98 protein-coding genes and 1 riboswitch (2 of these 99 running past the window's edge) are annotated in these 115,343 nt (G+C 53.5%); of the genes, 22 read left to right on the top strand and 76 right to left on the bottom strand.

All coding sequences use genetic code 11. The features are described from left to right. A protein-coding gene (locus NST44_RS09525; protein WP_007131665.1) for a DUF1128 domain-containing protein crosses the window boundary here: on the top strand, positions 1–25 show its 3' end. The gene continues 200 nt to the left of window position 1, outside the view; only the last 25 of its 225 coding nucleotides appear in the window; its start codon lies beyond the left edge, outside the window; it ends in the stop codon at positions 23–25. Between the two features lie 172 nt (positions 26–197). On the opposite strand, the gene NST44_RS09520 is transcribed toward NST44_RS09525, so the two are convergent. Continuing rightward, complete coding sequence (locus NST44_RS09520; RefSeq protein WP_007131666.1) at positions 198–908, bottom strand: pirin family protein; 711 nt, start codon at positions 906–908, stop codon at positions 198–200. A gap of 55 nt (positions 909–963) precedes the next feature. Then, positions 964–1,980 (bottom strand): asparaginase, encoded by a 1,017-nt coding sequence (locus tag NST44_RS09515; protein ID WP_213617143.1) that lies wholly within the window; start codon positions 1,978–1,980, stop codon positions 964–966. Positions 1,981–2,259: 279 nt separating this feature from the next. Here NST44_RS09515 and NST44_RS09510 point away from each other — a divergent pair, with 279 nt between their 5' ends. The 3 genes from NST44_RS09510 to NST44_RS09500 all read left to right on the top strand — a co-directional run bounded on the left by NST44_RS09510 (position 2,260) and on the right by NST44_RS09500 (position 3,535). Next, entirely contained in the window at positions 2,260–2,520 is a 261-nt protein-coding gene (locus tag NST44_RS09510) for a GlsB/YeaQ/YmgE family stress response membrane protein (protein ID WP_007131668.1), read from the top strand. A 49-nt stretch (positions 2,521–2,569) separates the two neighbouring features. Next, a complete protein-coding gene (locus NST44_RS09505; RefSeq protein WP_213617145.1) occupies positions 2,570–2,980 on the top strand; it encodes a YtxH domain-containing protein in 411 nt (136 codons plus the stop codon). Positions 2,981–3,115: 135 nt separating this feature from the next. Next, positions 3,116–3,535, top strand: a complete 420-nt coding sequence (locus NST44_RS09500) for a DUF5665 domain-containing protein (protein ID WP_213617147.1) — start codon at positions 3,116–3,118, stop codon at positions 3,533–3,535. Positions 3,536–3,661: 126 nt separating this feature from the next. Here the strand turns inward: NST44_RS09500 and NST44_RS09495 are convergent, their stop codons facing one another. The 11 genes from NST44_RS09495 to NST44_RS09445 form a co-directional block, all read right to left on the bottom strand. After that, on the bottom strand, positions 3,662–4,642 hold the full coding sequence (locus NST44_RS09495; protein WP_040739907.1) for a magnesium transporter CorA family protein: 981 nt from the start codon (positions 4,640–4,642) through the stop codon (positions 3,662–3,664). 129 nt (positions 4,643–4,771) lie between these two features. Then, the gene (locus NST44_RS09490) at positions 4,772–5,542 is read right to left on the bottom strand and encodes a sigma-70 family RNA polymerase sigma factor (RefSeq protein ID WP_007131672.1); all 771 of its coding nucleotides are present in this window, start codon (positions 5,540–5,542) and stop codon (positions 4,772–4,774) included. Beyond that, on the bottom strand, positions 5,539–5,988 hold the full coding sequence (rsbW, locus tag NST44_RS09485) for an anti-sigma B factor RsbW (RefSeq protein WP_007131673.1): 450 nt from the start codon (positions 5,986–5,988) through the stop codon (positions 5,539–5,541). The genes NST44_RS09490 and rsbW overlap by 4 nt, the downstream gene beginning before the upstream one ends. Positions 5,989–6,018: 30 nt before the next feature. After that, entirely contained in the window at positions 6,019–6,342 is a 324-nt protein-coding gene (locus NST44_RS09480; RefSeq protein ID WP_007131674.1) for an STAS domain-containing protein, read from the bottom strand. Between the two features lie 129 nt (positions 6,343–6,471). Continuing rightward, a complete protein-coding gene (locus NST44_RS09475; protein WP_213617149.1) occupies positions 6,472–8,154 on the bottom strand; it encodes a response regulator in 1,683 nt (560 codons plus the stop codon). 22 nt (positions 8,155–8,176) lie between these two features. Next, positions 8,177–9,043: a CheR family methyltransferase gene (locus NST44_RS09470; protein ID WP_028405770.1), complete on the bottom strand. Its 867-nt coding sequence runs from the start codon at positions 9,041–9,043 to the stop codon at positions 8,177–8,179. Positions 9,044–9,154: 111 nt separating this feature from the next. Then, positions 9,155–12,814 (bottom strand): response regulator, encoded by a 3,660-nt coding sequence (locus NST44_RS09465; RefSeq protein WP_213617151.1) that lies wholly within the window; start codon positions 12,812–12,814, stop codon positions 9,155–9,157. After that, positions 12,811–13,986, bottom strand: coding sequence for a SpoIIE family protein phosphatase (locus tag NST44_RS09460; protein ID WP_007131678.1), 1,176 nt, complete (start codon positions 13,984–13,986; stop codon positions 12,811–12,813). The genes NST44_RS09465 and NST44_RS09460 overlap by 4 nt, the downstream gene beginning before the upstream one ends. A gap of 259 nt (positions 13,987–14,245) precedes the next feature. Continuing rightward, positions 14,246–14,590, bottom strand: a complete 345-nt coding sequence (locus tag NST44_RS09455; RefSeq protein WP_007131679.1) for a general stress protein — start codon at positions 14,588–14,590, stop codon at positions 14,246–14,248. 91 nt (positions 14,591–14,681) lie between these two features. Then, complete coding sequence (locus NST44_RS09450) at positions 14,682–15,203, bottom strand: hypothetical protein (protein ID WP_144870059.1); 522 nt, start codon at positions 15,201–15,203, stop codon at positions 14,682–14,684. Between the two features lie 65 nt (positions 15,204–15,268). Beyond that, positions 15,269–15,796 (bottom strand): DUF948 domain-containing protein, encoded by a 528-nt coding sequence (locus tag NST44_RS09445; RefSeq protein WP_007131681.1) that lies wholly within the window; start codon positions 15,794–15,796, stop codon positions 15,269–15,271. Positions 15,797–16,095: 299 nt separating this feature from the next. On the opposite strand from NST44_RS09445, the gene NST44_RS09440 reads away from it, so the two are divergent. Next, positions 16,096–16,260, top strand: a complete 165-nt coding sequence (locus NST44_RS09440) for a DUF1328 domain-containing protein (RefSeq protein ID WP_007131682.1) — start codon at positions 16,096–16,098, stop codon at positions 16,258–16,260. A 144-nt stretch (positions 16,261–16,404) separates the two neighbouring features. Here NST44_RS09440 and NST44_RS09435 read toward each other — a convergent pair whose 3' ends face one another. From NST44_RS09435 to NST44_RS09425, 3 genes are all read right to left on the bottom strand, one after another. Beyond that, positions 16,405–17,907, bottom strand: coding sequence for a DHA2 family efflux MFS transporter permease subunit (locus tag NST44_RS09435; protein WP_144870100.1), 1,503 nt, complete (start codon positions 17,905–17,907; stop codon positions 16,405–16,407). A 49-nt stretch (positions 17,908–17,956) separates the two neighbouring features. Next, positions 17,957–18,406 (bottom strand): MarR family winged helix-turn-helix transcriptional regulator, encoded by a 450-nt coding sequence (locus NST44_RS09430; RefSeq protein ID WP_007131684.1) that lies wholly within the window; start codon positions 18,404–18,406, stop codon positions 17,957–17,959. Between the two features lie 249 nt (positions 18,407–18,655). After that, positions 18,656–19,234, bottom strand: a complete 579-nt coding sequence (locus NST44_RS09425) for a hypothetical protein (RefSeq protein ID WP_144870055.1) — start codon at positions 19,232–19,234, stop codon at positions 18,656–18,658. Positions 19,235–19,424: 190 nt separating this feature from the next. Here NST44_RS09425 and NST44_RS09420 point away from each other — a divergent pair, with 190 nt between their 5' ends. Next, positions 19,425–19,760 (top strand): hypothetical protein, encoded by a 336-nt coding sequence (locus NST44_RS09420; RefSeq protein WP_028405767.1) that lies wholly within the window; start codon positions 19,425–19,427, stop codon positions 19,758–19,760. A gap of 186 nt (positions 19,761–19,946) precedes the next feature. Here NST44_RS09420 and NST44_RS09415 read toward each other — a convergent pair whose 3' ends face one another. Beyond that, positions 19,947–20,822, bottom strand: a complete 876-nt coding sequence (locus NST44_RS09415) for a cation diffusion facilitator family transporter (RefSeq protein WP_040739873.1) — start codon at positions 20,820–20,822, stop codon at positions 19,947–19,949. Positions 20,823–21,063: 241 nt separating this feature from the next. Between NST44_RS09415 and NST44_RS09410 the strand changes: the two genes are divergently transcribed. Further along, positions 21,064–21,252, top strand: a complete 189-nt coding sequence (locus NST44_RS09410) for a hypothetical protein (RefSeq protein WP_007131688.1) — start codon at positions 21,064–21,066, stop codon at positions 21,250–21,252. A 124-nt stretch (positions 21,253–21,376) separates the two neighbouring features. On the opposite strand, the gene NST44_RS09405 is transcribed toward NST44_RS09410, so the two are convergent. From NST44_RS09405 to NST44_RS09390, 5 genes are all read right to left on the bottom strand, one after another. Next, on the bottom strand, positions 21,377–23,008 hold the full coding sequence (locus NST44_RS09405) for an ABC-F family ATP-binding cassette domain-containing protein (RefSeq protein ID WP_007131689.1): 1,632 nt from the start codon (positions 23,006–23,008) through the stop codon (positions 21,377–21,379). 185 nt (positions 23,009–23,193) lie between these two features. Beyond that, positions 23,194–24,222: an MBL fold metallo-hydrolase gene (locus NST44_RS09400; protein ID WP_007131690.1), complete on the bottom strand. Its 1,029-nt coding sequence runs from the start codon at positions 24,220–24,222 to the stop codon at positions 23,194–23,196. Positions 24,223–24,359: 137 nt separating this feature from the next. Next, positions 24,360–24,461, bottom strand: a complete 102-nt coding sequence (gene cydS, locus NST44_RS31030; protein WP_007131691.1) for a cytochrome bd oxidase small subunit CydS — start codon at positions 24,459–24,461, stop codon at positions 24,360–24,362. A gap of 4 nt (positions 24,462–24,465) precedes the next feature. Next, positions 24,466–25,503 (bottom strand): cytochrome d ubiquinol oxidase subunit II, encoded by a 1,038-nt coding sequence (locus NST44_RS09395; protein WP_007131692.1) that lies wholly within the window; start codon positions 25,501–25,503, stop codon positions 24,466–24,468. Next, a complete protein-coding gene (locus NST44_RS09390; RefSeq protein WP_007131693.1) occupies positions 25,500–26,852 on the bottom strand; it encodes a cytochrome ubiquinol oxidase subunit I in 1,353 nt (450 codons plus the stop codon). The genes NST44_RS09395 and NST44_RS09390 overlap by 4 nt, the downstream gene beginning before the upstream one ends. A gap of 486 nt (positions 26,853–27,338) precedes the next feature. Between NST44_RS09390 and NST44_RS09385 the strand changes: the two genes are divergently transcribed. After that, positions 27,339–28,469: a virulence factor gene (locus tag NST44_RS09385; protein ID WP_144870051.1), complete on the top strand. Its 1,131-nt coding sequence runs from the start codon at positions 27,339–27,341 to the stop codon at positions 28,467–28,469. A gap of 159 nt (positions 28,470–28,628) precedes the next feature. Beyond that, positions 28,629–28,821, top strand: a riboswitch (Lysine riboswitch). Positions 28,822–28,996: 175 nt separating this feature from the next. Further along, on the top strand, positions 28,997–30,388 hold the full coding sequence (locus tag NST44_RS09380; RefSeq protein WP_244869307.1) for an amino acid permease: 1,392 nt from the start codon (positions 28,997–28,999) through the stop codon (positions 30,386–30,388). Between the two features lie 199 nt (positions 30,389–30,587). Here NST44_RS09380 and NST44_RS09375 read toward each other — a convergent pair whose 3' ends face one another. The 5 genes from NST44_RS09375 to xylA all read right to left on the bottom strand — a co-directional run bounded on the left by NST44_RS09375 (position 30,588) and on the right by xylA (position 38,299). Beyond that, positions 30,588–31,730 carry a transglutaminase domain-containing protein gene (locus NST44_RS09375; RefSeq protein ID WP_007131697.1) on the bottom strand — a complete coding sequence of 381 codons (1,143 nt, stop codon included), beginning with the start codon at positions 31,728–31,730 and terminating at the stop codon, positions 30,588–30,590. A gap of 106 nt (positions 31,731–31,836) precedes the next feature. Then, a complete protein-coding gene (locus tag NST44_RS09370) occupies positions 31,837–34,179 on the bottom strand; it encodes a YcdB/YcdC domain-containing protein (RefSeq protein ID WP_213617155.1) in 2,343 nt (780 codons plus the stop codon). A gap of 339 nt (positions 34,180–34,518) precedes the next feature. Continuing rightward, a complete protein-coding gene (locus tag NST44_RS09365; protein WP_007131699.1) occupies positions 34,519–35,148 on the bottom strand; it encodes a bifunctional 4-hydroxy-2-oxoglutarate aldolase/2-dehydro-3-deoxy-phosphogluconate aldolase in 630 nt (209 codons plus the stop codon). Positions 35,149–35,317: 169 nt separating this feature from the next. After that, positions 35,318–36,814, bottom strand: a complete 1,497-nt coding sequence (xylB, locus tag NST44_RS09360; protein WP_213617157.1) for a xylulokinase — start codon at positions 36,812–36,814, stop codon at positions 35,318–35,320. 168 nt (positions 36,815–36,982) lie between these two features. Next, positions 36,983–38,299, bottom strand: coding sequence for a xylose isomerase (gene xylA / locus NST44_RS09355; RefSeq protein ID WP_028405759.1), 1,317 nt, complete (start codon positions 38,297–38,299; stop codon positions 36,983–36,985). Between the two features lie 287 nt (positions 38,300–38,586). Between xylA and NST44_RS09350 the strand changes: the two genes are divergently transcribed. Beyond that, positions 38,587–39,759, top strand: coding sequence for an ROK family protein (locus NST44_RS09350; RefSeq protein ID WP_213617159.1), 1,173 nt, complete (start codon positions 38,587–38,589; stop codon positions 39,757–39,759). Between the two features lie 148 nt (positions 39,760–39,907). Next, complete coding sequence (locus tag NST44_RS09345; RefSeq protein WP_007131703.1) at positions 39,908–40,111, top strand: hypothetical protein; 204 nt, start codon at positions 39,908–39,910, stop codon at positions 40,109–40,111. A 117-nt stretch (positions 40,112–40,228) separates the two neighbouring features. Here the strand turns inward: NST44_RS09345 and NST44_RS09340 are convergent, their stop codons facing one another. The 5 genes from NST44_RS09340 to NST44_RS09320 form a co-directional block, all read right to left on the bottom strand. Beyond that, a complete protein-coding gene (locus tag NST44_RS09340; protein ID WP_007131704.1) occupies positions 40,229–40,465 on the bottom strand; it encodes a glutaredoxin family protein in 237 nt (78 codons plus the stop codon). A gap of 54 nt (positions 40,466–40,519) precedes the next feature. Beyond that, the gene (gene trxB / locus NST44_RS09335; protein ID WP_028405756.1) at positions 40,520–41,461 is read right to left on the bottom strand and encodes a thioredoxin-disulfide reductase; all 942 of its coding nucleotides are present in this window, start codon (positions 41,459–41,461) and stop codon (positions 40,520–40,522) included. A 133-nt stretch (positions 41,462–41,594) separates the two neighbouring features. Then, positions 41,595–42,701, bottom strand: coding sequence for a leucine-rich repeat domain-containing protein (locus tag NST44_RS09330; protein ID WP_213617223.1), 1,107 nt, complete (start codon positions 42,699–42,701; stop codon positions 41,595–41,597). A gap of 145 nt (positions 42,702–42,846) precedes the next feature. Beyond that, entirely contained in the window at positions 42,847–44,886 is a 2,040-nt protein-coding gene (locus NST44_RS09325; RefSeq protein ID WP_213617225.1) for a heavy metal translocating P-type ATPase, read from the bottom strand. A 362-nt stretch (positions 44,887–45,248) separates the two neighbouring features. After that, positions 45,249–46,412: a PEP-utilizing enzyme, TIM barrel domain protein gene (locus tag NST44_RS09320; RefSeq protein WP_213617227.1), complete on the bottom strand. Its 1,164-nt coding sequence runs from the start codon at positions 46,410–46,412 to the stop codon at positions 45,249–45,251. A 273-nt stretch (positions 46,413–46,685) separates the two neighbouring features. Between NST44_RS09320 and NST44_RS09315 the strand changes: the two genes are divergently transcribed. Continuing rightward, positions 46,686–47,300, top strand: coding sequence for a nucleotidyltransferase domain-containing protein (locus NST44_RS09315; RefSeq protein ID WP_213617228.1), 615 nt, complete (start codon positions 46,686–46,688; stop codon positions 47,298–47,300). Between the two features lie 85 nt (positions 47,301–47,385). Here NST44_RS09315 and NST44_RS09310 read toward each other — a convergent pair whose 3' ends face one another. Both NST44_RS09310 and NST44_RS09305 read right to left on the bottom strand, forming a co-directional pair. Continuing rightward, a complete protein-coding gene (locus NST44_RS09310; RefSeq protein ID WP_260842871.1) occupies positions 47,386–48,702 on the bottom strand; it encodes a homocysteine synthase in 1,317 nt (438 codons plus the stop codon). Positions 48,703–48,815: 113 nt separating this feature from the next. Beyond that, entirely contained in the window at positions 48,816–49,652 is an 837-nt protein-coding gene (locus tag NST44_RS09305; protein ID WP_007131711.1) for an SDR family NAD(P)-dependent oxidoreductase, read from the bottom strand. A 181-nt stretch (positions 49,653–49,833) separates the two neighbouring features. Between NST44_RS09305 and NST44_RS09300 the strand changes: the two genes are divergently transcribed. Next, positions 49,834–50,088: a DUF3949 domain-containing protein gene (locus tag NST44_RS09300; RefSeq protein WP_144878267.1), complete on the top strand. Its 255-nt coding sequence runs from the start codon at positions 49,834–49,836 to the stop codon at positions 50,086–50,088. Positions 50,089–50,219: 131 nt separating this feature from the next. On the opposite strand, the gene NST44_RS09295 is transcribed toward NST44_RS09300, so the two are convergent. The 7 genes from NST44_RS09295 to NST44_RS09265 all read right to left on the bottom strand — a co-directional run bounded on the left by NST44_RS09295 (position 50,220) and on the right by NST44_RS09265 (position 57,920). Beyond that, positions 50,220–51,077: an ATP-binding cassette domain-containing protein gene (locus NST44_RS09295; protein WP_007131713.1), complete on the bottom strand. Its 858-nt coding sequence runs from the start codon at positions 51,075–51,077 to the stop codon at positions 50,220–50,222. Continuing rightward, positions 51,074–51,916 (bottom strand): hypothetical protein, encoded by an 843-nt coding sequence (locus NST44_RS09290; protein ID WP_007131714.1) that lies wholly within the window; start codon positions 51,914–51,916, stop codon positions 51,074–51,076. The genes NST44_RS09295 and NST44_RS09290 overlap by 4 nt, the downstream gene beginning before the upstream one ends. After that, positions 51,894–52,592 carry an RNA polymerase sigma factor gene (locus NST44_RS09285; RefSeq protein WP_144872281.1) on the bottom strand — a complete coding sequence of 233 codons (699 nt, stop codon included), beginning with the start codon at positions 52,590–52,592 and terminating at the stop codon, positions 51,894–51,896. Before NST44_RS09285 ends, NST44_RS09290 begins: the two co-directional genes overlap by 23 nt. A 113-nt stretch (positions 52,593–52,705) precedes the next feature. Further along, positions 52,706–54,889 (bottom strand): ABC transporter permease, encoded by a 2,184-nt coding sequence (locus tag NST44_RS09280; RefSeq protein WP_144881268.1) that lies wholly within the window; start codon positions 54,887–54,889, stop codon positions 52,706–52,708. Then, complete coding sequence (locus NST44_RS09275; RefSeq protein WP_144878269.1) at positions 54,882–55,748, bottom strand: ABC transporter ATP-binding protein; 867 nt, start codon at positions 55,746–55,748, stop codon at positions 54,882–54,884. The genes NST44_RS09280 and NST44_RS09275 overlap by 8 nt, the downstream gene beginning before the upstream one ends. Before the next feature lie 420 nt (positions 55,749–56,168). After that, the gene (locus tag NST44_RS09270) at positions 56,169–57,074 is read right to left on the bottom strand and encodes an aldo/keto reductase (protein ID WP_144878270.1); all 906 of its coding nucleotides are present in this window, start codon (positions 57,072–57,074) and stop codon (positions 56,169–56,171) included. 51 nt (positions 57,075–57,125) lie between these two features. After that, positions 57,126–57,920 (bottom strand): sulfite exporter TauE/SafE family protein, encoded by a 795-nt coding sequence (locus NST44_RS09265; RefSeq protein WP_144872289.1) that lies wholly within the window; start codon positions 57,918–57,920, stop codon positions 57,126–57,128. 191 nt (positions 57,921–58,111) lie between these two features. Between NST44_RS09265 and NST44_RS09260 the strand changes: the two genes are divergently transcribed. Next, on the top strand, positions 58,112–58,303 hold the full coding sequence (locus NST44_RS09260; protein ID WP_007131720.1) for a hypothetical protein: 192 nt from the start codon (positions 58,112–58,114) through the stop codon (positions 58,301–58,303). Positions 58,304–58,314: 11 nt separating this feature from the next. Here NST44_RS09260 and NST44_RS09255 read toward each other — a convergent pair whose 3' ends face one another. Then, positions 58,315–58,887, bottom strand: coding sequence for a hypothetical protein (locus NST44_RS09255; RefSeq protein WP_007131721.1), 573 nt, complete (start codon positions 58,885–58,887; stop codon positions 58,315–58,317). Next, positions 58,884–59,789, bottom strand: coding sequence for a hypothetical protein (locus NST44_RS09250; protein WP_007131722.1), 906 nt, complete (start codon positions 59,787–59,789; stop codon positions 58,884–58,886). Before NST44_RS09250 ends, NST44_RS09255 begins: the two co-directional genes overlap by 4 nt. A 140-nt stretch (positions 59,790–59,929) precedes the next feature. Here NST44_RS09250 and NST44_RS09245 point away from each other — a divergent pair, with 140 nt between their 5' ends. Then, positions 59,930–60,340, top strand: coding sequence for a hypothetical protein (locus NST44_RS09245; protein ID WP_244152765.1), 411 nt, complete (start codon positions 59,930–59,932; stop codon positions 60,338–60,340). Between the two features lie 190 nt (positions 60,341–60,530). Here NST44_RS09245 and NST44_RS09240 read toward each other — a convergent pair whose 3' ends face one another. The 6 genes from NST44_RS09240 to NST44_RS09215 all read right to left on the bottom strand — a co-directional run bounded on the left by NST44_RS09240 (position 60,531) and on the right by NST44_RS09215 (position 69,458). Then, positions 60,531–62,720, bottom strand: a complete 2,190-nt coding sequence (locus tag NST44_RS09240) for an alpha-galactosidase (protein WP_007131724.1) — start codon at positions 62,718–62,720, stop codon at positions 60,531–60,533. A 43-nt stretch (positions 62,721–62,763) separates the two neighbouring features. Then, a complete protein-coding gene (locus NST44_RS09235; protein ID WP_007131725.1) occupies positions 62,764–64,812 on the bottom strand; it encodes a beta-galactosidase in 2,049 nt (682 codons plus the stop codon). Between the two features lie 73 nt (positions 64,813–64,885). Beyond that, positions 64,886–66,238: a GH1 family beta-glucosidase gene (locus NST44_RS09230; RefSeq protein WP_007131726.1), complete on the bottom strand. Its 1,353-nt coding sequence runs from the start codon at positions 66,236–66,238 to the stop codon at positions 64,886–64,888. A 122-nt stretch (positions 66,239–66,360) separates the two neighbouring features. Next, a complete protein-coding gene (locus tag NST44_RS09225; protein WP_007131727.1) occupies positions 66,361–67,647 on the bottom strand; it encodes an ABC transporter substrate-binding protein in 1,287 nt (428 codons plus the stop codon). Between the two features lie 93 nt (positions 67,648–67,740). Further along, positions 67,741–68,577, bottom strand: a complete 837-nt coding sequence (locus NST44_RS09220; protein ID WP_007131728.1) for a carbohydrate ABC transporter permease — start codon at positions 68,575–68,577, stop codon at positions 67,741–67,743. Beyond that, entirely contained in the window at positions 68,577–69,458 is an 882-nt protein-coding gene (locus NST44_RS09215; RefSeq protein WP_007131729.1) for a carbohydrate ABC transporter permease, read from the bottom strand. Before NST44_RS09215 ends, NST44_RS09220 begins: the two co-directional genes overlap by 1 nt. A 118-nt stretch (positions 69,459–69,576) precedes the next feature. Between NST44_RS09215 and NST44_RS09210 the strand changes: the two genes are divergently transcribed. Together NST44_RS09210 and NST44_RS09205 are read left to right on the top strand one after the other, a co-directional pair. Then, complete coding sequence (locus tag NST44_RS09210) at positions 69,577–71,412, top strand: cache domain-containing sensor histidine kinase (RefSeq protein ID WP_232239351.1); 1,836 nt, start codon at positions 69,577–69,579, stop codon at positions 71,410–71,412. After that, the gene (locus NST44_RS09205; protein WP_340899028.1) at positions 71,390–73,027 is read left to right on the top strand and encodes a response regulator transcription factor; all 1,638 of its coding nucleotides are present in this window, start codon (positions 71,390–71,392) and stop codon (positions 73,025–73,027) included. The genes NST44_RS09210 and NST44_RS09205 overlap by 23 nt, the downstream gene beginning before the upstream one ends. A gap of 274 nt (positions 73,028–73,301) precedes the next feature. Here the strand turns inward: NST44_RS09205 and NST44_RS09200 are convergent, their stop codons facing one another. The 8 genes from NST44_RS09200 to yicI all read right to left on the bottom strand — a co-directional run bounded on the left by NST44_RS09200 (position 73,302) and on the right by yicI (position 88,375). Beyond that, a complete protein-coding gene (locus tag NST44_RS09200; RefSeq protein WP_251537535.1) occupies positions 73,302–75,329 on the bottom strand; it encodes a beta-galactosidase in 2,028 nt (675 codons plus the stop codon). 565 nt (positions 75,330–75,894) lie between these two features. Then, the gene (locus NST44_RS09195) at positions 75,895–78,279 is read right to left on the bottom strand and encodes a glycoside hydrolase family 95 protein (RefSeq protein ID WP_340901426.1); all 2,385 of its coding nucleotides are present in this window, start codon (positions 78,277–78,279) and stop codon (positions 75,895–75,897) included. 231 nt (positions 78,280–78,510) lie between these two features. Next, positions 78,511–80,220 (bottom strand): ABC transporter substrate-binding protein, encoded by a 1,710-nt coding sequence (locus tag NST44_RS09190; RefSeq protein WP_340899022.1) that lies wholly within the window; start codon positions 80,218–80,220, stop codon positions 78,511–78,513. Positions 80,221–80,297: 77 nt separating this feature from the next. After that, positions 80,298–81,206 carry a carbohydrate ABC transporter permease gene (locus NST44_RS09185; protein ID WP_340899021.1) on the bottom strand — a complete coding sequence of 303 codons (909 nt, stop codon included), beginning with the start codon at positions 81,204–81,206 and terminating at the stop codon, positions 80,298–80,300. A gap of 15 nt (positions 81,207–81,221) precedes the next feature. Then, positions 81,222–82,190: an ABC transporter permease gene (locus NST44_RS09180; protein ID WP_340899019.1), complete on the bottom strand. Its 969-nt coding sequence runs from the start codon at positions 82,188–82,190 to the stop codon at positions 81,222–81,224. A 295-nt stretch (positions 82,191–82,485) separates the two neighbouring features. After that, positions 82,486–84,045 carry a response regulator transcription factor gene (locus NST44_RS09175; protein ID WP_340899016.1) on the bottom strand — a complete coding sequence of 520 codons (1,560 nt, stop codon included), beginning with the start codon at positions 84,043–84,045 and terminating at the stop codon, positions 82,486–82,488. After that, positions 84,038–85,828, bottom strand: coding sequence for a cache domain-containing sensor histidine kinase (locus NST44_RS09170; RefSeq protein ID WP_340899012.1), 1,791 nt, complete (start codon positions 85,826–85,828; stop codon positions 84,038–84,040). Before NST44_RS09170 ends, NST44_RS09175 begins: the two co-directional genes overlap by 8 nt. 222 nt (positions 85,829–86,050) lie before the next feature. After that, complete coding sequence (yicI, locus tag NST44_RS09165; protein WP_340899009.1) at positions 86,051–88,375, bottom strand: alpha-xylosidase; 2,325 nt, start codon at positions 88,373–88,375, stop codon at positions 86,051–86,053. 175 nt (positions 88,376–88,550) lie between these two features. On the opposite strand from yicI, the gene NST44_RS09160 reads away from it, so the two are divergent. Beyond that, positions 88,551–89,432: an AraC family transcriptional regulator gene (locus NST44_RS09160; RefSeq protein WP_340899007.1), complete on the top strand. Its 882-nt coding sequence runs from the start codon at positions 88,551–88,553 to the stop codon at positions 89,430–89,432. 353 nt (positions 89,433–89,785) lie between these two features. Here the strand turns inward: NST44_RS09160 and NST44_RS09155 are convergent, their stop codons facing one another. Beyond that, positions 89,786–90,544, bottom strand: coding sequence for a YqcI/YcgG family protein (locus tag NST44_RS09155; protein WP_007131742.1), 759 nt, complete (start codon positions 90,542–90,544; stop codon positions 89,786–89,788). Positions 90,545–90,729: 185 nt separating this feature from the next. Between NST44_RS09155 and rnjA the strand changes: the two genes are divergently transcribed. Next, positions 90,730–92,448: a ribonuclease J1 gene (gene rnjA, locus NST44_RS09150; RefSeq protein WP_007131743.1), complete on the top strand. Its 1,719-nt coding sequence runs from the start codon at positions 90,730–90,732 to the stop codon at positions 92,446–92,448. Between the two features lie 165 nt (positions 92,449–92,613). On the opposite strand, the gene NST44_RS09145 is transcribed toward rnjA, so the two are convergent. Continuing rightward, a complete protein-coding gene (locus tag NST44_RS09145) occupies positions 92,614–93,840 on the bottom strand; it encodes an MFS transporter (RefSeq protein WP_144869808.1) in 1,227 nt (408 codons plus the stop codon). A gap of 441 nt (positions 93,841–94,281) precedes the next feature. Between NST44_RS09145 and NST44_RS09140 the strand changes: the two genes are divergently transcribed. Then, positions 94,282–94,893: a hypothetical protein gene (locus NST44_RS09140; protein ID WP_028405053.1), complete on the top strand. Its 612-nt coding sequence runs from the start codon at positions 94,282–94,284 to the stop codon at positions 94,891–94,893. Positions 94,894–95,017: 124 nt separating this feature from the next. Here the strand turns inward: NST44_RS09140 and NST44_RS09135 are convergent, their stop codons facing one another. The 13 genes from NST44_RS09135 to NST44_RS09075 all read right to left on the bottom strand — a co-directional run bounded on the left by NST44_RS09135 (position 95,018) and on the right by NST44_RS09075 (position 108,621). Continuing rightward, positions 95,018–95,671: a VTT domain-containing protein gene (locus NST44_RS09135; protein ID WP_144869804.1), complete on the bottom strand. Its 654-nt coding sequence runs from the start codon at positions 95,669–95,671 to the stop codon at positions 95,018–95,020. A gap of 274 nt (positions 95,672–95,945) precedes the next feature. Then, positions 95,946–96,758, bottom strand: coding sequence for a pyridoxine/pyridoxal/pyridoxamine kinase (pdxK, locus tag NST44_RS09130; RefSeq protein WP_007131747.1), 813 nt, complete (start codon positions 96,756–96,758; stop codon positions 95,946–95,948). Positions 96,759–97,138: 380 nt separating this feature from the next. Beyond that, positions 97,139–97,885 carry a type I methionyl aminopeptidase gene (gene map / locus NST44_RS09125; RefSeq protein ID WP_007131748.1) on the bottom strand — a complete coding sequence of 249 codons (747 nt, stop codon included), beginning with the start codon at positions 97,883–97,885 and terminating at the stop codon, positions 97,139–97,141. A gap of 848 nt (positions 97,886–98,733) precedes the next feature. Then, entirely contained in the window at positions 98,734–99,120 is a 387-nt protein-coding gene (locus NST44_RS09120; protein WP_340898995.1) for a hypothetical protein, read from the bottom strand. 91 nt (positions 99,121–99,211) lie between these two features. Then, the gene (locus NST44_RS09115) at positions 99,212–99,778 is read right to left on the bottom strand and encodes a class I SAM-dependent methyltransferase (protein ID WP_340898993.1); all 567 of its coding nucleotides are present in this window, start codon (positions 99,776–99,778) and stop codon (positions 99,212–99,214) included. Between the two features lie 394 nt (positions 99,779–100,172). Further along, positions 100,173–101,363: an anhydro-N-acetylmuramic acid kinase gene (locus NST44_RS09110; RefSeq protein ID WP_340898992.1), complete on the bottom strand. Its 1,191-nt coding sequence runs from the start codon at positions 101,361–101,363 to the stop codon at positions 100,173–100,175. Between the two features lie 3 nt (positions 101,364–101,366). Then, a complete protein-coding gene (locus NST44_RS09105; protein WP_340898990.1) occupies positions 101,367–102,536 on the bottom strand; it encodes an exo-beta-N-acetylmuramidase NamZ family protein in 1,170 nt (389 codons plus the stop codon). Next, on the bottom strand, positions 102,533–103,228 hold the full coding sequence (locus NST44_RS09100; RefSeq protein WP_007131753.1) for a hypothetical protein: 696 nt from the start codon (positions 103,226–103,228) through the stop codon (positions 102,533–102,535). Before NST44_RS09100 ends, NST44_RS09105 begins: the two co-directional genes overlap by 4 nt. Before the next feature lie 27 nt (positions 103,229–103,255). After that, positions 103,256–104,362, bottom strand: coding sequence for an ABC transporter ATP-binding protein (locus NST44_RS09095; RefSeq protein ID WP_340898989.1), 1,107 nt, complete (start codon positions 104,360–104,362; stop codon positions 103,256–103,258). 14 nt (positions 104,363–104,376) lie between these two features. After that, positions 104,377–105,210, bottom strand: coding sequence for a carbohydrate ABC transporter permease (locus tag NST44_RS09090; RefSeq protein ID WP_007131755.1), 834 nt, complete (start codon positions 105,208–105,210; stop codon positions 104,377–104,379). Positions 105,211–105,243: 33 nt separating this feature from the next. Continuing rightward, the gene (locus tag NST44_RS09085) at positions 105,244–106,161 is read right to left on the bottom strand and encodes a carbohydrate ABC transporter permease (protein WP_007131756.1); all 918 of its coding nucleotides are present in this window, start codon (positions 106,159–106,161) and stop codon (positions 105,244–105,246) included. A 177-nt stretch (positions 106,162–106,338) separates the two neighbouring features. Continuing rightward, positions 106,339–107,736, bottom strand: coding sequence for an ABC transporter substrate-binding protein (locus NST44_RS09080; protein WP_340898985.1), 1,398 nt, complete (start codon positions 107,734–107,736; stop codon positions 106,339–106,341). A gap of 48 nt (positions 107,737–107,784) precedes the next feature. Continuing rightward, a complete protein-coding gene (locus tag NST44_RS09075; RefSeq protein ID WP_007131758.1) occupies positions 107,785–108,621 on the bottom strand; it encodes a MurR/RpiR family transcriptional regulator in 837 nt (278 codons plus the stop codon). 225 nt (positions 108,622–108,846) lie between these two features. Between NST44_RS09075 and NST44_RS09070 the strand changes: the two genes are divergently transcribed. Further along, positions 108,847–109,791, top strand: coding sequence for a BadF/BadG/BcrA/BcrD ATPase family protein (locus NST44_RS09070; RefSeq protein WP_340898982.1), 945 nt, complete (start codon positions 108,847–108,849; stop codon positions 109,789–109,791). A gap of 235 nt (positions 109,792–110,026) precedes the next feature. Continuing rightward, the gene (gene murQ / locus NST44_RS09065) at positions 110,027–110,944 is read left to right on the top strand and encodes an N-acetylmuramic acid 6-phosphate etherase (RefSeq protein WP_007131761.1); all 918 of its coding nucleotides are present in this window, start codon (positions 110,027–110,029) and stop codon (positions 110,942–110,944) included. Between the two features lie 102 nt (positions 110,945–111,046). Here the strand turns inward: murQ and NST44_RS09060 are convergent, their stop codons facing one another. The 4 genes from NST44_RS09060 to deoD all read right to left on the bottom strand — a co-directional run. Next, positions 111,047–111,913: an SDR family oxidoreductase gene (locus NST44_RS09060; RefSeq protein WP_340898981.1), complete on the bottom strand. Its 867-nt coding sequence runs from the start codon at positions 111,911–111,913 to the stop codon at positions 111,047–111,049. A gap of 320 nt (positions 111,914–112,233) precedes the next feature. Next, positions 112,234–113,199 carry an MraY family glycosyltransferase gene (locus tag NST44_RS09055; RefSeq protein ID WP_028405059.1) on the bottom strand — a complete coding sequence of 322 codons (966 nt, stop codon included), beginning with the start codon at positions 113,197–113,199 and terminating at the stop codon, positions 112,234–112,236. Positions 113,200–113,804: 605 nt separating this feature from the next. Next, entirely contained in the window at positions 113,805–115,106 is a 1,302-nt protein-coding gene (locus NST44_RS09050; protein ID WP_340898977.1) for a pyrimidine-nucleoside phosphorylase, read from the bottom strand. Between the two features lie 202 nt (positions 115,107–115,308). After that, positions 115,309–115,343, bottom strand: partial view of a purine-nucleoside phosphorylase gene (deoD, locus tag NST44_RS09045; protein ID WP_007131765.1) — the 3' portion only. The gene runs 673 nt beyond the window's last position; 35 of the gene's 708 nt are visible here — the last part of the coding sequence; its start codon lies beyond the right edge, outside the window — the gene reads right to left on this strand; the stop codon is at positions 115,309–115,311.

Raw genomic sequence — 115,343 nt, 5'->3', positions numbered from 1 at the left:
GCTCGGCCGCCTTCGGGGCAAGTAATTAGAACCTCTCTAGCCCCTCGCCTGAATATTCTTGCCAGTACCGCGGCACCCTGTCCGTGCCTGATCAAATCTTGGATTTGACGCTCTTGCAGAATAAACGCATTTACCATACCAAAGCCCCCGATGCTCACCTGTCCTAAACGAGCACCGGGGGCTTATTGGGTTCATCCCTATGGCATGTCAATGATCATCATCTCCGAGAAGCCTTCACTCGCATTCCCGCGAAATTTGACCTTATCGCATTTCTGAATTCGAGCGGTATCTCCGGAGGTAAGGTCGAACACCCCTTCCTCCGTCGTGATTTCGACATGGCCGCTAATGGCATATACATGGATCCTTCGATCCTCGGACGGCAACGTCAGTTCATGTCCGGTCTCCAGCCTGCCGCTGTACATCTTCACATCCAATGTCATCGGCAGGCTCCCCGCCCCGCTTCCTGTTATGTGGATCGGAGACAGTGGATTCTGCGGCTGCCCTGCAAAAGCACCTTCATGATAACTGGATGGAAGACCCGGTTCGGCCGGCAGGAACCACATCTCCAAATACGATACATCCGCCGCGGGAGAGCTGTTTCTCTCGGCATGATATACGCCGGATCCCGTGTTTACGACATGTACGGTCCCCGGTTTCAATTCTTGATTGCCGGTGTCGTCCTCATACGTCAGCATTCCCTCAAGCACGACATAAACGATGACCAGGTCATGGTGAAATCTTCGATCGAAGCCCTCCAGCGGACCCAGCTTATATTCATTATGAGCCAGCAAGCTCCCGAAATGCTCATTATGCGGATCCACATAATCTCCAAAGGAAAAGCTGAATTCACCGTGTATTCCGTTATGATGGGTTGTATGTCTTTCCGCAGCCGTCATGATTTTGATCATGCTCGGTTCACCTCCGCCGTTTTACTAATCAATACCCCGGCGGAAATTGATCTAATCAGTTCGGACTAGGACCGTGGCCCAGCTTGAAGACCGTCTCCGCCCTGCCGACCTTGCGGCCGCTGTCGTTCAGAATGTCGGTCGGGAATGCCTGCGCCAAGCGCGAAATGGTTTCTTTATTGGCATAACCGATCTGCTCCAAGATGGATTTTGCAATCCAGCCCCATTCCTCCTCCGATCCATCCACGATTTTAAAGGCAACACCTAGTTTTTCCTTCTTAAGACCGAAGCAGTACACTCCTTTAAAACCGCCCTTCGCCACAATGTTGCTATCCTCCAGAAGAACCGTATCGACCTTGCCGCTGCCGGCTACCATGAACGGGGATGCGTTCATCGCAGACGTTATGGTCAGCACAGCCTCTCTTGTTTCCTCGTCCTTGATCCGGTCAGGACATGCCAGCTTCATGTAGGCCGTCGCCAGCGCCTGCAGCGGCATGGCGAACACCGGCAGCCCGCACCCATCGGTTCCCGTTCGAATGTCGCCTTGAGCAAGCCCGGCGAGATCGGCGATCGTTCTTAGGATTTCCTGCTGCAGCGGGTGATCCGGCTGGTCATAGCCGCTTAAAGGCAGACCGGCCATTTGGCAATATGCGAGCATGCCGTAGTGCTTGCCTGAGCAATTGTGATACCAGCGGCTCCGGTCTCCGTCTGTGCGCAGGAGGCTTTCCTTGCTTGCATCATCAAGCGGCCAGCTGGGTGCGCAAACCATAAGATCTTCACGAATGTTCACCTTGCGCGCGAATTGCTGAAGCACTTCAATATGACGGGGCTCCCCGCGGTGCGAAGCGACCATGATGGCAATTTCTTCGTCCGTTAATCCGTAGAACTCCGCCATTCCTCCTCGAATGGCAGGAATCGCTTGAAGCGGCTTCGCGGAAGAACGGGTAAACGCGACAAAACCCGGATCGCCTGTATATGCCTGTATCGCTCCTTCCTCATTCACGATACATATATGTCCATTGTGGGCGCACTCCACCATGTCCGCCCGATATTCTTGAACCAATACATTTTCCATGAGCATGAACTCCTTCTATATTCCGTATACAGCGCATTCCTATGTGAATAGGTTTTGAGTCATATTGACAGCGCATCCGACAATGAACCTGAATTTTTGCCAATCTGTATTCAGTATAAGACAAATATCAGCAAATGGCATGAGCCAAAATTCCACAACGGGCGGACATTAATTTCATTGTCGATTGTTGTTGATCTTGTTTCACGGTCAGGGCTCCCGTTTAAATACGAGATAAGCAAGCCCACTCGAAAGTCATTGCTCTGAAAAGGAGGCGATTTTATGTGGGGCATAGTTATTAGCATCGTCATGGCAATTATCATCGGGATTATCGGAGATGCGCTGGTTGGTCATGAAATGCCGGGCGGTATCGTCGGGTCCATGATCGCCGGTTTCATCGGCGCCTGGATCGGACCGTGGCTCTTTGGAGCCTGGGGCCCTGTCATTGGCGGATTTGCGATCGTCCCAGCCGTTATCGGAACCGCCATCTTCGTGTTCCTGCTCGGCCTCGTTGCCAAATTGTTTAAACGACGCACAGCCTAAAGTCTCGTATTCATATTCCACATTATATTAACTTAAAGGAGTGAAAGTTATGAATCACACAGAACAAGAATATCCAGTTCAAAGCGGCTCTCCATTTTTCAAAGGTGTATTTATCGGAGCGTTGGTGGGCGCTGCCGCAGCGCTGCTGTTCGCACCAAAGCCAGGACGTGAGCTTCGCGGGGATCTGTCCGAGAAGCTGAGTGTCGTGACCGATAAAACCAAAGAGGTCTGCAGTTCGGTAAGCGATAAAGCAACCGAGCTGGCCAAGACCGTGGGCAGCAAGGCCTCGGAAGTCATGGCCTCAGTGAACGAAGGCCGGAGCAGCGTGATGTCCAGTATCAAGGAGGCGTCTGCGGATGTATCCGATGAGGTATCCAAGGCCTCTCAAGATGTGAAGGACAAGGCGATGGAAACCTCCTCCGACGTCAACCGCGATTTGAAACAAACGACGAATTACTAAGCCTTCGACATACGGCCGAATTAGGTCGCTTCATGGCCAGCTGACTAAAGCTGGCCATTGTTGTTCCGGCCGGGAAGCTTTTTTTCAGCCGAAAGATGTCTTCATGAATATCCCATCATGAAAGGGGGAAAATCCATGAGTAAAGCAAATCCGTATAATAGCGGGTCGCGTTTCGCCGGCCTTTCTCGAAGCGAGCGTAGGCCGCGCTACGAATCGCGGACGAAAGACGAAGAACGGAAGGCTGCCGTCCCTGAGGATGTGCAGGAGCATCCCTTTGAGCTCCGGCACGAGGTGAAGAAGCTGAACTCGCGGCTCGACAAAATCGCGGGGACTCTGGAAAAGTCCGAGATGAAGGATTTGATCGACAATTATATGAACCCCAAGAAACGCATTATCGCTAATCTGACGGCAGGGCTTGCCCGGGGTCTTGGCTTGACCTTAGGCACTGCGCTTGTCCTCGGTCTCCTCGGCTACATTCTCAGCTTCTTCGTCAACGTGCCGATGATCGGCGATTTTATAGCGGATCTGCAAGGCTATGTCGATCAGGCAAGGTAACCGCGTTGACGGATTTCTTATCCCTTGTTCCCTGCAACCCATAAAGCGAAAGGTCTCTTCCTAAGGTTGGCTGCAAGCCCTAGGAAGGGACCTTTGTTCGTTATCTTGTAGATGTTATTTTGAATCTTATATATTTTTATCTCTGGACTTCACCCGAAGCAGATCCCCTGTCCATCCCTTACTCCGCATCCATAGATAGATGCCTGACATCCATATAAGGGTAATCAGGATGATCACGGTAAATCCCCATGATGTTTTAATGGTCGGAAGATTTTCGAAGTTCATTCCCCAAATCCCGCCGATCACGGTAGGTGGTGTAAACACGACCGTAAAAATCGTCAGCGTCTTCATGATCTCATTGCCCCGGAAGCTGGACACCGCATCATCAATCGATACCAGCGTATCGATTTCCCGCTCATAATGGCGGAACAGCTGCTCAAGCCTCTCCACCCGGTGACGAAGCTGCTGAAAAGAACGGCTGCCTTCGAGGCTGTCATGATATCCTTCCTTCATCGCCGCAATCAGCTCTTGAAACGGAATGAACAAGTTGTTCCAATCCAGCAGCTCAAACCGCGCTGTCAAAATCCGGTCCAATAGCGATCGCCGGTTGTGCTTCTGCATGTCTTGCTCCACAAGGCGAAGATTCCCTTCGAAACGATCCATACCCTCATGGAAATAATGCAGGATGGTACGGGCAAGAACACAGAGACCATCGATCGGCCGCTCGCACTGATGGAGCATCGATCTCCTGTCCTCCTCAGCCATGGCACTGCGTGTGTAATCATCCAGATTAACCGTGATCAGAATCCCGTCTTCCACATAAAAATAAAACTGCTCCGAACGGCTGACCTGCGGAGCCCCCTCCGTAACATGGTAAAGCATCGTGCCCATAAGAACGGGCTCCACTCCCCCTTTAAAGCGGACGGACAAGTAATTCCGCCCCTTTAAAGACGAGGCAAGGTCAAACCATTCCCCCGAATAGGGGTACTGCATCCGGAGCTCGCCGATCCACGGAGACAGCCAGTCATTCGTCCGGACATCAAACCACGTCCATCCTCCTGCAAATGAATATACATCACGGCCATCGCTTTGATCCGGTCTTAGCATCATCTCCCACCTCCACTTATGAGCGTATATCTTTATTAATTCCAAAAAAGGCACGCTTATCCTCATTAAGGGGAAAGCATGCCTTATATGCCGTTACTTCTGCTTCTGTAATCCCGAGGCTTGTCCATATCAGTAGAGATTGCTCGACATGATCTGCTTCAGTTTTTCCGTTGCGCGTTTCTGGATACGGGAAACGCTCATTTGCGATACCCCCAGCCGCTGGGCAATTGCCCGCTGGGACTGTCCCTCCTGAAATGCCAACAGCAGCACCTTCTGTTCCTGTTCCTTCAATTGGCTCATCGCCTGTTGAAGATCCATGCGCTTCTCCACGGAATCGAAATCATTCACATCCGAGCTGATTAATTCACCAAGCGTGGCCCCCGTCTCTTCCTGGGATAACGGAGAATCCAATGATACATAATGATAGCATTCGCGTCCGGCCAGCACTTCGACGGTTTCTTCAACCGATAAATCCAAGTATTCCGCAATCTCCTTCACATCAGGGGATCTCTCCAGCTTCACCATTAACTCATCGATGGCTTGCTGCACCAAAGCTCCCTTCTCCTTGATCCGGCGCGGCACTTGGATATACCATGACTTATCCCGGAGGAAGTTCTTCATATGACCGATCATGCTCTTCATGGCATAGGGCTCAAAAGGAATCCCTAAGCTGATATCATACTGTTGAAGCAAGCGAATTAAAGCCATCTGGCCCACCTGGTACAGATCCTCGTACAGGTCGGGGCGATTGCGGGCAATCTTGCCTGCCGCCATTTTTACCATCGGCTCATATTTTTGTATCAGCACGGTTGCAACGTCGTTATCCTTCGTCTGCTGATATTCCCGTATTAAGTCTACGGCTTCATCTCTGGACTCTGGGGGAGTCGCCTTATCACTCATACCCGCTCCTCACTTCTTGCAAGGCGCTTGGTCAGCGTAACCTCGGTTCCCTTCCCTGTCTGGTTCGTTACGCTCACCTCATCCATCAGCGCCTCCATCAGATAGAAACCGAGTCCTCCGATCTGGACCTCGCTGAGATCCTTATCATGGAGGGTCGGGCTGCCAACCGTTCCCACACTGTCAAAACTCTCCCCTTCGTCTCTGACCGTAATGGATAACGACTCATCGGCCACTTGAAAAAGAACCTCAACCATGCCGCCTTCCTGCCCGTACGCATACAGTACCGAATTGTTGCATGCCTCGGACACGGCGACCTTCATATCTTCAATTTCCTCATACGAGAACCCCATCTTCGAGGCGATCCCGTACAAATTCAACCTGACAATATCCACATACTCAGCATTGGCCGGCAAACGCAGTGTTACGGTTTGTACATCTGAATTCATCTCTTTCGATCCTTTCCTATGGGAATTCTTCTATGTCTGAAAGAACTTCGCAATACCCGTCATATCAAACAACTTCTGAATTTGAGGCGGAACTTCCTCAACCGCAAAACGGGCCTGCATGCCGTGTCTCGCTTTCAGGATCGATAGAAGAATACCTATGCCTGTACTGTCAATGTATGTCATTTCCTTCATGTTGACGATCAAGTCTATTTCAGAGTTGCCGACAAGGGGTTCCATGACCAACCGAAAATCAGGAGCGACGGATAAATCAAGTTCACCGCTCAAAAACACGGTGCATACACCATCATTCATATGAGTCTTGGCATTGAACTTATCATTCGTTTTTGTATTCATAGACACTCTCTCCCGAAATTTGTTTTCTCTTTTCATAACCCGATATGTTGCTTGTTGAATCAGAATGCAGCAAATGCGGCGAAGCTAATTTATGGGAATTCGCAGATCCTGCTGCACCCGCTGCAAGCCCTATGCGTTACCAATCCGTATCGGGGAAGCATGCATCCTCTGATCTTCCGATTCCCAAGGAATATAACGGGACAAGAGCTGCTCCACGCAGCTGAATTTGACCGGCTTGCTCAGGTACTCGTCCATCCCGGCCTCCTGGCAGCGCTTCTGGATTCCGTCCATCACATTAGCGGTCATGGCCACAAGCACCGGACGGTCCTCTTCTGAACATAACCCCCGGATCTGACGTGCCGCTTCAAGGCCGTCCATGACGGGCATTTGCAAATCCATAAAGATCAAATCATAGGAGGTCTTGGAACTGGCCGCGAGGTCGACAGCCTGCTTGCCGTTCTCTGCCATATCTGCACGAAGGCCCATCTTGCCAAGCATGCTGTCCATCAGCTTGCGATTTATCGGATGGTCGTCCACGATCATAATTCTGGGTTGATTTACTCCGCGCACTCTGTACTTTGAGTTCTGCTGCTCTTCCCGCAAACGGTGGTTATCCTCCTCATGCGCACGGACACAAATGGTAAACACAAAGGTCGCCCCTTGTTCCTCCTTGGATTCCACGACGATTTGGCCGCCCATCATTTGAACCAGCGATTTGCAGATGGCCAGACCCAATCCGGTGCCGCCGTATCTGCGGGTCATCGAGGAATCCAGCTGGGAGAACGGTTGGAATAAGCGGTCCATCTTCTCGGCGGAAATTCCGATTCCCGTATCCTTCAAAGTAAACTGAAGCGTCAACTGGTCCCCCTCAGCCTGGGTGAGCGACACGACCAGATAGACGCCGCCTTCATTCGTAAATTTCACGGCATTGGAGACGAGATTGATCAGGACCTGACGCAGACGTCCCATATCGCCGAAAACCATCGATGGAATGGAATCTTCAATGTAATAGGAAAGCTCCAGACTTTTCTTGGCCGCTTCACCGGAGAACAGGCCGAACACTTCCTGTACGCAGGAATGAAGATCAAACGGATATTCCTCCAGCTCCATCTTGCCGGATTCCATTTTGGAGAAGTCGAGAATATCGTTAATGATGGCAACCAGCGAGTCCGCGCTTTTCCGGATAATCGTTGCATACTCCCGCTGCTCCTCCTCCAGATCGGTATCCATCAGCAAATCGATCATGCCAATGACGCCGTTCATCGGCGTGCGGATCTCATGGCTCATCATGGCCAGAAATTCCGTCTTGGCTTTGGCGGCGATTTCGGCCTCTTCCTTGGCCTTGATCAGCTCTTGATTGATTTTTTCAAGCTCCTGCGTCTTCTGATGCAGCTGCATCGACTGAATCTTCAGCCGCTTATTCGTCTGATACATATCGACAAAGCCCTCGATCTTCGATTTCAAGATTTGAGGGATAAACGGCTTCACCATATAATCGATGGCGCCGGCGGAATAACCGGCAAACAAATGCTCCGCTTCCTTGCTGTTAGCGGAAATGAATATGATCGGGATATCCTTCGTCTTGTCTCTCGCCTTAATCAGTCTTGCGGTTTCGATCCCGTCCATGCCCGGCATTTGGACATCGAGTACAATAACGGCAAAATCATACTTCAACAAGTACCTCAAAGCCTCTTCCCCCGAGGTTGCTTTAACCAGCGTATACTGTTCGCTGTCCAGAACAGCCTCAAGGGCAAGCAGGTTTTCAGGACGATCATCAACCAGCAATATATGAATCGGTTCGTGAAACCCCATGGAATCCTCCTAGAAAAGCTTTCTAATTAATCTTCCGGTAAATTTTTTCGACTCGATCCAGCGCCTCGTACGAATCGCTATAATCCGTGAAATGAATGGACTCCTTCGCTCCGAGAACCAGAATCCCGAAGTGGCTCAGGCTTTCATGGAAGAGTCCGTGTACATGATTCCGAAGCTCGTCGTTGAAGTAGATCATGACATTGCGGCAAAAGATCACATTGAATTCATTAAAGGAGCGATCCGTTGCCAGGTTATGTTCTGCAAAAATCATGTTCTTCTTCAGGAAAGGTTGAAAAATAACCGAATTGTATTTCGCTGTATAGTATTCGGAGAACGAACGGGTACCGCCCGCCTCCATATAATTCTTCGTATACTGCTTCATCCGTCTAATGTCGAACACGCCTTCTTTGGCCTGCTGAAGGGAACGGGAATTCATGTCCGTCGCATAGATCCGGGACTTCTCGAACAGCCCTTCTTCGTGAAGAAGAATCGCCATCGAATAAACTTCCTCGCCCGTCGAGCAGCCCGCATGCCATATCCGAATGTACGGATACGTGCGAAGCAGCGGGACGACCTTTTGCCTGAACGTCAGGAACAAATTCGGGTCCCGGAACATCTCCGTTACCGGGATCGACAGATTATATACCAACCGCTGGAAGCATTCGCGGTCATGAAGCACTTTATTCTGGAGCGCCGATATGGTCTGTACGCCCTCCGCATGGACATGATGCCAAATTCTCCGGCGGAGGGAGGGGATGGCATAGTTGCGGAAGTCATAGCCGTAAAAGCGATGGATGCCTTCCAGCAGCAGCTCGATCTCGATCTGCTCCAGCTCCTTGCCGTTATCTTCTCTCCATATTTCTGATTCAGTATGGTCCTTAGATGACATTACCCTCTGCACCGCTTTCCAAATGTTTATAGAGGTTGTTCAAAGTGCTGAAAAAACCGGCTCTTTGAACGCAGACTTCTATGCTATTTGTTCATTACCCATAAAAGCCGTTTACGAATACAGCCAAACCCGCATCAACGACAGAAGCTGCTCGGTTTGAATCGGCTTCTTCATATAATCGGACGCTCCCGCCTCAATGCATTTCGCCCGATCCTCCTTCATCGCCTTAGCTGTCAGGGCAATAATCGGGAGCTTCTCGAACTCAGGCATTTCCCGCAGACGGCGCATCGCTTCGTAGCCATCCATCTCCGGCATCATCATATCCATCAAGACCAGATCGTAATCCGGATTCTCCTGAAGCAGCTCGATCGCTTCGCGGCCGTTCTCGGCAAACGTCACATCCATGTTGTATCCTTCAAGCACGCTGGAGAGGGCAAAAACATTCCGGATATCATCATCTACGAGCAAAATCTTCTTGCCTTCAAACAGCTCTTCCTTATTATGAAGCTTCTGCAATATTTTCCGTTTGTCCTCCGGCAGATCAGCCTCTACCCGGTGCAGGAACAGCGTTGTTTCGTCCAGAAGCCGTTCAGGCGACTTCACATCCTTGATAATAATCGATTCTGCGTATTTCCGGAGCTGCAATTCTTCCTTCGAATCCAGATCCTTACCGGTGTATATAATGATCGGGAGATCCGTCAGATCCTCGTCGTCACGAATTTGATCCAGCAGTTCAAAGCCCGTCATATCCGTCAGCATCAAATCCAGCACCATGCAATCATATCGCTTCTTCCGCAGCTCGCTGAGCGCCTCGGCCCCTGTGGATACAGCCGTTATGGACACGTCATCGTGGCCGATCAGCTCGATGATCGAATTGCGCTGAACGTCGTTATCCTCGACGATGAGCAGATGCTTCATCGATTTCTCCGTATACGATTCGATATGCGTAAATGCGTTCTCGAGCGCTTCACGGGACGATGGCTTCTTCAGATAAGCGATGGCGCCCATCATAAGCCCCTGCTTGACTTCATCCACGACCGAAATGACATGCACCGGGATATGGCGGGTCTCAGCCGAGCTCTTCAGTTCGCCAAGGACAGACCACCCGTCGATGACCGGAAGCTGGATATCTAGGATGATGGCATCCGGCTTATACGACTTGGCCATCTGCAGGCCGATGTCGCCCTGTAAGGCAACCAAGCCTTTGAAGCCGCGGCCTCTGGCCATATCCAGCAAAATATTCGCAAACTTGATATCATCCTCAATAATAAGGAGCACCTTGTCGGTCGGTCCTAAATTCGTTCGGTCGTCGTCAACCTGGACTGCTGGCCTAACCTCTTTGGCTACAAGCTTCGCTTTCGGCATTACCAATTCGGTCGTTGGCGCCTCGATCGATGCCGCTGCCTCCCCCTTACTCCGAGAGATTGCTTCAGGCAGGCGGGTCGGCAGGAACAGCGTAAAGCAGCTTCCTTGTCCCTCAGCCGATTCCAACACAATGCCGCCTCCAAGAAGCCGTGAGAGCTCCCGGCTAATCGACAGCCCCAGGCCGGTACCGCCATATTTGCGGCTTGTCGTGCCATCGACCTGCTGGAACGCTTCGAAGATCAAGTCCTGCTTGTCGGCCGGGATGCCGATTCCGGTGTCCTGCACGGAGAAAGCAATATAGTCGGCATCCGCAATCAGATTTGGCGGCAGCTGGTCTTTCTCCGCCAGCTCCACCTTCAACTCCACGGAACCGCTCGTCGTAAACTTAAATGCATTCGACAACAGATTGCGTAGAATCTGCTTCAGCCGGTGTCCGTCGGTTACGATGGATTCCGGGATTCGTTCCCCGAAGCGTACATGAAGGTCGATTTGCTTACGGGCCGCAACCGCTGCAAAGTTCTGCTCCACGAAGGTTTCGATCTCCGGCAGCTGAACCTCCTCGTAATTGATCTCCATCTTGCCGGCGTCGACTTTGGACAGGTCCAAAATTTCATCGATCATCTTAAGCAGATCGGAGCCGGACATATAGATCGTCTGGGCATATTCGATCTGTTTCTCGCTTAAATTTCCTTCCTTATTCTCGGTCAGAAGCTGAGAGAGAATAAGCAAGCTGTTCAGCGGCGTTCGAAGCTCATGGGACATATTCGCCATGAACTCGGATTTGTATTTCGTTGTCGTTGCGAGCTGCTGCGCCTGTTTCTCCAGCTGCTCGCGCGCCTTCTCGATTTCGTAGTTCTTCTCTTCGACCTGCTGCACTTGCTCTTCAAGCGCACGCGTCTTCGCTACAAGCTCGGTATTGTAGTGCTCCAGCTCTTCCTGCTGACGCTGCAGCAAATCCTCCGAGCGCTTAAGGGCCTGCGTCTGCTCCTCCAGATTTTCGTTGGTGCGGCGAAGCTCTTCCTGCTGGGTCTGAAGCTCCTCGGATTGCACCTGCAGCTCCTCCGTCATCGCCTGGGATTCCCGAAGCAGCTGTTCAACCCGCAGACGCCCCATAATATTATTCAGAATGATGCCGAGGGACTCGCTAAGCTGGGACATCAGCTGCTCCTGCAGCACCGTTCTCTCTTCAAAGGATGCCAGCTCCACAACCCCCAGCACCTCACCCTCGAACAGCAGCGGGTAAATCATAATGGAGCTTGGTTTAGCGGCGCCCCAGGCCGATTGAATATTTATATAGCTTTCAGGCGGGCTATTCAGCAAAATCGGCTTCTTATCCAGCGCCGCCTGCCCGACAAGCCCTTCTCCAACCATGAAGGCATCCTTGGGCTCCCCATCTCCTTCGTACGCGTAGGATCCTTTCATTTCCAACCGGTTGGGGTGCTTGTCCTCCTGGCGGATATAAATCGCGCCGTAATGCGCGCCAAGCACCGGCGTAAATTCACTAATGAAACGCTGCCCGACTTCTTCGAGCGAATGGATGCCCTGCAGCAGCTCCGTCATTTTGGCCATGTTCGAGTTAATCCAGGATTGATCCTGCTGGGCCTGCAAATAGGATTGCTCAATTTGCTGTTTCTCCAAAATGTCATCGGACAGTTCCTTGAATACGCGCGCCACATCGCCAAACTCATCCTTCGACGTTACCTTGATGCGGCGGATCGCCTTCAGGCGGCCTTCCCCAAAGCTCTTCAGCATCATGGATACCACATTAATGCCTCGGGTAATGCTTGGGAGGATCCAGGCTATAACCAGAAGCCCGATCAGCAGCCCGCCTGCCATAATATAGATGAAGATTTGGACCGAACGGTTATAGGCAGCCCGGGCGGCGGCAATATCGTCGGAGATTTTCATATTTTGATAGGCACTCAGCTCATTCAGGCTCGAAAGAGCCTCCTCCTGGACGGTCTGCCCCGTGGTGTTGCGGAGTGTGTTCGCCTCCGCCGAGCTGCCTTTCGAGAGCAGATCCAGCGTTTTATTCTGATACACGATATAGTCATTGAGCGCCTTATCAATCCGGGTAAGGAGCTGCTGCTCCTCGGCGGTATTGACGGTTCCACTAATTGACTTGAAATATTCGAATGCTTCCTCCGTCATCGTCTCGATCTGCTGCCTTGATACGGAGAAGGTGCCTTGATCATTGCTTATGACCGCATTTGTAAGTAAACGCGCCATGTCATTGACTTCACCTCGAAGAGCGCTTGAAGTCCGAACCTTGTCATAGCGCTCATCATATATCGTATCCATCTGGCTCTTCATATAACTGACCCGGTCATATCCGATCAATGTAAGAACGAGCATAAGGGCAAGCAAGGTCGAAAAACCGATAATTAACTTGCTTCTAAGTTTCATGAATCTGTTCTCTCCCTCTCTCTAAGCGTGATCCAGACCAAACATTTATCATCCTCACGTTCCTGGGACGGATCGTCGACGAAATAGCGCTCCATGACTTCGTTCTCTCTCCAGTGATGAGGGCCGCTCAAATGCTGCTTCAGATCTTCCAGCTTCTCGTCATGCCCCCCCGGAACCTGTTCCAATATCCCGTCCGTGTACAACACCAAATGGCCGTCGCCCTCGTAATGAAGGCTTCTTGGCTCCATCTCGTCAATCCGGTCGAACAGACCGACCGGGCAGCAGCCTTGATCCAGAGTCTGGACGCTTCCATCTTCCCCAAAGAAAAGTGCGGGCGGATGACCGGCGTTTACATAGTCCACCCGCTTCAGGCGGGTATCCACCACCAGATAGATGGCCGTGAAGTAGTACTGGATCAATTGATCCTCGATATGCAGCTGGTTGAACCTGCGGTTTAATTCCTGAATGACCTTCTCCGGCTCAACATAGGTGGTCACCGTGTCCTTGAGGACCGAAGCGATGAACATGCAAAAGAGGGACGAAGTGATCCCATGCCCCATCATATCCAGCAGGATGACGCCATAGCGTCCATCTCCCAGCGGATACCACGCGTATAAATCACCGGCGAGCTCTGCCGAAGGCTGGTATAGCGCGTGAATTTCAAGCAATTCATCTTCAATCGGAGAGCTTAACACCGCGTTCTGCACCTTTGCCGCCAGCCTCAGTTCCTCCTGGACCCGCTGCTCTCTCTCAATATGCCAATCCTTCTCATGCTTCAGCCGAAGCGCGAGGCGAATACGCGCCATGAGCTCTACCTTATTGATCGGCTTGGTCACGTAATCCACGGCCCCGGCATCCAATGCCTCTGCAAGCTTCTTCGAATCGCCGACGGCGGTGACCATAATAATGGGTATATCTTTCAAATGATCGTATTGCTGGACAATACGGCAAGCTTCGATTCCGTCCATCTCCGGCATCATCATGTCTAACAGAATCAGGTCAATCCCGGCTCTTCGGGGACACTTCGCCCTTCCGTGATCTTCCAGGCCAAGATGCTCGAACATTTCAAGCGCTGAAGATGCAGATAGCGTGTCCCGATACTTCTCTTTCTTCAAGATCTCTCGAATAATAATGACGTTAGTCGGATTGTCGTCCACGATTAATATTCTCATTGTCCTCTCCTTCAACGCTCTCTGATACGAAAGAAATCTATTTTTCCTACTAGTATACTATACGAATAATCCTAATCTCTCATCTAAGAAAAAGGCTCTTCTCCATGATATTTCCATCGTCTAGCGGATGGCCATAACGTATTCTTGCAAAACACAGATAAGGAATGAGACCTCTCAAAGTCCCATTCCTTATCTATGCTTTGACCCGCTATACTTGTGCCTTCCCTCAATATCAACACAGACACCGCTTCTGCTTAGGTCAATCGTCTCTTTTGGCAACAACAAGCACTTTGCCAAGATCCAGTTGCTTCTCATAGAAAGCCGCCTCCGCCTCCGTAAATCCTAGGGATACGATTTTGGCACGCAGTTCATCGCCGCGCGAGCGGAAGAAATTCGCCACCGCATCGATTACCCCTTCCTCCTTCAAACCTACCGTGCTGGCATCCGATACGTCAGCAATCCGGTCCGTATGATTCGCATCATGAGCCAGTACATATATGCGGTCGTTATCATAACCGGACTGCCTCAGATTTTGAACCTCCTGAACGGCCAGCGTCCCGTTCTCCACCACTTTCGCATAAGACTTCGTATTTGTTGATGCCATAACGAAAACCTCCCCTATTTGATGATTTACTCGATATAATAGGTTATAGTCCAATGGTTATTAACCATAACGCTCTGCTTTGAAACACCTTTTACTCCAGATAATCGAAAAATAAATCAACGCCGGTTATTTGTCCGGTTTCACGATTCTTAAATACCTTCAGCGCACGGCCGTTGTTCAAATATACATCGCCGTCCTCCGCTTTAAAGTACGGCTTGCCCAGCGCCGTCCGGATCTGTGCCGAAGTCATTCCAACCGACCGGTCCTCAACCCGGAAGCTTTTGGCCGATGGCTTCACATGAACATACTCGGTCAAGCCACGTCGAATCCCGACTTCCATATCTTTATAATGAAACTCTGTCACTCCGCTTATAGCATCACGCTTGACCTGGTCTGGCATTCCCAGCTTGCGTATAACGTCCTGCTTGCGATCCGTCAAGGTTATGCCGTTTAACGATCCGTAGCTCTGCGGAGAGTTGTCGCTGCTGTGTGCTTGCCCGGCTTCTGCGGCATGAACGATCCCCGGGGACATGCCTGCCGTGTTCGCAGGATTCCCCGCTTCACCCCCCAAGTACATCAAAAGTCCCGCTGCTAAGACGATGACCTTCCACATGCGACCTCCTCCTTTCTTCCGCTTAACTGCTTACGTAAAAATGGCATCCTGACATCAGCGTCAGCTTATCTTGCTTTTTGGCGGCGGAAGCTGTTCCACAGCCCGATCGCAGTATCTACGTAAGCGAGCCAATTCCGGCTCTTTGACGGCTTGCTTTGCTCCTGCTGATGGTATACCGCGTCATAGGATTGCAACGTACGTTCTTCGGCCGTCAGAGGCAGATGTTTCGGCTGCTCGGCTTCCACCGGCTGCTTCTTCTCAAGCCGGGCCTGCTTGAAACGGCTGACCATGCCGGCGGATATCTGTTTAACCGCATAGGTTACCTCGCTCAGCGCTTCTCCCAGATTACGAACGGTGTCCATGACCGGGTCGATCTGCTTCATTTTGTGCTGAACATCGACCGTTATATCATTGGTGTTGCGGATCGTCTGTTTAACTTCATAGCTCAATTCGTCAATCGTGGTTCGAACCTCCTGAAGGGTTTGGGTTACTTTTTCGAGCGATTGGGTCGCTGCCTTCAACGTCTTGATCAGATAAACGACCAGGACCGCGAAAGCAACAGCAATGATCGCAACACTGATTTGGGTTAGCATGATGTACGACCTCTCCTTCCCGTATGTTGGTTTTGGTTACGCAATAGTTACCCTATCCCTCAGCCCGCGAAACAAGCTCCGGCCAGCTGCACCTTTATTCACGGGATACGGCCAAGCAGCCTTGTTTCAGCTCGGATCGCCGCGGTTAAAGAACACTACGAAGGCGGGGTGCCGCATAGAGACGATCCACGTCAGATTCCAGCCGGTCCGGATATTCGGCTTGCCGGCACCCTAAAGGAACCATATCCGACTGCTTCAAACTGTTCCAAAAATCAATTCAGAAAGCAGGGTGAATCCTTATGTTGAAATGGTCCGTAATCTTTCTGATTATTGCGCTGATCGCAGGAATCTTCGGCTTCTTCGGCATCGTAGAAGCTGCCGCCAGCATCGCGAAGGTGCTGTTCTTCATCTTCGTCGTCCTGTTTATCATTACTCTATTTACCGGACGCAGACGAAGCATGTAGTGATATCAGAAGCTCTTTGCTTACAGCTTAGACATAAAGAGGAACGGCAACCTCCTCCTCTGCACAAAAAGAAACGGGTGTCCCCCCTGCGGCCATGCTGCAGGGGGGACACCCGTTTTTAGTTCGTTATCTGGTAATGTTCCATTACACCGTCGTTGCCGCTTCCTTGGTTCCCGAAGGGGCAGGCTCTTTCGCCGGCTTCGTCTTCTTAATGAAGAAGGCCAGAATAAGCGAGGCGACAGCGATCCAAGTCGCAATGACGAAGGCGTAGTTAATGCCATATATCGTAGACTCATGGCTCAGGCGAAGAAGATCCGCCTGGTTATTCGGATCGAACGTACCGGTCTTCATCAAAGCCTCGCCATGGCTTTGAGCTTGCGTAGACATGACCGTTACGAGAATGGCTGTACCGATCGAGCCGGAAATCATACGGAGCGTGTTGGACATGGCCGTTCCGTGCGCGTTCAGGCTGCGTGGCAGCTGGTTCAGTCCGGCGGTCTGGATTGGCATCATCAGCATCGACATGCCGAACATACGGGCCGTATAGATGATCATGATCATACCGTAGGACATCGTTTCGCTTAGATTGCTGAACTCCCAAGTCGTTATGACCGTGATGGCAAGGCCGATTACGGCAAGCCACTTCGCTCCGACCCGGTCGAAGATCGCGCCGGTAATCGGGGACATAATGCCCATCAGGATCGCTCCCGGAAGCATGAGCAATCCGGATTCAACCGGAGTGAAGCCGCGGATTTGCTGCAAATAAATCGGCAGCAGAATCATACCGGCGTACATGGCCATCGTAACAATGACGTTAATGAGAGTGGTCAGCGTGAACATATTGTATCTGAAGATTCGGAACTCGAGCATCGGATCCTTGACCTTAAGCTCGCGCCACACGAACAGGATTAGCGCAACCGTACCGACGGCAAGCGTCGAAATGACCGGCGTGCTTGACCATCCGTCATTGCCAGCATCACTGAAGCCGTACAACAGGCCGCCGAACCCGAGCGTCGACAGAATGACGGCAAGCATATCCAGCTTTGGCCGGCTGACTTCCGTGACATTTTTCAGGAAGAAAATACCGATCAGCGTAGCGATCACCGAGAACGGAAGGATCATATAGAACAGAACGCGCCAATCGTAATGCTCCACGATGTAGCCGGAGAGCGTCGGACCGATTGCAGGCGCAAAGATCATCGCGATACCCATCATGCCCATCGCTTTGCCCCGGTTCTCCACCGGGAAGATGTTCAGGAACACAACTGTCATCAGCGGCATAAGAATGCCTGCACCTGCAGCCTGGACAAGACGTCCGGTCAACAGGGATGCGAAATTCGGACTGATAGCACAGACCAATGTCCCAATCGTAAACAGAAGCATCGCGCTTATAAATAATTGCCTCGTCGAAAAACGCGCGATCAAATAAGCCGTTACAGGAATAAGAACGCCGTTTACGAGCATAAAGCCGGTTGTCAGCCACTGGGCAACCGTCGGCTTAATGGCCAGATTCTCCATGATGCTGGGCAGAGCAACGTTCATTAGGGTCTGATTCAGGATGGCGACGAAAGCGCCGATCATCAGGGCTGCTATAATTGGCCCTTTCTTAACAGGTTCGCCGGGGCGAACCGCAGTATGGGTACTCATCATCGCTTCACTCTCTTTCTTAAGTAAGTTTGCACAACTACGGATTTTTCTATGTGGACAGCTTACCTTGGATATGCTCAATGTTCGCTGTTATCTTTCGGTACAAGCAGCCGAGCTGCTTAATTTCTTCATCCGTCAAAAAACCGTACAACATCTCGCTCAATTCATTCCGCTTCTTGGATAGCTGGGTAATCAGCTCACTGCCCTGCTCGGTAATTTCAAGATGCACGACTCTGCGATCCACCTGATCCCGAACACGGCGGGCAAATCCGCCATCAATCAATTTGTCCGAGATACCGGTCACGGCCCCGCAAGTAACATGAATCGAATCGGCCAAATCCGACAACCGAAGGGGGCCCTGCTCATGAAGTTTTTCCAAAGCCGTATATTGCGTCCTGCCTAGTTTAGGGAAGCCTTCCTTCTGCCATTCATTCTGAATCGTCCGAAGCATCTTCTTGAATAACATCTCCAACTCCAGGATTTCATTCCGAATCGGCATCGTCCCGCCCGCTCCTTTACCATCCAGCACCGATTGATTTAGAGCCCGGGGTCTCTCGAAACACGGCTCTCTAAATACTTTAGTACTAAAAGATTTTTTGTTAAACAATTAATGATTATAGTAGGCGAAAATACTCGTGTCAATCTTTACATATTAAATTTTCTTGGTTTTTCTGAAAAATTCCTGACATCAAAAAAGACCCAGAAGAATCGAATATGGATTCGATTTCTGGGTCTTTCGCCTATCCGCTTACTTAAACAGCGACGGTATGGACATCCAATCGAGCGAAAAATTCAGCTCCAGTCCGTCAGATAAAAACTTAACATCCTTAACGGTTACCAAATCCGGCAGATAATCCTTGATCGAGATTTCAATCGGTTCCAGCATGAACACCTTTTGAGGCACCTCGACGCCCCGGATTGTCGTGGATTGGTGATTCAGGATGAGATGGCTTCCTCTTGCCGACATTTGAAATTTCAAAACAGCACCAAAGGGCAGCACGCCATACCGGCCGTTCATTTGTGCTGTCATCACGGTGCCGTTCATTTGAAAATCGGCCCCTGTAATTTCAACGCCCAAGTCATGGGTATTCATATATTTGACCAAATTCTTTTTGCTAAGCTGCGATACTTCCTCAATACTCAGCTTCATGCGGGTGTCCCGGTCCGAAACCATCGTCATCAGCTTTTCCTTGAAATCTACGGTGCGGTACTTTAAATCAAGAGTCTGGGTAGGATATACAAACCAGACGGCAGCACCGGCTACGACAAGCAAAAGGATCAGGATGACCAGGAAAAATCGACCGGCTCTTTTTTTTCGGCGCGCCATCGCAGTCCCCCCTTTACGAAGTAAAAATATCGCTGTATAATAGGCTTCTTTCGTCTCAAAGTATATATGAAGAAGACAGGCTTGTCACTTTTTGAGCGAAAAGATCCACAATTTAGTGATTCAAGTTATCCAGATTGTGGTATTACGTTTTTGTCAAATCATTCTACGGTCCCAAGGAGGAAGTTTATTGATGAAAAAAACTTTAGGCATTACCGCAGCACTTGCTCTGGCCCTGTCCCTTACAGCCGTTGCCAGCGCAGATCCGATCACCGGAACGGTTACAAACGCAACGTACAACAATACGGAAGAGCCGATCATTAAGCCTGACGAAGTGGTCCTGAACCCAACGCCAATGCATGAGCTGACCAAGGTTACCTACTTCTATAACGCGCCTAACGGCAAAAAAGTCGGCGCTTTGGCACCGCAAAAAGTCGATACAACCGGCAATCGCTTTGAAGACGCTCGCGGTGGAGAATGGGTTGAAATTTATACCTGGCTCGGTACCGCTTGGATTTACGTCGATTAATCTAAAGCCGCTGAGCTGCTCTATTAAACACATAATTTTTAGTAAGTCTGTTTTTGCTTGCTAAGCAATAAAGTATTAAGCGCATAAAAGAAACCGTTCATTCGTCAATGGCTGGGTCCTTTACCCGCATTACATAACAGAACGGTTTCTTTGCGTTTTATGCTTATGATTCGCTTCAGGACACGGTCATCCAGTTCCCTTGGGCTCCACATGGATGTGCACGCTCATGATGTCATGGACTTTCTCCATTCTTTCCTCGATCCGGTCGCTGATCCGATGCCCCTCGAGAACGCTGATATGAGGATCTACCTCAATAACGATATCCACCAGGACCCGGTTGCCATGGATTCTCGCCTTCATATCCTTGATCCCTTCCACGCCGGGGGTGCTAGCAATCGTAGCCCGCAGATCGGACAGGCGGCTTTCGTCGAAGCCATCGGTCAAATTGTGGGTCGACTCTTTAAATATCCCCCAGGCTGTCCGGCATATGAGCAAACCTACCGCAATTGCAGCGGCCGTGTCAAGCCAAGGGAGACCGAACTGTGAGCCGATGATGCCTACCGCCGCCCCCACGCTGACCAATGCATCCGATAAATTATCCTTGGCCGCAGCCATTAAGGCCTGATTGTTTATGCGCCGGGCGAGATTCCGGTTATACCGGTACACACCCAGCATCACGATCGCGGAAATGCAAGCCACGCCCGCAGACCATACATTCGGGATTTGCTTGACCCCTTCAAAAAAAGACCGCCCCGCCTCAACCAGCACCTGAATTCCGACAAACGCCATGATAAATGATGCGATCAGTGCAGCGACCGTTTCGGCTCTTAAATGCCCGTAAGCATGGTCGGAATCGGGCGGCTTTCGGGAGATGCGCAGGCCGATTAATACGGCTGCCGAAGCTACAATGTCCGTCATATTGTTAAAGCCGTCGGCAAGCAAAGCGCTGGAGGCAAATACGCTGCCGCCTACAACTTTAAATGCCGAGAGCGCCAGGTATGCCCCGATGCTGACCCATGCCCCGCGCTCCCCCTTTTTTATATTCTCATAGACATCCACGATGCGCGTCTCTCCTTTAACTCAGCTTAACAAGGCAGCATGAAGCGAACCTCTTGATCCTATCCATATTCACACCGGCTATGGCTATTCTTGTCGCGTCGATGTTAATAAGCGCCTTCACCGGATGTACCGCATCGAGCCCGGGTCATTCGTAAAAAACAGTATTAATTATTGTTACCCTTGCGGGGGGTTTTAAAAACGAATAAAATGAGAACAGCTAAACCACGAAGGAGAGGGTGATCCCATGCCCGAGAATCAGGAATCGCGAAAAATCAATTTGGCGGATGCCATCCGTCAAAAGCTGGAGCAGAAGAAGCAGCAGAACTCGGCTGCCGGCAAACCGGGGCAGTTCCAGCCTGGCCAAACCCCTAAACTGAAAAGCCAAAATAACAAAAAACCAAACAATCAGCGTCGCCGCACCGGCGGCTCCTAAAAGAGCCTGCCACCGCTGCTATCCGAAAACGCGAAAAAAAATGCTGCGTCTCTTTCATGAAGAGATGCAGCATTTTTTAATCGTACCTCACGTTCCCTTGCCGGGAGGACCCGGCGCGGCGTTATTACGAGGTAGCTTCTACAGCATACATGCGTTCACGAAGAGCTTTGATCTCTTCGCTCTCCAGATACTCGTCATAGCTCATGACGCGGTCGATGATGCCGCTTGGCGTAATCTCGATAATCCGGTTCGCAATCGTCTGAATGAACTGATGGTCATGCGAAGTGAACAGAATCGTTCCGTCGAAATCAATCAGCCCGTTGTTGAGGGCCGTGATCGATTCCAAATCCAAGTGGTTCGTCGGCTCATCGAACACAAGCACGTTCGCGCCGTTCAGCATCATCTTGGCAAGCATGCAGCGGACCTTCTCGCCCCCGGACAATACGCTGGCCTTCTTCAAAGCCTCTTCGCCGGAGAAGAGCATGCGTCCGAGGAATCCGCGCAGGAATGTCTCGTCCTGGTCTTTGGAATACTGGCGCAGCCACTCGACCAAGTTCAGATCCACGCCGTCGAAATACGCCGAGTTGTCCTTCGGGAAATAGGCTTGGGTTGTCGTAACCCCCCAGCTGTATTCGCCGGATTCGGCTTCAGTCTCGCCCATGATGACCTGGAACAGCGTCGTCTTAGGCAAGCTGTTCGGCCCGACAAATGCGATTTTATCCCCTTTGTTCACCACGAAGCTGACATTATCCAGCACCTTCTCGCCTTCGACGCTCTTGGTGATTCCGTCAACGGTCAGCAGCTGCTTGCCTGCTTCGCGCTCCGGCTTGAAGTTAAGGAACGGATATTTCCGGTTGGAAGGACGGATATCCTCCAGCGTGATTTTTTCCAGCTGCTTCTTCCGCGACGTCGCCTGCTTCGATTTCGAAGCGTTGGCGGAGAACCGCTGGATAAAGGCTTGAAGCTCCTTGATCTTCTCTTCCTTCTTCTTGTTGGATTCACGCTGCAGCTGGAGCGCCAGCTGGCTGGACTCGTACCAGAAGTCGTAGTTGCCGACATAGAGCTGGATTTTGCCGAAATCGATATCCGCAATATGCGTACATACCTTATTCAGGAAGTGACGGTCATGGGATACGACGATAACGGTGCCTTCGTAATCCATCAGGAAGTTCTCCAGCCATTGAATCGACTCGAGGTCCAAGTGGTTGGTAGGCTCGTCAAGCAGCAGGTTGTGCGGACGTCCGAACAACGCCTGGGCGAGGAGAACCCGCACCTTCTCGTTACCGGAAAGCTCTGCCATCTTCTTGTCATGCAGCTCGCGCGGAATGCCGAGACCGATCAGGAGTGCAGCCGCATCCGGCTCGGCGTCCCAGCCGTTCAATTCGGCGAATTCGCCTTCCAGCTCACCTGCGCGCATACCGTCTTCTTCCGAAAAATCGGCCTTCGCATACAGCGCATCCTTCTCCTTCATGATCTGGTACAGACGCGCATGTCCCATAATGACGGTCTCCAGAACCGGATATTGGTCATATTCATAATGGTTCTGCTTCAGAACGGCCAAGCGTTCGTTCGGGGTCATATGAACCTCGCCTTGGTTCGGTTCGATCTCGCCGGACAAAATTTTCAGAAATGTCGATTTGCCCGCCCCGTTGGCGCCGATCAGGCCATAACAGTTGCCTGCCGTGAATTTTATATTTACATCTTCAAATAGTGCTCGTTTGCCATAGCGGAGCGTTACGCCGCTTGTACTGATCATTATCGCATTACCATCCTTTTTCACTGTGGTTACAGCACATTATAGCATAAGTCCGGCAGTTATCGAAGCGTATCGGCGGATTAAAAACAGTTTAAACAAAAAACTCCCACCACCCGCTCTGACAATCAGCGAATAGTGAGAGGTCCAATTCAATTCACGCGTCCCCCCGCATCATCGACAGGGAACTATGACTCTGCATTCCGGCATTCCGGCTGGATCTTGAACGTCTCTCCGTATTTCAATACCCGGATGCGTTCCTTTGCGATCCCAAGGCGCTGGCGTTCCGCCTCCATGCGGTCGAGCGCCTCCTTGGCCGTATCATCGGCCAGCTTGAAGGTTCCGTAGTGCATCGGGATCATCGTCTCGGCCTTTACGTCCTGGAACGCCTGCAGCGCTTCCTCCGGATTGACATGCTGGGAGGTCATGAACCATTCCGGCTCATACGCTCCGATCGGCATTAAGGCGATATGGATGTTGAACCGTTCGCCAATGAGTTTAAAGCCCTGAAAATAGCCGCTGTCCCCGGCAAAATACAGATTCGGCGGGAGCAGGCGTGCTCCTTCCCCGCCCTGTGCCACGTCGCAGCTGTCCTGGTCCGCGCCGTCGTCTTGCGTCCGCCCTTCCTGCTGCGCCGGCTCCAGCACATAGCCTCCCCAATGCGACGTATTGGTGTCGAACGGCGTGCGCCGCGTCCAGTGCTGGGTCGGGACAAACGATATTTTCACGCTGCCGATCGTGGCCGATTCCCACCATTGCAGCTCGATCACGCGGCGAAAGCCCTTTCTGACCATCTTGCGCCGCAGTCCGACCGGGACGATAATCGTTGTCTCGGACCGGTACAATTTCCGAATGGACGCAAAATGCATATGATCGTAATGCGAATGCGAGATCAGAATGACGTCGACCGGCGGAATGTCTTGAATCGGAATTCCGGGCTCACCGAGCCTTTTTGTAAATCCCATTCTCCGCGCCCATACCGGATCGGTAACGATATTCATACCTTCATATTGAATGAAAAAGGTCGCATGCCCGACCCATGTAACGGAGGTTTCGTGCCGGTTGCTGTGCAAATACGGCAAATCCGGCGTCAGGTTCGGAATGACATACGAATAGTCCTTCTTCTTCTGACGGCGCTCGTCACGCCACTGCTTAAACTGCTTTAACGTTTTGTCCGTGCTGACATTATCGATATTGTTATAGCGGACTTTTGGCATGCAGCCTCCTCCTTCCATATCCAGTATTGTACCCTGTACCGGCCTATCCGCTCAACTTTTGCGCTTTGTTGTTTCTTATAACGCAAATGAAATGCAGCGAATCAGCAAATCGACGGCACGAATAATACTCCCCCTGATTAATCTGAAGGGTCCTTATATTTGACGACATAGACGGCCAGGAACACCACGGCTGCCGCTACGGTCAGAAACGGGGCAACAAAGATACCGAAATCCTCCATCGTCTCACCCTCTCTTCGCGGATTTGCCGCGAATGTAATTCGCATCGAACAGGAACAGGCGCATCAGCAGGATCAGCGATGGGATCAGCACGCACAGCCCCAGCACAAATGCGGTGATGAGCGCGACTGCCATCGTATCGTTGGTGATGCTCTCATGGACGTGAATATAATCGTATAGAATGTACGGCAAATGCGACCTGCCGTATCCATACCAGGCAAACGCAAATTGAAGCATCACCATGACAAAGGCCAGGCCCAGCTTGATTTTTTTCCAAACGAGATAAACGGCGATGCAGAAGCATAAGAAGGAAGCAATAAACATCCAGGCCATATGCAGCATGTTCTGAAAATGCACCGGATTCTGATGGTTGATCTGGAAGAAGGCGAATAAGGATGCGAGAATCGTCGGCCCGCTCCATGCCAGCGCATACCCCCGAACGATCCCGAAGGCAACCTCATCCCCTGCCCGCTGGGCATAGTAGGTCAGAAACATCGCCGAGATATACAGCACGCTCACCAGCGCCAAAATAATGACGGACCAGGTGTACGGATTCGTAAAGAAGCTGTACCAATGAAGCACAACCTTCCCGTTATCCTTATCAATGATTCCCCCCTCGGAGATCGCGAGGATCGTGGACAGCGCAGCCGGAATGAGGAGTCCTGTCGCCCCGTACAGGGCCATATAGACTTTATTGGTCCGGGTCTCGGTCTGGCTCCCGTACGTATGGTACGCGTAATACGCTCCGCGGATGGCAAGCAGGACAAGCGCCAAACTGCCGGGCACGAGCAGCGCCGTTCCGTAATAGAAGGCCGCGTCCGGGAAGAAGCCGACCAGCCCGACGACGAAGAAGATCAGAAAGACGTTGGTCACTTCCCATACGGGAGACAAGTACCGCTGAATAATGTTGTGGATCTTGTTCCGATGTCCGGTGAGCACGCTGTAAAAGCTGAAGAAGCCCGCGCCGAAATCAATCGAAGCAACGACCAAATAACCGAACAGAAATGTCCATAATATCGTAATGGCTACCATTGCATAGCTCATGCGCGGTCCTCTCCTTCGATTTCAAGTCCCAGCGCCCGGATTTCCTCTTCGGCGCTCTTGTTCCGGAACAGCTGGCTGAGCACGCGAATCGCAGACACCGACAGCACAAGATACAATACGATAAACAGGAGCAGCATCCAGCCGACGCTGGTGGAGGTTGTCGCCGCGTCCGCCACCTTCATGTAGCCGCGCACGATCCACGGCTGCCTTCCGATCTCCGCCAAAAACCACCCCAGCCAAATCGCCGACATCGCTAAAGGCCCTAATGCCACTATACTGAGCAGCAGCCATTTTGGATAAGGCTTTTTGCCCGGAAGCTTGCGGCGAAACAAATATAACAGCGGAATCAGCACGAGAAGCGCCCCGATCGTCACCTTGAGATCAAAGTAATAATGGACCGAGAGCGGCGGCCGTTCATCCTCGGGGAACTCGTTCAGCCCGATGACCTTCGTTGCGGGGTTGTTGCCTGCCAAAATGCTGAGCGCGTACGGTATTTTCAAAGCGTATTTGACCTCATGATTCTCATCGAGGATGCCGCCGTAAATGAGCGGCGCCCTCGTCATCGTCTCGAAATGCCACTCCGCCGCCGCCAGCTTCTCCGGCTGGTATTTGGCCAAAAATTTGCCCGAAAAGTCCCCGATGGCCACCGTGGCAACCGCAAATACGAAGGCGGAGACGACGGTCAGCTTCAGCGCCTTTTTAAAATATACATGCGTGCTTCCCTTAAGAAGGCTAAAAGCCGCAATGCTTGCCAGCACGCCTGCGCTCGTCGTAAACGCGGAGGCCAGCACATGGCTCACCTTCGTCGGCGTTGCCGGATTGAACATCGCGACAAACGGATTCACGTTCGTGAACACGCCGTCAACCAGCTCAAACCCTTGCGGCTGATTCATGAAGGCGTTCATGCTGGTAATGAAGAAAGCCGAAGCGGATGAGCCGATGGCTACGGGAATGAGCAGCAGCAAATGCGTCGATTTATTTTTGAACCGGTCCCAGGTGTACAAATAAATGCCCAGAAAGATCGCCTCCACGAAAAAAGCGAAGGTCTCCATAAACAGCGGTAGTGCAATGGCCTTCCCGGCTACGCGCATAAAGGTCGGCCACAGCAGGCTCAGCTGCAGTCCGATCGCCGTCCCTGTCACGACCCCTACCGCAACCGTAATGACATATCCCCGCGCCCACCGCCTCGCCAGCAGCGTATAATGGTCATCTCCCGTCCGGATCCCCCTCCATTCGGCCAGTGCCAGCATAATCGGGATGCCCACCCCGATCGTCGCCAACACGATATGAACAAACAGGGTCAAACCGGTCAATATCCGGCTCATTAATACCGGATCCAGTGAAGACATTAAGGCTCACTCCTTCATATTAATAGCTGCTCGGGTTGCTCAGGCGTCTCGGAGTTATCCGGGATCGCTCCGGTTTAGCAACCGCCTAACACGCATCCTCTCCTTCGCATCAGCCGAAAAAATGGATGAAACGCAGATACCCTTTCACGGCGCCGTACAGCATAATCGCGGCAACGATCCAGCACACCAGGGCCAGCGTTCTCTCCTGCTTACGGTACATGCCCGGTCTTCTCCCTCCACTTTGGAATCGCTCTTCTAAATCTTCTATATAAGCTTCTATGTAAGTCCTCCGTAAGAAGCACAGAATTAGGTATCCTGTCAGGCTAGTCGCCTTCAGGTCAATCAGTCCTGCTCAAGGATAGTTTGACAAACCTTTCCTCTTTTTATCCAAAAATTCGCTCTTGCCGGTGGCCAGGCCGGGATGCGATGTTTTTTCCCGCGGGGAACTGAGGTACAATAGGAGCATAAGGAGGCGATACTTGAACTATGAAGATTACATTCATCGAACCGACCCCGAGCCCGAACTCCATGAAGCTTCACTTGGACGAAACGCTGGAGCCGGGCATACGCAAAACATATACGGTTGAAAACGAAAGATCTGCTCCATCCTGGATCCGCCAGCTGCTGCACATCCCTGGTGTGAAAAGCGTGTTCCATACAGCGGACTTCATCGCGCTCGATCGCAAAGGCAATGCGGACTGGCCTTCCATCCTGGGCGCCGTTCAGGAGATATTCGGCCAGGAGGGTCTGGCAGCAGGACTGAATGAAGGCGAACAAGAGGCCGCCTTCGGCGAAGCCCAGGTGTTCGTGCAGTATTTCCGCGGCATTCCGATGCAGATCCGCGTAAAGAGCGGCGCCAAGGAGGAGAGAATCGCCTTGTCCGACCGGTTCACCAAAGCGGTGACCGAGGTTGCGACCGCTACCCTCATTAAAGAGCGCAAGCTGAAGGAATACGGCGTCCGCTACGGCGAGCTTGCCGATATCGCGCGCGAGGTCGAGCAGGAGCTGGAAGCGGCGTTTCCGCAGGAGCGCCTGGATCGCGTCGTGGCGCAGGCGATCGCCCACGGCGCCAACGACGAGGAATTCGTGGAGCAGCGGCGCAAGCTGAGCGATGAAGAAATCGAGACCGCCCTTTCGGATGATGACTGGCGCGTCCGCTATGCGGCACTCGAGGTGCTGGAACCGAGCGAGAAGCATATCCCTCTGCTCCGCAAAGCGCTGCAGGATCCGAAGATGCAAATCCGCCGGCTTGTCGTCGTTTATCTCGGGGACATTCGCACGCCTGAAGCGATGGAGCTGCTGTACGAGGCGATGCGTGACGACGCACCGGCCGTACGCCGGACAGCCGGCGATACGCTGTCCGATATCGGCGATGCTGCCGCTACGCCGGTTATGATCGAATCGCTGAAGGATACCAGCAAGATCGTACGCTGGCGCGCCGCCCGCTTCCTCTATGAGGTCGGAACCGAAGAAGCGCGCTCGGCGCTTGAAGAGGCGGCGAACGACCCTGAATTCGAGGTCAGCCTGCAGGCTCGCATGGCTCTGGAGCGGATCGAATCCGGCGAGGAAGCGGCCGGCACGGTGTGGCAACAAATGGCTAAGCGTACCCGCTCGTAAGCGGGCGTCATGCCGTCCATGCCCCCTAAAGCGGATGGCCGGGACGAAATCGGATCAACACTCCAGGCGACAAAATTAACCATTGATTCTCACACGCGATGTGATTTATACTAGGAATCTCTTGTTAGAACTGAATAGAAGGATAGCCTCATCAATCCAAGATGAGGTAGAGGTTGCAGACATGATCAGTAATCGCGTCGAGGCGAAGAGGAGCCGGGGAAGCGCAGATGAAAGGCATGGCTGCCGAAGTGCAGGATATACTCTTGTATTCTGTGCTGGGGTCGTTGCCGAAAGGGACGGAACTGTCACGGGAATTGCATGACGCAATCGCCCGTGTTGCGCTATCTTCATGGAGGGTTTGATGCGGATTACACATAGACCGCAGGTACAGGACCTGGGGTCTATTCTTTTTATTCGGGGTAAAATGACTTGTAGTCGTATCTTTTACTATATAGAAGGAGTGTTTGATCTTGAGTTCTAGAAAAGCACCAGCAGCCTCCCTGAAGCCAAGCTTCAAGGCCCGTCATATGACGATGATCGCCCTGGGCGGATCCATCGGCACCGGCCTGTTTCTGGCAAGCGGAACGGCTATATCCTCCGCCGGCCCTGGCGGGGCACTCATTGCTTATGCCGCCGTCGGCCTGATGGTATACTTCCTGATGACCAGCTTGGGCGAGCTGGCCACGTATTTGCCGGATGCCGGCTCGTTTAGCACTTACGCCTCCCGGTTCGTCAGTCCCGCCTTCGGCTTTGCCGTCGGCTGGAACTTCTGGTACAACTGGGCGGTTACCATTGCCGCTGAACTTGCGGCGGCTACCGTGATTATCAAATTCTGGTTCCCGGACAGCCCGTCCTTCCTGTGGAGCCTTCTGTTTCTGGCCATCATGTTCGGCCTGAACTATCTGTCGAGCAAAGGGTACGGCGAATCGGAATATTGGTTTGCCATCATTAAGGTTGCGACCGTCATCATCTTCCTGATTATCGGCATCCTGATGATCGCCGGCATCCTTGGCGGAAAAGCCGTCGGCTTCTCGAACTTTACGATGGACGGCGGTCCTGTGCACGGCGGCTTCTTCGCGTTGGTAGGCGTATTTATGGCAGCCGGCTTCTCCTTCCAGGGAACCGAGCTGATCGGGGTTGCCGCTGGCGAAAGCGAAAATCCGAGAAAGCATGTGCCGAAGGCCATCCGCCAAGTGTTTTGGCGCATTCTGATCTTCTACATTTTCGCGATTTTCGTTATCGGCATGCTGATTCCGTATACGCATCCGAGTCTGCTTCAATCCGGCGTCGATAACATCGGGGTCAGTCCATTCACGCTCGTGTTCGAACGCGCCGGACTTGCCTTCTCCGCTTCCGTCATGAATGCCGTCATTCTCAGCTCCGTCCTGTCGGCCGGCAACTCGGGCATGTACGCCTCCACCCGCGTTCTCTATTCCATGGCGAAGCAGGGCATGGCACCGAAGTGGCTCAGCCGGCTGAACAGCCGCGGCGTTCCCGTGGCGGCCCTGATCGTGACGACCGCAGTCGGAATGCTCGCTTTCCTGGCCTCCTTCTTCGGGGATGGCGTTGTGTATGTGTGGCTTCTGAACGCCTCGGGAATGTGCGGCTTCATTAACTGGCTCGCGATTGCCGTCAGCCATTACCGGTTCCGCAAGGCGTATATCGCGCAAGGACATGATCTGAAGGAGCTGCCGTTCCGGGCACGCTGGTTCCCGTTCGGACCGCTCTTCGCCTTCCTGCTCTGTCTTGTTGCCATTATCGGCCAAGGGAATTTCAGCGGAGAAATCGACTGGCTGACCATCATTGCCACCTATGTAAGCATCCCGCTCTTCCTGGCCATCTGGTTTGGCTACAAGCTCTTTAAGAAGAGCCGTATCGTGCCGCTGCAGGAATGCGACTTAAGCACCGATTCCAAATAAGGCAGTGCGAAGAAGTATATACCTTTTGCGATTTTGAATCTGTCATTGTTCTGCCCATAAGGGAAAAGAGCATATCTAATGTCACGACGGCATACAAAGGGGCGGTCCCCCGTAGAATAAAATCTACGGGGGACCGCCCTTTCTTCATTATTGGCTTACATTTGGTTTGACTCGCTTGTATTGAGCACCCACTTCCATGCTACCAGGCGATCTGCACTCTCAAATCATCCGTATCCTCGAATGCGCTGTGATAATATTTGATAGAGCCCAGATTGTTCTTCAGCTGTAATTGCTGGAGCGTCTGAACAAGCTCGTTTTCGCTGCCGTCATATCGGAACACCAGCTTACGGCTCTTCGCAGCCTGGGCGTCCTTCACGAGAGGCTGCAGCTGTTTATAGGATCTGACGATCGCACTTGCATCATAAAGATGATATTCCAGATCCTGCTTGATCGCTTTATAAACGGCCGCTTTCGCCCGGTCCTTGCGGGTCAGCGACGACAGGGTGTCACGGTAGAGAGTGTCCGCCTTCGGGTAGGACTTCACCCAAGTATGATCCCGGCCCATCTGCTTATCTGTCCGAAGATAATACGTGTACGATACCTCGTTTGGGCGGTCCGGGACCGGATCGTCCCATGTCGTGTCCATATGGTACCACTTGCCGTCCAGCAGCACGAGATTCCACGCATGGAGCTGACCTTTCGGATTATCCGGGGAATACGCCGTACCTTCCACAATCTTATTCTCAATACCGGCTTCTTTAAGCAGCTTATGGGTCAGCAAGGAGTAGCCCTGGCATACCGTACTGCCCGTGTATAATCCATCGTAAGCGGTATATTTCGTCAGGGTCGTGTCATATTTCAAATTCAGGACCACCCAATCATGGATGGCCTTCACCTTCTCATGATCATTCATCCCTGCCTTGATGATGCTCTTCAATATCGCGGCAGACCGCATATCGACATATCGGGTCTGCTCCGCAGTCTCGCGATAGCTTAACTGGACCGTCACATTTGCCGCGCTAGCTGTTCCATGATAGTCATAGCTGTAGCTTGCAATGGTGTAGTGGATATACGGGTCGCTGGCCATCGCCTGGTCAAGCGCATCCTTCAGCTGGGACTTCAGCGACTTGGTTTCCCCTTGATAAGCAAACCGCACGGTGGACTGTCTGTCGTTCATAGCCGCCAGCAGCTCCTCCTGGATAGCACCGACCGACTTGATGACCGGTTTGTTCGAAGTAGCATACACATCTATAAGATTAGCCGGCTCGGGGACAGCTGCCACGGTTACGGCTAAACTCCCTGCGAGCAATAATTTGGCTATCGTTGATCGGCCTCGTTTCATCGGTATACCGCCCTTCATCTACCTAATCCCTAAACACCTCCATTGTACCATATTTTCTCAGTGTTTAAGGATTATATTTATGTCGATCAAGCACGAATACCGAAGCTTACCAATAATACGTCGACATGAAGGAATCGCTGCGGCCCGATAGCTTCGAGAGCGCAACCAGCACTTCAGCCGCTTCTGCTCGGGTCACCTCGCGCTGAGGCAGGAACTTGCCGTCAACAGCCGGCAGCAGACCCAGCTTCATGGAGATCAGGGCTGCTCCTTTATTGGTGATCGCCTGCGCGTCCGATACGCCCAGCACATCGGTAGGAAGGCTGAATACTTTTGACAGCTTCTCGTAGTTAAGAATGCGGGTCAGCGAGCCTGCCAGCTCATCCCGGGTCAGCTTGCGATCCAGCGGCAGCGTGCCTTCAGGATCGTAGGACAACCAGTTTTGCCCTACCATGACTTGAATGGCCGGATAATACGGATGGTCCGGCTGCAGCCCGGCATAAGGGTCGACGGTGCTATTGTACATATCCTTATACGACGGGTTGACGGAAGCCGCGACCAGCTGGTACCATTCCCCGAGCGTTATCTGGCGATCCGGATATACTTTACCGTCCTTGTCCGGCTCCAGCACCCGGAACTTCACCAGCTCTTGCAGCGCCTGTTCCGACGCATGGCCTTCAATGTCCGTCACGGCCGGAACGTCCTTTGTTCCGATTTCCGTTACAAAATTCCGCCAATTTCCGGTTGCTGCATCCAACGGCAGATGGATCCCGCCGTAATATTCCTTCTGCTGCTTATGCGATGGATAATAGACCAGCTTGATGGTCGGCTCTTCCATTTCACCGGCAATCGTCCGGTAGCCGCCGTAATAGGCATACTTCAGGTTAAGCTCGATTTCGCCCAAATACTTCGCTTTGGCCTGCTCCGGCGTCACGGCCGGCTTGGCATCCGCCTTCAGCTCGGACAGGTTGGCAGCCGCATTCAGACTAAAGTTCTGTATTTGGCCGTTCAGATCAATGGCGAGGCTGATCGAATCGCCCATAATCCGAATATCGCCGACATAACGCTGGAAGTTGAATTGATAAGAGCCTCTCTTGCTCCCTTTGGACGGCCCCTCCGCCATGGTCAGCCTCCACTCTTCAGACGCGTTCGGCACCAGCTTCGATACCACCTCATATGCCTGGTTCAATGCGGCCTGCTGCGAGATCGGCTGCTTCACTTCCGCTGCTTCAAAGACATCATAGCGGTATCTCATGTAGGAATATAATTGCCCGGTCTTGGCATCAACCTCGGCCGAAACCATTTCCCCCGCTCCGTAAGGAGCACCCTTCTCTTCCATCCATCGGATATTCCATGTACGCACCTCGGGGTTATTCCACCGGTTGCCCAGCGACTTCGCCTCCAGCTTCATGCCGGACGGAACCGGGATGAGGGACTTCACCCACTCAGCGGCATCATTTCCTCCGGAGAATGTGCCCTGACGCGGCTTGAAGGTCTCATTCGCCGCCGGGATGCGTCCATCCTCTACCGGGATAATTTCGGTTTCAATCCCCATGTAGCCGATCGGCTTGCCCGAATCCGCATCCAGGTACGATCCCGCCTGCTCGTTCGGTATGTACCCCAGAAAATATTTGCTCTTCCCATTGCTATTATCCCTATTTTCCGGCACGTAGGCCAAGTCGACCGAGAACTGCTCCTCGTAGAGCTTGCGGATCGCGTTCGCGTCTAGCCTAGGCGTCGCCGAAGGATATTTCTGATTGCTGTAGCTGCGGTTATAGCTGGTGACATTGCCCTGTCCGTCCAAGGAAATATTGATGCTGTTCAGGTCGGATTCGATGCCGTTCACGGTCGATTGGAAATAAAAAGCGAATACCGGCGGCGTGAACAAGGCAGCTTGCATTCCCAAATAGCCGTTATTTTCCTTCAGGTCCTCCACTTTGACGTCGGAGGTGTGCGTTTTGATCCACTGCAGCGCCTTCTCCTTGGCGGCTTCTCGTGTCAATACGGGCTTGTCGGTGTCGTCTCTCAACCCGTTCGGAATATGCACATTCATGATCTCCCCGGTAACGGCATTGACCTGTGCACTGAATCCAATACTCGAGTACCCTCTCGTAATCGATAATTGCAAGTCCCACGAAAGCGTGTTGCCTCCAAAATTATCCGTTTCCGAAAATTGAGCGTTTGTGACTTTGACATTCTTAAGGATCGGAAACGCATTCCGGATAATTTCTTCCGCTTTCTTGGACGAAATTTTGGCGCCTTTCGGAATTTCGTTGTCGGTCACGCTGATGCTGCCGTCACTGCTGTTTACCGTAACGGATTCAGCAGCAGGCGCGCTGCTGTTTGTAGCCGATGCCGCCCAGGCCGGCTGAGCCATGCATAACATTGCCGTGACAGCCGCCACGGTCTTTTTAACGTGTGCCTTCCTCTTTCCGGTTGAATTCGATTTCACTTTATTCGCTCCTCCCCATGTCTTGGAATTTACCATCGCTTCTCAGCATCGGCTGCAGGTTCTATGTAGGATAAGCACTCCGCTGAAACGCCATATTACCAAGCTATCTAAATAATACCATAACTTGTCTATATATTCCTTATGTAGGAAGCTACAAAAAGATGCCAGAACTGTTACCTATAAAATGAGGAATGCCATCATCCTGAAATTTAACGCTCCTCATCATATATCAGATGCATAGATATCAGGCTCGCGTTCGCTTGTCCTATGGATCGAGGGAAGCCTCAGGGAAAACGATAAGCACATTGTAATCTGCCCATCTCTCGAACTCCTCTTCCACTAGACCTGCTTCAGCCTGTCAACAAAGGCTTGTGCCCGCTCCGCCACGGTCTCGACATTCTGGGTCAGCAGCGCATCCTTCGGAATCAGAGCGCTTCCGAGACCTACCGCTGCCGCCCCAGCCGCAAAATAGTCCTCAAGATTATCCAACGTGACCCCTCCGGTTGCAAGCAGCGGAATATGGCTCAGCGGCCCCTGCAGCTCCTTCAGATAAGCAAGCCCGAGGCTGGCCATCGGAAACAGCTTGATGATTTCCGCACCCGCCGAATAGGCGGCCACGATTTCCGTCGGCGTCATCGCCCCCGGCCATATATCAATGCCCCGCTCCAGCGCATACTCGATCACCGCCAGATCCGTATTCGGCGAAATGAGAAACTGCGCTCCGGCAGAGACGGCCTCCTTCGCCATGTCCACATCCAGCACTGTACCGGCGCCGACATACGCGGTACCGTCGTAACGGCTGCGCCAATCGGAGATCATATCCAAGGCCCCCTCCGTGTTCATGGTCACTTCCATGAGCCGAACGCCGCCCCGGGTCAGCCCTTCACCGATGGTTCGCGCCTGCTCCTTCGTAATTCCCCTTACAATTGCCACCAGCTTGTCACGCTTCAATATATCAGTAAGCTGCATCGTTTATGCCTCCCCTTTCTTATATACACCTCTCGGGCCATCATAAACCCCGTTAGGCAGCAATGCAAATGCAACGAATGGTTCACATTTGACGGGAACGAATGCCTCAAATAAAAAAAACAGGCCAGGGGATCCTTCCCCCGACCTGTTTCCTTACAATTCGTTCAATTTACCCGCGAAACTCGGCCAATCCTTTGCCCAGCTCCCGAGTAGCGCCATATACCGTCTGATACAGCCCAAACAGCTTCTCATACTGCTGCGCGGTATCCGGATTCGGCTTATAAGTACGGGCTTCGCGCAAAAACTCCTCCGCACATGCCTGCAGGCTCGGGAACCAGCCGGCGCCGTATGCCGCTAGCATGGCCGCGCCCATTGCAGGCCCCTGCTCGCTCTCCAGCTTCACGATTTCGGCATTGAACACATCGGCCTGCATTTGCAGCCAGTCCTCGTTCTTCGCTCCGCCGCCGATGGAAATGACGCGGTCGATCCGCTTCCCCGATGCCCGCAAAATATCGATCGATTCACGAAGCGAGAACGTGATCCCTTCCAGCACCGAACGCGCAAAATGCGGAAGCTTATGCCCTGCATCCATGCCGATGAAGCTGCCGCGGATATCCGCATCCGGATGCGGCGTGCGCTCGCCGACGATGTACGGCGTGAACAGCAGGCCGCCGCTGCCGGCCGGAATGTCGCCGATTCCGCTTAACAGCTCGTCGAAGGAGACGTCCGGCGCAAACGTATCTTTGAACCAGGTCAGGCTGTATCCAGCAGCCAGGGTGACCCCCATAATGTAGTACGCGTCTTTCTCGCTGTGATTGAAAAAGTGGACCTTGCCTTCGAAATCCACCTCTCTTCGCTCCTCGTAGGAGAGGACCACGCCGGACGTGCCGATGCTGCACATCGTCTGTCCTTCGGCCAGAATGCCGGCTCCGATCGCGCCGCAGGCGTTGTCGGCGCCGCCTGCGAATACCTTCGTCTCCGGCAGCAGGCCGGACTCCCGTGCAATCTCCGGCAGCAGCGTCCCGCACAGATCAAACGACTCGACGAGCGGAGGACAAATGGAATGAGGAAGCTCGAAGGCATCGAGAATGTCGGTGCTCCACGATTTTGCTGCTACATCCAGCAGCAGCGTTCCCGCCGCATCGGAATAATCCATCGCGTACTCCCCGGTCAACCGATAGCGCACATAATCCTTCGGCAGCAGGAACAGGGCCGCTTGCTTCAGCAGCTCGGGTTCGTTCTCCTGCACCCATAATATCTTTGGCAGCGTAAACCCTTCCAACGCGCGGTTGCGGGCGATGCCGAGCAGCTTCTCCTGAAGCGTATCTTCAATGCGGCGGCACTGTGCCGTCGTACGGGTATCGTTCCACAGGATGGCCGGACGCAGCACGGTCCCCTTGCCGTCTACCAGCACCAGTCCGTGCATCTGCCCGGAAAAGCTAAGTCCCTCCACGTCCGAAGCGGATATCTTCGATTCTTCAAGCAAGAGACGCAGGGACAGCAGGGTCTTGTCTACCCAATCCTCGGGACGCTGCTCGCTGTAGCCGGGCTTCGGCTGGCTCAGCGGATACGACTCCGAATGCTCGGCGACAACATTGCCGCTGCGGTCTACCAGCACCGTCTTCACCGCACTGGTGCCCAAATCAACTCCGATCACGTAACTCATCTGCATCCTCCTAACGGTTCATTTTGAACATCAATCCTGTGAAACTGATATCTCGGAATGGAATGGCTCCAAACGTTCCAAGTTTGTGAAATAAGTACACCGGCTTCCTTGGGGGGAGCCGGTGAAGGTTTGAATTTCATGGTACAGCAATATCAGCTGTTCGATGAATTAGTTCGCAAGAATGTACTGGTTCAGGATCGCTTTAAGCATTTCTTGGCGTCCGGATTCATTTTTACGAGGGGAATCATTGTTCAGGGCGTATTCGGCCAAGGAAGCCAATGTCGCCTTGCCTGCCACAACGTCTGCCCCGATGCCTTCCTTAAAGCTGCTGTAGCGCTTCTCGATGAAGTCCTCGAATACGCGGTCTTCGATCAGCTTCGCTGCCACTTTCAGGCCTTTGGCATAGGTGTCCATACCAGCGATATGGGCCAGGAACAGATCTTCCGGCTCGAAGGACGGACGGCGAACCTTCGCGTCGAAGTTCACGCCGCCGCGGCCAAGGCCGCCGTTCATCAGCACTTCGTACAAGGTCAGGGTAGCATCGTAGATGTTTACCGGGAATTCATCCGTATCCCATCCGATCAGCATATCGCCCTGGTTCGCATCGAGGGAGCCGAGCATGCCGTTGATGCGCGCTACCCGAAGCTCATGCTCGAACGTGTGTCCAGCCAGTGTAGCGTGGTTAGCTTCAAGATTCAGCTTGAAGTGCTTATCGAGGCCGTATTTCTGCAGGAACGCAATCGTCGTTGCAGCATCGAAGTCGTATTGATGCTTCGTCGGCTCCTTCGGCTTCGGCTCGATCAGGAACTGGGCGTCAAAGCCGATTTCCTTCGCATAATCGACAGCCATATGGAACAGGCGGGCCAGATTATCCAGCTCAAGCGCCATGTCGGTATTCAGCAGGGTTTCGTAGCCTTCGCGGCCGCCCCAGAACACGTAGTTCTCAGCGCCGAGACGCTTGCCCACTTCAAGGCCCTTCTTGATCTGTGCGGCGGCATGGGCATATACGTCCGCATTGCAGGTCGTGCCTGCGCCATGCATGAAGCGCGGGTTCGTGAACATGTTCGCCGTGTTCCACAGCAGCTTCTTGCCGGTAGATTTCATGTGCTCTTCAATAGAATCGACAATCGTGTCGATGTTGCTGTAGAACTCGCGGAGGCTGCTGCCTTCAGGAGCGATGTCCACGTCGTGGAAGCAGAAGTACGGCAGATTCAATTTCTCCATGAACTCGAAGCCGGCTTCTACGCGGGCTTTCGCAAGGTCCATGCCGGAGTATTGACCCCAAGGGCGAACGGCGGTATCTGCGCCGAACGGATCGGAGCCGCCAGCGGTTAATGTATGCCAGTAAGCCATGGCGAAACGCAAATGCTCTTCCATCGTTTTGCCGGCTACCACTTCGGTCGGATTATAAAATTTAAAAGCATAAGGATTGGTCGATTTGCTTCCTTCATACTCTACTTTGCCGATGTTATTAAAATAAGCCATTGATTGAGTCCTCCTATACCTTGATAAGGTGTGGTTAACGCTTACAGGGATATCCTAACACAGTTGGGCGGACTTTGTCTATTGGTTAAACAAAGTAATTTGCAACCGGTTTGCCCGCGTTGGCACACTTGTCCTTCTCGCCATGTGGCTGCCCTTCCAAGGCACATCCGTTCAACAAGGCCCTTGGTCCCCCTGCTCCTCCTCGACCTGTTGCATTTTCCCTCCTTTACGCCTAGACTATGAGCATATCTAGTCTCAGTCAGCAAGCTAAAAGGATGAATATATCTATGACCAAAATTACCGGTGACCAGGCTCTGGTCAAGAAAATAAACCGCTCGATCATTCTCGAAACGATACGCCGGCATGCTCCCGTGTCCCGTGCCAAGATTTCCGAGCTGACGGGGCTGAATAAAGCCACCGTCTCTAACCTCGTTCAGGAGCTGGCGACCCATCATCTGCTTCAGGAAATCGGCCCCGGAGAATCCAGCGGCGGCCGAAAGCCGCAGCTGCTCCTCTTTAACGGCCAAGCCGGCTACGCGGTCGGCGTTGAGCTGCGCGTCAACCAAATGACGGGCGTGCTGACGGACCTTGAAGGCAACATCGCCGCCGAGGCAGACGACTCGCTTGCGGAGCATGATGTTGAATCTGTTACGCAGCGCATGATTGCAATGATTAAGGAGCTCATGCAGCAGGCTCCTCCATCGCCGTACGGCATCATCGGGATCGGTGTCGGCGTGCCGGGCATGGTGGACGGCAACGGCACCGTCCTCTTTGCCCCCAACCTGGGTTGGGATATGGTGCCCTTGCAGCAGCGGCTGGAGGAGGAGCTCGGTCTTCCCGTGACCATTGACAATGAGGCCAATGCGGGCGCCCAAGGCGAGCTGAGGTTCGGGGCGGGACAGGATGCCCGCCACCTTCTGTATATCAGCGCCGGGAGCGGGATCGGCTCGGGCATCATCATTAACGGCGAGCTGTACAAGGGTGCCCGCGGGTATGCCGGGGAGAGCGGGCATATGTCGATCGAGGCCGATGGCAAAGCGTGCTCATGCGGCAACCGGGGCTGCTGGGAGCTGTATGCTTCGGAGAAATCATATGACGATAAGGGCGATCGGCTTCCGGCAAGGCGAACCTCGGCATTGATCCGCCATGCCGAGGAAGGCCATGCGGAGACCATCCGCCATTTTCAAGAGCTGGGGCGCTATTTGGGGATCGGCATCACGAATCTGGTGAACGGGTTCAATCCGCAGTCGGTCATCATCGGGGGACCGCTGTCGGATGCAAGGGCCTGGATCGGGGACACGCTGAAGCAGGTCGTTGCCGAGCGTACGCTGCCATATCACAAAGAGCTGATGGAAATCCGCTTTGCGGAGCTCGGCAGCCGTTCAACGATGATCGGCGCTGCTTATTCCGCCATTTCGCAATTCCTCGGACCGGTCAGAGTTTCGGTTCCAGCTACGTAAATGACTAGATTTTGCCATATTTCCCTTGTGGCGGATTAAGGCAAAATCTTTCGTTTTCCGCTATAATTAATCTTGTTCTGTCATGTTCAACCACCGTTTCGGTATGAAACGCGTGTGATGTTATAGCAAAGGGAGAGGAAACGCTCTAATGACCTATGTAAGCACCGAGGATATTTCCCCGCAAATGTTTATTACCGTGCTGCTGTTTCTCCTTGTGATTGCCCCGCTGTTCAGCCTTGGCATTATGAGGCTGTTTCAGGGCAAGAAAAAAGCCGGCTTCACCCTCATGGGCTCCGGCGTAGGCGTGTACATTGTGTTTCAATTGATCATGAGTCTGTTCTTCGACAAATGATGGGCAGGATTTCTCAGACCGGCGCGTCCGGTCATCCAACATGAAAAAGGCTCTTCCCCGTTTCGCGGGAAAGAGCCTTTCTTCGTATAGACGATCACAGGTTCATGCAGCTTAAGCTTAGCCTTCCGGGTTCAAAGCTTTGTTGAACTGAAGCTTGTTCATGCCGAGAATGCGGTGCTCGCCGATAATGGTCAATGGTACAGCGCGTACGCCCATATCCCATACTTGCTGGGCATATTCTTCGTTTTGCTCGATATTGCGCTCTTCGAATTCGATGCCCTGCTCGGACAAGAAGCCTTTGACCTGCTTGCAGTGCGGGCAGTTATTCGATGTGTAGACAATGACGTTTTCCATGGTTCATCCAGCTCCTCTATGCTATGATTTTCGTTGCTTCTTCTATCTATCAGTTTACAATACGACCGCGTTATGTTCCAAGCTCTCGATGTACTTCTCGGCATCCATTGCCGCCATGCAGCCGCTGCCTGCAGCCGTAATCGCTTGTCTGTAACGGGTATCCTGCACGTCGCCGCATGCGAAGACGCCTGGAATATTCGTCTCGGACGTACCCGGCGTCGTCACGATGTAGCCGTTCGGATCCGTCGTAATGCTTCCGCCGAGGAAGCCTGTATTCGGATGATGCCCGATGGCCACGAATACGCCGCTTGCTTCGATCATCTCTTCCTCGCCCGTTTCGTTGTTCACCACTTTAATGCCTTTCACGCCTTGTTCGTCCGCAATGATTTCTTGCGGCGTGCGGTTCAGCGCCCATTCGATCTTCTCGTTTGCACGTGCGCGGTCCTGCATGATTTTGGACGCACGCAGCTCATCGCGGCGGTGCACCAGCGTTACCTTGGAAGCAAAGCGTGTCAGGAAGTTTGCTTCCTCCAATGCGGAGTCGCCGCCGCCAACCACGACGATTTCCTTGCCGCGGAAAAAGAAGCCGTCGCATGTTGCGCAGGTGCTTACGCCACGGCCTACATTGTCCTGCTCGCCCGGAATGCCAAGATACTTGGCCGTTGCGCCCGTGGAGATGATCAGCGTCTCCGTTACGACTTCGCCCAAGCCTTCAACGTTCAGCTTGAACGGACGCTCGCCGAACTCTACGCTGTTGACCCAGCCCGTACGAAATTCAGCGCCAAAACGTTCAGCCTGCTGGCGCATATTGTCCATCAGCTCGGGACCCATAATTCCTTGAGGGAAGCCCGGGAAGTTCTCGACTTCAGTCGTTGTCGTCAGCTGGCCGCCAGGCTGTGGCCCCTCGATCACGAGCGGGCTCAGATTCGCGCGAGCCAAATAGATTGCAGCAGTCAGGCCAGCGGGGCCGGTACCTATAATAACGGATTTATACATGTCGTTTCCCTCCTGTATATGTAACGCTTAATTATAATCATTATAAATTAATATTTATTATGATTCTATATTGACCGCATGTCAATAGACCATGCTGCAACCAGGATGAAATTATTGTGAAACCTTTGAAAAATTACAGCGATGAGTTCCAATCCATCGACCGTGGATTGTACAGATTATCGTCGAGGTCGACATACTCCAATTGCGGTAGTTCACCAATAACAGCCGGGGCACTCGCCAAACGGTTTCGGCCCAGGCTCAGCCACCGCAGCTTCTTAAGCTCTCGCAGCTCAACAGGCACGTCCGTGATCGCCGTATAATTAATACAAAGGTTCTCCAGCCGTGACAGCTGCCCGATCTCGGGAGGAATGCGGTTTAACGATACATCCTGCCTAGGCAAAATAACGTCGACCGAGTCATGGTAGCTTCCACATGCGATGGTCAAATGTCGAAGTGAACTCAGCTTGCCGATCCCCGCCGGGATTTCCAGCAAATTCGCTGTATACACGGTTAACGATTCCAGTCTCCTTAGCTCGAACATTCCCTCGGGCAGGCGGGTCACATAGCTTTCGTGAACCATCAACTCCCGCAGGTCCGTCAGCTGACGAATGGACCCAGGTATTTCCGTAATGCCAAATCCGAATATCTCCAATCTGCGCGGCTGGTGAAACAGAACTGCTTCCCAAAACGCTTCAAACTCCCGATGCTCCGGCAGGCACAAAAACAAGCCGGGTACCTCTTGCGCAAGCCTTCTGGCTTCGTCTTCCTCAACCTGAAGACCGCCCATACGTTCATGAGCAACTTGATACAAGAGCTCCCGGCCCTCATGGTCCACAAACGTCAAATCCTCTGGCAACCGGGGATGCTGCCAATCATATAATGCCGTTGCAGCCTCCTTCAACACAGCCGCAGATTCTTTGCAGCACCGGTACATATAAAATGACCCTGGGCTATATTCGATTCCCCTCCCCGGCGTTATATCCCTCTCAAACCTTAGTTCATGCTCTTCGCTCGTTATCGTGTACTCCTCAACGAGATAAGGCTCAAGCAGTGCAAAAATCCGCCCTGCCCCTTCCATCCATTCCGGATTGCCCTCACCAGCCAGCATGAATCGATCTTCGCCGTCAATGCATTGAAGGTAGCCCCTCCTTGCCACCATGAACATATCCGCACGCTCCGTCGCAAAATCGATCAGCCACTCATAAGCTTCGCCCCTGGGCGAATCGTAGAATGCCGCCATTCTCCTCCGCCTTTCCTTATCGAGATTCGCTACAAACGTCTGCTCTCTGCTTCATTATATGAAAAATCCCCTTCCTTCTCGAATATCGAAAAGAAAGGGGATCCGTTATGCTGGCATCATCATTTGAATCTCTTTCCCTAAGCGGTCAGTTTCCCGAGCGAAGAAGCCTTAATCCGTTCAGGATGACGAGAATCGTACTGCCTTCGTGTCCGATTACGCCGAGCGGGAGCGCCACGCCTTCCAGGAAATTCGCCGTAATCAAGGTAAGGATGACCGCAATCGCAAACACCATATTTTGCTTCACGATCCGCTGAACCCGGCGGGCTACCTTCACGGTACCTGCGATTTCATCGATATTATCGTTCATCAATACCGCATCCGCGACTTCCAGCGCCGTTCCGCTTCCCGAAACGCCCATCCCGATGCCGACCGTGGCCGTTGCCAGCGCAGGCGCATCGTTAACGCCATCGCCGACCATGACAACATGCCCATGGCGCTCACGCAGCTCTTTGATATGGTTGACCTTATCTTCCGGCAGCAGGTCGGAGAAGACCATATCGACGCCGGTTTGCTCGGCGATAACCTGTGCAGTAGCCTTCCGGTCTCCGGTCAGCATCGCCACGCGAATCCCCATCGACTGCAGCCGCTTAACGGCAAGAGCAGCCTCCGGTCTCACCGCATCCTGTAAAGCGATCATGCCGACAATTTCGTCATTTCTCATAATAACGGACACGGTCTTGCCCTCGGATTCCAGGCGTTGACGCTGCGCAATCCATCCGGCCTTCCCGTTCGGGCGTTCGGTCTGTGACGGATGGTCGTTCTGATCTTTAATAGCTTGATGAGATAAGGAAAGCTCTGCTTCATCGGTTACGGCATCCAGCACATCGCTCTTGCCGATTTTCCAGATGTCGCCCTCCAGTTCGCCCTGCATGCCCCATCCCGTTAAAGATTGGCTGTTCTCTACCTGCTTCAGAGGCACTCCGGATTCCTCCGCAGCTCTTACAACCGCTATGGCGAGCGGATGCTTCGACATCTTTTCAACCGATGCGCTGATGGCAAGCAGTTCACGATCGTCCCAGCCTTCACCCGCAATGAAATCCGTTACCTTCGGCGTTCCAAGCGTCAGCGTTCCTGTCTTGTCAAAAGCAACGACCGCTGTACGCGCCATATTCTCAATATGCGCACCGCCCTTAAACAGCACGCCTTTGCGGGCCCGGTTGGAAATCGCCGACAGCATCGCCGGCATAATCGAGGATACCAGGGCGCAAGGGGAAGCAACGACAAGAAACACCATCGCTTTATAAAAGGCTGTGCTGAAATCCCAGCCGAACAGCGGTGAAGATAAAGCAATCAGAGCGATCGTCACGACGACGACGACCCGGGCGTAAATCGCCTCGAACCGCTTGATGAACCGCTGTGATGCCGGCACTTCGCTTTCCGCTTCCTCAACCAGGCGGATGATTTTGGCGAACAGCGTCGCGTCCGCCGACTTTGTAACCTCGATGTATAAGACGCCTTCTCCGTTAAGCGTTCCTGCAAATACTTCGTCTCCTACGGCTTTATCGACCGGAACCGATTCGCCGGTGATGGACGACTGATTCACGGACGAGCCTCCGCGATACACCTTCCCGTCCGCCGGAATCAGTTCTCCCGGCTTAACCAGAATCAAATCGCCGATCTCAAGCTTGGCGATCGATACCGAGACCATGTTCCCGTTCTCGATACGAAGCGCCGTTTCCGGCTGCAGCTCCATTAAGGAAGAGATGTCCTTGCGGCTTCTTTCGGTCGTGTAGCTTTCCAGCGCTCCGCTTAACGCGAAAATAAAAATCAGCATCGCCCCTTCGTTCCAGTAACCGATCGAGGCGGCACCCATGGCGGCGGCAATCATGAGCAGATTCACATCCAGATCGCGCTCCTTAAGCAGCGTCTGCACGCCTTCCTTCGCCTTGACCCAGCCGCCAATGGCGTATGAGATCACATACAGCGCAACGGACAACGGTTCCGACCATTGGCCGGCCATCCAAGCCGCCAGCATGAGAACCCCGCTGCCCAGCGCAGCCAGCACCTCCGGATTAGAGAGCAGGCTCCGGATATCCCATTTTCCAGGCTGACGCGGCTCGCGCGGATCAGCTCCATGTTCGATTGAAGATATGCTTGCAGCTGTTTGACTTTGCATCAGTTCCATTACAATCACCTTCCTAGTTGAGAATGAGACCCATTATTAATGCCCTAAAAATGGCACATGCTGCCCCGGCTAAGCCGAAGCAGCATGCTAAATGAGAATGAAAATCATTTTTGATCTTATACAATTTATTTTCCCTAAACCAACTTTATACTTATATCATACTCACGAATGTCCCGTTTGTAAACCAGTTTTTGCCGGATGATCATAAAAAATTAAACAGGCAAACTTCAATAAAAAAAGCCTTCTGCGGGAATGTCCCTTGCAAAAGGCTTACTCGTTATCGTTCAATCCGTAAATAAGTCCGATCCTCGCTGTCGGTTACATCTAATGTTAGTCTAAGTGTGAAGCGCTCTCATTCCGGTTTATCCTTGAGAAACTTGAGTTGCTTGGGTTGCTTGAGTTGCTTGGGTGGTTTGGGTGGTTTGGGTGGTTTGGGATGAGGAGCATCTTCTGCGCAGCTCCAGCCGTGCCCCCAAAATCCGCACGGCGGCAAGATCCGTAGAACTGCAGCTCACCTCATGGATTCCATGGCGGTAAACCATCTTCAGGTCGCCGGTTCCCGCCCCGTTCATCCTTAACGTTAACTGCGGCTTGATGCGCCGAATCCGCTCGATGATATCGGCAAAGCCCCTCGCCGCATCCTCGGTCAATCCCGGATCTCCCCCACTTTCGGTGCCCTCCATATCCAGGACGATCACATCCGCCATCCGCGCGATTTCCGCTGCCGCAGCCGGATTTGTTCGCTCGTCCAGCAGGGCTCCGTACCGGATGCGTACGAAACGCTTTTGGTCCATTAGCGTCTGCTCCGCAACCTCCTCGATAAAATGATGGATGTCCATAAATTCATCGGCGTGCTCAGGCTGAACGGCCAGAAGCTCCAGCTGGCACTCCATGTCCTGTTCCCCGCATTGCTCCAACGCCCGGAACATCGACTCCAGTTGGGCGTCCTGCGCTTCCCGCTCCTCCATCGCATGGGACAGCGCCGGGTCTTCCAGCAGGCTTACCGCACATCGAGCCCCCTTCGCTGCCTGGAATACCGAGACCCAGTACGCCGTCCACAGCATAATCAGCCTCCGTCTCAGCATGGAAGACTTCTCTCCCCGCGACTTCAGCCAGGCCGTATACACTTCCTGCAGCAGTCCATGCTGGAGAGCTTCCTCGCCCCGGATCAGTCCGATGCCCTGGGCTCCTTGGCGAATATCGCGCTCTATCCTCTCAGGGACGGCGGTGCGGCTCATGACTTTAAGCCTCCGGTTCCTGTCACTCCATCCGAGCAGCCGATGCAAGGAGGGGCTGATGGTTCCGCTGTGCCGAATTCCCGAAACCCGAAGCGCTTCGTCGATGTCCTCCGGGGCCGCCAACAGCAACAATACCTCCTCATGCGTTATACCGCCCGCCATCGCAAAATGCTTCAGCAGATCCGTCTCGGGAGAGGAATCGCCGGCCGCAAAGTCCACGGCATTCACGGCTTCCCCATTTAAACGCTCTCCCCATTCGCTGCCGGTTCCCCATTGCCTTTCCGTCATGGTTATCGTTCTACTCCCTTTCGCCATGTATTGGATGTTGCCGCCTACCTTACAGCGTATTATGAAACATTTGGAAATATACAGTACACGGGATAAAAGCCGCTGAAAAATCTCGGTACATAATACGAGCGGGGCGCACGCCCGCCAAGAAACCATGTTCCATGGCACGGTGCTTTATGGGCCACATCTGCTCATCATCCATTTGACGAGACGTATAGAACATTTAAAATGGAGGAATGGATTCATGCCGGAAAACGAAAAGGAGAGATCGACATGAGAACCGATTACGATCATTGGAGACCCATTAGCATACCGGATGCCGTCAGGATTTTTGCCGAAATCCCTGTGCATTGGTATGTCGCAGGCGGTTGGGCTTTGGATTTGCATTTGGGGGAGCAGACCCGAGAACATGACGATATCGATATCCTGATTCTTCGTGAAGAGCAGGCCGTCGTTTACGCCGCATTAGCCCAAGACTGGGCGCTGTACAAAGCTGATCAAGGAACCTTGTCGTTATGGGAGGAAGGCGAATATTTGTATTCTGTCGGGGATGTGTGGGTCAGCAAGGATCATAAAGCCCCATTTTCATTTCAAATCATGTTGGTGGAAACCGAAGGGGACCATTGGATTTATCGCAGGGAACCATCGATCCGAAGGCCGCTCCGAGATATAGCCTTGAAGACAGAACAGGGAGTCCCCTACCTGAAGCCGGAGATACAGCTCTTGTACAAAGGGGGCAGCAAGAATATCCGCGAAAAAGATGAGCGGGATTTCATGAAGGTCCTTCCCTGCCTCAACGACACGGCTAGAGTATGGCTTGCCCATGCGCTTCGGACGCAATTTCCAGAAGGCCATCCCTGGCTCGACTCTCTCAATACAATGGCTTAGCTGCCATTTAGCATCAAAAAAAGGGCACCATTCCCCTAATGAGGAAAGTGCCCTGACATCTTATTTGAAAATAGTTCGATTGGCCTTACTTCTGGCTGGCCGCAATCGCCTGCTCCAAATCATACAGAATGTCGTCGATGGATTCCGTACCGATCGATAGCCGCAGCAGCTCGGGATTCACGCCGGCACTGACTTGTTCTTCCTCGCTCAGCTGCTGGTGCGTCGTGCTGGCCGGATGAATGATCAGCGATTTGGAATCGCCGACGTTGGCCAGATGGGAGAACAGCTTCACGTTCTCAATGACCTTCTGCCCGGCTTTGGCACCGCCCTTAATGCCAAACGTCAAAATAGCACCTTGGCCCTTCGGCAAATACTTCTGCGCCAGCTCATACGAAGGATGGCTTGGCAGCCCCGCATAGCTGACCCACTCGACGGCCTCATGCTTCTCCAGATACTCGGCAACCTTCAGCGCGTTCTCACTATGGCGCTGCACGCGGAGATGAAGCGTCTCCAATCCTTGCAGCAGCAGCCAAGCGTTAAATGGAGACAGCGAAGCCCCGATATCCCGCAGAAGCTGTACGCGCGCCTTGATGATATATGCAATTGGACCGACGGCCTCGGTATACACGACGCCATGATAACTTGGATCCGGTTCTGTCAATCCAGGGAATTTGCCGCTTGCGCTCCAATCGAACTTGCCGCTGTCGACGATAACGCCGCCGATCGATGTTCCGTGACCGCCGATAAATTTGGTTGCCGAATGAACGACGATATCGGCTCCATACTCGATCGGGCGCAGCAAATACGGGCTCGGGAACGTGTTGTCTACGATGAGCGGAATGCCATGCTCATGGGCGATTGCCGCAACCGCTTCCACGTCGAGCACGTTTCCTTGCGGGTTGCCGATCGTCTCAGCGAACAGCGCTTTTGTCTTGTCGTTAATGGCAGCCCGGAAGTTCTCCGGATTCGAGGAATCGACGAAGTGCACCTTGATTCCGAGCTTTGCCAGCGTGGTGGAGAATAGATTATACGTGCCGCCGTACAAGCTGGAGGAGGAAACGATCTCATCTCCCGCACCGGCAATGTTCAGAATCGAGAACGTAATAGCGGCTTGTCCGGAAGCTGTCGCCAGTGCGCCTGCTCCTCCCTCCAGCGCCGCGATCCGCTTCTCGAATACATCGGTCGTCGGGTTCATGATCCGCGTATAAATATTGCCGAATTCCTTCAAGGCAAACAGGTTTGCCGCATGCTCGCTGTCCTTGAAGCCGTAGGATGTCGTCTGATAGAGCGGAACGGCTCGGGATAGGGTTGTCGGGTCGAGCTCCTGGCCGGCATGAACCGCTAACGTTTCAATCGATAGTTGACGTTCTTCTGACATGGATGTTTCCTCCCTTTTCTTCATATGGAAAATAGTATGATTGCTGATTTCCATCATTCTCTCATACTTTCCACAGTTTGAAAAGAGTCATTACCAACTATTTTCATCGGAATTAGAAGTTTTTTTTCTGCGGCCTTTTATTGATCTTTATCCTCACCGTGCGGATTTACCTTGCCCCAGCCGTATCCCGCTTCCGGCGACGTATCCTCCGGCATCCCCGGAAGGATGAGCCCCCCGTCGATGCGCAAGTTGATGCCTGTAATATAGGATGCTGCATCCGAGCATAGCCAAGCGATCGCTTCACCAATATCGGAAGGGGTTCCGAGCCTCCCCAGCGGAATTTTATCTCCAAGCGGCTCCTTCTCGGCGGATTGCTCCAATTTGTGAACCGTAGCCCCCGGCGCGACGCAGTTTACCCGGATTCCATGCGGCGCCCATTCCAGCGCCAGCGACTGGGCCGCACGAATCAAAGCTGCCTTCATGCCGCCATAAATGCTGTCCTTCGGGTAAGCTCTTTCGCCGCGCGAGGAGGTGATAAAGATGATATTGCCAGGGATCTCGCGGGCAATCATTTCCCTGGCTGCATATTTGCTAAGCAGCAACGGAGCCCTGAAATCGAGGTTGATGGTCGTATCCAGCTCCTCTTCCTCCATTTCGGTGAGCTCCTTATGAAAGCCGATCCCGGCATTGTTGACCAGCAGATCTATGCGTTCAAGCTGCTCCACCGTCTTGCGGATCGTGTTCTCCGCTTCGCTCCGAATCGTGAGATCGCTCTGGATGATCAGAGGCTCCTTGCCATAGATATGGCCGATATCCTCGGCAACGGATAATATCCCGTCTTTGCTCGAGTTGTAGGTGAGCGCGAGCCGATACCCTTTTTCCGCCAAAATCTTCGCAATGCCTCTGCCGATTCCTGCTCCTGCTCCGGTCACCAGCGCTACCTTCTCGACTCCTTGTTGTCCTGCGGTTCCCATAATACGTCTCCTCTCGTATCGATGATTTCATACGCACATCCGTGATGATGCACGCACTATACGAACTATTTTTACCCGGATCCCCAAAGATTGATTTGCCCTGAAGATAATTGTTGAAACCGCATCCAATATATGACGTATATAAAAGCATAGGTCTGACGATACGAAGGAGCGTGAACTTATGGGTTCGATGTTGTGGGTGATCGCCGGCGTTCTGTTCGCAGCATTTCTGATCATGATCCCTGTCCAGTATCGCTATATCAAGGAACTGAATGAGGACCCTCGAAGAAAAGGCATCAGTCAGGAAGAGTATTATAAAAAGATGTCCTTTCAGGAAGAGCAGCTTCACTACAACGCGCAGAGTTCATTCTGGCCATCGGCCATGGTTGCAGCTTGGATCTATCGCTGGAGACACAGAAAGAAGGGAAAGGGTTAAACCCATCCTAAACGGAGATTTAATCCAATACGAATGTCACGGTCCGCGGAAAAGAAAAAAATCATCGTCCAAACGGATGATGATTTTTTCATATATTAGGTTTATTTACAAGAGCGAAAAGAGAAGAACATTTAGCCGCGTCTCGCCAATGCATCCATATGGAGGAAAAAGGCATCCTCCAGTGTCGGCTCCTTCTCCAAAAATTCGGGGCCCGGCTGCTTTTTGGCCATCAGGCGGACCTTCATGCGTTCATCGGTCATTTGAAAATGAATGAGCCTCTCTTGCGGAATTCGTTCAAAGTCGCTGAGGTCCACCTCCCCCTCCCATACGCTTGAGGCTACGCTCAGCTTCCATTGCTGCGGCGATCCGTTGTACCGAAGGCGCCCCCGGTGAATCCAGATGACATTATCCGTCGCCTCTTCCCATTCGTTCAGCTCGTGGGCGGCGACAATGACCATCCTCCCCTTGGCGTATTGGGTAAGGTAGGTGATCAGAAATTTGCGTTCCTCGGCGTCCATCCCGTTCAGCGGCTCATCCAGAAACAGAAAGGACGGCGAGGCCAAAAGGGCTTGCACGACCGCGATGCGCCGCTGCACCCCCTGCGATAAATGCTTGACCTTGCTTTTGCGGAACGGCTCCAGCCTGAAGTCCCCGATCAGCTTGTCGATCGCTTCCGGCTGATAGACTCCCTTCAATTCAGCCATATACTTCAGCAGCTTGCCTGCCTTCATATCCCCGTACAGCTCGATATCGGCCGGAACATACCCGATCTGGCTCCGGATGAGCGGGAGATGGTCTGCAGCCTTCCTACCGCTGTACAAAATGTCGCCCGCGTCCGGTGTTTGAAGCGTGGTCAGCAGCTCGATCAGCGTGGTCTTCCCGGCTCCGTTCGCGCCAACGACCAGGTTGAGGCCGGAGGAAATGACCGCCCGCTCGATCTCCAGCCGATACGTGCCGGCCTGCCGCTCCAGTCCTTCGATCCGAATCATGTGGAAGCTCTCCAGGACGCAGCATTCCATTTGAGGCTGCGGCCATAAGAGGATACGAGCAGTGAAACGCCGATGATCAGGAGCACGATATCCGTTGCCATTTTGCCGCTCATGGAAACCCCGTGATCCATGATTTGTCCTTGGAGGATGATCCAGAGTCCATACACAAGGACGGCCGAGACGAGCGAGGCGATCATTCCTTTCCGAAACAGCATATACATGGCGGCTCCGCCGGTGACCAGAAGTATGCCCATCCATTCGAGAACGAATGGCCCGAACAGGAACGTTGAATTTTCGGCTTGCATCGATTTGAAGCCAATAACGATCGTGCTGAGCAGTGCCATTCCGGTCACGATGCCTGTGACGAGCAGCAGCCGAGTATACAAGACTAGCGCCGGCGGATACGGCGTCAGCGTCTCCACAGCCCGCATCCCTTTATCCCATGTACGGCTGCTGAATAGCATGGACACGATGAGCAGAAGCGGGGTAATCAGCGGAAATATGCCGCCGGGAAGCCCACCGAAGTGATCCAGCGGATAGGCTGGATCGATCAGCAGCACCAGCATCAGAAATACCGCGCTGCTGGTCAGCAGAATGGATCGCTGATTCAGCCTGAGCTGGCTGCGGAGGATCTGCTTCAGCGACGGCGGATCCACCTGGGGATTGAAATCAAGCTTCGGTGATTCCGGCTCAACCTTAAGCAGATCGAACTCCCCTTGGAGCGAAGCAATGAGCCGTGAGGTTTCCTCCGGTGTCGGCGGAGGGAGAATCGCGCGCCGAAGCGGTCCCCGCAGCTCGTCCTCAAGTTTTCCCAATTCACGATCGAATGGATGATCCATGGATACACACCTCACTTTCTGTAGCCTTGCGCCGGTCATCCGGCTCTTCTTCCGTGCTTGAACGGCTCAGGACCTTTCTCTTGGAACGGCCTCCCCGTTCCGATCTTCCGGCCGGGGGCATCGGAACCAATTCTCCTTGCTCTTGGACCAGCGTTTTCTTTAGCTTTCTTAATCCGTTATATAGATGCGTCTTTACCGTGCTAAGGGGGAGGTCCACCAGATCCGCGATTTCCTGAAGCTTAAGGTCATGGAAAAATCTTAGCGTAATGATCTCTTGCTGAACGTCCGGCAAAGTACCGAGCGACACCGCAATTTCATGGGACGTCTCCTGCCTCTCTATCAATTCCTGCGCCCCGGGTGCGGGATCATGGGCATCCGGCAGCTCTTCACCGGCAAGCCCCTCGGACCTGTAGGCTGCGCTTTTCCAGTAATCCTTACACATGTTCAGGGCTACGCGGTACAGCCAGGATCTGACATGTTCCAGCGTCCCATGGGTCCTCAGATGCCGGATCAGGCGGATAAACGTTTCCTGGACGATATCCTGCGCCTTTTGCCTGTCGGTCAGCTGCCTTGTCGTATAGCTTAACAGCGGACCATGGTACCGGGTGACCAGCAGCTCGAACGCCTCCTGATCACCCGCCGCCATCCGTTCGGACAGCTGCTGATCGGAAATCATGCCCCTCCCCCCTTTCTGGATCGATATATCCGTAATTTACCCATTCCGTGCCTCATCCATCAATCGATGCCTTCCCGATTGAATCTCGGCACTGTTATCGCATGCAGAAGCCGTTATTCCCCAACCGTCTGCTTCCATCGCTTCACCCATTCCTCATAAGTGACCGGAGCCTCCGGCTTCATCGCAGGATACCGTTCCGTATCCGGAAACTGAAGGCCGTGCCCATAATAATGGGCGAGCACTTTCTTGACCTGTTCTGCCTTTCCTTCCTTCATCGCCCGCCGGACTTGTCTTGCCATTCCGATCCCGATCTTATTCTGCGGATCGGTCCCGTCCCCGTTCTTGAACAGGAGCTCCTGGACTGATCTTAAGTGTCCGTAAGCACTGCGCAGCTGTTTATCGCTCAGCCCTTTTTCCTCTATATAATACACGTACCAGAACAGGCTGCCGATTTTATTCCGGACATCCTGCTCCGGATGCTCATAATTGCCATAATAAGCAGGCTGATCGCCAAACAGCATGTAGTTCACCCACTCACCCGGCAGATTGCTGCTGAAGTAGGTATACTCCCTTGAGGACAGGATGAGGGAATGCTCCGCGTGAGGCCACTCGATCCCCTGTCCCAAACACAGAATGGTGTCGATGTCCGTGGACATTCCCGGAATCCATGCTGCAAAATAATCATACTTCCCTTTCAGTTCCGTCAATAGTCCCTCAGCCCACTTTTCCAGGTATGGGGTTGTCACAATACGCACCTTGAAATCCGGCCGATGCACTTCGGTCCAGAAGCTTCCCCCGTACAGGGAAACATTCTGCCCGATCCCCTTCGACTCGAAGATCTGGTATCCGGGCCCTCGCTCGACTTCCTTCAAACTGCTGTATAGCGGCTTTGAATATCCCTCTACCTTCAGTTTCATATCACCTACAGAATACCGCTGAATCCCGTAACGCCGGGCCAAGGTAATGTAAGGCGAAGACGTCTCGACCTGCTTGAGGTAAACATGCTGGTGGCCGGGAAGCGGATACCAGGCCATATGGCCCTCGAGCTTCACCTCGTCTCCAAGACTGAAGGCCGCAAAATCATTACGCGAATAATCGGTGCGGTAATCCATTACGCTTCCGAAATAAACCAGCTCGGCCTCGATTTCCTGCCGCGAATTCGCCGGAAGACTGATTGTCAGCATCTCCCCCCGCCTCCGGTAAGGAGCGTCGTTGCCTTGAATTCGAACACGCTCCAACGTGAAGAAACGGTTCAACGTCAGCGGAAGCTCCGACTTCCCTGCCAGCTCCCCAGCGGGGATTCGAAGCCGGGCTGTGACTCGCAGATTATCGTTAGGGAGCCGTTTCAGCTCGAGATCATAGGAGGATACCGTAAATATCGTTGCCGGCACCGGATCATCGGTAAGCCCGATGGATGGGTCCGATAGCTTGCTGCCCAGCTGCTCATACCGCTCTGCCCATAAGCTGCCGTATGGCATGAAGATGGCTCCAGCCAACACGAGGGCTGCCACCGCCGCCGCCCAAATCCTTTTTACATGCATCGTCGGGCGCTTCCGGTTCAGTAGCAGCAGACTTACCGCGAGCAACAACCCCGTAAAGGCCAGCACGAACCAGCGCGAACGGGAGATATCCGCAGATATGAGGGCATAGCTCCAATTTTCATATTGTAATGCTTCGGACTGAATGAAGAACTGATTCAAATGAAAGACTTCGGCCGGATACCATCCGAGCTGAGTAATAATAAAAATATCCATGAAAAAGGTGCCGAACATCCATGCGCAAAAGCCGATCAAATAGACAATCCGATTCGGAATGCTGGCCCCCAGCACCATGGCCAGCGCAAGGGTGACCATATACGAGATCTCGTACTGCATGGCGAATTGCATCGTATAATGCATAGCGATTCCGCCCGCAATCCCCTGGCTGATCGAGATCGTGTAGAAGATAAACGCTGTCGGAAGCGTGAACAAGGACAAATACAGCATGCTTACGGCATATTTGGACGATAACAGCGTCAGGAACGATACTGGCAAGCTGTGATTCCACTCGAACGAGCGCCGTAAAACATCCCTTCGCATGGATAAGATGCCGATCAGCATCGCGGGACCGAGCGTCATCGTGTGCCCGAGCATATGAAACTTGTAAGCCATCGTATACAGGTTCTGCTCGGTGCCGCCTCCGCTATTCAACATGTTCATGGCGAACAAAATCGCATAGATGACCGGCAAGGATGCAAACACCGGATTGCCGAACAGCAGCCGGCATTCCAGCACGGCATGTCTCCACCATTTACACATCCCGATCCCTCCGCAGCAGGGCCAGATAGCCGTCCTCCAGGGACGGTTCAGCCGGGTGCGCACCCGCAAACGGCCTCTTTCCTACAAAACGGCACAAAATGCCTTCCGGTACAGCTTTCGTGGATACAACCTGCATCGGATCTACGCGGGAGAACGCATCGGCTGACAGCACCGCTTCCCACACTTGTCCGTTGCCGCAGGCCTGCAGCTCGCCGAGCGTTCCGGACATGACCAGTCTCCCCATGTTCATGACGGCGATCCGGCGGCAGTTGCTCTCAATGTCAGCGACGATGTGCGTGGACAGCAGCACGGTCCGGTCAATGCTAAAGCGGGTAAGGACGTTGCGGAACCGGACCCGTTCCTGCGGATCCAGGCCGGAGGTCGGCTCATCCACGATAAGGATATCGGGGGATCCGAGAAGGGCCTGAGCAATGCCCAGGCGCTGCTTCATACCGCCCGAATAAGTACGAACCTTCTTGTCGGCTTTATCCTGGAGATTCACCGTCTCCAAGAGTCTGGCGACCTCCTTTCTCCTCGCCTCCCGATCCTTTATGCCCTTCATTACGGCTGCGTAGTCGAGATAATCTCTGCCCGTCAGCTGCGGATAAATATGAAAATGCTGGGGCAAGTAACCGATCATCGGGCGAATCTCCTCCGGCCTTGTGATCGAAATGCCATTTACCCTCACCTGTCCGGATGTCGGGGCCAGCAGTGTCGCCAATATGCGCATCAGCGTCGTTTTGCCCGCCCCGTTAGGCCCGAGCAATCCGGTCATGCCTTTATCCAATTGGAGCGACACGTCAAGGAGCGCCCATGCCCCTTTCCGGTACGTCTTCGATAAATGCTCGATGGTAATCATGCAATAACCCTTTCAGCTATTTCTTATGGACCTGATTCGTTAAGCCGCGCGGCTTCTGTATTGAAAACGAACAGGGCGGAAAAAAAGTTTAACCAATGCATCTAAATGAACAAAAAAATGCGTATAACGTAGCGCAGCTTGTAACGCGGCCAAATCATTGTAGGCCAAACGGAAGGCCATCTCAAGATCAGGTCAAAAAGGCTTGGAGTGCTAAATCATATAGCCATGCCTTTCGGAACAGCCTTGCCTTTTGGAAATACCATGTCTTTCGGAATTAATTACCTTGCCCTTTAGGACGCGGCACCAAATCCAGACTGCCACTATAAAAAGCCCGTTATCCCTAACGGATAGCGGGCAGTGCCTGCTGGCAATTCATCCGCTCAATCATTTACGGACTGAATCATTGACCGCATGAATGGTTCAGCGATGCTGCTCATACCGGTTGGCCCGGGTGATCGCCTGAACCCGCTGAACAACCTGCGGAGACAGCGGCTCCATCTCGCCGGCGGCTAGATTATGAAGCAGCTGATCCAGCGAGCTTGCTCCCGGGATCGTACAGGCCACAGCAGCATGGGATAATGCATATCGAATGGCGAGATGGGACACATCCATGCCGTCTGCATGCTCTTCCAGCTGCTTCAGCAGGCTCAAAAGCTCGTCCTTGCTGTAATCCAGATAGCCCTTCTCCGCCTTGGCTTCGCCGCTTCCCGACAAGATGCCTCGCGCAACCGGCCCCCGGGCGATAAGGGAGATGCCTTGCTCCTTCAGCAGATCCAGCACTTCTTCCTCAGGCCTCCGATCCAGAATGCTGTACTGGCTCATGACGCTCACGATATTCGAGCGTTTCGCATACTCCCGAATCACATTGGGGCGAATCGACGATATCCCGTAATAGCGGATAAGTCCTTCCTGCTTCAGCTCCTCGAACGCCTCGATCGTCTCATCGATCGGATCGTCGATCGTCCCTCCATGCAGCTGGTACAGGTCGATATAATCGGTTCCCAGCCTGTGCAGACTGTCCTTCACGGCCGACTTGATGTACGCCTTCGAGGGATCCCATACCCAGCCTTCCTGGCCGGGCACGCGCCGGTTCCCGACTTTGGTCGCGATGATGACATCGCTGCGCCGTCCGCGCACGGCCTTGCCGACCAATTCCTCATTTCGTCCTTCATCGTACAGATCGGCCGTATCGAGGAAGTTCACGCCCTGGTCCAGCGCCTCATGGATCAACTTAACAGCCTTTCCTTCCTCCGTACCCAGCGACATGCAGCCAAGACCAATTTCGCTTACCAGCAGCTCCGAAGAACCTAACCGATTGAATAACATGCTCCATTCCTCCTCATCATATATCCATCATGCTCTATTCTCATCCATTACTTACCCGATAATATCGCTCCAGATTTTAACGGCGGTGAGTGCAATCAAACCAGCCAGTGCATACCGGAGCAGTCGGACATTCAGTCTTCGGCTCACCATCGCGCCGATCGGTGCCCCGAGCAGGCTTCCCGCAACCGCGAACAGGGACGGCCACAGCGGAATGTCTCCCGAAGCCAATTTGCCGATCACCCCGCCGACGGCAGACAAAAACACGATGGCAAGCGAAGAGGCAATCGTGATCCTTGTCGGAATTTTCAGGACGGTCAGCATAATGGGAATCAAAATAAATGCCCCGCCCGCACCAACGATGCCTGCAATCCCTCCGACGAGAAATGCCGATCCCGAGGCGATCCACGGATTGAAGGTAACCTCCTGCACCGTTCGGCTCTCCATCGTCGCCCGCGTAGGAACGATCATGAGCAGAACCGCGATAACCGCCAGGAAACCATAAATCACATTGATGGCCGCGCTGCTCATGACCATGGAGGACAGGCTTCCGATTAAGCTTCCGACCAGCGTGCTGACACCCATCTGCAATACCAACGGCCGATGGATATAGGCCTCTCCTTTACGGGAGCTTACCCGGTTCGCCAGCATCCCTGACAAGGAAGCAAAGAAAACCTGCAGCATGCTGATCGCCGCCACTTCCTTGGAGGTAAACACTTCAAGGCCAAACCATTCAGGCATGTACAATAAAAGGGGGAAATTGATAATCGCCCCGCCGATCCCGAGAAGTCCCGAGAAGAAAGAGCCGATAAGGCCGATTAAGACCATAATGACGAGCTGCATGATCATGATGATCGATCTCCGTTCTATTAGATTGATTGACCACCTTCATATAGATGCCACGCCCCGCTCCGCCGTGGAGCCTATGCACGCGGTACGAAAATGAACAAATCTGGGCGCAGGTGGCTATTGAAAGTGCCCGGATCCTGATCTATAATTAAAACCAAGTATTTATATCGGAAATGTGGAGGTGTACAGGTGTGTTCAGTAAACTGAAAAATCTTTTTCAGGACCGCTGTCCGGATTGCGAACAGAGACTCGTTTCGCGCTATGACGACATGGCGCTGATTAAGCACTGCCCGGATCACCATTACACCGAAGAAATATATAATCAACTGGGCGTTACCATCGTGTACCACCCCAGTAAAGATAAATCGAGCCGGGGCGACTAAGGATCAGGGCGTTATTTCCCTTCCTCCATCTCCCGCCATGATCTTCCGGCCGCCCTCAGCATCAACAGCACCGCAGCTTGGGAAATCAGAACGGCTATAGCCAAGATGAACAGCCAAATGGCCATCATATCCTGGTCAATGTTCAAAGTGAACGGATAAGATGCAAGCCATAGCCCTTGTACGGTCATAAACCACCCAAGACAAACCCGAGCTCTACCGGCTATATTCAGCGAAGACTCACCCGAGAAACTCGACATGATCCCCTTACAGATCCCGTAAATAAGGAGCGTACTAAGCAGCATGTCCAATAATCGAAGGGATAGCTCTAAGATCGTAGGCGGCAGGCCGTTTAAGAAGCCTGTCCCCGGCTCCCCAACAATCATCCGGGCAATGGACCCGATCAGAAGCAGCAGGGCTGCTGCTCCTCCTGCCTGAAAGAAACGGCTCCTCTCGGAGAGCGTCCATAAGCCGGATGCAGCCAGCAGATAGCCGAGCGGGTCCGGCAGGAGGTCCAATCCCCCCACTCTCACATTGATCAATACTAGGAGGAGTCCCCAGGCGATACGGTAACAGGCGCTGCTCATAACGCTCCCCTTCTTTCCCGGACGTATTCCGTAATTTCCCGCTCCGTCGGTGAAGGGTAATAGGCAAAATGATGGACACTTTGCCAGGGTGCCCGATCGCCCTCGGCATACTCAAGCCGAAGGCGCAGCTGGTAAACCTGCATCCGCTTCGCAGGCGAGGACAGGTTAAACTTGTAAGCGACCTTGACGGAATCCCCTTGATTGAGCCGGACCGGCAGCGGAAGGTCAAGAATCGGGACACCCGATAGCTTGATTTCGGCTTCCGAGGGTGCTTCCGAACGGTGACTGACGCCCGGTGTCCGTTTTACGATGTCCGCATGCACCAGCAAATCCCCTTCCTCAACCATGCTCATATAAACTGAGGATAGACCGGTCAGATTGACCGGACGCCGGACTGCCAACCGATCATATCCGGAATGGTCCGAGGATCCTGCACCTGATGTCCATTGTATGGGATCATGGTCTCGATTTACATGATCCCTGGGCACAAGATGGATTTCTCCGATGTGCACCTTTTCCGATGATCCGTCACTATATAAGGCGGTTACTTGTCTAATGACTGCTGGCTCTTTTATTTCCGGAGGCTCTTGCCCCGAATCTGCGCTGTCGAAGCTCACGATCATTTTCCCTAATGACTGTTTTCGATATTCTGCATAATTAGGATAAGGACTCACCTGCAGCCCGGGATAGCCTTCAATATAAATGTCGATCAGCTTCCTTTCCAGCCGCTTGTCCTCCAAATAGTACAAGTCGAAGTAGTCGCCTGCTTCGGGGATGACCTCGATGTAATGCTCCAAGAATACGGTTCGCTCCAAGCGATTCGCTTGGTCATACCAAATGTTCCCGACCCAGCTTCCGGCAATCAACAGCATCGCCAGGAAATAATACCCCTTTCCCCGCATAGCTCTAAAATCTCCTTAACGTTCAGGTATGTATCCTTACCTATATTATCATGTAAATGTGAGAAGAAGGTTTGATCCATATAAAAATTTCATAAGGCTGGGCCGACCGCTCCCCCTCACCCAAATAAGAGAACCTCCAAATGGACAAACTATGGAAAACCTCATCCAAGGAAGGTGCATCCATGAACCCATCGCTGCAAGACGTAACGAATTGGTTTAACGGCAAGAGCAATCACACCCTGATGATTGAAAAGGAAGAGGAGCGGGATCGCGACCGGGTGCAGCTGCGTCTTGAGCGTTTTGACGTCAGCGAACACCATAACCAGTCGATCGACGGATACGGAGACAGCCGCTGCCTGCTCCTGCACGGACCGGGCGTCGTCATCACCGCCGGCCACGAAGCGCCGCTTCCGGGCGATAGCTTTGTCATCGGCCTTGACGATCTCACCGGAACGGAAGTCAGGGAGGATCAGGTCGTGCTGTTGACGGAGCGGGGCAAATACTCGATCACGACCGGGGCATCCCCGGATGTCCCGGGTACCCCGCAGTAGGCTGGTTCAGCCAACCTGACCACAAAAAAAACAGCCGGACCGGCAGATCCCCATGATCTGCCGGTTCTTCGGCTGCTTTTTGCTTTTGATGTTTAGTCGATGCAGTTTTCTTCAAGCCCATTCTTACTGCTGCCCGTACGATGTTCATCCTAAAGGCTCGAACGACGCGTCCTGTCTGGATAGGGTTAGGTTATACCCGCTTAAATCTCCACAAAAAGCTCTGGAAATCGCCATGCATCGGCGGTATGGCCAATCCGGCATGCATGAGGCGGTCGCCCCCGTAGACGGCGCCATCCTCAAGGCAGCGGTACTCCGCATCCGGATCCAGACCTCGCGTCCGCAAATAGCGGATCGGCTCATTCGCCTCGCTCAAAATCCGGAAATAGTACAGCACCGCTTCAGAGCGGTCTTCGGACACCACCGTCCATGCCGCTTCGTTTCCCTCGAACGGATTCCGCAGCCGGTAGAAATCGCCGAATTGAACCAAGTGGCGGATCTCCTTATACAGCTTCACCTGCTCCCGCACCTCGTTCTTTTCGTCCTCCGTAAAGGCCGTCAAATCCAGCTCATACCCGAAGTTGCCCGACATGGCAGCATGCCCCCGGGTCCGCAGGGAAGTATGCCGGTGTACCTGGTGATTCGGAACCGCGGACACATGCGCGCCCATCGAGCTCAGCGGATAAACCAGGCTTGTCCCGTACTGGATTTTCAGACGGCTGACCGCGTCGGAGTTATCGCTTGTCCACGTTTGCGGCATATAGTACAGCATCCCCGGGTCGAATCTTCCCCCGCCGCCCGAGCAGCTCTCGAACAGGATGTGCGGGAATTCCGATGTCAATTGCTCCAGCACGCGGTACAGCCCCAGCATGTACCGGTGGGCCGTTTCCCGCTGCCGCTCAGGCGGAAGCGCTGCAGAACCGATCTCCGTCATGTTCCGGTTCATGTCCCATTTCACGTACGTTATCGGGGCGCTCTTCAAAATGTCGCGCACCATGCCCGCAACGGCATCGCATACCTCTTCTCTGGAGAAATCGAGGATAAGCTGCCGTCTTCCTTCCGTTCTCCGGCGATCCGGCACATGCAGGCACCAATCCGGATGAAGGCGGTACAAGTCGCTGTCGGGCGACACCATTTCCGGCTCAAACCATAAGCCGAACTGCAGGTTCAGGTCGGTGACGCGCTGAACGAGATCCTCGAGACCGTCGGGCAGCTTGTTCCGATCCACCACCCAGTCGCCGAGCGAGGTGGTGTCGTCGTTGCGCTTGCCGAACCAGCCGTCGTCAAGCACAAACAGCTCAATCCCGAGGTTCCGGCCTTCCTTGGCGATTTGCTCGATTTTCTCGGCATTGAAGTTAAAGTACGTCGCTTCCCAGTTGTTCACCAGCACCGGACGGACGGCGTCACGGAAAGCGCCGCGGCACAGCCGGGTCCGGTACAGCTTGTGATATCGCCTGGACATCCCGCCAAGCCCCTCGGCCGAGAATACCATGACCGCCTCCGGCGTCTGGAAGGCCTGTCCCGGCTCCAGCAGCCAGGAGAAGTCGAAGGGGTTGAGGCCCATAACGACGCGGGTCGTCTCATATTGATCCACTTCAACCTGCGCCGCAAAGCTGCCGCTGTACACGAGGCTGAATCCGTAGACCTCTCCGTGCTCCTCGCCGGCATCGTCGGCGAGCAGCGCCAGAAACGGATTATGGTTATGGCTGCTCGCGCCCCGCCGGCTCTCGACCCCCTGCATTCCCGGCGACAGCCTTCTCCGCTCTACGTGCCGTTCTCTGGCCCATGCGCCGTGCAGGTGGAGCAGGTCGAATCGGTTGTGGCTGAAATCCACGCTCGCGCTCATCGCCCGCAGCAGCGTCATTGGCATGGCCCCTTCATTGCGGAATAATACGGAGCGGGCAATCGCATCGTAGCTTTTGATTACGGAGTAGGACACCGTAACGGACAAGCCGCTCACGCGGTCGACCAGCCGGAGCTCCAGCGTATCGGCTTCATCGTCCTGCTCGGTGTAAACCGCAGGCAGACCTTCAAGCTTCGGCTTGCCGCCGTATATCCGATGGCTTTCGTATTCGACCTCGGCCACCGTCGTTCCGTTGGGCAGCTGCACCTGATAGGCCGGCTGACGGAAATCGCCGCTCCCGTATCCCGGATATTCCTGAGGCAGGCTGTCAAACGAGAAGGAAGCGTCGTCCCGAAACGGCGACGGCGAGAAGGAAGCTCTCTCCCTCCGCGTAAGAAGCCCTTCCACCTGCGAATCGCGAAGCTTCGGTCCCCAATATACATGGGCGGGATATAAGCCGCGAACGAGCTGAATCACATAGCTCGAATGATCACTTTGGAGATGAAATACACCTTGCTCTTCATGAAAAAAGATACTCACTGCTTCTGCCTCCTTGCCAACGTCCGATTGTAATCTCCTGATCCTACAATTCGGATCCGTCCGCTGCTGGCCGCTCGAGTATCATGACGCCCCTTGCCGGGATCGTAACATGCCCCGTAACCGGCCGCTCGGTGAGGAGATCCGTTTGGTTGGCGGATCCTGCATCAAATGCCATCGCTTCGGCGTTGTGGTTCATGATGAACAACAAGGAAGTCCCCTCCTTCACCCGCTCCACAACCTCGATCCCTGCCGGTGTATCGAGCAGCGGTTTGATCCCCTGCTCTTCGCATACATTGCTCATAAAGCCCCGAAGGAACGCCGCATCCGGGCTGCTGGCAACGTAATAGGCCTGCCCCTTGCCGAACCGGTTTCTCGTTAGCACCGGGGTGCCCTGATAAAAATCGGTTCCGTACTCGGCCAGAACCTCCGCCGTTTCCGCATGGATGACATCGCACAAAATGCCGCAGGAATAACTTCCACGCAGCGGGCCCCAATCCTGCTTCATCACCATATGATTTTGCTGTTCCGGGAGCAGCGCGTCGGTCTCCTCCGCCCATATGCCCGTCACTTGGCGGAGCTTGCCGGGATAGCCGCCCAGCGTTACGAGGTCATGCTCATCGACGATCCCGCTAAAGAAGGTTGTGATAAAGGTTCCGCCGCTTGCCACGAAGCGCTCCACGCGCTCGGCGACACCCGGCTTCACCATATACAGAACAGGCGCTATCACGACATCGTACTTATCCAGGTCCTCCTCCACACCGATCACGTCCGTCTGGATATTCTGCTCGTACAAGGCGGCATAGTACTTATGGATTTCATCGACATAATTCAATTGCTTGGTCGGTCCGCTCGACAGCTCGATCGCCCAGCGGTTCTCCCAATCGTACAGGATCGCCACTCTGGCTCTGGAGCGCGCGTCGAGGATCCGGTCTCCAAGCTGCTGCAGCTCGCTTCCGAGCTCCGCGCATTCGCGGAACACCCGGGTATGCTCATGCCCCGCATGCTCGATCAGCGCGCCGTGAAATTTCTCGCACGCCCCGATGGAACGGCGCAGCTGAAAGAACATCACCGTATCGGCTCCATGCGCGACGGCCTGGTAGCTCCACAGCCGCATGACGCCCGGCCGTTTCGCCGAATTGTAAGGCGACCAGTTCTGAACGCTCGGCGTCTGCTCCATCAGCATGAACGGCTGCCCGCCTTTAAGGCCGCGCATCAGGTTATGGGACATCGCCGTGAAGCTGACCGGCGTATCGATGGCAGGGTAGTTGTCCCAGGAGACCACGTCCATGTGCTTCGCCCATTCGAAATAATCCAGCTCCGGATAAAATCCCATCAAGTTCGTCGTCACCGGAATCTCCGGTGTCACCAACTTGATCTCGTCCCGCTCCAGCCGGTAGCATTCCAGCAGGCTGTCCGATTGGAAGCGGCGGTAATCGAGCGAGATGCCCTGGAAGAACGTCCGGTTGCCGTCGAACTCCTCGCTGAGCACATTCGGCACGACGATCTCGTCCCAATCGTAGAAGGTATGGCCCCAAAAGCCGGTGTTCCATACCGCATTCAGCTTCTCCAGCGTCTCATAGCGTTTCTGCAGCCAGACGCGGAACTGCCGCTCGCAATTGTCGCAGTAGCAGTAGCCGCCGTATTCGTTCGATATATGCCAGATAACCAGTGCCGGATGATCCTTGTACCGCTCGGCCAGCTTGCGGGCCATGAGCGGAGCGTATTTGCGGTATGTCGGGCTGTTCGGGCACGAATTGTGCCGCCCACCGAATTTGCGCTTGCGGCCCTGGTAGTCGACGCGAAGCACATCCGGATATTTCTTGGCCATCCACGCCGGATGGGCTCCCGTGCTGGTTGCCAGACAGACCTTGATGCCTTCCGCCGCTAACCGGTCCATAATCTCGTCGAGCCAAGCAAAATCATAGCTTTCTTCATCACGCTGGCTTCGAGCCCAGGAAAACACATTGATGGTGGCGACATCGATTCCCGCCAGCGGAAACATCCGCATGTCCTCGTCCATCGTCGCTTTATCCCATTGCTCGGGATTGTAATCCCCGCCGTACCAGATTTTCGGAATTTTCGGATTGATCATAATCAGTGCCTCCATATGCAATCTGCTCCGCAATTCGCATTGTCGGAGCAGTTTCATTTTCTGACGTTTGGAATTATCGTTCGAACCAGTTTCTAGAGATAACGCCTTTATACCAGTAATAGCTGTCTTTTTTCGTGCGGACCAGCGTATCATAGTCCACGTGCACCAGACCGAAGCGCATGCCGTAGCCTTCCGCCCATTCGAAGTTGTCCATCAGCGACCATTCCATGTAGCCCTTCAGATTAATACCGTCTTCGATCGCGCGGCTGGCTTGAATCAGATGCATCGCGAGATAATCGATCCGCCGCTGGTCGTGAATGCGTCCGTCTTGCTCGAGGCCGTCGTTGTAACAGGCGCCATTCTCCGTAATATAGAGATTCGGGTTGCCGTACTTGTCGGCCGTGTAACGAAGCAGCTGATACAGCCCTTCCGCGTAAATCTCCCAGCCGATATCCGTCTTGGCCACGCCGAGCGACACCGCTTCGCTGGACAGCATTCCGCCTGCTTCGCCCGGATTATAGCGATTCATCGAGGACGTGTAATAATTAATGCCGATAAAATCGATCGGCTGACGGATAATGTCCATGTCTCCCGCCACGACCGGAGGTTGATATCCGAGCTTCTCATACCATTCCAGCATAAACTTCGGATACTCTCCGAAGTAGATCGGGTCGAGATACCAATCGCCGGACCAGCCGTTGATCCGGAGGCAGGCCTCGATATCCTTCTCCGTATTGCGGTATGGCACCGCCCAAGCCGTATTCGGCGCAATGCCGATCTCCCCCGGAATGCCAAGCTCCCTGAAGCGTTTAACCGCCTTGCCGTGAGCGACGAGGAGATGATGGCTGACGTCGATGGCCAGCTGCAAATCCTTGTTCCCCGGGGCGTGAACGCCAAGGTAGTTCGAGAGGAACGCCATGCACCACGGCTCATTAAACGTGATCCAGTGCTTGATTTTACCCTTGAACTCGTTAAACATTAGCTCCGCGTAATGGGCAAATGCGTCGATCGACCCGCGGCTTCCCCAGCCGCCCTCATCCTGCAGCGCCTGCGGCAAGTCCCAATGGTACAGCGTGCAGAACGGTTCGATGCCGTTCGCAAGAAGCGCGTCCACCAATCGGTGATAGTAATCGAGCCCGGCCCGGTTCACTTCGCCTCTTCCGCTTGGAAGCACGCGCGGCCAGGATACCGAGAAGCGGTACACCTTGACGCCGAGTTCCTTCAGCAGCTGCACATCCTCCTCCACCCGATGATAGCTGTCGCAGGCAACGTTGCCGTTGTCTCCGTTCTTGACCTTGCCCGGCGTATGGGCGAAGGTGTCCCAGATCGACATGCCCCGACCGTCTTCGTTATAAGCTCCTTCGATCTGATAAGAGGCCGTTGCTACGCCCCATTTGAAATCCTGGGGAAACTTGTGAATGCTCATCCTCCATCTCTCCCTCTTGCGCTTGGTTTTAATAAAAATGCACCGCTCCTGTGTCCCGCAAAGCCGGTCAGGAGAGCGGTGCATCTTGTTCATGCTTCAGACATTCAAACTCCTGATTGGGTTTACTGACTCAAACTATCCCATGAAGCCTGCATATCCTCAAGCATTTTTGTCACATCGGATTTGCCTGCAAAGTAGGCCTGCATCGAGTTCGCAAACTCTTGCGTTACGCCGTCAGGGAATTTCGGAGCCTGCTGCGGCAGCACTTTTCCGGCCTGCACATATTCCCATACCGACGCACCCAGGTCGCCCATATCCTCAGGGGTTGCTTCGATTGTGGACAAAGCCGGGATGAATTTGAACTTCTTCACGATGTACTCTTTCCCGATATCGGAAGTGACGAGCCAGTTCAGGAATACTTTCGCTTCTTCCTTTACCGGTGAGTTTTTGTTAATGACGAGGTTGGCCGGTACGCCGACGTTCAGCTTGTCGTTCTGTTCGGCATCCTCACCCATCGGCATCGGCAGGAAGCCCAGGTTCAGCTCCGGATTGATGGCGTCGATTTCCGTTTGGGACCAGTTGCCGTTTTGCATCATGGCCGCTTTTTCAGTTGCCAGCAAGGATACGGCGGTGTTGTAATCGGTCGTCAGCGGGTTTTTGTTGCCGTGATCCAGCGTCAGCTGCATCAGCTTAGCCCATGCTTCGAACTGCGGGTTGCCCGCGAATTTCTCCGTGCCGTCGCTCAAGCCTTTAATAAACGCGTCCGGATCGTTCTGCAGCGCGAATGCAGGGTTAATGCCCTGGTTGCCCAGCAGCCACCATTCCTGATAAGCGTTCGCGAACGGCGTTACGCCGATTGCTTCCAGCTTCTTCGCGGCATCCTCCAGCTGGGAGTAGGTTTTTGGAAGCTCGGTAATGCCTGCTTGCTCGAACAGATCTTTATTGTAGATATAGCCCCAGCCTTCAAGGTTCATCGGCATGCCATATACTTTGCCGTCTTTAGTCATCGGCTTCTTCGCCATATCGACCAGATCGGCTACCCATGGCTGATCGGACAAATCTTCGAGGTTGTCAAACCACATCTCCATCTCGGCATAACCGCCGTTGGAGAAAATGTCCGGTGCGTCGCCCGAAGCGAATTTTGTCTTCAGAGAAGCGCCATAGTCTGCACCGCCGCCGACCGTCTGAATGTCCAGCTTGATGTTCGGATGCTCTTTTTCGAATTCAACCTTCAGCTCATTCAGACCATCTACGATCTCGGTTTTGAATTGGAAGATCTTAACCGTTTTTACATCACCGGAAGCTGCATCGCTGTTGCCGCTTCCCTCTTCCGACGATTTGCCGCCGCAGGCCGCAAGGACCATCGAGAATGCCAGCAGCATGACCAGGGTCAATTTCATTTTTTTCATTGCGTGTTACCCCCTTGAGAAAATGTATATATAAAAGTTTGAGAAACCTAAATCACGGTGACTATCGTGCGGTGATGGCCATTCGCAAGCGGATCAGCCTTTGACGGAGCCGGCCGCGACGCCTTCGACAATATACTTCTGCAACGATAAGAAAAATATGATAATCGGCGTAATCCCGAGCACCAGTGCCGGCAGCGCCATATCCCACTGCTTGGAATACTGTCCGAAGAAGGCGAAGGTCGCCAGCGGAATGGTCCGCAGCTCCGGACTTTGCAGAATCAGGGACGGCAGCAGATAGTCGTTCCAGATCCACAAGCTGTTCAGGATGATGACCGTTACGAGCATCGGCTTCAGCATCGGGAGAATGATCCGGCCGAACACGCCGTAGGACGATGCCCCGTCTACCGTAGCCGCCTCTTCGATCTCCAGCGGAATCGATTTTACAAATCCGTGGAACAAGAAGATGGAGAGCGGAATGCCAAGCCCCAGGTAGGATAGAATCAGGCCGACCATGCTGTTATTGACGTTCAGCCATCCGACCACCTGCAGCAGCGGGATCATAATGGACTGGAACGGGATGACCATCGCGGATACGAAGATCATAAACACGATGCGGTTAAAGACCGTGTTCGCGCGGACCATCCGGTAGGCCGCCATCGCGCTGAGCAGCGCGATAATCAGATTGCTGATCACGGTAATGATCAGGGAATTCGTGAAGGCTTCCGGGAATCTCGTAAGCTCCCATGCCTTCGAATAGTTATCCCAGTGGAACATGCTCGGCCAATTGGCCGCGTTGACCATGATGTCGCCCAGCGACTTCACCGAGTTGACGAGCAGGAAGTAAAAGGGCGCTAAAAATAGGATGGCGATGATAAACATCACGACTTGCAGGATCAGGGCCGATGCCGATTGTGAGGATTTGGTCTTCATCAAGCTTCAACCTCCTTATTCTTCGTCAGGCGGACCTGAATGAGGGTGATGACGGCCACCACGATGAAGAAGATCAAGGATTTTGCCGTACCCAATCCATAACGGTTATTCAGGAAAGCTTCATTATACACGTTCATCGCAAGCGACTCGGTCGAGCCGTATGGTCCGCCCTTGGTCAGCGACAGGTTCAGGTCGAACATTTTGAAGGACCAGGATATCGCAAGGAACAGACAGACGGTTACGGCCGGCATAATCAGCGGCACCATAATATTTTTCAGCACCTGGAAGCGGTTCGCCCCGTCAATCTCGGCGGCTTCTAGCACTTCCTTCGACACGTTGGTGATGGAGGCAATGTAGATGATCATCAGATAGCCGGAAGACTGCCATACGAATACCAGAATGATTCCCCAGAATCCGGTAACCTCATCCCCCAGCCAAGGCAGCTGGAAAAACGCGAGACCGGTTACATCTCCAAGCGTCGCAAATCCTTTGATAAAAATGAACTGCCAAATGAAACCAAGCAGCAGACCGCCGATCACGTTCGGCATAAAGAAGATCGTCCGCAGGAAGTTCCGCCCTCTGATCTTCTTGGTCAGGAAGTAGGCCAGGAAAAATCCCACCAGATTGGTTAAAATGACGCCGACAATCGTAAACTTGGTTGTAAACCAAAAGGAGTCGGCAAACGCGCGGTCGCTCGTGAATATTTTGATGAAATTATCGAGTCCCACCCATTCGACATTGCCCGATACGCCGTTCCAATTCGTAAAGGAATAATACATTCCCATGACAAACGGGATTATGATCGTAATGCCGAAAAACAGCAGCGCGGGTCCAATATACACCAGCTGCTGCATCAGCGCAGCCGTTCTTTTGCTATACATGTAAATCCCCCTCCGCTTGTCCTATCGTTTCGTTTCTCTCTGATTCAATTATGCTAAGATTAGTAACATAGCACTACCCTAGGATGTGAACGAATAGGTATAGAAAATTGATCGGCGGGTGAAAGATTTGAACTGGAACAGCATACGCACAAAATTGATCGCCTTTATGATCCTGGCCACGATCATCCCGACGACAGCCGCCTTGATCATCAGTTATGTCACGACGACCAATGCGTTAAAGGAGCGGGCGGTGGTTGAGAACCAAAATCTTCTTTACCAGGGGCGGATGAATCTGGAGAGTGATTTGGAAGAATTGAACCGGAGCTCCTTGACGGTCTATTCCGATCCTGAGTTTTTCCGCAGCCTGTATTACAGCCACGGCAACATCAGCACTGGCGGCAGGCAGTCTGCAACGATGCAGTCGATGTATCATGCCATTACCGGAACGCGGCAGGTCTATCTGTACGTAGACGGTCAGCGGGAGTCCACCTTGTACGCACAAGATATAGCGAGAAAAGCCAGCGACATCAGTCTGTATCGGGAAATTCCGGATCTGCAGGGCCGAAAGCTGTTTATCCAGCCGCCTCATGCCCTGCATACCTACGGCTTTCAACTGGCCTATCCCTATGAAGAGAATACCAAGGTGCTGACGCTGTATCGGGTCATCGAGCGCGTGCCATCCTCGGACCGGCTTGGGCTGCTCGCGATTGATCTGGACATGACGTTCCTCAGCCGGATCAGCAGTCAATTATTCCAGCCTGGGAACGAGCAGCTATACATTACAAGCGAAGACGGGATTGTCATGTATTCCGGAGACGAAAAGCGAATTGGGCAGCCCCTTGGCGAGGATTGGTATAAGACCATCATGGAATCGGGACAACAGCAGGGCTATTTCGAACATAACGACAACATTTATGTGTATAACCGCGTCCAGACCTCTGTCAGCAATTGGACGATGATTAAGGAAATTCCGTCCTCCTATATTTTGAGCAGCGCGGACAAGGCGGCTTTCATCAATATTTTATTGCTTGCGGTATCGTTCATCCTGATCATCGCCGCCATGATCTGGATCTCGGTGCGAATTACCGCTCCGATCCGGGAGCTTGTCGGATTTATGAGCCAGGTAAAGAGCGGGCGCATGACGGTTGATATCGAATCGGACCGCAAGGACGAGATCGGAATTCTGTACCGCAGATTCAGCAGCATGATGGATACGATCAACAACCTGATTTTGCAGGAATACAAGCTGAAGCTGGCCAATCGGACGAACCAGCTCCGGGCGCTCCAGGCCCAGGTGAACCCGCATTTCATGAACAATGCCCTGCAGACCATCGGCACGCTTGCGCTTGAGCATGATATGAAGAGAATTTACTCTCTTATCTCGGCCCTTGCCCGGATGATGCGTTACAGCATGTACAATACCGATAAACCGGTAACGCTTCGCACGGAGCTGAATCACATCAAGGATTACATCGAGCTGCAGAAGGAGAGATTTGAGAACGGGTTCGACTTCAGGTACGATGTGGAAGAGTCCACCTTGGAAATGACTATACCGAAGATGCTGATCCAGCCGCTAGTTGAAAACTTTTTCAAGCACGGCATGAACCCGGTCGCCCAAGACAACTATATCCTCGTTCAAAGCCGGCGTCTCTCCCCTTCGCTCGTGCAGATTACCGTCGAGGATAACGGCAACGGCATGCCGGAGGAGCAGTTCGAAGCGCTGCAAGCGCAGCTGCGTCAATTGGAGGAGCTGGACCTGGAGCAGCTGCAGGTTAGCTCTGAGGACAAGGAGGACCAAAGCGGCATCGGCCTCATCAACATTATGACAAGGCTCAAGCTGTATTCCCGGGGAAAATCCGGGTTCAATCTGGAGAACAACCAGCCGCGTGGCTTCCGTGTTGTTCTGACTATACATGTGGAAGGTGAAACGGATGAAGGCATTGATCGTCGATGACGAGAGCCGCGTGCGCAAAGCGATTCAGCTGCTTGTCCGGTGGGAGGAGCATGGCATTACCGAAATTCAGGAGGCCGCCAACGGGCAGGAAGCAATGGAGATGATCCCCTCTTATCGCCCGAGCCTCGTCCTGATGGACATGCTGATGCCGCTGAAGAACGGTGTCGATCTCATGAAATGGATTCACGAGCATTACCCGGATACGAAATTCATCGTCATCAGCGGGCATGATGATTTCGAATTTGTCCGCAATACGATCCGCTATAGCGGTACGGATTATATTTTGAAGCCGATCGAAGAGGCTGCCATCAATGAAGCCGTCGACAAGGCGGCATCGGCCTGGCGGGCGGAGGAAGCGGAGCGCCGGGCTGCGCAGCAGCAGCACGTGCAGGTCAACGAATACCGGCCGGTGTACTCCGAGAAGCTGCTGACAAGCTTGCTCGAGGATCCGAGCGCCCATGCCCAGGTTGCACGGCGGCTGAAGACTGAAGGCATCGTTCCGGAGTCAGCGGAGCGCGTACGGCTGGCCGTGCTGCAGATCGATCCATCGGACAGTACGTTATTCGAGCGTTTCGGCCATCATCTCGATCTTCTTATGTTTGCCCTGCTGAATATTTGCAATGAATTTCTGCAAAAGGACGGCGTCGGGATCGCATTCCGCCATTTCGGCTCCCATCAACGAATCGTGATCCTCGTCTGGGAGCAGATCGGCGCGCTGACCGCCCGCCTTCATGATATAAACGACGGGATCCACCGGACGCTGTCGCGGCATATGCATTTTGGCACCAGCCCGGCGGGGAGCTACCCCGGGGACATGCCCAAGCTGTATGCCAAATGCCTGTCCTCTCTCGCTTCGCGCGACTTGACGGTGCTCAGCCATTTCATCCATGACGGAGACGAGGTCCGAAGCCTTGCCGGGGATCTGCCCAAGGCCCTCCAGTTCGGAAGCTATGAGGATTCTTGGAAGCTTGCCGTTCTCAGCGGACAGCCTAACCTGATTGCGGATGCAGTCGAAGCGTGGACGCACGAAATCCGCAAAACCGGAGTGATTACACCTGAACTTCTAGCGCAGTGGGACCGGGACATCGAGCGGTTTGCCAACCAGGTCATTTATGAAACGGCTGGTGCCGGATCCGAACCGGTGCACAAGCTCTACCGGGAGGCGTGTTCCGAATTGGAGTCCCCGAATCCCAATAAATACGTATTCTCGCTTGCCGAATGGCAGCACTATTGGACGGGTTTGATGAACCGCCTTTCCTCCGTCCTGCTGTCCAGAACGCAGTCCGGCGGGGAGCTGATCCGCGACATTACGGACTACATCGAGCAGCACTACCAGAACGAGGTGTCGCTGTACGAGATCGCAAGCCGGTTCCATGTGAGCCGGGAATACATCTCCCGTAAATTCAAGCAGCAGCATCAGGTTAACATACCGGAGTATATCAACCGTCTCCGGATCTCCAAGGCGAAAATCCTGCTGCAGAACCCTGCGCTGAAAATGGCGGCGATCGCCGAGATGGTCGGGTTCAAGAACGAGAAGTACTTCAGCCTCGTGTTCAAGAAGCAGGAAGGCATATCGCCGAAGGAATTCCGCAAGCGTTTGACCGATTTCATGTAACGCGGTCTCGCGGGCGGTCTCGCGGGCGGTCTCGCGGGCGGTCTCGCGGGCGGTCTCGCGGGCGGTCTCGCGGGCGGTCTCGCGGGCGGTCTCGCGGGCGGTCTCGCGGGCGGTCTCGCGGGCGGTCTCGCGGGCGGTCTCGCGGGCGGTCTCGCGGGCGAAAAAAGCAGAGCTAGCAGGGAATGCTCCCTGCTGCTCTGCTTTTTCAGTATGGCTCAGCTCCTTCGCCTTAACGGCGATCCGCCGCTACATGCTGCTGCTCAATTTGCCCGATCTACAGCTTCTCCAAAATCATGACGCCCCGCGCAGGGACTTCACACTGCTTCTGCTGTTCCTTGCCCGTCAGTAAATCCTTGTAAACCACATCCCCTAATGGCACGGTCTTAGCTTCCGCCGTATGGTTAAGCACGAAAGTAAATGCCTTATCATCCTTGACCCTGCGGGCAGCCTCCACGCCGGCCGGCGCATCCAGCACCGACTGAATACCGTGCTCTGCGCAGATCGTTTTCATCAAATCCTGCAGGAACTTCGCGTCCGGACTGGATGCAACATACCAGGCTTTGCCTTGGCCGAAACGGTTGACCGTAAGCGACGGCATGCCTTTATAATAGTCCGAGCCATACTCAGCAACGACCTCTGCCCCTTCCGCATGAATCACATCGCACAAAATGCCGCAGTCATAGGAGCCTTTCAGCTCCCCATGCTTGCCCCGGATGATCATCTGATTTTGCTGTCCCGGCAGCAGGGCATCGATCTCCTCGGCCCAAATTCCCATCAGACTGCGCAGCTCGCCTGGATAACCGCCCAGCGTTACGATATCGTTTTCGTTGACAATGCCGCTGAAGAAGGTGGTCAAGAAAGTGCCTCCCCGAGACACAAATTCCTCGACGCGCTTGGCGAATCCCGGCTTCACCATATACATGACCGGAGCAATGACAACGTCATATTGGGACAGATCCTCTTCCACGCTGATCATATCCGTCTGAATATGCAGCTGGTGCAGCGCATCATAATACTTATGCACTTCGCTAACATAATTCAGCGCGACCGTCGGACCGCTGGACAGCTCAATCCCCCAACGGTTCTCCCAGTCGTACATGATCGCTACTTTCGTCTCGGAGCGTGCATCCAAAAGCCGGTCCCCGAGCTGCTGCAGCTCCTTGCCCAGCTCCGCACATTCACGGAACACGCGGGTATGCTCATGGCCGACATGCTCGATCACCGCGCCGTGATATTTCTCGCAGGCACCGATCGAACGGCGCAGCTGGAAGAACATAACCGTATCCGCCCCATGGGCAACCGCTTGGTAGCTCCATAGCCGCATGACGCCGGGGCGCTTCGCCGAGTTGTACGGCTGCCAGTTCTGAACGCTCGGCGTTTGCTCCATCAGCATGAACGGCTGCCCGCTCTTAAGCCCGCGCATAAGCGCATGCGTCATCGCCGTAAAGCTGAACGGAGTATCGAGCGATGGATAATTGTCCCATGAGACAACGTCCATCTCCTTGGCCCATTTGAAATAGTCGAGCTCCGGATAAAAGCCCATCAGATTGGTGGTTACCGGGATATCCGGTGTGATGCGTTTCAGCTCATCCCGTTCGAGTTTATAGCAGTCTAACAGGCTGTCAGACTGGAAGCGGCGGTAATCAAGGGAAATTCCTTGGAAATTCGTCCGGTTGCCGCCCCATTCCTCACTCAGTGCATTCGGGACGACGATATCCTCCCAGTCGTAGAACGTATGCCCCCAGAAGCGGGTATTCCATGCTTTATTGAGCGCATCTAGCGTCCCGTAACGCTGCTTGAGCCACACACGGAATGCCTCCGCGCAATTGTCGCAATAACAGTAGCCGCCGTACTCGTTCGATACATGCCAGATCAGAACAGCCGGGTGATCCTTATACCGCTCTGCTAACTTGCTTGCCATGAGCTTCGCATATTTGCGGTACGTAGGGCTGTTCGGGCAGGAGTTATGCCGTCCGCCGAACCTCCGCTTGCGGCCCTCGTAATCGACGCGCAGAATATCCGGATATTTCCGCGCCATCCAAGCCGGATGAGCGGCCGTGCTTGTTGCGAGGCAGACATAAACGCCATTCCGGTACAGCCTGTCGATGGTCTCATCCAGCCAGGCGAAATCGTAAGTATCCTCCTCCGGTTGATTCAGTGCCCACGAGAACACGTTGATCGTCGCGACATCGATGCCAGCCAGCTTAAACATGCGGTCGTCCTCTTTCCAGATCTCCTCGTCCCACTGCTCCGGATTATAGTCGCCGCCGTACCACATTTTCGGTAATTTTTCATTAATCATAGCCGTTCCCCATCCTCCCATAACCATTATCTGTCGTTAAAAAGGTATTTTCGCTCGTTCCATCCTCCAAAAGTAGCAACCCTTATCTCAATTCCTCGAACATATCCCTTTAGGGGACTTGTTGCTCGAGTTTCCGCCTCAGGTCCCTGAGCAAGTCCCTTTTAAGGACTTGCTACTCGAATTTCCGCCTCAGATCCCTGAGCAAGTCCCTTTTAAGGACTTGCTACTCGAATTTCCGCCCCAGGTCCCCGAGCAAGTCCCTTTTAAGGACTTGCTACTCGAATTTCCGCCTCAGATCCCTGAGCAAGTCCCTTTTTAGGACTTGCTACTCGAATTTCCGCCTCAGGTCCCCGAGCAAGTCCCTTTTAAGGACTTGTTACTCGAAATATTACCCCAGTTAGCCAAACAAGTCCCTTTTGAGGACTTGTTGTACGTTCCCACACACTACATATCAGTCCTAACCACACTACCTGGCACCCTCCACAGCCACTGCCAAGAGCCCTCACTAACCACGCGGCTAAGCGCCCTCCACAGCCACACTGCCTAGATGCCCTCCCTAACAGGCTCAGGCACGCTCTAACGGGAGCACGCGATACGTCTCTCCCTTGACCGTGTCGAAGGAGCAGCGCTCGCCCGAAGCCGCAGCTGATCCGTCCTCACGCTGCACCCGCACCGGGATCCCGCAGCTGACGCTGCAAGGCTGCCCATGGGTTGACGTGATCGACGCCGATGCCAATGCGCCGTCCTTCCACTCCATGTCAATCAGGAAGCCGCCCCGCGCCTTCAAGCCGCGGACGGCACCCGAGGACCATGCAGCCGGCAGCGCGGGCAGCAGCACAATCTCGCCCAGATGGCTCTGCAGCAGCATTTCGGCGAGGCCGGCAGCTCCGCCGAAATTGGCGTCGATCTGGAACGGCGGATGATCGCCGAACAGGTTCGGGTGAACCGAACGGGTTAGTAAAGTCCGCACGTATTGATAAGCCAGCTCCGGCTGCTGCAGCCTTGCGAACAGATTGATGAGCCACACACAGCTCCAGCCCGTATGTCCGCCTCCGCTCCGGATTCGGGACATGAGCGACTGCAGGGCAGCTTCCGCCAACTCGGGCGTATCCCGCAGAGTGATATCGGTGCCGGGATACAGGCCGTACAGATGCGATACGTGCCGATGGCCCGGTTCCGCCTCCGCAAAAGGCTTGCTCCACTCCATCAGCCGCCCGTCATCATCGATTTGATATGGAAGGAGCCGCTCCAGCGCGCTCCGCAGCTCTTCCTGCAGCTCCCGGTCGATCTCCAGCAGCTCGGAGGCTTCAAGGCAATGACGGAACAGTTCGCGAATCAGCGCCATATCCATCGTGGACCCTGCCGATACGCTGCATGGCACGCCTTCCTTCGTCAAGAACTGATTCTCCGGCGATGTCGACGGGCTGGTAACCAGATGTCCCTCACCGTTTTCGATCAGCCAATCCAGGCAAAATAGCGCCGCCTCCCGCATGAGAGGGTAAGCCGTGTTCCTTAAGTACTCCGGATCCGGGTTGAATACATAGTGCTCCCATAGATGGCGGCACAACCAAGGGCCGGCCATCGGCCAAAACGCCCACATGGCCCTTCCATTGCTTGGATTAGCCATTCGCCATAGGTCAACATTATGATGTGCGGCCCATCCCCGGGCATTGTAATGAATTTTGGCCGTCCGTGCTCCGCTGACGGCTAGCTCCCGGACCATTTGGATCAGCGGTTCATGACATTCGCTCAGATTGCCCGTCTCCGCTGCCCAGTAGTTCATCTCCGTATTGATATTGGTCGTATAATTGCTGTTCCAAGGCGGCTGAACATGAGGGTTCCACAGCCCTTGGAGATGCGCCGGCTGGGTTCCGGGGCGGGAGCTTGCCATCAGCAAATATCGCCCGTATTGGAACATCAGCGCCTCCAGCGATGGATCCTCCTGACCTCCGGCGTAAGCCGCCAGGCGCTGATCCGTCGGGATCGCCTCCATCCGGGCACGATGCTCGGCATCGCCCAGCTCCACCGCCACCCGTCCGAAGAGCGCCCAATGCTCCTCCGTATGCCGCAAACGCAAGGCTTCGTCATCATACCCGGCAGCAGCTTCAAGACGGGCGCTGCACAGCCTTGCCGGATCGCTCCCCTTAGCCCCCGGCATGACGTCAAAGCCTTCGAAGTCCGTGGCTGCCGCAACATGCAGCGTCACGGCACCGGCGCCGGTAACCGTCAGGACATCGCCGTGTATGCCGATGCGGCCCCCATCCGCCCGGACAGCGACCTGCATTTCATATCGGAGCCCCCTTCCTTCCTCGTATAATATCGATTGGGGGTGGTCACCTCGGTAGTTATCCGCGATGTGCGTCGGCGCATGTCCGAACAGCCGCATAACGCCGCCGGGCGTAATATCAGTCTCATAGCTCAGAGGCGACTGCAGCTTCAGCTTCAGATGAATGCTCCCTTCGGCACTGCCCGTATACCGGATCACCGCGATCTGGTCCGCCGCGCTGATAAACATCTCCCTTTGAAAGCGCTCACCTCGCCCGGTCCGAAACACTACCGAAGCAACCCCATTGCCCAGATCCAGCTCGCGCCGGTAATCCGACTGCCCGTCATCGATCCCCGTTTGTTCGATCAGCAGGTCCCCGAGCGGTAAAAAGGCTTCCGTATTCCGGCCAACCATCCGTTCCTCAATCAGCTTCTCGGCCTCCGCATATTTCTCGGAAGCGATCAATTCCCTGGCCGCTTGCAAATAACGAAGCGCCTCGTAATTGTTCGTATCCCTCGGGAATCCGGACCAGAGTGTATCCTCATTCCATTGAATACGCTCCTCCTGAATGCCCCCGAACACCATTGCGCCAAGGCGTCCGTTCCCTAGAGGAAGCGCCTCTTCCCATACGGAAGCCGGCTTGTCGTACCATAGCTTATAGGATCTGCGCGGATTCGTTTCCAGCTTGATCTCCTCCTTTTCGCGTAACGTGCATCATCTCATAGTCGTCGATTTGCCATTGTGCGCCAAGCGAGTTCTTGTTCTCCTAATGATTTCTTCTTGATTGTATTTCTCCATTTCGAGGGCAGACCCTCCCATCTGCGAACCTGTAACTGAAAAATATTAAATGTCCTGCGCCGAGGTTGGTCCCCGAAATAAGAAGGGGCCTGCACGAGGCCGGCCCCTTCTTGAACTTTAGCTGTTCCACAGCTCGACGCGCTGACGCACGAGCTCGGTATATTCCTTCTCCATTTTTTCCGCTCCGGCATCGTTCAGCTCTTTGATGAACTGATCATACAGCTGATCGAATTTCGCCGGATCGGCCAGAATGATTTCCGGAATGCGCTTGCGTGTAATCTCTTCCACTTTTTTGTACGTAATATTAATGTTGGAGTCGCTTGGCACCGGAATGTTGTAAGCTACGCCCCACGGCTTCACAGGGAATTCTTCCTTCTTCGGCCACAGGTCCTTCCACATTTCAACGCCGTAAGCCTTCAGCGTTTCCTTGGCGGATGGCGTGTAGTTCTCTTTGATCGTTTCCGGGAAGTTCGTCGTATAGTAGTTGCCCGTCGAATCCTTCACGCCGTCGCCATAGCGCGGGAAGATGGCGTTATACAAACCGATGCCCGTTTCTTTAGTGAAGTTGGCATTGTCATAGGTTTTGCGCTCCTGGACCTCTTCCGGAATGACGCGCTTGCCGTCCACGACGTTATAATGCTCGCCCTCAATACCCCAATTCATCAAAATTTGCCCTTCCTCGGAAGCCAGGTAATCCAGGAACTTGATAATCCGAACCGGATCCTTCGCGGAAGACGTGATGCCTACACCCCATCCGGCGACATAACCGGTATCCTGGAACGTTGCATCCTTCGTCGTTTCATCCAGCTGGATCGGGAATCTCGCATAGGTACGGTTCTCCTTGCCGGCGGATCTCAGCGCGTTCGTTGCATTGCCGAAGCCCCACTCCTGGTCAATCACGCCGAGCACGCGGCCGGAGGAAATCTTCGCTTCATATTGGTCCGTCTTCTGAACGAACGTTTCTTTATCCAAAAGGCCCGAAGCATTCATATGGTTCAGCCAGCGGAAGTACTCTTTCTCTTCCGGACGCTTGTAGTGCAATTTAGCTTCCGTCGTTTCCGGATCGATGTAGTATTCACCGTCATCGGATACGCCGGTTGCGATAAACGCCGGGTTCGTCACGGAGATCATGATTCTCCATCCGTCCGCATTCAGCGTCAGCGGAATCGTTGGCTGGCCGTCAATGGTCGGATGCTTCTCATAGTACTCTTTCAGTGCATTCTCGTAGTCCTTCACCGTCTTGAGCTCAGGATATCCAAGCTCCTTCAGCACTTCATGCTGAATCTGGAACGTGCCTCCGGCATCAAGCGCTTCATGATCCACCGCTGCAAGCGTCGGCAGAACATAGATGGCTTCGTCCTCGTTGCTCCACTTCAGACGGCTCATGTAATCGCCGTACACCTTCTTGATGTTCGGCGCATGCTCTTCGATCAGATCCGTCAGATCAATAAAAGCGCCCGCATCCACGAACAGGTTAGCGTCACCCTTAGCAAACACCAGGTCCGGATACTCACCGCTCGCGACCATCAGCGGCAGCTTCTGGTTGGAGCCGTCAACTGCATATTCGGCTTGAATCGTAACACCGGTTTTCTCGGTCAACTTCTTGCCGACGGCATCCTGCATATTCACCCAGTTTGCATTGGAGTCCGCGCTGTAATAGGTCATCGTCATCGGCTCCAGCTTCTCTTCCTGCTGGGCATCCGTTCCGCCGTTTTCTTTTTGTCCGCCGTTTGCGCTATTGCCGCTGTCACCGCCGCATGCTGCAAGAACGAACGTTGCCATCATCATGACCGCTAACAGCAACGATAATCTCTTCTTCTGTTTCATTGCTTTACCCCCTAATCTAAAGTGTAAATAATCTATCGTTTAACAGGCATAAGGGCCTGCTTGATAGCTGTAAGCCATCAGCTTTTTACTGCGCCGAGCGTCATGCCCTTCACGAAGTAACGCTGCAGGAACGGGTAGACGATCAGGATCGGAACCGTGACCACAATCGTAATGGCCATCTTAATCGATTCCGGAGATACCTGTTTCACGATCTCGGCCATGTTCTGGCCGGTCATCATGCCGCTTTGCTGACCCTGCGTGCTCTGCAGCACCTTCATCAGCTCGAATTGAAGCGTTGTCAGATGAGGCGCGGAGCCGTTGTACAGATACGTATCGAACCAGGAGTTCCACTGCCCGACGGCCAGAAACAGCGCAATCGTTGCGAGCACGGGCTTGCACAGCGGAAGGATAATCCGGTAATAAATCGTAAAATCATTGGCGCCGTCCAGCTTGGCCGATTCCTGCAAGGAATACGGCAGGCCGTCGATGAATGACCGGATGACGAACACGTTGAACGCGCTTACCATTCCCGGAATGATGTAGACCAGGAACGTGTTCATCATGTTCAGATCCCGGATCAGAATAAATACCGGTATCATGCCGCCCGAGAAATACATCGTCAGCGCAAGAAAAGTCGACATGAACTTTCTGCCCTGAAAATCGACCCGGCTCAGCACATAACCGAGCATCGTGCCGCTAAGCAGGCCGAGCAGCGTTCCCGTCAGCGTCCGAAGGACCGTAATTTTCGCTCCGGTGAGCAGTCCTTCGTATTGAAAAATCTGTACGTAATTTTCGAAAGTGAATTTACGGGGCCAAATCGTAATTCCTCCGCGCACCGTATCGACGGAGTCGTTCAAGGAAATGGCCAGTACGTTTAAAAAAGGATATAAGGTCACGATCATGACAAGCGTCATAAACGTGTAGTTCACAATATCAAACACCCGGTCGGAGAGCGAGGGCTTGAATGCTGCTTTGGTACGTGCCATGCGGGTCCCTCCTCCTTACATAATCGATTGCTTGGTAAATTTTTTGAAAACGCCGTTCGCGACGAGCAGCAGGATGATGCTGACGATCGAGTTGAACATCCCGATGGCCGTACCGAAGGAAAAGCGTCCCATGCCAAGCCCGTAATTCAATGCATAGAGATCCAGGACCTGGGAGTAATCCACCACCAGCGGGTTGCCGAGCAGGAACTGCTTCTCGAAGCCGATGCTGATCAGATGTCCGATCGACATAATGAGCAGGATCGCAATCGTCGGCGCAATGCTTGGAATCGTAATATGCCAAATCTGGCGGATGCGGCTTGCGCCGTCGACCTTGGCGGCCTCAAACTGCTCTTGGTCGATGCCTGAAATCGCTGCCAAATAGATGATCGCGTTCCAGCCCATTTCCTTCCACAGATCCGAGCCGGTTACGATATACCAGAACCAGCTTCCCTGCGCCATAAACTGAATCGGCTGGTCGATGATGCCGAGCCACATCAGCAGCTGATTGACAGCGCCTCCATCAACGGACAGCATTTTGGTCACGATCCCGGCTACAACGACCCAGGATACGAAATGGGGAAGATACGAAATCGTCTGAACCGTCCGTTTAAAAACGCTTCCACGAAGCTCATTGAGAAGCACAGCGAACAGGATCGGAATCGTGAAGCCGACGATCAGCCCCATAAAGCTCATAGCCAGCGTATTTCGCAAAACCAGATAAAACTTTTCATCCGTAAACAGGGCCACGAAGTGATCGAACCCGACCCATTTTTGCTCAAATACGCTTCTGCCCGGCCTGTAGCTTTGGAACGCCATGAGCCAGCCCCATATCGGCAAATAACTGAAGATGAACACGACAATGATGAAGGGCAGCGACATGCCGTACAGTATTTTCTGCTCCTTGAAAGTGGCCCAAAAGCCTTTCTTTTTCTTCTTTCTGGTGGCAGGTTGGACGCTGCCTTCTCTCTCTGTTACCGCTTTCAAGCCAACCCCTCCTCTCTTGTATACCCTGATGATAAACGAAGCCGCAGGAAGGGGGTACCCAAAGGATTCGTGCAAAAATCATATGAAAATTAGACATTGTTCCTCCCGATCCCGGCCATATCCTATGGGGAGGGACAAACAAAAATAGACGCGCACCATAGACGCGTCTTCGGGCAGAATCAAGGCAGCCCTTACCTGCGGAAGCGAAAAGCACCGGAACAAGCCTTGGCATCAAGCTGCAGCCGGCTATCCCGTCCAAGGCATCCGCCGTGACGTGAGATAACACACTGCTCCCTTAAAGCTCCAGCTCTTTGCGATAATTCGACGGCGAGGTTCCAACATATTTTTTAAACTTGCTGTGGAAGTAATCCACGTTGGTATACCCTACCTTCTCCGCAACCTGGTACACCTTCATCCCCTGTTTCAGAAAATCCTTGGCCTTGTCGATTCGGACCTTATCCAGATACGTGTTAAAGTATTCACCTGTTGTATTTTTGAACATTTTGCCCAAGTAAGCGCTGTTGTAATTGAATACCGAGGCCAAGGTTTCCAGCTTAATATTGTCGCTGTAATTTCGTTGGATCAGGTCCAGTATGCGCTTCATCTCCTGATCCCGCCCCCCTCTGCCCGCCTGCCACACCAGCTCCTCCAGGAATTGGACGGAGTGCCGGCACAGATCAAATACGGTCCTTTGGCGGAAGATTGCAGCTATCCGGTCCGAGTATTCCTTCGTCCGCGATTGCAGCTCGGTATGATGCAGCGTCAGCTTGTTATGCACGCTGGTCAGCAGCTCGACGAAGGCGCTCTTCATGTCCGCTTCGGAATAACGATCCCGGATCATGCCCAAGGCGGCGGAGCGGAGCAGCTTCTGCTGAATGTCCGCGTTGCCGACGTCCACTGCGTAGTACAGCTGCTCCATGAACGGACCGGGCTCATACCCTTCCGATGGCTCAGCCCCGTTCTCGCCGCCGAAAGGCACCGACTCCGGGTACAGCAGCTCGCCAGGGGCATAGAAGAATCGCCGCCGCAGCAGCTTCTTGGCCGCATGGTAGGACTTGACGGTATCGGCGGCCTCCCGCACAGGCTGCCCCATGGCGGCCGTAATAGCGGCTCCGGCCGCGCTTGCTGCCGTCTCGAGCCGGCCCTGCAGCTCTTTCCTTCCGGAGGCGGACAGCACCGGTACCGGCATAAGCAGACCGAGGAAGCCATGCAACGAAAATACGATGCCGCTGCCCTCCCTCTCGAAGGCTTCCACCAGCTTTTCCTTCAGGAGGCGATCCGGTTCATCGCTCGATTCATCGGAGCCGTGAACATAAACAAGTGCAACCTGATAATGGTCCCAAGCAAGTCCCAGCTGCTCGGCCAGCTGGCGGGATGCCGCATCCACTCCCGCCTCCTGTTCCTGCCGGAGCCAGGATTGAATGAGCTGCTCGCGGCTGATTTCCGAGGCGGCCTGATTCAGCGCCATCCACTGACGCTCCTGCTCGATCGTTTCCTTCATCTGCATCAGGTAAGCGGACAGCTCATCCTCATCTACCGGCTTGAGCAAATATCCGTCAACCCGATGGGAGATAGCCCGCTTGGCATAATCGAAATCGGCGTAACCGCTGAGGATCAGAAGATGAATCGCCGGATCGACGGAGCGGACCGCCTCGATCAGCTGCAGACCGTCCATGCCCGGCATGCGAATGTCCACCAGCATGACGTCCGGCGCATAACGCTTGTGCTTCTCAAGCGCTTCGTTTCCGTTGGCAGCTGTGTCCACGACCTCGTACCCCAGCTCGCTCCAAGGCACTATACTCTTCAAACCTTGACGCAGTTTAGGCTCATCATCCACGATCAGCACTTTAATCATCGATTTCTCCTCCTGTCGGAATACTGAATTCTATACGGGTGCCCTCTCCCGGCTCGCTATAAATGGCCAAGCCGGATTCGGGGCCATAAGTCAGCTGGAGTCTGACATGCACGTTGCGCAAGCCGATTCGGCCGCCCTCATGCTCGTCGGATTCATTCAGGAAGCTGTGTATCATCTCGAGCCGTTCCGGAGTAATGCCTGCCCCGTTATCCTCGGTTACGACGAGAATCATGCCACGCTGGGCTGTAACCCTAACCCGGATAAACGTGCCGTCTTCCTTGTGGTCCATGCCGTGAATGACGGCATTTTCAACGAGAGGCTGGATAATCAGCGGAGGGATCCTGACCGGCTCGGCATCCGGATCCACCTCCAGCTCATATTTCAACCGGTCTTCATACCGAAATTTCTGAACGTCCAGATAGCATCGCACCATCTCGATTTCGTCCTTGATCGTCGTCTTTCCGCTTCCGACCTCAAGATTGCTGCGCATCATCTTCCCGAGCAGCCGGACGATTCGGGCGATCTCGCGCTCGCCCTTCAAATGGGCCTCCATCCGTATCGCTTCCAAGGCATTGAACAGGAAATGGGGATTGATCTGACTGGCCATCATTTTAAACTTGATTTCACTTTGCTTCTGCTCCAAGCGCCGCTTCTGCAAATTGGATTCCTGCACTTCGTTCATCAGCTCATTAATGCTTCCGACCATGGAGTTGAACTGGCGGGACAATTGCCCGATCTCGTCTTTGCCGTCAATCTCCATCGCCACGGCAAGGTTCCCGGTCCCTACCTTTGTAATATGCTTGCTAAGCCTTAGCAGGCGGTTTGAAATGAGCGAGGAGAAGCTGTAGATCAGCAGGACGGCCAGCACCAGGCTAATGATGATGACCGTCATCACCAGCCGGTTAATCCGGTTCGCTTCGGCTACGATGCTGTCGATGGAGAAGATCGAGATAATTCTTAGGCTGTTCTGCCCCATCTCCGGATTCAGCGGTTCAATGAGCACCTTGGATGCTTCACGATCAATGACCGCCTCGTAGGACCCGCTCGGTTGATAAACCGTGCCGGAATCATCATGGATTTCGGACAGCGTCCTGCCGTAAAGATCCGGGCGGTTGGCAGCAACGATATTGTTCTTGCTGTCCGCTATGATCGTGTAGAACGATTCCTGATTCAGAATCGTATTCAGCATGCCCGTGTTGACGTTGATAACCAGCACGCCGCGGTTGTCTTTGCTCCCCAGGTCCACTCCCTTGATCAGGCTGAGGTAGTGCTTCCCGTCACGCTCATCAACAATATAATCCCAGTGAATGACGCCGATATTTTCCTGGGCCCGGACGTACCATTCCGCCTGCCGGATCTCTTCTTCCGGATAGATGAATTCCCAGTTGTTCAGCATGGTCTGGTTCTCGCTGTAAAAGCGAATGTTGGAGATCTCTTTATACATCTGTTTCGCCTGCTGAAGATCCGGATAAGCACGATAGGCGACAAACACATCGTATACGCTTTCATATTGGCGGTTGGCCAGGTTTTTGAGCCGCTCATCATATGAAAGCCGGTAGGATAGATCATCCGACACGTTAAGTACCTCTGTCGACCGCTTCTTCACCCGGTCCACGTTCTGGTACGCTTGCTCCAAGGCATTGTTAAATGCAAACTTACGGAGCTCTCCCGTCAGGAAAATGCTGACGATTGAAACCGGAACAAATACGACCACGACAAAGGATAAAATCAATTTCGTTCGGATTTTCATATCATTCATCAGTTGAATGAAATACGATAACATCGAATGGTTTTCGCTCCTGTCTTGCATAGACGTCGGCAGATCCGAGGAAACGGTTACAAATAATTGCCGTTGGTGGCCCAAACTCCCTGCCGCTCCCCAATTATATCAGGATAAACATCCCTTCTTGATCAACCAAAAGATGGAAGAAGCCCGACTCCAGCACAGGGCTGGTCCGGGCTCACCTTCCTTATTAACAAGCAGCCAATCTTGCGCTTCCGAAAACTATCCTTTCAGTTGAACGGCGAATTCCGCTTTCCGGCCCCCGGCCACGTCAATCCGGCCTTCCGCCAGAGTCGCCCCTTCTCCGTCTACGGAGACAGCTTCGCCCGTGCCGTACAGCTTCACGGAGAACGGCTTGCCGCTGCCCTCGGATGTCAGGCTAATCCGGTTTCCAACACGGACAGCGCGTACGGACAGTTCAATCTGACCTTCCATGTTGCGCACCGTTACCGATGCCTCTTGACCATCTTCCAAGGCATACAGCCCCAGCTCCACTCCGTCTGCATAGTCATAATCCGGCCGGTTGTCGTTAGCGCCCTGCGCCAGGAAAGAGTTGCCCCGTACGAAGAGCGGCAGACTGAGGAAATCATAGGTCTCCTTGCGCCATGAACCACCTTCCACCGTTTCGCCGGTCAGCAGATGCGTCCAGCGCCCGTGCGGAAGATAATACGATACTTCTCCCTTCTCGCTGAAGACCGGAGCAACCAGCAGCGAGTCGCCAAGCATATATTGACGGTCCAGCATTTCGACGGCCGGGTCTTCAGGGAATTCCAGGAACATGGCCCGCATGCTCGGAATCCCGTGCTCCGAGGCTTGAACCGCTGTATTGAACAGATACGGCATTAGACGGCTCTTCAGCTTGGTGAAGAAGCGCGTAACATCGACGGCCTCTTCGTCGTATGCCCAAGGCACCCGATAGGACGTGCTGCCGTGCAGGCGGCTGTGGCTCGACAGGAGACCGAACGCCAACCAGCGCTTGAACACATGGGCCGGCGCCGTATTCTCGAAGCCGCCGATATCATGGCTCCAGAAGCCGAAGCCGCCTAGGCCGAGCGACAAGCCGCCGCGAAGGCTCTCTGCCATGGATTCGTAATCGGCGTAGCAATCGCCGCCCCAGTGAACCGGGAACTGCTGTCCGCCAACCGTAGCGGAACGCGCGAATACGGCCGCTTGATTTTTCCCGAATTTCTCCACAAGCACTTCGAATACCACTTTGTTGTAGAGCTGGGTGTAATAATTGTGCATTTTATGCGGATCGGATCCGTCGAAATATACGACATCGGTTGGAATCCGCTCGCCGAAATCCGTTTTGAAGCTGTCCACGCCCATGTCCGCCAGCTCGCGGAGATAGCCTGCATACCATTCGCATGCATCCGGATTCGTGAAATCCACAAGCGCCATCCCCGGCTGCCACAGATTCCACTGCCACACGTCGCCGTTAGGCTTCTTCACGAGATATCCCTTCTCCCATCCTTCCTCAAAAAGACGCGAGCGCTGGGCGATATACGGGTTGATCCATACGCAAATTTTCAGGCCCTTCTCTTTCAGGCGCTTCAGCATGCCTTCCGGATCCGGGAATACTTCCTCATCCCATTGGAAATCGGTCCAATTCAGCCCCTTCATCCAGAAGCAGTCGAAATGGAAGACGTGCAAAGGAATGTCGCGCTCCAGCATCCCGTCCACGAATGAATTGACCGTAGCTTCGTCATATTGTGTCGTGAACGAGGTTGAGAGCCACAAGCCGAAGGTCCAGGCCGGAGGCAGCGCCGGCTTGCCTGTCAGATTCGTATATTTATCGAGCACGCCTTTCGGATCGGGACCATCGATGATGAAGTACTCCAGCGACTCGCCTTGAACGCTGAACTGCACCTTCTTCACCTTCTCGGAGGCCACCTCGAAGGAGACGAGATCCGGCTGATTCACGAATACGCCGTAGCCTTTGTTCGTGATGTAGAACGGGATGTTTTTATAAGCCTGCTCGGAGCTTGTGCCCCCGTCCTGGTTCCAGATGTCGACGGTTTGGCCGTTCTTCACGAAGGACGTGAAGCGCTCGCCAAGCCCATATACCCATTCGCCTACGCCAAGATCCAGCTCCTCGCGCATGTAGGTCTGTCCGCCGTCCTCAACGATGTGGGCGATCGATTTGAAGCCGCTGCCCGTGATACGCTCGTCTCCACGATAGAAATGAACCGACCACTGCGGGCCTTTCTTGATGACGACGCTCAAGTTTCCGCTGCGAAGCACAGCCTCCTCGCCATTCTCCTCAATAACTGCATGGCTGCCTTCTTCCTTATACAGCTCGAATGCCGGTCCAAGGTCGCGTACGCCTGCATAATGGACAAGCTTGACGCCGATCACGCCCGGAGCCGGAGAATGGAACTGCACGGTAATGAGCTGCGCGTTGATAGTTGCTCCTCTGCCTGGAATCGGGGCTGTCGAGGCGTACGCTGTGAGCGTGTTGCCTTTCACTGCAAAATCATAGGCCTGTACCGCTCCTGCAATCGAGAAGCCTTCACGTACCAGCCAGTTGCCGTCCGTAAATTTCATGATAGGAACCGCCTTTCTATATTCTGAAAATTGATTATTGGGTTGAAAGCGTTATAATGTCATTATACTGATATATTTTTAATGGAACTATCAATATCCGGTCATTTTATAGCACAATCTTGACGTTTAGATGCAACCCATTCATTTCCTGAAAAGCCCGAAGGAGGATTCAAGCATGGATCAAACGCTGCACCGGTCCTTCAAAGAAAGCAAGGCTCATGGCAGCGAACGCTTTCCGTTCGGGATTTACTGGTACCAATTTGCCCCGGGGGCTCATGTTGTAGACTCCCACTGGCATACGGAATCCGAAATCTTCTATTGCATCGAAGGCGAGGTGTTGTTCCAAATCAACGATACCGAATATGTTCCGGTTCGCGCTGGCGAAGCCCTGTTTATCGACGGCTCCGATATCCATACCGGCCACGCCCGAGGGGATCAAGGCTGCAGCTTCTGTGCCATGGTATTCGATTTCGGCATGCTCGCAAGCGCCCAGTACGATGCGCTCCAGGAAGGCATGATCGTTCCCTTTCAGGAACGGAAGGCCACCTTTCCTAGGCTGATTACCTCCGAGACGGATGGTGCGCTGCTCCAGCATATCAAGGACATGATCGCCTTATCCAAACAGCCGCCGCCCGGTTATGAAGCCGCAATCAAAGGCCATCTGTACCTTATGCTCCATCACGCCGCCGCATCCGGCAGGCTGGTGAACCGCAGCCGTTCCGATGCGGCCGATACATCAAGAACCGAGCGGCTGAAGAAGGTGATCGTCTATATTCAAAACAACTACCATCGCCCGATTCGAATCAGCGAGCTGGCCGACCTGATCCCGATGAGCGAGGGTCAATTCTGCCGCTTCTTCAAATCGATGACCGGTCAGACGCCGGTAGATTATATGAACTCCTATCGGGTGCGGCAGGCAGCGGAGCTGCTGCGTCAGCCGGAACATAAAATATCCGACATCGCACTCGATGTCGGATTCGGGCATATCAGCTATTTTGTTCGGGTATTCCGCAAAATCATGAACTGCACGCCTTCAGAATATCGCAAAAATTTATAATTTCGGGGGTACTGCCTCTACCCTCTTAATATATTTCACCAGTGTCTCTACATTATAATAAGCAGTGGCGATATTGTTCTGGCTGTTCATCTGCTCGGGGTCTTATTTATATCGTGCTCGTCGCCGGCTTCGGCTTCAGGGCCGCCTGTTCGGAGCCCTAGGGATCTGCATTCCCATATTGATCGGAACCGTTATACATAGTCTCCCGTAAGATTCGTATCCTTTGCGGGGATCGCAGTAGATAACGCCAACGAAGGACAACAAAATGGTCAACAACCAGCGAACAAGCAAAACACGCCGTTTAAAGCGAGAGTTTCGCCCTAGAACAGCGTTCCTAATATATTGGTGACCGATTATTGCCGGACCTCCCTATGGATCCGGACAAACGGACAGCGAATCGGAGACTCGGCGCTGTCGTCAAGGAAATATTGCTTCCATTCGTAATTGTCTTCTTGTCCGTACAAATTCAAATCCGGGTGCGGCGGCACGGCATCATACGCCTCTAGGCGTTCCCTGATCAGCTTCTTGGTCCGCTGAGCCTGCCGGGCTTTGGCGTTGAATTGCCGCAAAACCCAGCGCGGCGTGAACGCAAGCATCATGCAAGGAAAATGCCGGCTCCTGCGCTTCTCATGCGCCGGCGTCCCGCAGTAAACGAAATACGGCTCGCCGCCATAACAAAATTCCCATAAGTGATGTGACGGCTCATCCGGTATGGACTCGGGCCATGGCTGCGGGTCATACGCTGTTGCCCGGCTCAGCAGAGCCCAGAACAGCCTCTCGTAATATTCGACGCCATTGCGGCCGTCCCCATCCTTTCCGGTATGGATCATAACCACCAGCGATGTATAGTTTCCGTATTCTCTTGAATGGAGCCCATACTCATGAAGCAGTGAAGCTAATTCACCGGATGCTTCCTCGATTGAATACCTGCTAAGGTTGAGAAAGCCGTATCGGAAATGCTTCAAAGCATGGCCCTGAACGGCCGGAATACAAGGGAATTTGGCGGTCTTATCCGTCATTTTCGCTATCAGGCTGTCAGCGGCTTCAAGCTGCCAGGCCTCCGGCAGATGAAACAAGGCATCCGTATCCAGCAGTGTTGTCCGTGTGCTCATTACCAGTCCCTCCCCTTTCTTCAGCATATAGGGGGGAACAAAAATAGGTGACTGTACCAGCCAAAATTAACATGATTTTAGAAAACCGTTTCACGAAGCTTGAACTTTCTGATATCTTAAGTAGAGAAGAAAATTACCATTCCAGGCTTACGCCTTAATTACCATAGAGAGGATTCTTTCACATTATGTCTAAACCCCTGCTAAACGATCAGATTCAAAATGCCAAGCCGGCCAAAAAGCCGAGGCCTACCGCACCGCCCGTTCGACTGTTCGCGCTGGGAGGGCTTGGGGAAATCGGCAAAAATATGTATGGCGTCGAGTTCAAAAACGAAATCATCCTCATTGATGCCGGCCTGAAATTTCCCGATGCCGAAATGAGCGGTGTCGACTACATTATTCCGGATATCCGGTATTTGATTGAAAACAAGCATAAAATTAAGGGTCTGTTCCTGACGCATGGCCATGAGGACCATATCGGGGCTATCCCTTATGTGCTTCGTCAAATTCAGATGCCGATATTCGGAGGCCCTTTGACCATCGGATTGGTCCGTGCCAAGCTTGAAGAGCATCGACTGCTGGATCAAAGTGATCTGCGGCTCTTCCATGAGGACGAGACCATCTCTTTCAAGCATCTGTCCGTTCATTTCTTCCGGACAACCCACAGCATTCCGGACGCCTTTGGCATCGTTGTCGAAACTCCATACGGTCCTGTTGTACATACCGGGGATTTCAAATTCGATTTCACGCCGGAGGATAAGCCCGCCGATCTTCATAAAATATTAAAGCTTGGCGCACGCGGCGTACTCGCGCTGATGGCGGACAGCACCAACAGCGAACGCGACGGCTTTACGCCTTCGGAGCGTACGGTAGGCGACTCCATTCTCCGCCTGTTCCATGAGTGTCCCGGACGGATCCTGTTTGCCACATTTGCCTCCAACGTCCACCGGCTGCAGCAGGTTGTGGAGGCTGCCATCCGAACCAAACGGAAAATTGCCATCGTCGGACGCAGCATGGAGAAGGTATTCGTCATCGGGCAGGAGCTCGGTTATATTCGCATGCCTGAAGGCATGCTGATTGACGTCAAGGCAGTCAACCGTTACCGTGACGACCAGGTGCTGATTATCTGCACCGGAAGCCAAGGCGAACCCAATGCGGCTCTTACGCGCATCGCTTCCGGGGCGCACCGGTCCATTCAAATTCATCCGAACGATACCGTCATCTTCTCGTCCTCGCCGATTCCGGGGAATACCCAGAACGTGAACCGCAGCATCGATCTGTTGATGCGTGCCGGCGCGGAGGTTAAATACGGCTCGATTCTTGACATTCACACATCCGGGCACGGCTGCCGGGAGGATCTGAAGCTGATGATCAGCAGCCTGCGCCCTAAATATTTCGTGCCGATCCATGGAGAGTACCGGATGCTGCTGAATCACCGACATCTGGCCACTCAGGTTGGGGTTCCGGACAGCAGCGTCTACTTGCTGAATATCGGCAATACGCTGTCGATCTACCGCAATTATGCAAAGAAAGGGCGCAACATTCCTTCGGGGGATATCTACATTAATAACGGCGAACTGCGCAAGCATGAGAAGGAGCTGCTTGAGGAACGGGTGCAGCTGGCCCATGACGGGGTTGTGATCGTTGCGATCACCATTAATCCGGAAACACGGAAGCTCCTGTCCGGCCCGGAGCTGATTACCCGCGGCTTTGTGTATATGCAGGACTCCAAGCCGCTGCTGCGTCGAGCCGAAGCAATGCTCCGCAAGCAGCTGAACAAAGCCGGAGAGCAGCGTGAATATAACCGCGCGGTCTGGGAGCAGATGACGAACACGGCCCTTAACCGTTATTTCAAACGGGAGCTGGGACGAAGCCCATATATTATGCCGTCAATAATGGAAGTATAATTGTAGAATATAGACCCAGAGTACAATTCCATCCATCCGGCTCAAACGAACCAAGGGGCATTCCGAAGGTCTTCAGACCTGATCGGAATGCCCCTTGTGCTCGTTTAATGGCCAACTGCCGATTTTATCGCATACCGGCTGGAGAAGGCTTCAGAGTCCCTGCACTTACTCATCCGCCAGCTCCAGCCCCTTGGTCTCTTTCCCCAGCAGGAGCACTCCCAGCGCCCCAATCAAAATCGTCACAAAGAACATGACAAAAATCAATTCGATACGGGTTCCCTGCTGCTTCAAAACGCCAACAAGCAGCGGTGCAATAACGCCGCCAATCCGGCCGAAGGAGGTCGCAAGCCCTACGCCGGTCGAACGAACCTTCGTCGGGTAAAGCTCCGGACTGTACGCGTACAATCCGCCCCATGCTCCGAGATTAAAGAAGGACAGGCAGATGCCCGCAGCGAGAAGCGAAGCCTCGGTATTCGCGTAACCGAACCAGATCGCGCTGATGGCCGTAAAGACCAAATACGTGACCAGCACGAATTTCCGCCCGAACCTTTCGATAAAGTAAGCGGCCGTAAAATAGCCCGGCAATTGAGCCAGCGTCATAATCAGCACGTACTGGAAGCTTTTGACCAGACTGAAGCCCTTGTCTACCATGACCGTCGGGAGCCACAGGAACATGCCGTAATAGGAGAAGACCACCGTAAACCAGAGCACCCACAGCATGATGCTCGTGCGCCGATGCTCGGTCGACCAAACCGAGGCTACGCGCTCTCCAAACGATAGCCTCCGGGCGCTCTTCTGCCGCATATACCGCGGCGAATCCTCGATTGCGCGGCGAAGGTACAGCGCGTATATGGCCGGCAGCGCCCCAATGACAAAGGCCGTTCGCCATCCATAGTCCGGAATGACGAAATACGCAATCAATGCGGATAAGATCCACCCCGCAGCCCAGAAGCTCTCAAGCAGGACAACCGCTCTTCCCCGTTCCCGGACCGGCATGCTTTCCGAAACGAGGGTGGAGGCCACCGGAAGCTCTCCCCCAAGACCGAACCCTGCGATAAAGCGCAGCAAGCACAGCATGATAAAGCCGGTGGCCAGTGCCGAAAGACCGCTCGCGATCGAGAAAATAAGCAGCGTCCAGAGTAAAATATTTTTGCGTCCGTATTTATCCGCTAGAAAACCGGCCATCGCCGCACCGAATACCATCCCGATCGACGTCGTGCTTGTCAATATCCCGACCTGCTGCGAGCTCAGCGACCATTCTGCGGCGAGGGCGGCGACAACAAACGAGATCATCCCCACATCCATGGCGTCAAACATCCAGCTGATGCCGGCGCTGAACAGGAGCTTACGCTGCTTCGGCTCCTTTAACAGCCCCATCCTTCCGTTACTCATGCTAAACCGCTCCTTTCTTAAGATATCAGACAGTATAAACTTCGCGGCGTCAGCTTTCTGATATCGCAAGAGAAACTACCGCTAAACGCGGTCGTGTCTTCTTTGAATGTACGTCGATAGACGTTTTTCTTACCTTTTTATAATGTAGTGGATTGCTAGAACGGTAGCAAGACTTAATCGTTGTACCGATGCCAATTGCTGCAATGACACCCTTAAACAATTTTATATTGCCCCAAGAAAAGGATAATTTGGACATGGAGCGAATATATTGTTATCAGGCTTCCTATAAATGGTGACAATTCCAAAGCTAATCTAGTGAAATTGAGAGAAATTGGTTATTTTTGACTTGAACAGCTTTGCCTTTTCGTTTATTGTGAAAGAAAGCAAGTCACTTCATTTGGTGTGATTCGTTAGGAACGTTAACAAAGGAGTTATTTAAGTATGTACACGGAACAAGATATTTGGATTGTGCTTACAGGCACGGGCACCTGGTTTAGCAGAATGATCCAATATTTCACGAAAGCCCCGCTAAATCATGCATCCATCGCGTTTGACTCCGAATTACGCGAAGTGTACAGCTTCGGGCGGAAGAAAGCGAACAACCCCTTCAATGGCGGCCTCGTTCGTGAAAATCTCCGCGACCCCTTCTTCTATTCCTCTGCGTGTGCCGTCTACCGCTGTCGTGTCAGTCATGAGGATTACCAGAGGATGTACAATCTTGTTAAAGAAATGATGCGAAACCAGGATCGGTATAAATATAATCTGCTTGGACTGCTAGGCATTTTATTTCGGCTTCATATCGATCGCGACGATGCGTATTTCTGCTCCCACTTTGTCGCGAAGGTCTTCGAACAGGCCGGTCTTCGGCCGGTGAACAAGCCATGTCATTTGGTGACGCCTGAGGATTTCTCCAACTCTCCGCAGCTGACGGAAGTCTACCGGGGGCCGCTGCACGGGTATCTTACGATGGACACGGTTTCTCCTCTGTCCTCACCGCCGACCTACACGCCGGTTACCACCAAAGGCATCAGCAAAATTTTCCGTATCGGTTAAAACCTTGGGCTCCGTCCCCTGTCATCAGCCATTGGCTTAAAGCTTCATGATCTCTGCAACGGACACAAAGAGCAGCCGGGTTTCTACCCCGGCTGCTCCTTTTGTATATCTGCAAGATCAAGCATTACGCAGACGGCGATTGATCCGTTACTTGCTCCAGAACCGGTTTTTCCACCGGATCGGCACTAGGTACAGCTTCCGCCTGCTGTTGCTGCATTTTTCTACGCTTACGTCTTCGTTTGAAATAAATGCCAATCAATATTAAAGGAACCGCGATCAGGGCGATGTACAGGGATACATCCTTCACCATTCCTTCGGCTGCATTGCCGTACAGGTAGAACAAAGTCCCCACGACATAAAATTTGGTCGCTCTACCCAAGGCCGCATAGGCCATCAGTCTCCAGAGCGGGAAGTTCAGACATCCGGACAAAATGGTAAATACCTTAAACGGGATCGGCGTAAACGAACCGATTAATATCGCAGCCTCGCCGTTTTTCTGAAACAGATTGGTTGCCGCGTCGATCCATTGCTTTTTCAAAATTTTATATAATACCGACTTCCCAAGCAGCTTTCCAATCGCGTACCCCAGCGGCGTTCCCAGCAGACATCCGATAAAGCCGTAAGTCGCTAGCCACAGCGCATCTTTCGGGTGAACAATACTCAAGGAAACCTGTAGAAAAAAGGCGGGAATCGGAAAAATCACGGCATCCGCAAATGAATGAATAAACAACCCTAAAGGACCAAAACTCCTCAAAAATTCCAAAATGTCCTGAAACATGTCTCAACCCCTATACATTTTTTCCTGCTTCTCTTTAGATCTGAATAAATTATAGCACATAATGATACGGGAAAGGACCTAGGCTGCTGTATACTTTTGCACGGCGCGAGTGAAAATGGTGCAAGCCTTTGCTCCTATCCAGTATATGCATCGAAGTCATATAACAACAAAAAAACCTTTCTTCCGGGGAAGAAAGGTTTAAGCAAATGCTCTTGCAGCCAGCGGCCGCTGGTCGAATCCAAAATGCATAAGCTTGCAGAAATTTGTGTTTTCTTTAATTCGCCGCTGTGCTGCGATGCGCGGAATGCCGGGTTGGTCCGACAAATTGATTAAGCGGGAAGCCGTTGCTTATCGCTTGGGTAATGAACGCTTTGGCCTGCTGCACAGCTTCACGGACCGTTAGGCCTTTAGCGAGCCCTGCCGTGATGGAGGCTGATGAGGTGCAGCCGGCACCGTGCGTATACTGGGTCAGAATCGCATCGGCTTCAAACCATTCGAAGGTCTTTCCGTCATAGAGCAGGTCCATGGCTTTGCCTTCGCGGATTTTGCCGCGGTCCTTAATCAGGACATGCTTCGCGCCGCGGCCATGAATGATCGCCGCCGCTTCCTGCATCTGCTCCAAGGTCGTAATCGGTCCGGATTTGGCAAGCTGGGAAGCCTCGAACAAATTCGGGGTTACGACATCCGCACGCGGCAGCAGGAACTCCAGCATGGCCTCCGTATTTTCCGGCTGCAGCACTTCATCCGTGCCCTTGCACACCATTACCGGATCGATCACGATGCGCTTCAGATCATGCTTGTCAATATACTTGGCGACCAGCTCGATAATATCAACCGAACCGAGCATGCCCGTCTTCATCGCGTCGATGCCGATGCCCTCGAGCACGGTCTTCAACTGGGTCTCCACGATGCCAAGCTCAACCGGGAAGACCTGGTGATCCCAGGTTGCCGGCTCCATGCAGACGATCGTCGTCAGCGCCGTCATGCCGTACACGTCAAATTCCTGAAACGTCTTGAGGTCCGCTTGGATACCCGCTCCGCCGCTTGTATCCGAGCCAGCTACCGTTAGTGCTTTACGTATCGTCATGGTTCATGTTCCCTTCGCTAGTGAAATGGTTACTCTATTATAAAAAAAACTGCGATTTCCGTCTATCCTTGGCGAACGCGCTGATGCAGCGGCCTATGCTCGTGGATAACCCTGCAAGGTCTTTGGGTATCTCAGCACTCCGCATGCGGATCCCTCCTACGATCCCTCTTATTCCCGGATTTCCTTGAACTGACTTCCCAATGTCGAAATCCGGGAATAAAGGGGCACGCTTCGCTTCTTCTGAGGGGTTCCGCCTGCTCCGTTGATGCCCTTTGGGGGTGGCGCTGGGTTGCAGGTATCCGGGGCTGAGCATCGCCCCTGCTGTTAGGCAGCTGTTCGTTGGAGCAAGTTCCGTGCTTCGAGTTGGCAGGTGCCTCCGCTTATTGCTCCGTAAGAATAACAGGGCCGTCCTTGGTAATCGCCAGTGTATGCTCATATTGCGCAGACCACTTGCCGTCCATCGTTCTGGCAGTCCAGCCGTCGGCGTCGATCTTGCACTTGTACGTCCCGATGTTCAGCATCGGCTCGATGGTGATGACCATGCCTTCCTTCAATCGCGTTCCGCGATGTGGCGGTCCATAATGCGGCACCTGCGGCTCCTCATGCATGTTCTCGCCGATAGCATGCCCTACGAAATGCCGTACCACCGACAGGTTCTCGGATTCGGCATAGGACTGGATGGCATGCGAGATATCGCCGATCCGATTGCCCACGACCGCCTGCTCGATTCCGAGATACAGCGATTTTTTGGTCACATCCAGCAGATGCTGCGCCTCCTCCGAAATATTCCCGACCGGATAGGACCAGGCGGAATCCGCCAGCCATCCGTCGAGCTTCACCACCATGTCAATGGTGACGATATCCCCGTCTTTAAGAGGCTCGTTGCTCGGGAACCCATGACAGATAACGTCATTGACGGAGGCGCAGGTGGCAAACGGATACCCGTGATATCCCTTCTGCTCCGGATGCGCGCCGCGCTCGGCAAGGAACCCCTCCACGAATTGATCAATCTCCAGCGTTGTCACGCCGGGCTTGATCATGGTTGCGATATGCCGGTGGCAATCGGCCAGAATCTCTCCCGCTTTTTTCATCTTCTCAATCTGTTCCGGTGTCTTCAGAATAATCAATCGATCCACTCCTTATGCTGTGTGTGTTTGGCTTCAGCCGTTACATAGTAAAAAGCCTTAGCTGGCCGAGGTCTGAAAATCCATGCTTCCCCCCACAACCAATAAGGCTGAGTCTCGTAAAGTGTATCCGTCTTTCCTTCGGATCATGATTCGCTGATGCATAATTCTACAAAATGCGATCATCCCTTACCTATCTTTATTCTACTCCTTGCGGAGCAAAAACCTCAATCCTTTTGTATAACCGGTATCTTCCAGGCATGATTTGATCATTCTCTGCTTGGATCGTCACTTAGTGACCTGCAATCATGGAGAATAGCTTTCCCCAAAAGGCAGGGTTTGGAACGGCCGGATGATGGTGTGGGAGAGCGGATCTTGGATGGCGGATGTAGTTCGGGCACCTTTTCGTAAGACAAAAAAAAGAAAAACCTTCACGCCCAAAAAACGGCGATAAAGGTATCATGCCCAAAAGCAAGCCACCGGCTCAGGTTACAGGAATCGAAGCCCTTGCGGATGCTGGGAAGTGCATTATGTATTTTCGAATTTGCGAGTGAACTTAACCGAAAACAATGAAAGCCATGCTGGTCGGTTGATCGCCGCGATGTGTTGCCAAGCACCCCCCCATAGCCTTCTACAACCCAATTGTCTCAATTTAGATGTCGTTTCCTCTTCTTTTGGTAAAAATAAATGCCCAGAACCAGGATCAGCACCAGTACGGCTATACTTCCCCGAACGAGCGTGCTCCTGTGTGAAGAGGCGGGATCACCGAGGGACTGGCCGTCTACGGGTGGGTAGCCGCTGCCAAGCTCTTTTAGTTCATTGGCAGCCGAGGATAGGAGAGCTTGGTCCCTTCACATATTCCGGGTTTCCAAATTCCCGGACTCCCTATACGCAAATATTAGATATTCATCGCCGACCGAAAATCGGTCATAGCCGCAGCTCTCAGAAGACATTGCCGTGGAAATCGTCGTTTTCTTGCCCAGCTCTCCCTTCCATACCTTCGAAACCTCGAGCGTTACCATAACCGGATCTGCGCCGGATGAAAAAAGCCGAAAAGGCGGCGGCCCCGATATGCTCGTCACTTTGCCTGCAAAAATCGCCGTCTTAAGCTCCAGGCTTTCGGCAATCGTAGGCGGCTCGGCACAGGAGCAGGCGGAAGCCTTAGGAAGGTTCACGGCATACATACTTATCAGCAGCAGCAAAATGCTTAACAGGACCACGGGCTTGGATTTTGCCATCAAACCAGATCACCTTGATCATATAGACGGCTTAAACATCCAGTATGTTCCAGGCTCTCCCTGCAATTTCACGAATTCGTAGCAGACGATGTTATTTTCTTGCCAAAATCAGATAGTGGCGCTCTGTCGGATACTCGAGTCCTTCCACCCGCAACCCCGCTTGCTCAAGCAGGTTCTGCATCACTTGGGGATCGACACGGTTCGGACGGGGAACTCGCTGCTCCATCGGATCCGCCTGCCATTCCAGGCATAAGCAGCGCCCACCCGTCCTTAGAACCCTTGCGATTTCGCGAACGGAAGCCTCCAGCTCGTCCGTAATGTGCAGGATCAGGGACGCGATGATCCGGTCGACCGCCTCATCCTCGAAAGGCAGCTGCTCCACCTGTCCCTTCACTACTCGCACATTGGTCAATCCCTCTTCTGCTGCCCGCTTCTCCATGAATTCCAGCATCGCCGGCTCCAAGTCTACGGCAAATACGGTTCCAGCAGTCATGCTTGCAGCCGGTATGGAAAAATAGCCGGTTCCTGCCTCAATATCAAGCACGTCCACCTCACCGTTCACCTGGAGCTTCTCCAGCAGCACGGCTGCCGGAAGCTCCCGCTTACGTTCCGGACTTTCCAACCGATCAATAAGGGTTGGATCAAAGCTCTCCTTCATCTTCGTTTCTCCTTTCGTTTCCATCATCGATCTGTATCTGTCGCTTCCTAACCATCATACCGCATTGAGAAGTTGAAGGATAACCTCTATTGGGTCAACCGGATGCACATCTCCTTAGGATGCAAGGTGTACGGGTATGGTGTATGGTGTGTGATGCGTGGTAGGCGATGCATGGTGCGCGGAGAGCGGTGTATGGTGCGCGGTAGGCGATGCATGGTGCGCGGAGAGCGGTACACGGTGCGCTTCGGTGAGCCGAGGTCAAGACATGCCTTAGATGACTGATGAACCCGATAGACTAGCAATTTGACAGGAAACATCCCGTTTCCCCCAAAAAAAAAGCATCCCTCGCAGGATGCTAAAACAAAACGCTGCGGCTATTAACCCAGCCTTCCTTCTACGGCAGCGCAAGCTTCCCCATCACGGTCGGGCGAAGCGCTCCCGTCGCTGCCGGCAGGTTGTTAGGCACGCCGTGCACGAAGTCATTGCCTAACAGAGCAAAAATGACCGCTTCCTTCGCATCGTCATTCCATCCGAGCTCGGCGGAGGTCATTACCTTTTGTCCTGGCAGCCGTTCTTTCAGCATATGAAGCAGCGTCCGGTTATGCGCTCCTCCGCCCGTGACAATCACCTCAGCAATGGGAACTCGCGGAAATACATACCGTTCATAACTGTCCGCAATGGAAGCCGCCGTGAAGGCCGTGGCCGTCGCCACGATATCTTCATCCGAAAGACCTCGCGCGCTCGCTGCCTTAAGAAAAGAAGCCGCATACGGCTGGCCGAAGAGCTCCCTGCCCGTTGATTTGGGCGGCGGCGTCCGGAAATAGGCATGGGACATCATCTCCTCCAAAAGCGCTTGATCCGGCTTCCCCTGAGCTGCCCACTTTCCGCCCTCGTCATAGGAGAGACGGCCCTCCGAAAGCGCGTGGACAACCGCGTCGATCACCATATTCCCCGGCCCAGTATCAAACGCCAGAACTTCGGACGGGCCCGCTCCCGCAGGAAGCGCCGTACAGTTGCCGATGCCGCCGACGTTCTGAAGCAGCCTGCCGCGCTCGGGATGCCGGAACAGGATCAAGTCGCCGTACGGAGCGAAAGGCGCGCCCTGGCCCCCCACCGCCATGTCCGCCGGGCGGAAATCGCCGACAACCGGTAGGCCCGTATGCTTCGCGATGACCGAGATATCGCCGATCTGCAGCGTGGACGGCGTTGAATACGGATCATCCGGCTCCGCCACGGGAAGATGCCAGATCGTCTGCCCGTGCGAGCTGACGAGGTCGACATCCTCGATCCGCATCCCGGCATCCGCTATCGCCTCCAGCACGGCTTCTCCGAACCGATATCCGAGGTAGGCGTTCATACTGCAAACCGCAGCGCTGCTGGAGTGCTCGGTGCCGCACAGCTCCTGCAGCCGCCGGCGAAACTCCGGCTCATAAGAGCGGCTATAATAATGAAGCAGCTCGGCGGAAGCCGTAAGGCCGCTGCCGTGAATCCGGACGATGGCCGCATCGATCCCGTCAAGGGATGTGCCGGACATCAGGCCGACGACCACAGTCGGCTCCCCCTGCTTCCTAGGTGCGAGTATCATGGATTATGCCTCCCCGTACAGAAGATAAGGGGCTCTCATCGTTCTCCACCGATCCGCATCGCTCTCCCACTGCTCCGTGATGCGCCGAAGCCCTTCTTCTTCATGAATATGCTTCCGCACGTCATCGCTGCCCGTAAGCAGATCAATGAAATAACGGTTTCGCCCCTCGGGCGGCGTAAGCCATTGGAACGAATCCGGATGCATCCGGCTGACCAGGTGCAGCAGCACAAGGCCTGCGCGGACCGCCTCCAGCTTCGCGCTGTCCGTCACGAACAGCATGACGCCCCCGCAGCTTACGCCTTGATGCTTCGAGAACGTCGGTGTCATGTATACGGAATGGGCATGAATGCCGGGCAGCTGGTGGGCGTTAAACGCCTTGGCCAGCGCCTCCCCGTCGATCCAAGGCGCGCCGATCCATTCAAACGGCCGCGTCGTGCCTCTGCCCTCCGACAGATTCGTTCCTTCGAAGAAGCAGGTTCCACTGTACAAACGGACGGTATCTAAAGTCGGAATGTTCGGGGACGGGAGCATCCACGGAAGACCTGTATCCGCATAGTCCATCGCCCGGCTCCAGCCTTCCAGCCCGATGACGTCCAGGTCGCAGCCCGTGCCCCTCAGATCATTCGCCATCCGGGCATATTCGCCGATCGTCATCCCGGTGCTGATCGGGATCTGCCACCCGCCCACCATCGATTCATACCCCGGCTCAAGAAGGCCGCCTTCCACCCGATTGCCGCCGAGCGGATTCGGACGGTCCAGAACGATCAGGCTCTTCCCGTGCTCCGCGCAGGCCTCCATAACGTACAACAAGGTCGTCATGTACGTGTAGAACCGCACGCCAAGATCCTGAATATCGAAGATGAGGGTATCGATCTTCTCCAGCATCACCGCATCGGGCTTGCGCGTTGCCCCATACAAGCTGTATACCGGTACGCCGAAGATGGGATCGACTTCATCGTCAACATGCTTGCCGGCCTGCAGCTCTCCGCGGAGCCCATGCTCGCAGGCGAATAAGGCAGTCAATTCAGATTCCGGCAAACCGGCAATGACCTCAATCGAAGAACGAAAATCCGACGTGAGCCCCGTCGGATTCGTAATCACGCCAAGCCGGCGGCCGATGATGCTGTTATGCTTCAACCCCGCCAGCCTGTCGATTCCGGTTAAACATCTCATATGCTGACACCTCCTGGCTCCGAGGACAGGGCGCCGTCAGCCGCAGGCTTCGCCTCCTCGGGATTCAAGACATTATAAGCTGCCTTATGCTGAAATATCGCCCACATGCCGTTGAACAGAAAGCCGAAGCCAACCACGGTGAGAAGAAGCGGAACGGCCACGCATAAAGCCTGAAAGCAAGCCCCAAGCGTATAAGCCGGATAACGCAGAAACAGCTTCACGCTGTGCGCCATCGCTTTGAAGATCCCCATGTTTTCCTGAATGACAAGCTGAAGCGTGTAGAATTGGGAGACCACGGCCATAATGACGAAGTATGTCTGAAAAACCCCGATCGCTAGGTAACCGATACCGTCTTTGCCTCCGTAATACCACCAGGTGGACCATAGGATAAGGATCATCACCACGAAGAAGAAGCCCATGACAACGGCAGGCAGAAACCCCTTGACGGCCCCCTCGAACACATCCTTCAGCACCGGCTTGCCTCTTTCCGTCTTCCGGTGGTAGGCATAGCAGACTCCGAAAAACAGCGGCATATACAGCACCGGAAGCAGCAGCAGCGCCGCAAGCACCGGAGCGAATATGACGACCGCCGCAAGCACCAGCGAGGTGATCATGCTGTACAGTGCCACGCTCGTAATCTCGCGGTATACCTCAACTCCCGTCTTCTTTAACACATCATTCAGCTTGCGCATAAGCTTCCCTCTCCTCCTCCAGATTGTTTACCAATCGATACGCTGTTCCGTCTCCGGATCGAAGAAATGCACCTTGTCGAAATTAAAAATAAACGTTTTGTCCATGCCCGGGTAACCCGTCGTCTCCGGATGCACCTTCGCCGTTACGGTCCGGTTGCCGATCCGGAAGTATACCAGATTCTCCGAGCCGAGATGCTCGACGACCTGTATCTTTCCGGCATACGTGTACTCGTGATTCGGCGTTCCCGGCAAATCCTCGCCGGATATATGCTCCGGCCGAACGCCGAGAATCAGAGGCTTGTTCTCATACTTGCTTAAGCCGCGCGCCATCGCGTCAGGAATGGTAAACGAGCCGCCCTCCATCCGGAGCACATTCCCTTCCTTCGTCACATCGATGAAGTTCATCGGCGGGGAGCCGATAAAGCCCGCAACGAACATGTTCTGCGGATTCGCGTACAGCTCCGTCGGCGAGGCAATCTGCTGGATGATCCCGTTGTTCATGACGACGATGCGCTCCCCAAGCGTCATCGCCTCTACTTGATCGTGCGTGACGTAAACGATCGTCGCTTCAAGCCGCTTGTGCAGCTCTGACAGCTCGACCCGCATCTGCACGCGAAGCTTGGCGTCGAGGTTCGACAGCGGCTCATCGAACAGGAACACCTGCGGATCGCGGACGATCGCCCGGCCCACGGCCACGCGCTGCCGCTGTCCGCCGGACAGCTCGCGCGGCTTGCGATCGATCATCGATTCGAGTCCGAGAATCGAAGCGGCCTGGGCAACCTTTTGCTCGATATAGGCTTTAGGCTTCTTCAAATTCTTCAAGCCGAACGACAGATTCTCGCGGATGGTCATATGCGGATACAGCGCATAATCCTGGAATACCATCGCAATGTCGCGATCCTTCGGATGCAAATTGTTCACGACCCGATCACCGATGATGATATCGCCGGACGTTTGCCGCTCCAAGCCCGCGATCATGCGCAGCGAGGTCGTTTTCCCGCAGCCGGAAGGGCCGACGAATACAACGAATTCTTTATCTTCAATGACAAAGTTCGATCCCGCAACCGCGGTGAAGGTTCCTTTGTTATCGTCTACAAATTCTTTTCGGATGTTCCGAAATTCTACGCGTGCCATAACGTTGCCTCCTTCTAGCCTTTAACGGCTCCAATGGTGATGCCTTGCAGGAAATAGCGCTGAAGCGAGAAGAACAGTATCATCATCGGCAAGGCCGCGACGGTTGCTCCAGCCATGAGTGCGCCGAAATCCGTGGTGTCCGCGTAAACGAAGGAAGCCAGACCTACCTGAATGGTTCTCATTTCCGTCGTGTTGGTCACGAGGAAAGGCCAGAAGAAATCGTTCCAGGATGCCACGAATGTGAAGATCGCCAGAACGGCGAGACCGGGCTTTGCCATCGGCAGAATGACCTTCCAGAAGATCCCGAACTCTCCGCAGGCGTCGATGCGCGCGGCGTGAATAAGCGAGGTCGGCAGCGATGACATGTACTGCTTCATCAAGAAGATGTTTCCTACGCTCACGATACTCGGCAGAAGAATCGCCGTATATGTATTCCCGAGATCAAATACGTCAATCATCAAAATATAGAGCGGAATGAGTGTAACCTGAGCCGGAATCATCATGGTGCTGAGCAAAATCCAGAAGACCGCCTTATTCCCCGGAAACTTCAGCTTCGCGAACGCATAACCTGCGAGCGATGCAAGGAACACGTTCGTCACCGTCAGGATGGAGGAGATGAGCAGCGAGTTGAACAGCCATCTCATGACGTTTGTTTTGCTGAAGAAACGTTCATACGGGGCCACGGACAGCACGTCTGGAATCATTTGCGGAATAAACGAAGCAGCCGACTTGGTGTCCTGGACCGATCCGATGAGCATCCAGTACAGCGGAATGATGGTCAGAATGCTCCATACGACCAGGATGACCGAGGCTGAGACGAGCAAAATCACTCTCGATCTTGATTTCATGGGTGCACCCCCTCTTTAGCATAAGCGAAGTCGTTAGTATTCGACGTCGGATGAGAAATACTTGAACTGGATAACCGAAATGACGATGATGAGCGCCGCCAGAACGAAGGATTGCGCGGATGCCAGCCCGAATTCGTAGAAGTTGAATGCCGTGTTGTAGATCAAGTAGGCAATCGTCGTCGTTGCAAAGTTCGGTCCGCCCTGAGTCATGAGATATACCGAGATAAATACCTGGAAGGACGTAATCACGCCCGTCACGAGCAGATATAATGTCGTCGGCTTCATGAGCGGCCAGGTGATGCGCCAGAATTTGGACCAGCCGCTGGCATGGTCGATATCCGCCGCTTCATACAGCGATTTCGGAATGCCGCCCATGGCGGCAAGGTACAGGATAATGCCTGCGCCATGAGAGCCGAGCCAGTTCATCAGGATGAGCGAGAACAGCGCCGTATCCGATTTTCCCAGCCAGATCACAGGATCGAATCCGAACAAGCCGATGAAGCGGTTCAGCAGGCCGGCATGGGTCGGATCGAAAATCGCCAGCCACACGACGGAGATCGTCACGCCGGAAGCGACGGCAGGAAGATACATGGTCGCTTTAAAGAACGTCTGCCACTTATCCTTCATTTGGAAAATAAAAAAGGATAAGGCATACGTGATGATAATGTTGACCGGTACTGTACCAACGGTGAACAGCACCGTATTCCACATCGATTTCCAGAACACCTCGTCCTTTACCATTCGGGTGTAGTTATCGGTTCCGATCCATTCGGAGCCCATGACGCTGTACTGCTGGAAGCTCATCAAAAACGCGGAAGCGACCGGATACAGCGTGAATATTAAAAACAGTAAAACCGGGGCCAGGATGAATAAGTACGCCCAACCGTATTCGCGCATATACCCCTTCATCGGGGTCCGCGGCGGCCGAGACTGAGCCGGGGCCGTCTGCATGGTAATTTCCTCCTTCCGCACAGGTGAACATTTTTGACTTGGCAATACTTGGGGTACCGCTTGTATCATCCGGTTACCGGAAAGCGCCGGATATGAACCTAAGGTTACAATCGCGGTTAAAAAGGGAGTGGCCGCGCTCCTGATAAGGACAACGGGACACCCCCTGGTTACTTGAAATTACTGTCCTAAAATTTGTTTGCCTTTGTCAATGAAGTCTTGTGCGATTTGCTCCGGCGTCTTCTCGCCAGAGAACAGCGCTTGAATGTTCGGCTTAACGACCTGCTCCTTGAATTTCTTCTGGTTCGCGGAATCTTCCGCATTCAGGCTCAAGGTTACCGGATTGTCTCTAAAGTTCGCAAAGATTTCAGCAGCTTTGATCGTCGACTCGGAGCCCAGCCCTTTACCCTCGAAATACTCAGCCTGGGATTTACGAACGAACGGCAGCACCAGCTCGTTGGCAGAATTACCGGCCTTAGCGCCGCTGAGTCCTTCCATGATCAGGAACGTATTCTTTGCGTGCTCTTCTCCTTTATCCTTCTTCTGTCTGAAAGCTACGTAGCCTTCGCCAAACATGGACGTCTTGCGTTCTGCACCGTCATTGTGAGGCACCGGCAGCAGAACGAATTCGATCTTCTCGCCTTGAACCGTGCCGCTGTCGATATCCTTCGCGCGGTTTTGCAGCATAACGTCATAGTAAGGAATCGCCTTGGATACGATCGCCGCCTCTTCGGCATAGAACAGGTCCATCCGTTTAGCAGGCGTAATTGCCGCGGTTTCCGCAGGCATATGGCCGGCTTTCAGCAGGTCGGAAACGAAGGTCATCGTATCCAGAATGCGCTCGTCATTCCATTGGAACTCGCCCTTATCGTTCAGGACGTCAGGCATGCCGTTGCTGCGGGTCAGCATTTCCATGAAGTCCAGGGATGTTCCATCCGTAACCAATGCGTAGCGTGTATTCCCGTTTGGCAGCTTTGTTGTCAGTTTGCCGGCAGCTTCCTTGAATTCGCTCCAGGTCCAGCCGTTTTCCTGAATGGACTGCCAGTCGATCCCGGCCTCCTCAAGGATCTTTTTGTTGCCGCCCCATGCCCAGAGGGACTGGTAAAGCGGAAGGCCGTACTGCTTGCCTTGGATCTGTCCGAGCTCCAATGTGCCCGGCAGGTAGTCGTTCTTAATCTCGTCGGTCATGTAAGGGGTAAGCTCCAGCGCGAGCCCGGTGTCCACGTAGGCTCCGTCAACCGCATGGAAGTACAAATCAGGCGGATTTCCGGCGTTCAAGGCAACGTCGAATTTCTTCGGACCCTCCGCCCAGGACAGCACTTCGGTCTGTACCGTAATGTGAGGGTACTTCTCCTTCAGGTCCGCCACATGCTGTTTCAATTCTTCTTCATATTTGCCGTGAACGGGATAAGTCCAGACGACGACCGTATCAGGCTTCGGCGCGGCCTCTCCGTTACCTTCCGGCGTGGTGGAGGTTCCGCCGTCCGACGTCTTGGTCCCTCCTCCCCCTCCTCCGCATGCTGCCGTGAAGACCAGCATTAATGAAGCCAACAATGTGAGCCAACGTTTCTTCTTCATGTACTACTCCCCTTATCATAAAATATATTTGTGGTTAAGCCGGAAAAACTACAACCGCTTGATGGCCTGCCGGCTCTGATCCAGATACTTCACCGAACTCTCGTAGTTCCGGCTGGCGACACCAAGATATAAAATATCGATAAGATTAAGCTGTGTAATACGAGAGGACATTGCGCCGCTGCGAATTTCGTTCTCCGTTGAAGAGGTATATAGCGGAATATCCACCGATCGGCTTAAAGTCGAATCCCCGTACTTGGTAATGCCGATCGTTCTGCATCCGTTCTCCTTCGCGATGCTCGCTGCACGGATCACTTCCTTCGTTTCACCGGAGTAAGATATGCATACCGCTGCATCCTCGGGCGTAAGCATTACGGCCGATGTCAGCTGAACGTGGGGGTCCGGGAACGAAATGCATACCTTGTTGATTCGCAAAAATTTCTGCTGGGCATCCATCCCGATCAGATTGGAAGCACCTACGCCAAACATAAATATGCGCTTCGCCTGATCAAGGGCCGATACGGCCTCTTCCACCTTCCCTTCCTCCATAATCTTCATCGTATCCCGAATCGATTGAATGTTATTGTTCGAGACGTTCTGTATGATTGCAGAAATGCTGTCATTGGGCCGAATATCCTGATACCCGGTGGCTAATGGCTCCTGCAAATCGCCAGCTACCTTCAGCTTCAGATCCTGATAGCCTTTGAAGCCCATCGTTTTGCACAGCCTTACAATCGCGGCTTGGCTTGAACCGCTTCGAACCGCCAGATCCGCGACCGACATCTGTATCATCTCTGCCGGCTCCTGCAAAATGAAGGCTGCAACTTTGCGCTCGGACGGATTTAATGTTTCAAAGACCTCACGCAATCGAACCAATCCGCCGTTCATCCTTTGCCCCCCTTTTACGATTCATCCTCTGATCTACAAGATATGTAACATTTAATGACATGATTTGATCGAAAGCATGACTGGTATCGCTTTCAATATCAGCGGATTGAGTTCATTATAAATTGTGTGAAATAATATTTCAATACTTAATTCATAATTTAAAATTTTGTTTTACAACCTCTCTTTTTTCTCCTATACTGAATATAGAAAGCGAAGTGGTTCAAAATGGAAATTTTTATCGGAGTCGACGGCGGTGGCACAAAGACTGATGCAACAGCCATCAACGCCAGCGGCCAAGTCCTTTCCCGTTTCACTGGAGGTTCCACTAATCCTTATATCGTTACCTTTGACGGGGCGATGAAAGAGCTTCAAACGGTGATCGAGGGCCTCATGAAGCCGCTCAATCTTTCGTCAGCTTCATGTTCGGCAATATGCCTTGGTATGTCAGGTATAAGCTCGGACGAGGAACGGCAGCGGGTTCACCAGTTTCTAGAATCGCATTTCCTGGAACGGCAGCTCTCTCCGCGTATTTACATGCGCTCCGAAGCCGAGATTTCGTTAATGGCTGTACTGGAGCGCCAATACGGAATCCTGATCATTTCAGGAACCGGCTCCAATACTTACGGGATTACGAAATCCGGGAGCATCCACCGTGTCGGCGGCTGGGGGCATATTCTCGGCGATGAGGGCAGCGGGTATCAGATCGGGCTTCAGACTTTGAAGTCGGTTATTAAAAGCCATGAGCGGATTCTGCCGCCAACTCGGATGAGCAGCTTGATTCTGAAGGCTTATCCGCTGGGCCATATCGCCGATCTTAAATCATATATATACCAGCCTGCCATAACGAAGCAGAGCATCGCTTCCTTCGCCCGCTGCTGTATTGAAGCTGCGGAAGCCGGAGACCACGCCGCTCTTGGCATTCTCCGCTCGCAGGCCGCCGAGCTCGCGGATACGACTTCCGCGCTCATCATGCAGCACCATGAATTCGTGGCAAGTGATGTGGTGTGCATCGGTTCGATCTTCAAGCATTCACGCGTATTCCGGGAAGCTTATCGAACGGCGATACGGGAACGCTACCCGCGGCTGCAATTCCCGGAAGCAACGCACGACCGAGCACCGGCGCACGGTGCCGCCATGCTGGCATACCGGCTATTCCAGGACGGAGCCTAATGATCCAGGCGAATTGTTGTAACCGTTATCAGGCCCCGTCCATATTTCTAGACTTAAGAAAGTACGTGGCACAGGAAGTGGCGGCGCAGCTCCGCTGCCCTTGCCACTTAGCTGATCAGCTGTACCACCTACATAAGGTTCTGCCCGACGTTTATTCGTTCGGCAAACGGTAAATGCCCGGATACAGCAGCCGCACACGGCACGCTTTCTTAATTCTTCAAAAAGGAGACCTCTCATGACGAACATTCTCAGTCAATTGACAACCGAACAGCCTCATGAACATACGCAGAACATTGATCAGTTGAGCTCAGAGGAAATTATGACCCTGATTAATAATGAGGACAGCCTGATCACCGACACGATTCGGGAGCTGATCCCTACCATCGCCAAGGCGGCTGATCTTATCGTAGAAGCCTTTCAGAACGGCGGCCGTTTATTCTACGTCGGTGCAGGAACGAGCGGACGGATCGGTATTCTTGACGCATCCGAGTGCCCGCCAACCTATGGGACGGATCCGTCGATGGTGCAAGGTCTTATCGCCGGAGGTTTCCGAGCGGTGAAGGAAGCGATCGAAGGAGCGGAGGACAGCGAAGAGCTCGGCGAGCAGGACATGAATGAGCACGGCATCAATGAAAAAGACGTCGTGATCGGCATCGCTGCCAGCGGCCGCACTCCCTATGTGCTCGGGGCTATGCGGCGTGCCAAGAAGCTCGGGGCGGTCGTGATCGGCCTCTGCAACAACTATAACTCGCCGATGCATCAGGATGCCGATTTCGTGATTGAAGCCGTCGTCGGGCCGGAAGTGATTATGGGCTCTACTCGAATGAAAGCCGGCACTTCGCAAAAGCTGATACTCAACATGCTGACAACAACAGCCATGATCCGGATCGGCAAAGTGTACAAAAACCTGATGGTCGATCTCAATCCATCCAACAACAAGCTTGTACACCGCGCCAAGCGCATCATCACGCTAGCTACCGGCGCATCCGACGAGGACGTAGAGAAGGCTTACTTCGAGGCTGGAGCGCATGTCAAAACCGCCATCGTCATGCTGCTGGCCAACGTGAATGCCGAAGAGGCAGCAAGGCTGCTCGAGGGCACGAACGGTTTTGTGCGCAGCGCCATCAATCTGAAAGCCCACAAGGGCTCTTGACAACCGGTCAGGGCATCGCCCTAAGCCGTCAGCTATTCCACTATAACGATAAACGGGGATCCTACAGATCAATGATGATCTGAGGATCCCCGTTTATTCGTCTTAGATTGAATCCTGTCCCGTCAATCCCGTCTGACGCTCGCTCCATTCCCACAGCCTAGCCGCAAGCTGCGGATCGCCGGCCTTCTCCGTCTGAACCGGCTTGCACTTGACGAAATATTCGCCCGTCACCTGCTCCACCTCCGGAGCCGAAGCCAAATATACTGCGGTTTTGGCGCCTTCATCCGGCGTAAGGAAGAACGGCCGGAGCACCCGATGCACCGCCTTGCCGAACCCCGTCTCCCTGTTTACGCCGATGCTCGTGCTGACCGCGCCAGGATGAAGCGCATTGGCCGTCACCCCCGTCCCGGACAGGCGGCGCGCCAGCTCTTTCGTAAACAGGATATTAGCCAGCTTGGACTGGGCATACCCCTTCGCTACATGAAAGCCTTTGGACAGATTCGGATCCTCCCAATGAATTCTTCCGATTTTGTGCGCGCCGGAGGATACGTTGACGATCCTCCCCTGCTGCGCCTGTTTCAACGGACCGAGAAGCAGGTTCGTGAGCAGAAAATGGCCCAGATGGTTGACCCCAAGCATCGCTTCATATCCGTCGGCCGTCGTCTCCCGTTTGATCGTGACGACGCCCGCATTGTTCAGCAGGACGTCAAGGCGGTCATACTGTGCTTGGTACTCGGATGCGAACTGCCGGATGCTTGAGAATGAACCCAAATCAAGCTGCATCAGACGGATGTCACCGCATCCGTTACATGCCTGTTTCGCCTGCTCAAGCGCCGCCTCCCCTCTCGCCTGACTTCGGCAAGCCATAATCACATGCGCCCCCATACGGGCAAGCGCAATCGTGGATGCGAGCCCCATACCCGAGTTGGCCCCCGTAATGATCGCTATTTTCCCTGACATATCGCTCATCCTTGTTTCCCCTCCTTCGTTCAATAGGCCTGATCGCCTGATCTTAACAGCAGGTTAGTTTCGTACCGTTCAATACTATCTGCTTCTGACGGGCGTATTGGCTTCGTATCTTTGATAGCGTAAAAGAAAAACGTCTATCGACGCGCTCTCAAAGAAGGCAGACCGCGTTTAACGGTAGTTCCTGCTATATCAGGCTGCAGATCCGACGATGCTTATACCTTCGGATATCTAAAAAAATCCCGCCGCCAGCTTTGGAGACGAGATTCTTGGAATGTTATATGACCTATTCGCTGCTCTTATGCTTGGTCGCTGTTATGCGCCTAGGCACCGGCTTCATTCAAAGCCAGGATGATCGCCGTAAGGCCGAAGCACAGATTCAGAAGGCAGAGGAAAACCAGCGTCTGCTTCTGGTTAAGCCCGGTTGCGAGCAGGCGATAGTGCGCCTGCGAGGCATCCGCCTGGTAGATCGGCTTCGACTGCAGCATTCTGCGAATAACGACGATCACGTTATCGATGATCGGAACGCCCAGGGCAAAGATCGGGATGAACAACGAAGCCAGCGTCGCTCCCTTGAATGCCCCGTCCAAGGCGATAATGCCGAGGATGAATCCGAGGAAGGTAGCGCCCGCATCCCCCATAAACACCCGGGCTGGCGGCTTGTTATAGCGCAGGTATCCGAGCGCGGCGCCCACCAAAATTACAGCCAGCAAAGCGGATTCGCTCTGTCCCATCGTCATGGCGACAACAAACAGCGTTCCGCCCGAAATGGCGGACAGCCCGCCGGCTAGACCGTCAATGCCGTCCGAGAAATTAATAACCGTCGTAACGCCGAAGATCCAGAAGATCGTCAAAATCAGCTGCAGCCATTCTGGCAGGTTGATGTAATGGCCGGTGAACGGGTTGTTGAAGCCCTCGAATTGGATGCCGTAGCTGTATACAATGACGGCGGCGGAGATTTGAACGATCAGCTTCGGCAGGGAGGCGAGCTCTTTCCCCTGCGATTTGTACCAGTCATCGACAAGCCCGATGCCGAGAATCAGGACGCTCCCGATAAAAATCCCCACCGCTTCCCTGGAGATCGTACCGGTCAGTGCAAAATACGTAATGAAAAATCCGATGAAAATGGCGATTCCCGCAGTCAGCGGAATCGGTTCGCGGTGAATTTTCCGCTCGGAGTCAGGTCTTGGCTTGTCCACAAAGTCAATTTTGATCGCCAGCTTCCGAAACGGCGGAATCAGCACGAGAACCAGCACCATCGATATGACAAACGCTGTTAGATATAGCATGATTTCCTCCCAATAAATGATGAATGATGGAGAACATTGCAACCTCAGTATATGACTTTCGTCCAACTCTATCAACCTATCGACATAAGATTCTCTTAAGAAAATGCAATGAAATTTTTCATTTCTGTGGTAGGGTTCCCTTCCCAGCCGCAGTTATTCCTCCGTGCCAAGACACAGGGACATGAAAAAAAAAGCCGCCGCCAGCGCAGCAACTCTCTGCCTGGCGACAGCTCCTTCGAACCGGCGGACTAAGATTGTTTCTTATTCACCGCAAGCCCGATGATCATAATGATAAGTCCAAGCAAAGCAATCAACTGATCAATGGTCATGGCACAAGCCTCCCTCATCCAAGGTTGGCTCTTGACCGGCGATCTGCCTCTCCCATAAGCGTTGCTTTACCTTTCCCCATTATCATTCTATGAGGGGTATCAGCTGAAATATGACCCTTTTTTCATGCACAAAAAGCCCGCCCCTTCTCTTGCGCATCAAGGGACAGGCATAAGCTTGCTTGTTCTTCCGTTAAATGAAGGTAATCGCTAGCCCGGCATCACCGAATGGCTGTCGTTACCAAGCGCAGTGCACCCGAACGGCTCGAGCAATCCCGATTATTCCGTTACAATGTCGTACACCAGAACCGGTGCATCGGCATGATCGTCAATCCGGATGCTCTCATACAGCTTCTGCTTCACGTCTTCCACGTCTTCGCGGTTCGCGTGGATCGTCACGAGCGATTCGCCCTTCTTGACCGTATCGCCGACCTTCTTGTTAAGCATCAGGCCGACAGCCAGATCGATCTCGGATTCCTTCGTCGCGCGTCCGGCGCCGAGCCACATTGCCGCCGTGCCGATTTCGTCCGCGACGAGCTCGGCCACGACGCCGTCCCGCTGAGCCGGAAGCTCGATCAGATACTTCGCCTTCGGCAGCCGGTCCGGATCATCCACCACGGACGGGTCACCGCCCTGGTTCTGGATGAATTCCTTGAACTTCTCCAGCGCTTTGCCGTTGCGGATGACCTCTCTCAGCATCTCCTCCGCCTCTTCCAGCGACTCCGCCTTACGGGCGAGATAGACCATCTGTCGGCCTAATGCAAGGCACAGCTCCTCCAGATCCTTCGGCCCTTCGCCGCGAAGGGCCAAGATCGCCTCCTGCACCTCCAGCGAATTGCCGATGGCAACGCCCAGCGGCTGGCTCATGTCCGAGATGACCGCCATCGTCTTGCGGCCGACATTGTTGCCGATGCTCACCATGGCATGCGCCAGCTCCCTCGCATCCTCCACCGTTTTCATGAAGGCGCCCGCGCCGGTCTTGACATCCAGCACGATGGCGTCGGAGCCGGCAGCGATTTTCTTGCTCATGATCGAGCTTGCAATCAGCGGGATGGAATTGACGGTAGCCGTGACATCCCGAAGGGCATACAGCTTCTTGTCGGCCGGAGTGAGGTTCCCCGTCTGCCCGATGACCGCGATTTTATGCTGATTGACCAGGTTCACAAACTCTTCCTTGCTGATCTCCACATGGAAGCCCGGAATCGACTCCAGCTTGTCAATCGTGCCTCCGGTATGGCCGAGCCCGCGCCCGGACATCTTCGCCACGGGGATATCCAGTGCGGCTACAAGCGGTGCCAGTACAAGCGTCGTCGTATCGCCGACGCCACCGGTGGAGTGCTTGTCGACCTTGATTCCCTCAATTGCGGACAGATCAATCGTTTCTCCGGAGTTCACCATCGCCATCGTCAAATCGGCCCGTTCCCGGTCCGACATGTCTTGGAAATAAATCGCCATATTCATGGCGCTGACCTGGTAATCGGGAATATCTCCCTTCGTGTATCCTTCGATAAAGAAATTGATCTCTTCAGTTGTCAGTTCCTTGCCGTCGCGTTTCTTCGCAATCAAATCAACCATTCTCATCGTACATTCTCCTCACTCTTATGCGATGATCGTAACTCCTTCATCCGTCAGCCTCGCTGTATGCATTGCAGCGAAACCAGCATACCGTGCCGTTCCAAACCGTAGGCGCGCCGTCCGGGCATCTGCGGCGATCATCGTGCTGCAGCCTCGTTACGGCGCGCCCTTGGCTTTAAAGCTGTCTTCCCCTTGCCTCGGGCCTTATTTATAAGGATATCGCCGTATCCAGCGCGACTTCCA

Origin of the sequence: Paenibacillus sp. FSL W8-0919, from assembly GCF_038003785.1 — a bacterium.
GTDB classification, from domain to species: Bacteria; Bacillota; Bacilli; order Paenibacillales; family Paenibacillaceae; genus Paenibacillus_AQ; species Paenibacillus_AQ lactis.
This window is presented reverse-complemented; position numbering and strand designations above follow the sequence as displayed.

Bases quoted from the DNA above. Each gene is read 5' to 3' on its own strand.
- NST44_RS09520 (WP_007131666.1), bottom strand. From the start codon at position 908: ATGATCAAAATCATGACGGCTGCGGAAAGACATACAACCCATCATAAC.
- NST44_RS09515 (WP_213617143.1), bottom strand. From the start codon at position 1,980: ATGGAAAATGTATTGGTTCAAGAATATCGGGCGGACATGGTGGAGTGC.
- NST44_RS09510 (WP_007131668.1), top strand. From the start codon at position 2,260: ATGTGGGGCATAGTTATTAGCATCGTCATGGCAATTATCATCGGGATT.
- NST44_RS09505 (WP_213617145.1), top strand. From the start codon at position 2,570: ATGAATCACACAGAACAAGAATATCCAGTTCAAAGCGGCTCTCCATTT.
- NST44_RS09500 (WP_213617147.1), top strand. From the start codon at position 3,116: ATGAGTAAAGCAAATCCGTATAATAGCGGGTCGCGTTTCGCCGGCCTT.
- NST44_RS09495 (WP_040739907.1), bottom strand. From the start codon at position 4,642: ATGCTAAGACCGGATCAAAGCGATGGCCGTGATGTATATTCATTTGCA.
- NST44_RS09490 (WP_007131672.1), bottom strand. From the start codon at position 5,542: ATGAGTGATAAGGCGACTCCCCCAGAGTCCAGAGATGAAGCCGTAGAC.
- rsbW (WP_007131673.1), bottom strand. From the start codon at position 5,988: ATGAATTCAGATGTACAAACCGTAACACTGCGTTTGCCGGCCAATGCT.
- NST44_RS09480 (WP_007131674.1), bottom strand. From the start codon at position 6,342: ATGAATACAAAAACGAATGATAAGTTCAATGCCAAGACTCATATGAAT.
- NST44_RS09475 (WP_213617149.1), bottom strand. From the start codon at position 8,154: ATGGGGTTTCACGAACCGATTCATATATTGCTGGTTGATGATCGTCCT.
- NST44_RS09470 (WP_028405770.1), bottom strand. From the start codon at position 9,043: ATGTCATCTAAGGACCATACTGAATCAGAAATATGGAGAGAAGATAAC.
- NST44_RS09465 (WP_213617151.1), bottom strand. From the start codon at position 12,814: ATGAAACTTAGAAGCAAGTTAATTATCGGTTTTTCGACCTTGCTTGCC.
- NST44_RS09460 (WP_007131678.1), bottom strand. From the start codon at position 13,986: ATGAGAATATTAATCGTGGACGACAATCCGACTAACGTCATTATTATT.
- NST44_RS09455 (WP_007131679.1), bottom strand. From the start codon at position 14,590: ATGGCATCAACAAATACGAAGTCTTATGCGAAAGTGGTGGAGAACGGG.
- NST44_RS09450 (WP_144870059.1), bottom strand. From the start codon at position 15,203: ATGTGGAAGGTCATCGTCTTAGCAGCGGGACTTTTGATGTACTTGGGG.
- NST44_RS09445 (WP_007131681.1), bottom strand. From the start codon at position 15,796: ATGCTAACCCAAATCAGTGTTGCGATCATTGCTGTTGCTTTCGCGGTC.
- NST44_RS09440 (WP_007131682.1), top strand. From the start codon at position 16,096: ATGTTGAAATGGTCCGTAATCTTTCTGATTATTGCGCTGATCGCAGGA.
- NST44_RS09435 (WP_144870100.1), bottom strand. From the start codon at position 17,907: ATGAGTACCCATACTGCGGTTCGCCCCGGCGAACCTGTTAAGAAAGGG.
- NST44_RS09430 (WP_007131684.1), bottom strand. From the start codon at position 18,406: ATGCCGATTCGGAATGAAATCCTGGAGTTGGAGATGTTATTCAAGAAG.
- NST44_RS09425 (WP_144870055.1), bottom strand. From the start codon at position 19,234: ATGGCGCGCCGAAAAAAAAGAGCCGGTCGATTTTTCCTGGTCATCCTG.
- NST44_RS09420 (WP_028405767.1), top strand. From the start codon at position 19,425: ATGAAAAAAACTTTAGGCATTACCGCAGCACTTGCTCTGGCCCTGTCC.
- NST44_RS09410 (WP_007131688.1), top strand. From the start codon at position 21,064: ATGCCCGAGAATCAGGAATCGCGAAAAATCAATTTGGCGGATGCCATC.
- NST44_RS09405 (WP_007131689.1), bottom strand. From the start codon at position 23,008: ATGATCAGTACAAGCGGCGTAACGCTCCGCTATGGCAAACGAGCACTA.
- NST44_RS09400 (WP_007131690.1), bottom strand. From the start codon at position 24,222: ATGCCAAAAGTCCGCTATAACAATATCGATAATGTCAGCACGGACAAA.
- cydS (WP_007131691.1), bottom strand. From the start codon at position 24,461: ATGGAGGATTTCGGTATCTTTGTTGCCCCGTTTCTGACCGTAGCGGCA.
- NST44_RS09395 (WP_007131692.1), bottom strand. From the start codon at position 25,503: ATGAGCTATGCAATGGTAGCCATTACGATATTATGGACATTTCTGTTC.
- NST44_RS09390 (WP_007131693.1), bottom strand. From the start codon at position 26,852: ATGTCTTCACTGGATCCGGTATTAATGAGCCGGATATTGACCGGTTTG.
- NST44_RS09385 (WP_144870051.1), top strand. From the start codon at position 27,339: ATGAAGATTACATTCATCGAACCGACCCCGAGCCCGAACTCCATGAAG.
- NST44_RS09380 (WP_244869307.1), top strand. From the start codon at position 28,997: ATGACGATGATCGCCCTGGGCGGATCCATCGGCACCGGCCTGTTTCTG.
- NST44_RS09375 (WP_007131697.1), bottom strand. From the start codon at position 31,730: ATGAAACGAGGCCGATCAACGATAGCCAAATTATTGCTCGCAGGGAGT.
- NST44_RS09365 (WP_007131699.1), bottom strand. From the start codon at position 35,148: ATGCAGCTTACTGATATATTGAAGCGTGACAAGCTGGTGGCAATTGTA.
- xylB (WP_213617157.1), bottom strand. From the start codon at position 36,814: ATGAGTTACGTGATCGGAGTTGATTTGGGCACCAGTGCGGTGAAGACG.
- xylA (WP_028405759.1), bottom strand. From the start codon at position 38,299: ATGGCTTATTTTAATAACATCGGCAAAGTAGAGTATGAAGGAAGCAAA.
- NST44_RS09350 (WP_213617159.1), top strand. From the start codon at position 38,587: ATGACCAAAATTACCGGTGACCAGGCTCTGGTCAAGAAAATAAACCGC.
- NST44_RS09345 (WP_007131703.1), top strand. From the start codon at position 39,908: ATGACCTATGTAAGCACCGAGGATATTTCCCCGCAAATGTTTATTACC.
- NST44_RS09340 (WP_007131704.1), bottom strand. From the start codon at position 40,465: ATGGAAAACGTCATTGTCTACACATCGAATAACTGCCCGCACTGCAAG.
- trxB (WP_028405756.1), bottom strand. From the start codon at position 41,461: ATGTATAAATCCGTTATTATAGGTACCGGCCCCGCTGGCCTGACTGCT.
- NST44_RS09330 (WP_213617223.1), bottom strand. From the start codon at position 42,701: ATGGCGGCATTCTACGATTCGCCCAGGGGCGAAGCTTATGAGTGGCTG.
- NST44_RS09325 (WP_213617225.1), bottom strand. From the start codon at position 44,886: ATGGAACTGATGCAAAGTCAAACAGCTGCAAGCATATCTTCAATCGAA.
- NST44_RS09320 (WP_213617227.1), bottom strand. From the start codon at position 46,412: ATGACGGAAAGGCAATGGGGAACCGGCAGCGAATGGGGAGAGCGTTTA.
- NST44_RS09315 (WP_213617228.1), top strand. From the start codon at position 46,686: ATGAGAACCGATTACGATCATTGGAGACCCATTAGCATACCGGATGCC.
- NST44_RS09310 (WP_260842871.1), bottom strand. From the start codon at position 48,702: ATGAAGAAAAGGGAGGAAACATCCATGTCAGAAGAACGTCAACTATCG.
- NST44_RS09305 (WP_007131711.1), bottom strand. From the start codon at position 49,652: ATGGGAACCGCAGGACAACAAGGAGTCGAGAAGGTAGCGCTGGTGACC.
- NST44_RS09300 (WP_144878267.1), top strand. From the start codon at position 49,834: ATGGGTTCGATGTTGTGGGTGATCGCCGGCGTTCTGTTCGCAGCATTT.
- NST44_RS09295 (WP_007131713.1), bottom strand. From the start codon at position 51,077: ATGATTCGGATCGAAGGACTGGAGCGGCAGGCCGGCACGTATCGGCTG.
- NST44_RS09290 (WP_007131714.1), bottom strand. From the start codon at position 51,916: ATGGATCATCCATTCGATCGTGAATTGGGAAAACTTGAGGACGAGCTG.
- NST44_RS09285 (WP_144872281.1), bottom strand. From the start codon at position 52,592: ATGATTTCCGATCAGCAGCTGTCCGAACGGATGGCGGCGGGTGATCAG.
- NST44_RS09280 (WP_144881268.1), bottom strand. From the start codon at position 54,889: ATGTGTAAATGGTGGAGACATGCCGTGCTGGAATGCCGGCTGCTGTTC.
- NST44_RS09275 (WP_144878269.1), bottom strand. From the start codon at position 55,748: ATGATTACCATCGAGCATTTATCGAAGACGTACCGGAAAGGGGCATGG.
- NST44_RS09270 (WP_144878270.1), bottom strand. From the start codon at position 57,074: ATGTTATTCAATCGGTTAGGTTCTTCGGAGCTGCTGGTAAGCGAAATT.
- NST44_RS09265 (WP_144872289.1), bottom strand. From the start codon at position 57,920: ATGATCATGCAGCTCGTCATTATGGTCTTAATCGGCCTTATCGGCTCT.
- NST44_RS09255 (WP_007131721.1), bottom strand. From the start codon at position 58,887: ATGAGCAGCGCCTGTTACCGTATCGCCTGGGGACTCCTCCTAGTATTG.
- NST44_RS09250 (WP_007131722.1), bottom strand. From the start codon at position 59,789: ATGCGGGGAAAGGGGTATTATTTCCTGGCGATGCTGTTGATTGCCGGA.
- NST44_RS09245 (WP_244152765.1), top strand. From the start codon at position 59,930: ATGGACAAACTATGGAAAACCTCATCCAAGGAAGGTGCATCCATGAAC.
- NST44_RS09235 (WP_007131725.1), bottom strand. From the start codon at position 64,812: ATGATCAATCCGAAAATTCCGAAAATCTGGTACGGCGGGGATTACAAT.
- NST44_RS09230 (WP_007131726.1), bottom strand. From the start codon at position 66,238: ATGAGCATTCACAAGTTTCCCCAGGATTTCAAATGGGGCGTAGCAACG.
- NST44_RS09225 (WP_007131727.1), bottom strand. From the start codon at position 67,647: ATGAAAAAAATGAAATTGACCCTGGTCATGCTGCTGGCATTCTCGATG.
- NST44_RS09220 (WP_007131728.1), bottom strand. From the start codon at position 68,577: ATGAAGACCAAATCCTCACAATCGGCATCGGCCCTGATCCTGCAAGTC.
- NST44_RS09215 (WP_007131729.1), bottom strand. From the start codon at position 69,458: ATGTATAGCAAAAGAACGGCTGCGCTGATGCAGCAGCTGGTGTATATT.
- NST44_RS09205 (WP_340899028.1), top strand. From the start codon at position 71,390: ATGAAGGCATTGATCGTCGATGACGAGAGCCGCGTGCGCAAAGCGATT.
- NST44_RS09200 (WP_251537535.1), bottom strand. From the start codon at position 75,329: ATGATTAATGAAAAATTACCGAAAATGTGGTACGGCGGCGACTATAAT.
- NST44_RS09190 (WP_340899022.1), bottom strand. From the start codon at position 80,220: ATGAAACAGAAGAAGAGATTATCGTTGCTGTTAGCGGTCATGATGATG.
- NST44_RS09185 (WP_340899021.1), bottom strand. From the start codon at position 81,206: ATGGCACGTACCAAAGCAGCATTCAAGCCCTCGCTCTCCGACCGGGTG.
- NST44_RS09175 (WP_340899016.1), bottom strand. From the start codon at position 84,045: ATGATTAAAGTGCTGATCGTGGATGATGAGCCTAAACTGCGTCAAGGT.
- NST44_RS09170 (WP_340899012.1), bottom strand. From the start codon at position 85,828: ATGTTATCGTATTTCATTCAACTGATGAATGATATGAAAATCCGAACG.
- yicI (WP_340899009.1), bottom strand. From the start codon at position 88,375: ATGAAATTTACGGACGGCAACTGGCTGGTACGTGAAGGCTTCTCGATT.
- NST44_RS09160 (WP_340899007.1), top strand. From the start codon at position 88,551: ATGGATCAAACGCTGCACCGGTCCTTCAAAGAAAGCAAGGCTCATGGC.
- NST44_RS09155 (WP_007131742.1), bottom strand. From the start codon at position 90,544: ATGAGCACACGGACAACACTGCTGGATACGGATGCCTTGTTTCATCTG.
- rnjA (WP_007131743.1), top strand. From the start codon at position 90,730: ATGTCTAAACCCCTGCTAAACGATCAGATTCAAAATGCCAAGCCGGCC.
- NST44_RS09145 (WP_144869808.1), bottom strand. From the start codon at position 93,840: ATGAGTAACGGAAGGATGGGGCTGTTAAAGGAGCCGAAGCAGCGTAAG.
- NST44_RS09140 (WP_028405053.1), top strand. From the start codon at position 94,282: ATGTACACGGAACAAGATATTTGGATTGTGCTTACAGGCACGGGCACC.
- NST44_RS09135 (WP_144869804.1), bottom strand. From the start codon at position 95,671: ATGTTTCAGGACATTTTGGAATTTTTGAGGAGTTTTGGTCCTTTAGGG.
- pdxK (WP_007131747.1), bottom strand. From the start codon at position 96,758: ATGACGATACGTAAAGCACTAACGGTAGCTGGCTCGGATACAAGCGGC.
- NST44_RS09120 (WP_340898995.1), bottom strand. From the start codon at position 99,120: ATGGCAAAATCCAAGCCCGTGGTCCTGTTAAGCATTTTGCTGCTGCTG.
- NST44_RS09115 (WP_340898993.1), bottom strand. From the start codon at position 99,778: ATGAAGGAGAGCTTTGATCCAACCCTTATTGATCGGTTGGAAAGTCCG.
- NST44_RS09110 (WP_340898992.1), bottom strand. From the start codon at position 101,363: ATGATACTCGCACCTAGGAAGCAGGGGGAGCCGACTGTGGTCGTCGGC.
- NST44_RS09105 (WP_340898990.1), bottom strand. From the start codon at position 102,536: ATGAGATGTTTAACCGGAATCGACAGGCTGGCGGGGTTGAAGCATAAC.
- NST44_RS09100 (WP_007131753.1), bottom strand. From the start codon at position 103,228: ATGCGCAAGCTGAATGATGTGTTAAAGAAGACGGGAGTTGAGGTATAC.
- NST44_RS09095 (WP_340898989.1), bottom strand. From the start codon at position 104,362: ATGGCACGCGTAGAATTTCGGAACATCCGAAAAGAATTTGTAGACGAT.
- NST44_RS09090 (WP_007131755.1), bottom strand. From the start codon at position 105,210: ATGAAATCAAGATCGAGAGTGATTTTGCTCGTCTCAGCCTCGGTCATC.
- NST44_RS09085 (WP_007131756.1), bottom strand. From the start codon at position 106,161: ATGCAGACGGCCCCGGCTCAGTCTCGGCCGCCGCGGACCCCGATGAAG.
- NST44_RS09080 (WP_340898985.1), bottom strand. From the start codon at position 107,736: ATGAAGAAGAAACGTTGGCTCACATTGTTGGCTTCATTAATGCTGGTC.
- NST44_RS09075 (WP_007131758.1), bottom strand. From the start codon at position 108,621: ATGAACGGCGGATTGGTTCGATTGCGTGAGGTCTTTGAAACATTAAAT.
- NST44_RS09070 (WP_340898982.1), top strand. From the start codon at position 108,847: ATGGAAATTTTTATCGGAGTCGACGGCGGTGGCACAAAGACTGATGCA.
- murQ (WP_007131761.1), top strand. From the start codon at position 110,027: ATGACGAACATTCTCAGTCAATTGACAACCGAACAGCCTCATGAACAT.
- NST44_RS09060 (WP_340898981.1), bottom strand. From the start codon at position 111,913: ATGAGCGATATGTCAGGGAAAATAGCGATCATTACGGGGGCCAACTCG.
- NST44_RS09055 (WP_028405059.1), bottom strand. From the start codon at position 113,199: ATGCTATATCTAACAGCGTTTGTCATATCGATGGTGCTGGTTCTCGTG.
- NST44_RS09050 (WP_340898977.1), bottom strand. From the start codon at position 115,106: ATGAGAATGGTTGATTTGATTGCGAAGAAACGCGACGGCAAGGAACTG.